The organism is Streptomyces sp. NPDC041108 (assembly GCF_055592645.1).
The window spans coordinates 551,050-666,392 of the sequence record NZ_JBVIYK010000002.1 but is presented as its reverse complement, the minus strand read 5'-3'; the positions used below and the strand labels follow the sequence as shown (position 1 = coordinate 666,392).

The 115,343-nt window shown below is 71.6% G+C and carries 98 protein-coding genes, 2 tRNA genes and 2 pseudogenes (1 of these 102 running past the window's edge); 35 read left to right on the top strand and 67 right to left on the bottom strand.

All coding sequences use genetic code 11. The annotated features are described in order from the left end of the window. The 4 genes from ACZ6BB_RS08885 to ACZ6BB_RS08870 all read left to right on the top strand — a co-directional run. A protein-coding gene (locus ACZ6BB_RS08885) for a metal ABC transporter substrate-binding protein (protein WP_471614592.1) crosses the window boundary here: on the top strand, positions 1-109 show its end. It extends 854 nt beyond the left edge of the window; the window shows 109 of its 963 coding nt (coding positions 855-963); its start codon lies off the left edge, out of view; it ends in the stop codon at positions 107-109. Positions 110-137: 28 nt separating this feature from the next. Next, positions 138-905, top strand: coding sequence for a metal ABC transporter ATP-binding protein (locus ACZ6BB_RS08880; RefSeq protein ID WP_471614591.1), 768 nt, complete (start codon positions 138-140; stop codon positions 903-905). Positions 906-918: 13 nt separating this feature from the next. Then, entirely contained in the window at positions 919-1,875 is a 957-nt protein-coding gene (locus tag ACZ6BB_RS08875) for a metal ABC transporter permease (protein WP_471614590.1), read from the top strand. A 78-nt stretch (positions 1,876-1,953) separates the two neighbouring features. Then, positions 1,954-2,367 carry a Fur family transcriptional regulator gene (locus tag ACZ6BB_RS08870; protein WP_220648872.1) on the top strand — a complete coding sequence of 138 codons (414 nt, stop codon included), beginning with the start codon at positions 1,954-1,956 and terminating at the stop codon, positions 2,365-2,367. Between the two features lie 285 nt (positions 2,368-2,652). Here ACZ6BB_RS08870 and ACZ6BB_RS08865 read toward each other — a convergent pair whose 3' ends face one another. The 4 genes from ACZ6BB_RS08865 to ACZ6BB_RS08850 all read right to left on the bottom strand — a co-directional run bounded on the left by ACZ6BB_RS08865 (position 2,653) and on the right by ACZ6BB_RS08850 (position 5,269). Continuing rightward, entirely contained in the window at positions 2,653-3,180 is a 528-nt protein-coding gene (locus ACZ6BB_RS08865) for a YcxB family protein (RefSeq protein ID WP_471614589.1), read from the bottom strand. 3 nt (positions 3,181-3,183) lie between these two features. After that, a complete protein-coding gene (locus tag ACZ6BB_RS08860) occupies positions 3,184-4,020 on the bottom strand; it encodes an isoprenyl transferase (protein WP_471614588.1) in 837 nt (278 codons plus the stop codon). A gap of 111 nt (positions 4,021-4,131) precedes the next feature. Next, a complete protein-coding gene (gene recO, locus ACZ6BB_RS08855) occupies positions 4,132-4,881 on the bottom strand; it encodes a DNA repair protein RecO (RefSeq protein ID WP_471614587.1) in 750 nt (249 codons plus the stop codon). Between the two features lie 157 nt (positions 4,882-5,038). Next, positions 5,039-5,269 carry a hypothetical protein gene (locus tag ACZ6BB_RS08850; RefSeq protein ID WP_471614586.1) on the bottom strand — a complete coding sequence of 77 codons (231 nt, stop codon included), beginning with the start codon at positions 5,267-5,269 and terminating at the stop codon, positions 5,039-5,041. Positions 5,270-5,783: 514 nt separating this feature from the next. Between ACZ6BB_RS08850 and ACZ6BB_RS08845 the strand changes: the two genes are divergently transcribed. Together ACZ6BB_RS08845 and ACZ6BB_RS08840 are read left to right on the top strand one after the other, a co-directional pair. Continuing rightward, positions 5,784-8,879: an AfsR/SARP family transcriptional regulator gene (locus tag ACZ6BB_RS08845; RefSeq protein ID WP_471614585.1), complete on the top strand. Its 3,096-nt coding sequence runs from the start codon at positions 5,784-5,786 to the stop codon at positions 8,877-8,879. Positions 8,880-9,213: 334 nt separating this feature from the next. Next, positions 9,214-9,870 carry a M15 family metallopeptidase gene (locus ACZ6BB_RS08840; protein WP_471614584.1) on the top strand — a complete coding sequence of 219 codons (657 nt, stop codon included), beginning with the start codon at positions 9,214-9,216 and terminating at the stop codon, positions 9,868-9,870. A 192-nt stretch (positions 9,871-10,062) separates the two neighbouring features. On the opposite strand, the gene ACZ6BB_RS08835 is transcribed toward ACZ6BB_RS08840, so the two are convergent. Further along, positions 10,063-10,503, bottom strand: a complete 441-nt coding sequence (locus ACZ6BB_RS08835; protein ID WP_471614583.1) for a phosphatase domain-containing protein — start codon at positions 10,501-10,503, stop codon at positions 10,063-10,065. Positions 10,504-10,773: 270 nt separating this feature from the next. Here ACZ6BB_RS08835 and ACZ6BB_RS08830 point away from each other — a divergent pair, with 270 nt between their 5' ends. After that, on the top strand, positions 10,774-11,709 hold the full coding sequence (locus ACZ6BB_RS08830; RefSeq protein WP_471614582.1) for a dihydrodipicolinate synthase family protein: 936 nt from the start codon (positions 10,774-10,776) through the stop codon (positions 11,707-11,709). A 35-nt stretch (positions 11,710-11,744) separates the two neighbouring features. Here ACZ6BB_RS08830 and ACZ6BB_RS08825 read toward each other — a convergent pair whose 3' ends face one another. Together ACZ6BB_RS08825 and leuA are read right to left on the bottom strand one after the other, a co-directional pair. Continuing rightward, entirely contained in the window at positions 11,745-12,476 is a 732-nt protein-coding gene (locus tag ACZ6BB_RS08825; protein ID WP_471614581.1) for a TerB family tellurite resistance protein, read from the bottom strand. A 218-nt stretch (positions 12,477-12,694) separates the two neighbouring features. Then, positions 12,695-14,416 (bottom strand): 2-isopropylmalate synthase, encoded by a 1,722-nt coding sequence (gene leuA / locus ACZ6BB_RS08820; RefSeq protein WP_471614580.1) that lies wholly within the window; start codon positions 14,414-14,416, stop codon positions 12,695-12,697. Positions 14,417-14,824: 408 nt separating this feature from the next. Between leuA and ACZ6BB_RS08815 the strand changes: the two genes are divergently transcribed. The 4 genes from ACZ6BB_RS08815 to ACZ6BB_RS08800 all read left to right on the top strand — a co-directional run bounded on the left by ACZ6BB_RS08815 (position 14,825) and on the right by ACZ6BB_RS08800 (position 18,894). Next, positions 14,825-15,895, top strand: a complete 1,071-nt coding sequence (locus ACZ6BB_RS08815) for a M4 family metallopeptidase (RefSeq protein WP_471614579.1) — start codon at positions 14,825-14,827, stop codon at positions 15,893-15,895. Positions 15,896-15,954: 59 nt separating this feature from the next. Next, positions 15,955-16,221: a protealysin inhibitor emfourin gene (locus ACZ6BB_RS08810; RefSeq protein WP_471614578.1), complete on the top strand. Its 267-nt coding sequence runs from the start codon at positions 15,955-15,957 to the stop codon at positions 16,219-16,221. Positions 16,222-16,309: 88 nt separating this feature from the next. Beyond that, entirely contained in the window at positions 16,310-17,644 is a 1,335-nt protein-coding gene (locus tag ACZ6BB_RS08805; protein ID WP_471614577.1) for a GH1 family beta-glucosidase, read from the top strand. Beyond that, positions 17,641-18,894, top strand: coding sequence for an MFS transporter (locus ACZ6BB_RS08800; RefSeq protein WP_471614576.1), 1,254 nt, complete (start codon positions 17,641-17,643; stop codon positions 18,892-18,894). Before ACZ6BB_RS08805 ends, ACZ6BB_RS08800 begins: the two co-directional genes overlap by 4 nt. Positions 18,895-19,160: 266 nt before the next feature. Here ACZ6BB_RS08800 and ACZ6BB_RS08795 read toward each other — a convergent pair whose 3' ends face one another. Beyond that, entirely contained in the window at positions 19,161-19,457 is a 297-nt protein-coding gene (locus ACZ6BB_RS08795; RefSeq protein ID WP_471614575.1) for a hypothetical protein, read from the bottom strand. Positions 19,458-19,583: 126 nt separating this feature from the next. After that, positions 19,584-19,742 carry a hypothetical protein gene (locus tag ACZ6BB_RS08790; protein WP_162948146.1) on the bottom strand — a complete coding sequence of 53 codons (159 nt, stop codon included), beginning with the start codon at positions 19,740-19,742 and terminating at the stop codon, positions 19,584-19,586. A gap of 430 nt (positions 19,743-20,172) precedes the next feature. Here ACZ6BB_RS08790 and ACZ6BB_RS08785 point away from each other — a divergent pair, with 430 nt between their 5' ends. Then, positions 20,173-21,990, top strand: coding sequence for a hypothetical protein (locus tag ACZ6BB_RS08785; RefSeq protein WP_471614574.1), 1,818 nt, complete (start codon positions 20,173-20,175; stop codon positions 21,988-21,990). Between the two features lie 536 nt (positions 21,991-22,526). On the opposite strand, the gene ACZ6BB_RS08780 is transcribed toward ACZ6BB_RS08785, so the two are convergent. Continuing rightward, positions 22,527-23,060, bottom strand: a complete 534-nt coding sequence (locus ACZ6BB_RS08780; protein ID WP_471614573.1) for a hypothetical protein — start codon at positions 23,058-23,060, stop codon at positions 22,527-22,529. Then, positions 23,053-23,280, bottom strand: a complete 228-nt coding sequence (locus ACZ6BB_RS08775; protein ID WP_471614572.1) for a hypothetical protein — start codon at positions 23,278-23,280, stop codon at positions 23,053-23,055. Before ACZ6BB_RS08775 ends, ACZ6BB_RS08780 begins: the two co-directional genes overlap by 8 nt. A gap of 174 nt (positions 23,281-23,454) precedes the next feature. On the opposite strand from ACZ6BB_RS08775, the gene ACZ6BB_RS08770 reads away from it, so the two are divergent. Together ACZ6BB_RS08770 and ACZ6BB_RS08765 are read left to right on the top strand one after the other, a co-directional pair. Then, complete coding sequence (locus ACZ6BB_RS08770) at positions 23,455-23,823, top strand: hypothetical protein (RefSeq protein ID WP_471614571.1); 369 nt, start codon at positions 23,455-23,457, stop codon at positions 23,821-23,823. Between the two features lie 659 nt (positions 23,824-24,482). Then, positions 24,483-25,208, top strand: coding sequence for a hypothetical protein (locus ACZ6BB_RS08765; RefSeq protein ID WP_471614739.1), 726 nt, complete (start codon positions 24,483-24,485; stop codon positions 25,206-25,208). Positions 25,209-25,336: 128 nt separating this feature from the next. On the opposite strand, the pseudogene ACZ6BB_RS08760 reads toward ACZ6BB_RS08765, so the two are convergent. From ACZ6BB_RS08760 to ACZ6BB_RS08750, 3 genes and pseudogenes are all read right to left on the bottom strand, one after another. Next, positions 25,337-25,564 (bottom strand): annotated as a pseudogene (locus ACZ6BB_RS08760) (replicative DNA helicase); the annotation flags it as partial. A 2-nt stretch (positions 25,565-25,566) separates the two neighbouring features. Further along, positions 25,567-25,713: a hypothetical protein gene (locus ACZ6BB_RS08755; protein ID WP_471614570.1), complete on the bottom strand. Its 147-nt coding sequence runs from the start codon at positions 25,711-25,713 to the stop codon at positions 25,567-25,569. A 531-nt stretch (positions 25,714-26,244) separates the two neighbouring features. Continuing rightward, positions 26,245-27,339, bottom strand: a complete 1,095-nt coding sequence (locus tag ACZ6BB_RS08750; RefSeq protein ID WP_471614569.1) for a hypothetical protein — start codon at positions 27,337-27,339, stop codon at positions 26,245-26,247. Between the two features lie 150 nt (positions 27,340-27,489). Here ACZ6BB_RS08750 and ACZ6BB_RS08745 point away from each other — a divergent pair, with 150 nt between their 5' ends. From ACZ6BB_RS08745 to ACZ6BB_RS08725, 5 genes are all read left to right on the top strand, one after another. After that, the gene (locus ACZ6BB_RS08745; protein ID WP_471614568.1) at positions 27,490-28,668 is read left to right on the top strand and encodes a site-specific integrase; all 1,179 of its coding nucleotides are present in this window, start codon (positions 27,490-27,492) and stop codon (positions 28,666-28,668) included. A 449-nt stretch (positions 28,669-29,117) separates the two neighbouring features. Then, on the top strand, positions 29,118-29,606 hold the full coding sequence (locus ACZ6BB_RS08740; protein ID WP_471614567.1) for an RNA polymerase sigma factor: 489 nt from the start codon (positions 29,118-29,120) through the stop codon (positions 29,604-29,606). Between the two features lie 253 nt (positions 29,607-29,859). After that, positions 29,860-30,057: a hypothetical protein gene (locus ACZ6BB_RS08735; protein WP_162948152.1), complete on the top strand. Its 198-nt coding sequence runs from the start codon at positions 29,860-29,862 to the stop codon at positions 30,055-30,057. A gap of 140 nt (positions 30,058-30,197) precedes the next feature. Continuing rightward, entirely contained in the window at positions 30,198-30,572 is a 375-nt protein-coding gene (locus ACZ6BB_RS08730; RefSeq protein WP_471614566.1) for a hypothetical protein, read from the top strand. A 651-nt stretch (positions 30,573-31,223) separates the two neighbouring features. After that, the gene (locus ACZ6BB_RS08725; RefSeq protein ID WP_471614732.1) at positions 31,224-33,164 is read left to right on the top strand and encodes a protein-arginine deiminase domain-containing protein; all 1,941 of its coding nucleotides are present in this window, start codon (positions 31,224-31,226) and stop codon (positions 33,162-33,164) included. 68 nt (positions 33,165-33,232) lie between these two features. On the opposite strand, the gene ACZ6BB_RS08720 is transcribed toward ACZ6BB_RS08725, so the two are convergent. Both ACZ6BB_RS08720 and era read right to left on the bottom strand, forming a co-directional pair. Further along, a complete protein-coding gene (locus ACZ6BB_RS08720) occupies positions 33,233-33,943 on the bottom strand; it encodes a bleomycin resistance protein (protein WP_471614565.1) in 711 nt (236 codons plus the stop codon). An 85-nt stretch (positions 33,944-34,028) separates the two neighbouring features. Continuing rightward, positions 34,029-34,991 carry a GTPase Era gene (era, locus tag ACZ6BB_RS08715; RefSeq protein WP_471614564.1) on the bottom strand — a complete coding sequence of 321 codons (963 nt, stop codon included), beginning with the start codon at positions 34,989-34,991 and terminating at the stop codon, positions 34,029-34,031. A 153-nt stretch (positions 34,992-35,144) separates the two neighbouring features. On the opposite strand from era, the gene ACZ6BB_RS08710 reads away from it, so the two are divergent. Together ACZ6BB_RS08710 and ACZ6BB_RS08705 are read left to right on the top strand one after the other, a co-directional pair. Beyond that, complete coding sequence (locus ACZ6BB_RS08710) at positions 35,145-36,515, top strand: ammonium transporter (protein WP_471614563.1); 1,371 nt, start codon at positions 35,145-35,147, stop codon at positions 36,513-36,515. Beyond that, positions 36,512-36,850, top strand: a complete 339-nt coding sequence (locus tag ACZ6BB_RS08705) for a P-II family nitrogen regulator (protein WP_471614562.1) — start codon at positions 36,512-36,514, stop codon at positions 36,848-36,850. Before ACZ6BB_RS08710 ends, ACZ6BB_RS08705 begins: the two co-directional genes overlap by 4 nt. 78 nt (positions 36,851-36,928) lie before the next feature. On the opposite strand, the gene ACZ6BB_RS08700 is transcribed toward ACZ6BB_RS08705, so the two are convergent. After that, positions 36,929-37,405 carry a hypothetical protein gene (locus ACZ6BB_RS08700; protein WP_471614561.1) on the bottom strand — a complete coding sequence of 159 codons (477 nt, stop codon included), beginning with the start codon at positions 37,403-37,405 and terminating at the stop codon, positions 36,929-36,931. Positions 37,406-37,834: 429 nt separating this feature from the next. On the opposite strand from ACZ6BB_RS08700, the gene ACZ6BB_RS08695 reads away from it, so the two are divergent. Continuing rightward, the gene (locus ACZ6BB_RS08695) at positions 37,835-39,409 is read left to right on the top strand and encodes an oxidoreductase (protein ID WP_471614560.1); all 1,575 of its coding nucleotides are present in this window, start codon (positions 37,835-37,837) and stop codon (positions 39,407-39,409) included. Positions 39,410-39,426: 17 nt separating this feature from the next. Here ACZ6BB_RS08695 and ACZ6BB_RS08690 read toward each other — a convergent pair whose 3' ends face one another. The 6 genes from ACZ6BB_RS08690 to ACZ6BB_RS08665 all read right to left on the bottom strand — a co-directional run bounded on the left by ACZ6BB_RS08690 (position 39,427) and on the right by ACZ6BB_RS08665 (position 43,964). Further along, on the bottom strand, positions 39,427-39,780 hold the full coding sequence (locus ACZ6BB_RS08690; RefSeq protein ID WP_471614559.1) for a cytidine deaminase: 354 nt from the start codon (positions 39,778-39,780) through the stop codon (positions 39,427-39,429). 16 nt (positions 39,781-39,796) lie between these two features. Next, complete coding sequence (locus ACZ6BB_RS08685) at positions 39,797-40,156, bottom strand: MmcQ/YjbR family DNA-binding protein (RefSeq protein ID WP_471614558.1); 360 nt, start codon at positions 40,154-40,156, stop codon at positions 39,797-39,799. Continuing rightward, positions 40,153-41,460 (bottom strand): hemolysin family protein, encoded by a 1,308-nt coding sequence (locus ACZ6BB_RS08680; protein ID WP_471614557.1) that lies wholly within the window; start codon positions 41,458-41,460, stop codon positions 40,153-40,155. Before ACZ6BB_RS08680 ends, ACZ6BB_RS08685 begins: the two co-directional genes overlap by 4 nt. Beyond that, positions 41,457-41,954 (bottom strand): rRNA maturation RNase YbeY, encoded by a 498-nt coding sequence (gene ybeY, locus ACZ6BB_RS08675; protein WP_471614556.1) that lies wholly within the window; start codon positions 41,952-41,954, stop codon positions 41,457-41,459. The genes ACZ6BB_RS08680 and ybeY overlap by 4 nt, the downstream gene beginning before the upstream one ends. Positions 41,955-41,968: 14 nt before the next feature. Beyond that, complete coding sequence (locus ACZ6BB_RS08670; protein WP_471614555.1) at positions 41,969-43,042, bottom strand: PhoH family protein; 1,074 nt, start codon at positions 43,040-43,042, stop codon at positions 41,969-41,971. Between the two features lie 130 nt (positions 43,043-43,172). Continuing rightward, entirely contained in the window at positions 43,173-43,964 is a 792-nt protein-coding gene (locus ACZ6BB_RS08665) for an IclR family transcriptional regulator (protein ID WP_471614554.1), read from the bottom strand. Positions 43,965-44,073: 109 nt separating this feature from the next. Between ACZ6BB_RS08665 and ACZ6BB_RS08660 the strand changes: the two genes are divergently transcribed. The 3 genes from ACZ6BB_RS08660 to ACZ6BB_RS08650 all read left to right on the top strand — a co-directional run bounded on the left by ACZ6BB_RS08660 (position 44,074) and on the right by ACZ6BB_RS08650 (position 47,776). Then, the gene (locus ACZ6BB_RS08660; protein WP_471614731.1) at positions 44,074-45,117 is read left to right on the top strand and encodes a 5-dehydro-4-deoxyglucarate dehydratase; all 1,044 of its coding nucleotides are present in this window, start codon (positions 44,074-44,076) and stop codon (positions 45,115-45,117) included. Beyond that, entirely contained in the window at positions 45,114-46,409 is a 1,296-nt protein-coding gene (locus tag ACZ6BB_RS08655) for a glucarate dehydratase family protein (protein ID WP_471614553.1), read from the top strand. The genes ACZ6BB_RS08660 and ACZ6BB_RS08655 overlap by 4 nt, the downstream gene beginning before the upstream one ends. 257 nt (positions 46,410-46,666) lie before the next feature. Continuing rightward, a complete protein-coding gene (locus ACZ6BB_RS08650; protein ID WP_471614552.1) occupies positions 46,667-47,776 on the top strand; it encodes a carbohydrate kinase family protein in 1,110 nt (369 codons plus the stop codon). Between the two features lie 48 nt (positions 47,777-47,824). Here ACZ6BB_RS08650 and ACZ6BB_RS08645 read toward each other — a convergent pair whose 3' ends face one another. From ACZ6BB_RS08645 to hrcA, 10 genes are all read right to left on the bottom strand, one after another. Then, a complete protein-coding gene (locus ACZ6BB_RS08645) occupies positions 47,825-48,817 on the bottom strand; it encodes an adenosine deaminase (protein ID WP_471614551.1) in 993 nt (330 codons plus the stop codon). Between the two features lie 20 nt (positions 48,818-48,837). Next, a complete protein-coding gene (locus tag ACZ6BB_RS08640; RefSeq protein WP_471614550.1) occupies positions 48,838-49,746 on the bottom strand; it encodes a ribonuclease Z in 909 nt (302 codons plus the stop codon). A gap of 6 nt (positions 49,747-49,752) precedes the next feature. Beyond that, a complete protein-coding gene (locus ACZ6BB_RS08635; RefSeq protein ID WP_471614549.1) occupies positions 49,753-50,106 on the bottom strand; it encodes an HIT domain-containing protein in 354 nt (117 codons plus the stop codon). Between the two features lie 171 nt (positions 50,107-50,277). Then, positions 50,278-53,490 carry a S41 family peptidase gene (locus tag ACZ6BB_RS08630; protein WP_471614548.1) on the bottom strand — a complete coding sequence of 1,071 codons (3,213 nt, stop codon included), beginning with the start codon at positions 53,488-53,490 and terminating at the stop codon, positions 50,278-50,280. An 88-nt stretch (positions 53,491-53,578) separates the two neighbouring features. Next, a complete protein-coding gene (locus ACZ6BB_RS08625) occupies positions 53,579-54,043 on the bottom strand; it encodes a hypothetical protein (RefSeq protein ID WP_471614730.1) in 465 nt (154 codons plus the stop codon). Positions 54,044-54,224: 181 nt separating this feature from the next. Then, the gene (locus ACZ6BB_RS08620) at positions 54,225-54,617 is read right to left on the bottom strand and encodes a VOC family protein (protein WP_471614547.1); all 393 of its coding nucleotides are present in this window, start codon (positions 54,615-54,617) and stop codon (positions 54,225-54,227) included. 43 nt (positions 54,618-54,660) lie between these two features. Next, entirely contained in the window at positions 54,661-55,401 is a 741-nt protein-coding gene (locus tag ACZ6BB_RS08615; RefSeq protein WP_471614546.1) for a 16S rRNA (uracil(1498)-N(3))-methyltransferase, read from the bottom strand. Further along, on the bottom strand, positions 55,398-56,507 hold the full coding sequence (locus ACZ6BB_RS08610; protein WP_471614545.1) for a nitronate monooxygenase: 1,110 nt from the start codon (positions 56,505-56,507) through the stop codon (positions 55,398-55,400). The genes ACZ6BB_RS08615 and ACZ6BB_RS08610 overlap by 4 nt, the downstream gene beginning before the upstream one ends. Positions 56,508-56,728: 221 nt before the next feature. Beyond that, positions 56,729-57,865, bottom strand: a complete 1,137-nt coding sequence (gene dnaJ / locus ACZ6BB_RS08605) for a molecular chaperone DnaJ (RefSeq protein ID WP_471614544.1) — start codon at positions 57,863-57,865, stop codon at positions 56,729-56,731. Next, positions 57,866-58,882: a heat-inducible transcriptional repressor HrcA gene (hrcA, locus tag ACZ6BB_RS08600; RefSeq protein WP_037723896.1), complete on the bottom strand. Its 1,017-nt coding sequence runs from the start codon at positions 58,880-58,882 to the stop codon at positions 57,866-57,868. A 286-nt stretch (positions 58,883-59,168) separates the two neighbouring features. On the opposite strand from hrcA, the gene ACZ6BB_RS08595 reads away from it, so the two are divergent. Further along, positions 59,169-59,909: an MBL fold metallo-hydrolase gene (locus ACZ6BB_RS08595; protein WP_471614543.1), complete on the top strand. Its 741-nt coding sequence runs from the start codon at positions 59,169-59,171 to the stop codon at positions 59,907-59,909. A 42-nt stretch (positions 59,910-59,951) separates the two neighbouring features. Continuing rightward, entirely contained in the window at positions 59,952-60,767 is an 816-nt protein-coding gene (locus ACZ6BB_RS08590; RefSeq protein WP_471614542.1) for a DUF3097 domain-containing protein, read from the top strand. A gap of 14 nt (positions 60,768-60,781) precedes the next feature. On the opposite strand, the gene hemW is transcribed toward ACZ6BB_RS08590, so the two are convergent. Further along, positions 60,782-62,014 (bottom strand): radical SAM family heme chaperone HemW, encoded by a 1,233-nt coding sequence (gene hemW, locus ACZ6BB_RS08585; protein ID WP_471614541.1) that lies wholly within the window; start codon positions 62,012-62,014, stop codon positions 60,782-60,784. 31 nt (positions 62,015-62,045) lie between these two features. Beyond that, positions 62,046-64,643: a SpoIIE family protein phosphatase gene (locus ACZ6BB_RS08580; protein WP_471614540.1), complete on the bottom strand. Its 2,598-nt coding sequence runs from the start codon at positions 64,641-64,643 to the stop codon at positions 62,046-62,048. 104 nt (positions 64,644-64,747) lie between these two features. On the opposite strand from ACZ6BB_RS08580, the gene ACZ6BB_RS08575 reads away from it, so the two are divergent. Both ACZ6BB_RS08575 and ACZ6BB_RS08570 read left to right on the top strand, forming a co-directional pair. Further along, positions 64,748-68,938: a HAMP domain-containing protein gene (locus ACZ6BB_RS08575; protein WP_471614539.1), complete on the top strand. Its 4,191-nt coding sequence runs from the start codon at positions 64,748-64,750 to the stop codon at positions 68,936-68,938. Beyond that, positions 68,935-69,513 carry a response regulator gene (locus ACZ6BB_RS08570; protein ID WP_471614538.1) on the top strand — a complete coding sequence of 193 codons (579 nt, stop codon included), beginning with the start codon at positions 68,935-68,937 and terminating at the stop codon, positions 69,511-69,513. The genes ACZ6BB_RS08575 and ACZ6BB_RS08570 overlap by 4 nt, the downstream gene beginning before the upstream one ends. 99 nt (positions 69,514-69,612) lie before the next feature. Here ACZ6BB_RS08570 and ACZ6BB_RS08565 read toward each other — a convergent pair whose 3' ends face one another. Both ACZ6BB_RS08565 and lepA read right to left on the bottom strand, forming a co-directional pair. Further along, positions 69,613-71,490 (bottom strand): AMP-dependent synthetase/ligase, encoded by a 1,878-nt coding sequence (locus tag ACZ6BB_RS08565; protein ID WP_471614537.1) that lies wholly within the window; start codon positions 71,488-71,490, stop codon positions 69,613-69,615. Positions 71,491-71,790: 300 nt separating this feature from the next. Beyond that, positions 71,791-73,659, bottom strand: coding sequence for a translation elongation factor 4 (gene lepA / locus ACZ6BB_RS08560; RefSeq protein WP_471614536.1), 1,869 nt, complete (start codon positions 73,657-73,659; stop codon positions 71,791-71,793). Positions 73,660-73,928: 269 nt separating this feature from the next. Here lepA and rpsT point away from each other — a divergent pair, with 269 nt between their 5' ends. Further along, positions 73,929-74,195, top strand: coding sequence for a 30S ribosomal protein S20 (rpsT, locus tag ACZ6BB_RS08555; protein WP_471614535.1), 267 nt, complete (start codon positions 73,929-73,931; stop codon positions 74,193-74,195). Positions 74,196-74,884: 689 nt separating this feature from the next. On the opposite strand, the gene holA is transcribed toward rpsT, so the two are convergent. From holA to leuS, 8 genes are all read right to left on the bottom strand, one after another. Then, positions 74,885-75,871: a DNA polymerase III subunit delta gene (gene holA, locus ACZ6BB_RS08550; RefSeq protein WP_471614534.1), complete on the bottom strand. Its 987-nt coding sequence runs from the start codon at positions 75,869-75,871 to the stop codon at positions 74,885-74,887. 168 nt (positions 75,872-76,039) lie between these two features. Next, on the bottom strand, positions 76,040-76,285 hold the full coding sequence (locus tag ACZ6BB_RS08545) for a hypothetical protein (RefSeq protein ID WP_013003726.1): 246 nt from the start codon (positions 76,283-76,285) through the stop codon (positions 76,040-76,042). 99 nt (positions 76,286-76,384) lie between these two features. Beyond that, positions 76,385-77,203, bottom strand: a complete 819-nt coding sequence (locus ACZ6BB_RS08540; protein WP_471614533.1) for an arylamine N-acetyltransferase family protein — start codon at positions 77,201-77,203, stop codon at positions 76,385-76,387. A 4-nt stretch (positions 77,204-77,207) separates the two neighbouring features. Continuing rightward, on the bottom strand, positions 77,208-79,718 hold the full coding sequence (locus tag ACZ6BB_RS08535) for a ComEC/Rec2 family competence protein (RefSeq protein ID WP_471614729.1): 2,511 nt from the start codon (positions 79,716-79,718) through the stop codon (positions 77,208-77,210). A gap of 59 nt (positions 79,719-79,777) precedes the next feature. Beyond that, the gene (locus ACZ6BB_RS08530) at positions 79,778-80,845 is read right to left on the bottom strand and encodes a ComEA family DNA-binding protein (protein WP_471614532.1); all 1,068 of its coding nucleotides are present in this window, start codon (positions 80,843-80,845) and stop codon (positions 79,778-79,780) included. A gap of 402 nt (positions 80,846-81,247) precedes the next feature. Next, positions 81,248-82,093, bottom strand: coding sequence for a DegV family protein (locus ACZ6BB_RS08525; protein ID WP_471614531.1), 846 nt, complete (start codon positions 82,091-82,093; stop codon positions 81,248-81,250). Between the two features lie 93 nt (positions 82,094-82,186). Beyond that, positions 82,187-82,966, bottom strand: a complete 780-nt coding sequence (locus tag ACZ6BB_RS08520; protein ID WP_471614530.1) for a hypothetical protein — start codon at positions 82,964-82,966, stop codon at positions 82,187-82,189. A 213-nt stretch (positions 82,967-83,179) separates the two neighbouring features. After that, positions 83,180-86,059 (bottom strand): leucine--tRNA ligase, encoded by a 2,880-nt coding sequence (leuS, locus tag ACZ6BB_RS08515; RefSeq protein WP_471614529.1) that lies wholly within the window; start codon positions 86,057-86,059, stop codon positions 83,180-83,182. Between the two features lie 492 nt (positions 86,060-86,551). On the opposite strand from leuS, the gene ACZ6BB_RS08510 reads away from it, so the two are divergent. Then, positions 86,552-87,913, top strand: coding sequence for a cytochrome b/b6 domain-containing protein (locus tag ACZ6BB_RS08510; protein WP_471614528.1), 1,362 nt, complete (start codon positions 86,552-86,554; stop codon positions 87,911-87,913). After that, positions 87,910-89,523 carry an NADH-ubiquinone oxidoreductase-F iron-sulfur binding region domain-containing protein gene (locus ACZ6BB_RS08505; protein ID WP_471614527.1) on the top strand — a complete coding sequence of 538 codons (1,614 nt, stop codon included), beginning with the start codon at positions 87,910-87,912 and terminating at the stop codon, positions 89,521-89,523. The genes ACZ6BB_RS08510 and ACZ6BB_RS08505 overlap by 4 nt, the downstream gene beginning before the upstream one ends. A gap of 165 nt (positions 89,524-89,688) precedes the next feature. On the opposite strand, the gene ACZ6BB_RS08500 is transcribed toward ACZ6BB_RS08505, so the two are convergent. The 10 genes from ACZ6BB_RS08500 to ACZ6BB_RS08455 form a co-directional block, all read right to left on the bottom strand. Next, positions 89,689-89,761, bottom strand: a tRNA-Ala gene (locus ACZ6BB_RS08500). 245 nt (positions 89,762-90,006) lie between these two features. Then, positions 90,007-90,240 (bottom strand): hypothetical protein, encoded by a 234-nt coding sequence (locus tag ACZ6BB_RS08495; protein ID WP_005479297.1) that lies wholly within the window; start codon positions 90,238-90,240, stop codon positions 90,007-90,009. A gap of 3 nt (positions 90,241-90,243) precedes the next feature. Continuing rightward, a complete protein-coding gene (locus tag ACZ6BB_RS08490) occupies positions 90,244-90,414 on the bottom strand; it encodes a hypothetical protein (RefSeq protein WP_471614526.1) in 171 nt (56 codons plus the stop codon). Positions 90,415-90,635: 221 nt separating this feature from the next. Beyond that, positions 90,636-90,708 (bottom strand) — tRNA-Ala (locus ACZ6BB_RS08485). A gap of 128 nt (positions 90,709-90,836) precedes the next feature. After that, positions 90,837-91,505 carry a histidine phosphatase family protein gene (locus ACZ6BB_RS08480; RefSeq protein WP_471614525.1) on the bottom strand — a complete coding sequence of 223 codons (669 nt, stop codon included), beginning with the start codon at positions 91,503-91,505 and terminating at the stop codon, positions 90,837-90,839. Then, a complete protein-coding gene (rsfS, locus tag ACZ6BB_RS08475; protein WP_471614524.1) occupies positions 91,502-91,948 on the bottom strand; it encodes a ribosome silencing factor in 447 nt (148 codons plus the stop codon). Before rsfS ends, ACZ6BB_RS08480 begins: the two co-directional genes overlap by 4 nt. Positions 91,949-92,113: 165 nt before the next feature. After that, positions 92,114-93,982: an LCP family protein gene (locus ACZ6BB_RS08470; protein WP_471614523.1), complete on the bottom strand. Its 1,869-nt coding sequence runs from the start codon at positions 93,980-93,982 to the stop codon at positions 92,114-92,116. A gap of 16 nt (positions 93,983-93,998) precedes the next feature. After that, positions 93,999-94,709: a nicotinate-nucleotide adenylyltransferase gene (gene nadD / locus ACZ6BB_RS08465; RefSeq protein ID WP_471614522.1), complete on the bottom strand. Its 711-nt coding sequence runs from the start codon at positions 94,707-94,709 to the stop codon at positions 93,999-94,001. Positions 94,710-94,767: 58 nt separating this feature from the next. Further along, on the bottom strand, positions 94,768-94,935 hold the full coding sequence (locus ACZ6BB_RS08460) for a hypothetical protein (RefSeq protein WP_189781409.1): 168 nt from the start codon (positions 94,933-94,935) through the stop codon (positions 94,768-94,770). Between the two features lie 176 nt (positions 94,936-95,111). Then, entirely contained in the window at positions 95,112-95,282 is a 171-nt protein-coding gene (locus ACZ6BB_RS08455; RefSeq protein ID WP_471614521.1) for a hypothetical protein, read from the bottom strand. Between the two features lie 98 nt (positions 95,283-95,380). Between ACZ6BB_RS08455 and ACZ6BB_RS08450 the strand changes: the two genes are divergently transcribed. Continuing rightward, on the top strand, positions 95,381-96,505 hold the full coding sequence (locus ACZ6BB_RS08450; protein ID WP_471614520.1) for a M48 family metallopeptidase: 1,125 nt from the start codon (positions 95,381-95,383) through the stop codon (positions 96,503-96,505). Between the two features lie 70 nt (positions 96,506-96,575). On the opposite strand, the gene ACZ6BB_RS08445 is transcribed toward ACZ6BB_RS08450, so the two are convergent. The 5 genes from ACZ6BB_RS08445 to proB form a co-directional block, all read right to left on the bottom strand. After that, positions 96,576-97,646, bottom strand: a complete 1,071-nt coding sequence (locus ACZ6BB_RS08445; protein WP_471614519.1) for an SCO2583 family membrane protein — start codon at positions 97,644-97,646, stop codon at positions 96,576-96,578. A 124-nt stretch (positions 97,647-97,770) separates the two neighbouring features. Next, on the bottom strand, positions 97,771-98,367 hold the full coding sequence (locus tag ACZ6BB_RS08440; RefSeq protein WP_471614518.1) for an SCO2584 family spore wall biosynthesis protein: 597 nt from the start codon (positions 98,365-98,367) through the stop codon (positions 97,771-97,773). 121 nt (positions 98,368-98,488) lie between these two features. Next, positions 98,489-99,775, bottom strand: coding sequence for a glutamate-5-semialdehyde dehydrogenase (locus ACZ6BB_RS08435; RefSeq protein WP_471614517.1), 1,287 nt, complete (start codon positions 99,773-99,775; stop codon positions 98,489-98,491). 122 nt (positions 99,776-99,897) lie between these two features. After that, entirely contained in the window at positions 99,898-100,365 is a 468-nt protein-coding gene (locus ACZ6BB_RS08430; protein ID WP_471614728.1) for a hypothetical protein, read from the bottom strand. Positions 100,366-100,526: 161 nt separating this feature from the next. Then, on the bottom strand, positions 100,527-101,633 hold the full coding sequence (gene proB / locus ACZ6BB_RS08425) for a glutamate 5-kinase (protein WP_471614727.1): 1,107 nt from the start codon (positions 101,631-101,633) through the stop codon (positions 100,527-100,529). Between the two features lie 401 nt (positions 101,634-102,034). Here proB and ACZ6BB_RS08420 point away from each other — a divergent pair, with 401 nt between their 5' ends. Then, on the top strand, positions 102,035-104,095 hold the full coding sequence (locus ACZ6BB_RS08420; RefSeq protein WP_471614516.1) for a hypothetical protein: 2,061 nt from the start codon (positions 102,035-102,037) through the stop codon (positions 104,093-104,095). A gap of 89 nt (positions 104,096-104,184) precedes the next feature. Here the strand turns inward: ACZ6BB_RS08420 and obgE are convergent, their stop codons facing one another. The 7 genes from obgE to ACZ6BB_RS08385 form a co-directional block, all read right to left on the bottom strand. Next, the gene (gene obgE, locus ACZ6BB_RS08415) at positions 104,185-105,621 is read right to left on the bottom strand and encodes a GTPase ObgE (protein ID WP_471614515.1); all 1,437 of its coding nucleotides are present in this window, start codon (positions 105,619-105,621) and stop codon (positions 104,185-104,187) included. Positions 105,622-105,790: 169 nt separating this feature from the next. Beyond that, positions 105,791-106,045: a 50S ribosomal protein L27 gene (gene rpmA, locus ACZ6BB_RS08410; protein WP_351413260.1), complete on the bottom strand. Its 255-nt coding sequence runs from the start codon at positions 106,043-106,045 to the stop codon at positions 105,791-105,793. A 14-nt stretch (positions 106,046-106,059) separates the two neighbouring features. Continuing rightward, entirely contained in the window at positions 106,060-106,380 is a 321-nt protein-coding gene (rplU, locus tag ACZ6BB_RS08405) for a 50S ribosomal protein L21 (RefSeq protein ID WP_005479329.1), read from the bottom strand. Positions 106,381-106,818: 438 nt separating this feature from the next. Beyond that, positions 106,819-110,901 carry an Rne/Rng family ribonuclease gene (locus ACZ6BB_RS08400; protein WP_471614514.1) on the bottom strand — a complete coding sequence of 1,361 codons (4,083 nt, stop codon included), beginning with the start codon at positions 110,899-110,901 and terminating at the stop codon, positions 106,819-106,821. 246 nt (positions 110,902-111,147) lie between these two features. Then, positions 111,148-112,017, bottom strand: a complete 870-nt coding sequence (locus ACZ6BB_RS08395) for a TIGR03936 family radical SAM-associated protein (protein ID WP_471614513.1) — start codon at positions 112,015-112,017, stop codon at positions 111,148-111,150. Positions 112,018-112,065: 48 nt separating this feature from the next. Further along, complete coding sequence (locus tag ACZ6BB_RS08390; RefSeq protein WP_471614512.1) at positions 112,066-113,265, bottom strand: hypothetical protein; 1,200 nt, start codon at positions 113,263-113,265, stop codon at positions 112,066-112,068. A 149-nt stretch (positions 113,266-113,414) separates the two neighbouring features. Further along, complete coding sequence (locus ACZ6BB_RS08385; protein ID WP_471614511.1) at positions 113,415-114,521, bottom strand: tetratricopeptide repeat protein; 1,107 nt, start codon at positions 114,519-114,521, stop codon at positions 113,415-113,417. A gap of 267 nt (positions 114,522-114,788) precedes the next feature. Between ACZ6BB_RS08385 and ACZ6BB_RS08380 the strand changes: the two are divergent. Continuing rightward, a pseudogene (locus tag ACZ6BB_RS08380) lies at positions 114,789-115,343 on the top strand (collagen-like protein); the annotation flags it as partial.

Here is a 115,343-nt window from a genome sequence, read left to right as displayed (position 1 = left end):
CGTCCTCGACCCGATCGAGGGCATCACCTCCAAGTCGCGCGGCAAGGACTACTTCGCGGTGCAGGAAGCCAATCTGAAGGCCCTCCGGGCAGCCCTGGGAGCCAAGTGACCTCGTTGATCATCCGGAGGCAGCAGGCATGACCGAGCCCGTCATCTCGTTGCGCGGCGTCCGCGCCGAACTGGGCTCGCGCACCGTCCTGCGCGGCATCGACCTCACCGTGCACCGCGGTGAGGTCGTCGCGCTGCTCGGCGCCAACGGCTCCGGCAAGTCCACCGCCGTCCGCACCGTGATCGGGCAGGTACCCGTCAGCGACGGGGAGATCGAGCTGTTCGGCACCCCGCGCCGCCGCTTCCGCGACTGGCGGCGCCTCGGATACGTCCCGCAGCGCACCACGGCCGCGGGCGGTGTCCCGGCGACGGTGACGGAGATCGTGGCCTCGGGCCGGCTCTCCCGCACCCGCCTCGGCATCCTCCGCAAGGCCGACCACGAGGCGATCCGGCGCGCCCTGGACCTGGTCGGCATGGCCGACCGCGCCAAGGACTCGGTGAACGCCCTCTCCGGCGGCCAGCACCAGCGCGTCCTCATCGCCCGCGCCCTCGCCTGCGAACCCGAACTGCTGATCATGGACGAGCCGATGGCGGGCGTCGACCTGGCCAGCCAGGAGGTCCTGGCCGCGACCCTGCGCGAACAGGTCGCCAAGGGCACGACGGTGCTGCTCGTCCTCCACGAACTGGGCCCGCTGGAGCCGCTGATCGACCGCGCCGTCGTCCTGCGCGACGGGTGCGTCACCCACGACGGCCCGCCCCCGGAGGCGGTCGGCCAGCACGCGCTGCCCGGCCACGACCACGTCCACCCGCACGCGGCACCCGGCGTCGAACCGGTCCGCACCGGCCTGCTGAGCTGAGAAGGCACCCACGATGGAGATCCTCGACTACGCCTTCATGCAGCGGGCCCTGCTCGCCGCCGTCCTCGTCGGCATCACCGCCCCCGCCATCGGCGTCTACCTCGTCCAGCGCCGCCAGGCCCTCATGGGCGACGGCATCGGCCATGTCGCGATGACCGGTGTCGGTCTCGGCTTCATGCTGTCGTGGTCCCCGGTCTGGATGGCGACGCTCGTGTCCGTGGTCGGCGCCGTCCTGATGGAGCTGATCCGCTGGTACGGCAGGACACGCGGCGACATCGCCCTCGCCATGCTCTTCTACGGCGGCATGGCGGGCGGTGTGATGCTCATCAACCTCGCGCCCGGCGGCACCAACGCCAACCTGATGTCGTTCCTCTTCGGCTCGCTGTCGACCGTGTCACAGGAGGACATCACCGCGATCTGCGTCCTGGCCGCGTTCGTGATCGTGATGACGCTGGCCCTGCGGCGGCAGCTGTTCGCGGTCAGCCAGGACGAGGAGTTCGCCCGGGTCACCGGCCTGCCGGTGCGCGCGCTGAACCTCCTGACGGCGGTCACGGCGGCCGTCACGGTGACGGTCGCCATGCGCGTCGTCGGCCTGCTGCTGGTGTCCGCGCTCATGGTCGTCCCCGTCGCCGCCGCCCAGCAGCTCACCCGCAGCTTCGCGGCCACCTTCGCCGTCGCCGTCGCCATCGGCGTCACCGTGACCATCGGCGGCACTGTCACCTCGTACTACCAGGACGTGCCGCCCGGCGCGACGATCGTGCTGCTCGCCATCGCCGCGTTCATGCTGCTCACCGCGCTGGCGACGCCGCTGGCCAGGCGGCGCGCCAAGGCCCTGGAGGCGCCGGCCGGCGACCCCGCGGAGTGCGTGATCCCGAAGACCGGCGAGGTCGGCGAGGCCGTCACCGGGACGGGAAAGCCCAGGGACACGGTGCCGGCCAGCCGGGGCTCCGCCGAGGGGCCGAGGGGCTGACCGGCGTCCGCCGCAACCCGGCGGGCCCGCGCGGGCTGGCACAATGGCCCGGCAAGACCGCTACGTGAGGAGGCAACGGTGACGACCGCCGGACCCGTACGAGGTCGTTCCACCCGCCAGCGGGCGGCCGTGGCCGCGGCACTCGACGAGGTCGACGAGTTCCGCAGCGCCCAGGAACTCCACGACATGCTCAAGCACAAGGGCGACTCGGTCGGGCTCACCACCGTGTACCGCACGCTGCAGTCCCTCGCCGACGCGGGCGAGGTCGACGTCCTGCGCACCTCCGACGGCGAGTCCGTGTACCGCCGCTGCTCCACCGGCGACCACCACCACCATCTCGTCTGCCGCGTCTGCGGCAAGGCGGTGGAGGTGGAGGGCCCGGCGGTCGAGAAGTGGGCCGACGCGATCGCGGCGGAACACGGCTTCGTGAACGTCGCCCACACGGTGGAGATCTTCGGCACCTGCGCGGAGTGCGCGGCGAAGACCTCGTAGCGCTCCGTGCCGGGCCGCGTCGGCCCGGCACCCAGCGCCCGCGCCGGGCACCCTCACCGGCCGTGCCGCGGCTGGACCGTGCCGTCCCAGGGCCTGCGGGCCGAAGCAGCGCTCCAGCTCGTCCAGGTCGTTTGAAGGCGCTGTTCCGGGACGAAGGCGCTGCTCCGGGACACCGGACGGCAGCCGGTGCGGAAGGCCGTCCCCTTCTCGTCCGGAGCATCCGGACCAGGTACCGGGAGCCCTTACGGGGTCCTGCCCGAGTGCCGCACCGGCCCGCGCCAAGCGCTACAGCCGGGGCAGACCCTCACGGGCGAGGACGGCCCGGAGCCGGTCGGCGTCGGCGGGAACCCGCAGGCCGCGCTTCGGCAGCACGGTGAAGCGGGGCACCTGCGCACCGCCGTCGAACAGGACGAAGGTGTGCGGGGTCTCCGCGTATTGGGACACCTGTGACCAGCGGACCACCCGCTCGGTGCCCCGGTCGTGCGCGACGGTCACGCCCCACGGGTCCAGCACCGTGCGGTGGACGCCGAGCGGCACCGCCCTGCGGTGGAGCCGCCGGGCCTCGACGTGCGGGAGGACCAGCAGCCCGAGGACGGGGGCGGCGGTCATCACGAGAACCTTCGGATCCGGGGCGAGGCCGAGCAGCGCAGGCACCGCCGCCAGGACCAGCCCCAGCGCGCCGGAGACCAGCAGCAGCCGTCTCCCCCACCGGCCGGCGGGGGAGGCACGCGTGCACGCGCGGACCGCCTCGCGGAAGTCCCCGGCCGTCGCCTGGTACACCAGCTCCACGTTCTCCCCGCCGGCCTGGGCCAAGGGTCAGTCCTCCGTCCGGCCCTCCATGGCGAGCAGTTCCTCGTTCGGGATGGCGCCGCCGAAGCGGCGGTCGCGGGAGGCGAACTCCACGCAGGCGCGCCACAGGTCACGGCGGTCGAAGTCGGGCCACAGCACGTCCTGGAAGACCATCTCGGCGTAGGCGCTCTGCCAGAGCAGGTAGTTGGAGGTGCGCTGCTCGCCGCTGGGGCGCAGGAAGAGGTCGACGTCCGGCATGTCCGGGTAGTACAGGTACTTCGCGAAGGTCTTCTCGGTGACCTTGGAGGGGTCGAGCCGCCCGGCCCGGATGTCCTCGGCGAGGGCCTGCGCGGCATCGGCGATCTCGGCGCGGCCGCCGTAGTTCATGCAGAAGTACAGGGTCAGCAGGTTGTTGTCCTTGGTCTGCTCCTGGGCGACCTGGAGTTCCTTGGCGACGGACTTCCACAGCTTGGGCATCCGGCCCACCCAGCGGACCCGGATGCCCAGCGCGTCGAGCTGGTCGCGGGTCTTGCGGATGAAGTCGCGGTTGAAGTTCATCAGGAAGCGGACCTCGTCGGGCGAGCGCTTCCAGTTCTCGGTGGAGAAGGCGTAGAGGGAGATGTTGCGCACGCCGATCTCGATCGAGCCCTGGAGGACGTCGAGGACGCGCTCGGCGCCGACCTTGTGGCCCTCGGTGCGCGGCAGCCCGCGCTCCTTGGCCCAGCGGCCGTTGCCGTCCATGACGATCGCCACGTGCTTGGGGACCAGCTCGCCGGGGAGCTTGGGCGCGCGGGCGCCGGACGGATGCGGCGTCGGCGCCTCGTACTCGCGGCGCTGACGCCCCAGGAACCCGCGTACCACCATGTGCTTCTCGTCTCCTCTGTGCTGCTCTGTGGTGCTCGACTCTGTGCTGCTCTGTGATGCGGTGTGGTGCTCGGCTCCGCCGTGCCCGGGGCCGTGTGTCCCGTGCGCCGCCTACGACTTCTCCACGTACCGAAGAGAGCGCAGGCCGCGCTCCAGATGCCAGTGCAGATAGGCGGACACCAGCCCGCTGCCCTCCCGCACGTGCCGCGGCTCGCTCGTGTCCGCGGTCTCCCAGTCTCCCGTGAGAAGCGCGGCGAGCAGCCGCAGCGTCTGCGGCGAGGGTACGACGCTGCCGGGCACCCGGCAGTCCACGCAGATCGACCCTCCGGCGGCGACGGAGAAGAAGCGGTTGGGGCCGGGCATGCCGCACTTGGCGCAGTCGCCGAAGCTGGGCGCGTAGCCGTTGACGGCGAGCGAGCGCAGCAGGAAGGCGTCGAGGACGAGGTGGGGCGCGTGCTCGCCGCGGGCGAGGGTGCGCAGGGCGCCGACCAGCAGCAGGTACTGCTGCACGGCGGGCTCGCCCTCGTGGTCGGTGAACCGTTCGGCCGTCTCCAGCATGGCCGTCCCGGCGGTGTAGCGGGCGTAGTCGCTGACGATGCCGCCGCCGTACGGGGCGATGGTCTCGCTCTGGGTGCACAGGGGCAGCCCGCGTCCGAGCAGCTCGCTGCCCCGCGCGAAGAACTGCACGTCGACGTGCGAGAAGGGTTCGAGCCGGGCCCCGAACTTGGACTTGGTCCGCCGCACCCCCCGGGCCACCGCCCGCACCCGCCCGTGCCCCCGGGTGAGCAAGGTGATGATGCGGTCCGCCTCCCCCAGCTTCTGGGTCCGCAGCACCACACCGTCGTCACGGAAGAGACTCACCACGCACCCCCGCGGCTCGCCGGCCGGAGGCACGCGGATCGTCGTCCGCAGGACAGCGGCAAGAGCCCGTCCGCCGCACCGGGCATCCGGGGGCGGCGGACGACGCCGTCGTCGCGGAACAGGCTCATGCCGCCCATTCTCGCCTACGGTCACCCCTTCAAGGGACCTCGCCCCGGCTGCGGGCGTTCTCGTACGCGGTGGCCGCGCGGAGCCGTTCTATGGTCGTGGCGGCCCGGACGGTCTCGGGGGCGCAGTCCCACTCCTTCCCGCCGCCGACCGGCCGCAGCTGGACGTACGGGCCCTCGTGGCCCATGACCAGGCCGACCCTGCCCGTGCGGGTGTCGACCGCGTAGGTGCCGATCGCCGGCTTCTTCCCGATACCGCTCACCGCAGAGCCGCCGCCGAATTGCCCGGCACCAGAAGAACAATTCCCGCTTTTCCGGCTTTCCGCCGCAATTCCTCCACCGCATCCTCCGCCTCTTCGGCGCCCCCGCCGGATCCCGCCCGCCGGGCCTTCTCGCGCCGCCCCCACGGTGCTCCCCCGCATCATCGAGTTTCACTCTTCGCATCCCCCCGGTGACCTGCGGTGTCTACACTCGGCGGGAGTCTGTCCCGTGCGACCGCGGGGCGGCGCGAAAGCGCTGCGTCGGGGCATCCGAGACGATGGACCGGAAAGGCCATGGGCGAGAAGCGGCGCAGTCCTCACAGCATCGTCACAGGTGGTCCTCACACAGGTGGGGAATCTCCGCGTTGTCCACCTAAGATTCCCTTTGGTTCCCCCGTTTTCCGGCAACTCGTCGACGCATCACGCGTCATGGGAAACCACTCGGCGTACATGAGCGTCGAACGTTGCGTGAGCAACCGCTGTCCCGGCGGTCCGAAAGCACGGAAGATGGGGCCCCGTGGAGCTGGAATTCCGACTGCTCGGTCCGGTCGAGGCGTGGCACGGTGACAGACCCCTGCGGCTGGGCGGGCCGAAACCGCGGGCGCTGCTGGCCGTACTGCTCCTGCGGGCCGGTCAGGTGGTGCCCGCGGACGCGCTGGTGGACGTGATCTGGGGCGACGACCCCCCGGACACCGCGCGGGCGCTGGTGCAGACGTATGTGTCGGCGCTGCGGCGGGCCCTGCCCGGCGAGGCGGCGGAGGCGATCGAGACCCGGCCGCCGGGCTATGTGATGCGGCCCGGGATCGGCCGGGTCGATCTGGCGGAGTTCGAGGCGCACACGGCCGACGCGCGCCGGGCCGCCGCCGACGGGGACCACGCCGGGGCCGCCCGGCTGCTGCGGGAGGCGCTGGAGCTGTGGCGCGGCCCCGCGCTCGGCGGCGTCGGGGACGCGCTGCGCGGTGAGGCCGGACGGCTGGAGGAGGCCCGGCAGGCGGCCCTGGAGGAACGGATCGCCGCCGAGCTGGAGACCGGCGGGCACGAGGCGGAACTGGTCACGGAGCTGACCTCGCTGGTCGAGGCCCGGCCGACCCGGGAGCGGCCGCGCGGCCAGCTGATGCTGGGCCTGTACCGGCTGGGCCGGCAGGCCGACGCGCTGGCCGTCTACGCGGACGGCCGGGCGGTGCTCGCCGGCGAGCTGGGGCTCGACCCGGGCCCGGAGCTGACCAGGCTGTACGAGGCCATCCTGCGGGCCGACCCGGCCCTGCTCACCGCCACCACGGCCGCCGCCCCGCAGCCCCTGACCGCACCCCGGCCGGTGTCGCTCCTGCCGCCCGCCATCGGGGACTTCACCGGACGGGGGGAGGAACTGGCGCGGGTCGTCGGGGCGTTGACCGGGGAACGGGAGGCGATGCCCGTCGTCGTGGTGTCGGGGGCCGCCGGGGTCGGCAAGTCGGCGCTCGCCGTGCAGGCCGCGCACCGGGTGGCCGGCGCGTACCCCGACGGGCAGCTCTACGCCGAACTGCACGGCTTCAGCGAGCCCGTACCGCCCGCCGAGGTGCTGGGCCGGCTGCTGCGGGCGCTCGGCGCGGACCCGCCCGAGGACACGGCCGAGCGCGGCGACCTGTTCCGCAGCCTCGTCGCCGGACGGCGGATCCTGCTGGTCCTGGACGACGCGAACGGCGAGGCCCAGGTACGGCCGCTGCTGCCGGGCAGTGCCACCTGCGGGGTCCTGGTGACCTCCCGGGCCCGGCTCGGGGGGCTCGTCGGGGCCCGGCGCACCGACCTGGACGTCCTGGACGACGCGCGCGGCCTGGAGCTGCTCACCCGGGTCACCGGCCCGGAACGCACCCCGGACGACCCTCGCGAACAGGCCGCGGCGCGGCGCATCGTGGAGCTGTGCGGCGGGCTGCCGCTGGCCCTGCGGATCGCGGGCGCCCGCCTGGCGACCCGGCGCCACTGGACGCCCAGCGTGCTCGCCGAGCGCCTCGCCGACGAGCACCGCCGCCTGGACGAGCTGTCCGTGGGCGACCTGGAGGTACGGGCCGGTCTCGGCCTCAGCTACCGGGCCCTCGACTCGTGCGCCCGCCGGGTGCTGCGCCGAATCGCCACCCTCGGCCCGGCGGACGTCGCCGTGTGGACGGTGGCCGCGCTCTCCGGCATGCCCGAGGACGGGGCGGAGGAGATCCTCGAACGGCTCCTGGACGCCCAGCTGATCAACTGCCCCGGCACCGACCAGGTCGGCCAGCCCCGCTACCGCCTGCACGACCTGGTCCGGGTCTACGCAGCCGAACGTGCCGAGGCCGAGGACCCCGTGGAGGACCGCACGGCGGCGGTGGGCAGGGCGCTGTCGGCGGGCCTGTGGCTGATGGACAGGGTGGCGGAGGAGGCGCCTTCGGGTGCGGTGATCCTCAGACAGAGGTTCGGACGAGCGCCCCTCCAGGGGAGCGGGGAGCTGCGCGGGCAGCCACGGCCGGCCGACAGCCGCGAACCGACCGAACCCACCTCCCCCATAGGCGAAAGGACCACCCGCCGAGCCCTGGACGACCCCTTCACCTGGTTCGACGCGGAGGCCGACACCCTCACCACCGCGGTCGAGCGCGCGGCGGCGATGGGCCTGCACACCCTCGCCTGCGAAGCGGCGGCGGCCCTGTGCTCCTCCTCGTTCGCCATCAAGAACCGCTTCGACGCCTGGTGGCGCAGCCACGACGCGGCCCTCGCCGCGGCCCGCCGCGCCGAGGACCGCTCGGGCGAGGCCCTGCTCATCATCGGCCTGGGACAACTCCGCTACGAACAGGACCGTATCGCCGAGTCCCAGGAGTACTTCCGCACCGCGGAGCGCATCTGCACCGAACTCGGCGACGTGCTCGGCCGTTCCGCCGCCCTCGCCGGCCTCGGCAGCGCCTGCCGCGAGGTCGGCGAACTGCGCGACGCGGAACGGGCCCTGACCGACGCGGCCGACGGCTTCCGGCGCGTCGGAGACGACACCGGGGTCGGGGTCGCCTGCCGGTACGGCGGTTCCGTACGCCTCGAACTCGGTGACCAGAAGGGCGCGTTCCCGCTGCTCGACGAGTCGCTGCGGGCGTACCGGCGGCTCGGCAGCCGGCGCGGCGAGGCCCTGGCGCTGCGCACGCTCAGCCTGGTGCACCGCTCGCTCGGCGCGTACGAGGAGGCCGCGCGCGTGGCCGAGCAGGCGCTGGAGATCCTGCGGGCGATCGGCGACCCGCACATGGCGGCGTACGCCCTGCGGGCCCGTGCCAAGGCGCGGCTGCGGCTCGGGCACGTCCGGGAGGCGGAGGGGGAGCTGCGCGAGATCCTGGAGGTCTGCCGGGTCCACGAGGACCGCTTCGGGGAGGCCCTGACGCTGCGCACGCTCGGTGAGTGCGCGCTGGCCGACGGACGGCTGACGGACGCGGAGGGGTTGCTGACCGCGTCCGCCGCCCTCTGGGGCGTCCTCGCCCTGCCCCTGCCCCGGGCGCGCGCCCTGCGCAACCTGTCCGTCGTACGGGCCGCACTGGGCGACCGGGCGGGAGCGCAGGCGCTGCGGGCGGAGGCCATGGCGGTGTTCGACGGCTGCGAGGCCCGCGAGCGGGACGAGCCCTGGCCCTGGGTGTGATCCCGGCCAGGCCGAAACCCGCTTGCGGCGGACTTGCAGAGAACTTCCAGCGGGGTGCGCCATGCTCGGTGCTCTCGGGGGAACAACGGATCGGCCGGGCGACCACCGCCCGGCCGGTCGGCCCACCGGAGCGCACAGGGGACGGACCGGTGGGAACGTGACGACAGTGGGTTCGGAACAGCAGGACGGACTGGGGGAACACTCTGATCCGGACCGCAGACCACCACTCAAGGGGGGAAGCCCCCGGGGAGGGACATCAGGGGATCAGGTCCCTCCCCGGGGTGCTGCCACGCATCCCTCCGCCGCAGACCTGCCGCCCGGTGGAAGACGATCCATGGCTTCGATCATCCTCATGAGCGACCCCGAGGTCGCCGGTGTCCCGGTGCAGGAGTGCGGTGAGCCCCTCGTCGACCTGAGGGAGCTGCCGTTCGTGGTGGTCGACTCCCGTCAGGCCGACCCCGAGGGGTCGTACGCGCACCTGCGCGAGGGCGTCGCCTGGCGTCTGGCGCGTGCCGCGCGGCTGCTCCCCGAGGGGCTGCGGCTGCTGGTCACCGAGGGGTACCGGCCGCTGGCCCTGCAGATCGAGTACTTCGAGGCGTACGCCGCCGAGCTGCGGCTCGCCCACCCGGACTGGACCGAGGAGCACCTCCACGTCCAGACCAGCCGTTCCCTCTCGCCGCCGGAGATCGGGCCGCATGTCGCGGGCGCCGCGGTCGACCTCACCCTGTGCACCGCCGCCGGGGAGGAACTCGACATGGGCACCCGTCTCGACGCGAGCCCCGAGGAGAGCGACGACGCCTGCTACACGGACGCGCCGAACATCTCCGGCACCGCCCGCCGCAACCGCCGCGTCCTGAGCGCGGCCCTCACCACGGCCGGGCTGGTCAACTACCCCACCGAGTGGTGGCACTGGTCGTACGGGGACCGGTACTGGGCGTTGATGACGGGTGCGCCGCACGCGCTGTACGGACCCGCGAGGACCACCGCCTAGCCCGGCCGTGCACGCCGGGCCCCCGGGATCTCCCGCGCCCCGCCGTCCCTACCCGTCCCATCCTGAGGGCCGCACCCCGTCCTCCGTCGCCGCCCCGGCGGCGAACCCCGTAGCGGGGGCCGGGGGCAGCACCGCGCGGATGGGACGGGCAGAGGTGGCGGGGCGCGGTGGTGGCACTCCCCCGCCGGCCGGTCAGGCGCCGAAGCGTCGTGCGTACCGCCGCTGCCAGGGGGTCTCGACCGCGTGCCGGTGGTAGTGCCGGCGCACGTACGCCACGGCCTGCCCGGGCGGTACGCCGTCCAGCACCGCCAGACAGGCCAGCGCGGTGCCGGTGCGCCCCCTGCCGCCGCCGCACGCCAGCTCGACCCGCTCGGTGGCCGCCCGGTCCCAGGCGTCCCGCAGCACCCGGGCGGCCTCCGCCCGGTCGGCGGGCAGCCGGAAGTCGGGCCAGCGCAGCCAGCGGGACGCCCAGGGGACCACGGGCGGTTCCTGGCCGAGGCAGTACACGGCGTAGGTGGGGACCGCGCCGTCCGGGAGCGGACGGCGCAGCCCCCGGCCGCGCACCAGCCGCCCCGAGGGCAGGTGCAGGACACCGGGCGCGGCCGGGTCCCAGGGTTCGGTCGGCTCCGCCATGGATCTAGCCCACCGCCCGTGACGCCTGCGCGGCCCTCGTCCCGACGCGCGGGATCCCGCTCTGCTGAGACATGCGCCGCATCGTACGCGTCGGACGTCCGACGCCCCGCCTCGTGCGGGGGTTCTCGGCCGAGTCGGCCCCCGGGCAGCGCTTCGGCTGCCACCATCCTGTTCAGGAGCAGGAGTCGACGCGTGACCCGGCCCGTTCAAGGGGCCGGGCCGCGCCCGCGCCGGGCTCCGTACGCGATTCGTAGCGCCGAGGGAGCCGCCATGCCCGTGCCCGCCCCGCTGACCGGTGTCGTCCCGCCCGTCTGCACCCCTCTGACACCGGACCGGGAGGTGGACGTCCCCTCGCTCACCCGGCTCGTCGACCATCTGGTGGCGGGCGGTGTGGACGCGCTGTTCGTGCTCGGCTCGTCGTCGGAGGCGGCGTTCCTGACGGACGCGCAGCGGCTGCGGGTCGTGGAGACGGTCGTCGGACATGTCGGCGGCCGGGTCCCCGTGCTCGCCGGGGTGATCGACATGACCACGCCCCGCGTGCTGGACCACGTCCGCGCCGTGACCGCCGCCGGGGCGGAGGCCGTGGTGGCGACGGCTCCCTTCTACACCCGCACCCACCCGGCGGAGATCGCCCGCCACTTCCGGCTGCTCGCCGCCGGCTCCCCCGTCCCCGTCATCGCCTACGACATCCCGGCCGCCGTGCACACCAAGCTGCCCGCCGACGTGGTCCTGGAGCTGGCGGCCGAGGGGGTCATCGCCGGCCTCAAGGACTCCAGCGGCGACCTGGCCGCCTTCCGCACGGTCGTCACGGGCGCCCGTACGGACCCCGCCGTCAGCGGTTTCAGTGTTCTCACCGGCTCCGAGCTCGTCGTCGATTCCGCCCTCGCCCTGGGCGCGGACGGCGCGGTGCCCGGGCTGGCGAACGTCGACCCGGCCGGGTACGTCCGTCTCGACCGCCTCTCCCGTGCCGGCGACCGGGACGGGGCCCGCGCCGAACAGGAGCGCCTGTGCGCCCTCTTCGGACTGACCGGCGTCGGCGCCCCCGCCCGCATGGGCGGCGGCTCCTCCGCCCTCGGTGCCTTCAAGGCGGCCCTCCACCTGCGCGGCGTCATCGCCTGCCCGGCCACGGCGGAACCGCAGGTCCCGCTGTCGCAGGCGGAGGTGGAGCGCGTCGGGAAGTACCTGGCGGCGGCGGGGCTGCTGTAGGCGGCCGCGCGACGGCTACGAGGGCGTGCGCGAGGCTACGAGGGCGTGCGCGCCGCAGCCAGCAGGCGGGTCACGTCGTCCGAGCAGATCGTCAGGGCCGCCCCCACCGTGGCGAGCGCGTCCCGCTCCGCGGGGGTGTACGGGCCGTCGGCCAGGGCGATCCGGGCGCCCTGGAGAAGGATCGCCTCACGGCCGGTGGCGGCGAGGTGGGGGGCCAGCGGGTCGAGAGCCTCGTGAAGCTCTATGGCGAGGCCGGGGCCGCAGGGTGCGCCGTGGACGCGGCCCGTGTCGGCGGCCAGGGCCTCGACCAGGGCGTCCAGCTGGTCCTCGGTGCAGTCGTCGAAGCCGGCGGAGCGGACGGCGGAGGCGGCGACGGACAAAGCGGTGCGGGAGCGGCTGCCGCCGGCCGCGAGGACGGCCAGGGCGACGGTGTGGACGGCGTCACGGAGCATCGCGGAGAAGCGAGTGGTGGTGGGGTGGTCGAGGACGTCCGTGGCGTAGTGGTGGCGGCAGGCCGCGCATTCCACCACGGGGCCCGTCTCCCCGCGCGACAGGACCGGGACGCCGAGGAGGGTGAAGCGGCGGCGGCCGGTGAGGCGCTGGTAGTTGCGGTCGCCTCCGCAGCCCGGACAGAAGAACTCGCCGTCACCGACGCCCGTCCATGCGATCCGCGTGCCCATCACCCGCGACAGACCGGTGGCACGGCTGGTGCACCCGGCGCGGGCGAACGCGGCGGCATCGCCGATCGGGTCCCGTCCTGGCAGCACGCGGCACCTCCGTAACTCCCCCACACACGGCCCCTTGGGCGCGGGAAGTGCCCCCTCGGCAACATTGCCGCGCTCGGTGATGTTAGCCACATCCGAGAGGCGCAGTCAGTACTCCGGACGAGGACTACCCGCGACCCGCACCGGGTTTGGCCGGTATACGACGGGCCCCGTTCGCCGGAATCCGGTGAACGGGGCCTTCAAACCGCCGGTCCGGCTGGTCAGCGAGCGGCTCGGTTGACGGCGGAGACGACCGCCTTCAGCGACGCGCGCGTCGTGTTCGCGTCGATACCGATGCCCCACAGCACCTTGTCCTCGATGGCGACCTCGATGTACGAGGCGGCCTGCGCGGAGGCGCCCTCGCTCATCGTGTGCTCCTGGTAGTCCAGCAGCCGGGCGTCGATGCCGATGCCCTGCAGCGCGTCGAAGAACGCCGAGATCGGGCCGTTGCCGGTGCCGACCAGGGTGGTCTCCGCGCCGTCGACCTCGGCCTCCACGGTCAGCGTGTCCACGCCGTCCTTGTCGGTGGTCGACTGGTTGTTGCGGACCTGGACCCGGCCCCAGGGGTTGTCGGGGTTCGGCAGGTACTCGTCCTGGAAGACGGACCAGATGTCGGAGCCGGTGACCTCGCCGCCCTCGGCGTCGGTCTTGGCCTGGATCAGCTTCGAGAACTCGATCTGCATCCGGCGCGGCAGGTCCAGCTTGTGGTCGTTCTTCAGCACGTAGGCGATACCGCCCTTGCCGGACTGCGAGTTGACCCGGATGACGGCCTCGTAGGACCGGCCGACGTCCTTGGGGTCGATCGGCAGGTACGGCACGGCCCACTCGATGTCGTCGACCGTCCTGCCCTGCTCCTTCGCGGACGCCTCCATGGCGTCGAAGCCCTTCTTGATGGCGTCCTGGTGGGAGCCGGAGAAGGACGTGTAGACCAGGTCGCCCACGTACGGGTGGCGGGGGTGGACCTCCATCTGGTTGCAGTACTCCCACGTGCGACGGATCTCGTCGATGTCGGAGAAGTCGATCTGCGGGTCGACGCCCTGCGAGAACAGGTTCATGCCCAGGGTGACCAGGTCGACGTTGCCGGTGCGCTCGCCCTGGCCGAACAGACAGCCCTCGACGCGGTCGGCGCCGGCCATCAGGGCCAGTTCGGCGGCGGCGACGGCCGTACCGCGGTCGTTGTGCGGGTGGACGGAGACGCAGACGTACTCGCGGCGGGAGAGGTTGCGGCTCATCCACTCGAACCGGTCCGCGTGCGTCGACGGCGTCGAACGCTCCACCGTGGCGGGCAGGTTGAGGATGATCTCGCGGCCCGGACCGGGCTGGTAGACGTCCATCACCGCCTCGCAGACCTCCAGCGCGAAGTCCAGCTCGGTGTCGGTGAAGATCTCGGGGCTGTACTGGTAGCCGAACTCGGTCTCGGGGCCCAGCAGTTTCTCCGCGTACTCCATCACCAGCCGCGTACCGTCCACGGCGATCTGCTTGATGTCGTCCTTGGAACCGCGGAAGACGACCCGGCGGAAGACGGGCGCGGTGGCGTTGTACAGGTGGACCGTGGCGCGCCTGGCGCCCTTCAGGGACTCCACGGTCCGCTCGATCAGGTCCTCGCGGGCCTGGGTCAGTACGGAGATGGTGACGTCGTCCGGGATCGCGCCCGGCTCCTCGATGATCGACCGTACGAAGTCGAAGTCCGTCTGACCGGAGGCGGGGAAGCCGACCTCGATCTCCTTGTAGCCCATCTTGACCAGCTGGTCGAACATCCGGCGCTTGCGCTCGGGCGACATCGGGTCGATCAGGGACTGGTTGCCGTCGCGCAGGTCGGTGGAGAGCCAGCGGGGGGCGACGGTGATCCGGTTGTCCGGCCACGTGCGGTCGGGGATGTCGACCTGCTCGTAACGCCCGTACTTGTGGATCGGCATGGACGTGGGCTGCTGGCGGTTCGCCATGATGCGTGGGCTCCTCGATGGTCCGGAAAGGACGGCCGACGACGCAACGCCAAAGCACCGCGGGGAGGGGGTCGGCCTCGACTACAGGCCCTCGCCGCGGCAGCTAAGGAGAAGCAGCCCGAAACGCATGATGCGGAGCAGCCTAGCCGAGCCGTGCCTGCCGTGCGGGGTCGTATCAGTATGCGGGACCGCTTCATCAAATTGGACATAAGGTGCGCAAGGCCACACAGGGCGAGGTGAGCACCCTTTCAGTGGCGCGGGGAACTGCGCGAGAAGCCCCACCCACGGAGAGCCCGCCTCCAACTCTCAGTAACACGGCGATGACGATTCGCAACCCATACGGCGACATTTCACCAATCATGGTCGCCCCTAGTGACACGCCCCTAACGGAGTGCGATCGTGCGGAACATGACGACCAACGGGGGCCACGAGCCCGTCTTCTGCACCGTCGTACCACCCCACGTCCTCGACAAGCTCTCCCGCGCCGAGGACCCCGTGCTCGCCGGCGCCGCGCGCAAGACCCTGGAGCGCGACGCCTTCGAGCGCACCCACCGCCGGCTGACCACGGTCATCGGCGCCCCGAGCATCACCACGCCCGTCGGCGCCGAGGCGGGCCGGCCGCACCGCACGATCCACGACGCCCGCCACGGCACGGACCTGCCCGGCAGGAAGGTGCGCGGCGAGGGCGAGGAGCCCGGCAAGGACGCCACGGTCAACCGCGCGTACGCGGGCCTGGGTGCCACGTACGAACTGTTCTGGCAGTCCTTCGCGCGCGACTCGATCGACGGCAACGGCCTGCCGCTGGACGCGACCGTGCACTACGACCGCGACTACAACAACGCCTTCTGGAACGGCGAGCAGATGGTGTTCGGCGACGGCGACGGCGAGATCTTCCTCGACTTCACCATCCCGATCGACGTCATCGGCCACGAACTCAGCCACGGCGTCACCCAGTACACGGCGAACCTCACGTACTTCGGGCAGCCGGGCGCGCTCAACGAGTCCATGTCGGACGTCTTCGGCGCGCTCATCAAGCAGTACACGCTCGGCCAGACCGCCGCCGAGGCGGACTGGCTGATCGGCGCCGGCCTGCTCGCCCCGCGGGTCACGGGCACCGCCCTACGCTCGATGAAGGCCCCGGGCACGGCCTACGACGACGACGTCCTCGGCAAGGACCCGCAGCCGGCGACCATGGACGGCTACGTCCGCACGGGCCGTGACAACGGCGGCGTCCACATCAACTCCGGCATCCCCAACCACGCGTTCTACCTGGTGGCCAACGCGCTCGGCGGCCACGCCTGGGAGCGCGCCGGGCAGATCTGGTACGACGTCCTCACCGGGGGCGAACTGAGCAAGCAGGCTCTCTTCGTCGACTTCGCCACGCTCACGGTGAAGGCGGCGAAGGACCGCTACGGCCAGGGCGACGAGCTGACGGCGGTGCTGAAGGCCTGGGAACAGGTGGGCGTGCGGACGCTGTGAGTGCCGGGTCCGGCCACGCGGTGCTGCGGTCGCGCCCCGATCCGTACTAGACATGACCCATGCGTATCGAAGTGCGGCGCACGGGCGGTTTCGCGGGCATCGAGCGGCACGCGGTGGTGGACACCGCCGGACGGCCCGATGCCGAGGAGTGGAGGGCCCTGGCCGAGTGCGCGCTCGCCACCGGCCGGGACTCGCCGCCGTTCGGGGTGCCGGACGGCTTCCGTTACGAGATCACGGTGGACGGGAGGACGGCGTACTGCGCGGATCCCGGGCTGACGCAGGAGCAGCGGGAGCTGATCAGAAGGGTGCTCAAGGAGGGGGCGTGAGCTGCCCCGCCGGAGCGCCGGGGGTGCGTAACGGGCACTTCACCCTCGGGCGTTGACTTCCGTTACCCGTGGTACGGATGATCCGCCCATGGCGACGAACCCGACGAACCCGATACCCCAGTTCCCGGCAGGCTTCCTGTGGGGTGTCTCGACCTCCGCGCACCAGATCGAGGGGGCCGCGGCCGAGCGCGAGCCGTCCGTGTGGGACGCCTTCACGGCCGAGGCGGGGCACGTCAAGGACGGCTCGACGGCGGAGGTGGCCTGCGACCACTTCCACCGCTACCCCGAGGACGTGGCCCTCCTGCGCGATCTGGGCGTGGGCGCGTACCGCTTCTCGGTCTCCTGGACCCGGGTGAACACGCCCGGCGGGCTCGACTTCTACGACCGCCTGGTGGACGAGCTGGTGGGCGCGGGCGTACGCCCCGTCCCGACCCTCTTCCACTGGGACCTGCCGTCGTCACTGGAGGAGGCGGGCGGCTGGCTGAACCGGGACACCGCCGAGCGGTTCGCCGAGTACGCCGCCGTCGTGGCCGCCCGGCTCGGCGACCGCGTCACCAAGTGGATCACCATCAACGAGCCCGCCGAGCACACCCTGCTGGGCCACGCCCTCGGCACCCACGCGCCGGGCAAGCAGCTGATGTTCGACGCGCTCCCGGCCGCCCACCACCAGCTGCTGGGCCACGGTCTGGCCGTCCGGGCCCTGCGCGCGGCCGGAGTCACGGACATCGGTATCGCCAACTCGCACGGGCCGACGTGGGCGGCGTCGGAGGAACAGGCGGACGTCGAGGCGGCGGGCTTCTACGACCTCCTCCTCAACCGCCTCTTCGCCGAGCCGATCATCCTCGGTGAGTACCCGGAGGGCATCGGCGAGCTGATGCCGGGCACGGACATCGGATCCGACCTGAAGATCATCTCCGAGCCGCTCGACTGGTACGGCGTCAACTACTACGCGCCGACCCGGGTCGGCGCGCCCGAGGGCGCGGACATCGAGTTCGGCGGCATCACGATCCCGGCCGAACTCCCCTTCACGGTCAAGCAGATCGAGGGCGCACCGACGACGGACTTCGGCTGGCCGGTCGTCCCCGGGGGCCTGACCGAACTCCTCACCACCTTCCGCGACCGCTACGGCGACCGTCTGCCCCCGATCGTCATCACCGAGAACGGCTGCTCCTATCAGGGCCTCGACGACCAGGAGCGCATCGCCTACCTGGACGGCCATGTGCGCGCCCTGCACGAGGCGGTCGCGGCGGGCGTCGACGTCCGCGGCTACTTCGTGTGGTCCCTGCTCGACAACTTCGAGTGGGCCGAGGGGTACGCGCGCCGGTTCGGTCTGGTCCACGTGGACTTCGAGACGCTGGAGCGGACCCCGAAGGCGTCGTACGCCTGGTACCGCGGCCTGCTGCGGGCCCAGAGCCGGGGATGACGACGACACGGCCGACGGACGCCCTCGCCGAGCCCGTCGAGCGGGTCGGCGGGGGCTGGACCTCCGCCCTGGCGCTGGCCAACGGGGCGATCTGGGTGGGCTGGTACGGCCCGCTGCAGATCCTGCTGGCCTCCCAGGCGGAGGACTTCGCGCCCGGCGCCGGCATGTCCAAGGAGACGATGCTGGCGTGGGTGACCGGCGCCGGCGCGGTCGTCTCGCTGCTGGCCACGCCGCTGTTCGGGGCGCTGTCGGACCGGACGACGTCCCGCTGGGGCCGTCGTACGCCCTGGATCGTGGCCGGGTCGGCGGGCGGGGCGGTGTCGCTTCTGCTGCTCGCGGGCGCGGGCGGGCTGTGGACCATGGCGGTCGGCTGGTGTCTGGTGCAGCTGACGCTGAACGCGTCCTGGGCGGCGGTCACGGCGGCGGTCCCGGACCGGGTGCCCCGGCTCCAACGCGGCGCGGTGGGCGGCTGGCTGGGGGCGGCGCAGATCCTCGGCGTGGTCGGCGGCACCGGGCTGGCGACGCTCGGCGGGGGCGTCGGCGCGGGGTACGCGGCGTGCGCGGTGTTCACCCTGGCGGGCGTGCTGCCGTACGTGCTGGGACACCGCGACCAGCGGCTGCCCGCGGCGGCGCGCCCGGTGTGGTCGTGGCGGGGGTTCCTGAGGGGCTTCTGGCTGAGCCCGCGGCGGTACCCGGACTTCGCGTGGGCGTGGCTGACGCGCTTCCTGATCAATCTGAGCAACAGCGTCGGCCTGCTCTACCTGCTGTTCTACCTGCGGGACCGGGTCGGGTACCCCGACCCGGAGGAGGGCGTGCTCATCCTCACGGTGGTGAACGCCTCGACGCTGCTGGCGACCGTGGTGGTCTCCGGGGTGTGGTCGGACCGGGTGGGGCGGCGCAAGCCGTTCGTGTACTGGTCGGGGATGCTGCTGGCGGGCGCGACCGGCCTCATCGCCCTCTGGCCGACCTGGCCGGGCGCGATCGTCGCCTCGGCCCTTCTCGGTCTGGGCTTCGGGGTGTTCACCTCGGTCGACTTCGCCCTGATGACCGACGTGCTGCCGAAGGCCCTCGACCGGGGCAAGGACCTGGGTGTCATCAACGTGGCCAACTCCCTTCCGCAGGTGGCCGCCCCGGTGCTGGCCGCGCCGATCGTGACGCATCTGGGCGGCTACCGGGTGCTGTACCTGGTGGCGGCGGTGATCGGGCTGGCGGGAGCGGTGTTCGTGGGGCGGGTCCGCGCGGTGGAGTAGCCCGCGCGAATCAGCTACGCGAGCGCCTCAAGCAGCATTACGACACCGCTATCGTGTATGACCGCCCGTTCCGCCCATCTGCCCAGGTGAAACGCATCGAGCCGACCCGGCGCGCACGGCGGCGGGGACCGGGACAGGCGTCTCGCAACCTTCCCGAGCGGCCCGTGCAGAGGCAGCTGTCCTTCGCCATCCCTGAACCGGAGCCGGCGCCGGCGCCCTCTTCTGACAGCTGGAGAGCGGTCGTTGTACACACGAAGCCCCGGGAACTACCCCTGGGGCTTCGTGCGGTGCGCGGTCATCAGGGAGCGGACTGGGGCTCGGGCCCGGTCGCCCCGCCAGACCCAGTCACCTTCGTAGACCTGGGCGACCAGGACGCGGTCCTGCTCGTTCGCGTCGTCGGCGGTGGCCTCACGTGCACGCCGCCGCACCTCGCTGATCGCGAACAGCAGGTCGACGTTGAAGCCTTGCTGCAGCAGCGGGCCATCGTGGCCGCCGTCCTTCTCGTCGGCCAGCACCAGGACGTGCTTGGTCCCCCTGCCAGCTGAGTCCTTGCTCTTCCTCATGATCCAGACGAAGGGCCCGTGCCGGGGCAACTGACCTTCGCCATCGGCGCGCCCGCGCGAGAGGCCCCGGCCCTCGGTTGATGAATAGCCGCGACGAGGGCGGGACGAGTTCCGCCCTCGTCGGCCTTACCTGTCCATCAGCTGATGGAGGAGTGCGACCACCACGACACCGATGCCGATCGCCACACCGAGTTCGGGATTGCACACGGCCGCGTAGACGGTGATTCCACCCACCAGCAGAAGGACGACCATGCGGACGCTGATCTGGTTGTCCACCTCGATCACCGGTCCGCCGTCGCGTGTGCCGCATGTGCGGGAGGCTGTGGCCGAGTCCCTGCTGTGGCCCCCCTTTGGTGACGGTGCAGTGGGTCTGGGGTCTTCTTGGGCATGCTGGATCGTGGTCCTTCCTTAGTGGAGGTGCCCGCTGACGCCGCCGCACCGAGCCGTGGAAAGTTCCGGTGCCGGCGGCGTCGCCTGCAGTAGCGGCCGGAGAAGCAGCCACTGCCTCCGTTGTAGGCCCCGGGGGAATGACCGCCAAGGCGGTCAATGCGCTGGCCTGCACTTCTGTCACTATCCCGAATGCACCACCCGCGTTGTCGCGATAGTCCAGGATCGTGGAAGCAACAGGACAATCGGGGACGGGGTGTAGGGGATGGAAGAACCTCGGCGTGGACGGCCCGGGCGCAAGCTGGGAATCGCACCGGATGACGACCGGGTGGCTGAGGTCATCGAACTTGTGAGCAAGATCCACGACCTGAGCTATGAGGCGGACTTGTCCCTCCGGGCACTCGGGGATGGACACCCGCAGGCCCTGTCGCGCCAGTTGGGGAAGGAGAAGTCTCTGGGGCCCGACTGGCATGTTGTGGAAAAGATCGTCCGGCGCTGTTGCCAGAAACTTGGCGAGGCGGAGCAGCCCCGGTTGGATGCCTTCCGCCGTCTCTGGGAAGCGGTCAATCGGCATCCGGACGCCGGGCGGCGCCGCGAGATCCCCGCGCAGCCGACTCAAGAACCTGCCGATCGGGCGCTGGTCGGCTCCGTGCTGCAGCTGGTGTACGACGGAGAACGCCACACGGCTGCCCAGTACCTGCTTATGAGGTACCCGGCAGGCGAATCGGGGATCGGACAAGTCCTGGTCGAAGTCGGGCGCCGAACACCCGCCGGAGTGGCGGATCTTCTCGACGCCGTGGCCGAAGACGCCAGCAGCGAACTCGCCGACACCTACCTGAAGGCGCTCAAGAAGAGCGATGCCGATGTGGCGGCTGCAGTAGAAGCCATCCCGAGAACAAGGCCCGCACCACCGACTCCTGCTGCAGTTCCGGACACCGGAGCGGCTGAGGCGCCGGACATCTTGGACCTTGACCCTCAAAAGATCAACGGCAGGCGTCGCGCCCGACTGATCAGGAAAGGCGAAGTTGCCCAGGTGGCGGCCGAGATTATCGCCGAGGCCTCGGTCGAGAAGACCGGCTTCACCGCCAGCATCATCTCCGCGCACATCGCTTCTCGCGCGGGAACTCGTCGCATCATCGACATCACGCGGGCGACGGAGCTCTTCGCTGCGCTAGGAGATGGGGACGACGGGCAGGAGACGGTTGCGGCGGCCCTGCTGACCCGGCTGATCGAGGACGATCATGCCGAATTGGCCGTGATCCTCCTGCACAAAGTTCACCAGATACCGGAGAAAGGACCTGCGTACACAAAGAACATCCTGACGGCGATGAAGCGCCCCGAACTGCTGTCCGCATTCGATCAGATGGCCGCAGGCACCCTGGAACGCGTACCCGAGCGCGCCCTGCTCGATCTATTGGCCCAAGCACCCCCACCAGTTACGGGCACCTACCTTCTGAAGTGGGAGCTGACCAGACCCCTCTCCTCCATGGACATCTCCGAACTCCCGCATCTGGCCTCGATCCTGCGGAGCATGATCGAACGCGACCACCACAGCACCGCGCAGGTACTCTCCAACCAGATGAAGGGCTGGGACGTCGAGAAGGCCTTCTACTCGCACCCGGAACGTCCGGAGACACGGGTCGCCTCGGCAATCCTCGGTGTTGCACGCGACGACATCGAAAGCATTGGCCTACTGCTCCTAGCGCTCCTCGCACACAGTCTGGAAGACAGCGCCCGGCTCCTCTTCCTCCTCGAAGCTCCCCGAGGCCACACCGACACCACCGCCCTCGTAACCCCTATATTGGCAGCGGCGATCCGGCGAGATTCCGTCACGGTTCCCCGGCTGATCGCCCGCATGGCACGCGACCACGATGTGCCTGCCCGTCTCTTGGATCAAGTGTCCAAAGCCGACGCACGCCACGGGGCCCAGCTAGCCACCGCCATGCTCATCGAAGATCTCCCGTACTTCCGATCGGCACTCCCCGATCTGATCCAGCAGAACGCCCTCACCCTGGCTGGTGAACTGGTGCGTCAACTGAACAACCACGACCCGGCCGGCCCCTGGGCACTGATCGGCCACGCTCTCGACAACGACAGCAGCGACGCCGCGATAGCCAACCTCGCCGCCTACCTGCCTGGGCAGTGACGTGCCGTGTCAGACATTCGTCACGCTTCCCCTCCCGAAGGTCGTTGATGATGCCCAGCCTTCTTTGCCGGGTGTGCCGACAAACGGGCCGGTTCAGCGCCCCGCAAGCGGTACCGGGAGATGGACATCTTCATCTTGTCGCTCGATGACATCACGTTCGTCGTGGACAAGGAGTCGACGGCCTCGTGGGGCAGGGGCACCTCGGCGCTCGCCAACCCGCGCGACGACAGCGGCCTGACAACTCGGTTCGGTCCGGGACGATACGAGGGGCCGCGCTCACACTGCGCGGGCCCTTCGCCGCGGCGCCGGACATCCGGCCGGACGGCGCGATCGTTGGGCGGGACATACAACCGGTCACCCGACCACGGCGGCCGATCGGACCGATCGGCGTCGGCAAGCCCACTCCGGTGGGGCTTGATTCGCACCGGGAACGGGTCCACGCCCCGGCCGAAGATGGGCCCACCGCCCTCATCTAGCCTTGGCCAACGGTGGTCCTGCCGCTTTCCTCGGCAGGACCCCCGTTGGCGTCCGGCCAGCTAGAAGAGCACCCTCCAGATCGGGTACTCCCACAACAGCGCCCACAGCATGGTCAGGAAGACCATCACGAGGGACACGAGCTGCGTGAGCTTGTCGCCCCGAAGGAGTCGGTGCTTGGGCCACCAGGACGGGTAGGGGCCCTCAGCGGCCCGGCTGATCCGTTCCTGCTTCTTGCGCCACTTGTCCTCGGCCTTCTGCTGAGCAATGCCGGCGACGAACCTGCCGTTCTCGTACCTCTGCTCGCTGTGGTTCTTCTGCGCCTCGCGCCACGCGGCTTCGAACTCCGCGCTCATCTCGGGGCCGCCGATGCCGAGACCCAGCGCCTGTGCCGTGGGCAGCCTCGGGTACGTCTGGCCCTTCAATGTGGCGCTGATCGTGCTGGTCGTCAGCTTCACGTCGGCGTTGTGCTCCGCAGCTTGGTCGATGATGATCTGGTACTTCGGCTTGCCCTCCTGCTCCCACGCGAACTTGATGTATGCGTGGAAGCCCTCGCGGTTCATGCCCTCGAACTTGCCGGGCTCCTGCTCAGACATCGGTCCCCCCGCCGTCTCCGTCTCCGCCGATGGTTTTGGAAGCCCAAGAGATTAGGCCGCGGAAGGTGCCGGCGAACGCGCCGCCTATCGCCGCCAGGGCGGCCTTACCCATGAAGCCCTCGGGCTCCGTCGGGGTCGCAGGGGCGTTCTGCTGGGACGGCTGCGCCGGGACGGTGGGCCCGGCCTTCTGCATCCCCTGAGCGGGGTTGAGTTCGTTCATGAGGAGACCGTGAAGCATGGTCCAAGCCTTAGTCACATTTCGGGATTCCGGTGGTCAGGGACCGGATTCCGGTGCTGGGAACTGGATTTCAGGACGATCGGCACAGGATTCCTGCGCGGGCCCTTTGCCGTGGCGCCGGGCATCCGGCCGGACAGCGCGATCGTTGGGCGGGACATGGAGCTGAGCAAGGCCGGGGCGCGAGTAGAGCAGCACGCGGAAGCCGTGGCCGACGCGGTGTGCGAGCTGGTCGACGCGGTGACCCCTAGCACATGGAGCACGGACGCGGTCGAGGACGCGGCCGACGCCATCGACATGCTCTCCGAGGCCCTCGCGGCGATCGACCCCGAGGCCGCACGAGCCCTCGCCGCGGTGCCGACCGCCACCGCCGCACTGCGCCGCCTACTCATCCCGGCCGCCACCGAGGACGTCGCCGAGGTGCCCGCGCCGGTCTCCGGACAGCCGCGCCGGCGCGGACTCGGACCCGGCTGGAAGGGCGTACGGGCCACAGGGTCGTCGTCCGCGAGGAAGTCGTCCTCGATGTAGAGGATGACCACCTTGTGGGAGCTCGCGTCCGGGACCCCGAATGCCCTCGATCAGGAGGATCGAGGGCATTGGGCACGGAGATGAACTTGCCGTGCTCGTTCAGCTCCGTCATTGGTATGGAGGCTGCGCCACTCAGAGCTGGCTGATCCAGGTGAGGACGTGCTCGGCGAAGCCCTTACCGACGACCTCGAAGGCTCCGCTGGTGAGGCCGACCAGGGCAGCACCAAGGAGTCCGCTGCGGACCGGGTGCCTTGAAGAGAAGGTACGGAGAGCCGTCCACGATGACTTCCACCGAGGATCCCGGCTCGACGGCAGGTCGGACTGCCCCGTAGTCTCGGGGTTGGAACTGATGGGAATTTCTCCAATCTTGAGAAGTGCTCGCGTGCTTCTTCGGGTGCAAGACCCATCGGACTGCTGTGCGGCCCCCCGTTGGCCCGGGGGGCCGCAGCCTTTTCACTTCCAGGTGCTCGACTGACATCGGACTGCTGTGGCGCCGAGAACCCGTTGGCCCGGTGCCCCTTCGAAACTCCGTCAACTCGGCGTCTCTCAGCGGCTGCTCTCCTCGCTCTCAAAGAGCCTATAGGGGCGTACTGACACTGAAACGGTGTAAAAAGATGTCGCGAGACATCATGAACAGGACGGGTCGAAGGAAGCGCCTTATGCCAGCACGCCCACGAATTCCCAACCCTCAGGAAGGGCCACTCCAGGCGTTCGCGTACGACCTCCGCGAACTAGGAGAGGGCAAGGCGTCCGTCGCATGGATTGCCGACCATGAAAAGACCACGGTGTCCCGGGCGGCGTTGTATGCGGCTCTGTCCGGCACGCGCTTGCCCACGAGGGAAACCGTGAGCACCTTGCTGCGCTGGTGGGCTGGCGACCCTGCGCTCGAAGAACCCGACGAGGAGGAGGACTACTTCACCGAACTCATCTGGACCTGGATCGACAGACTCCCGCGAGATCACGAGAAGCGCCGGTTCGCGAGCGAATGGCGAACCCGGTACCTGCGGCTGGCCAGAGACATCCTCGGAGAACGAGAGTTCCGTCCCAAAGCGGAGCTTGTGACCATCGCCGTCCCGCCGGAGCAGCAGCGCTTCATCGGGGAGCTGAACGCTCTGATCGAGGTGACCGGGCTAGAAGATGAACTGTGGCTTTTGTTGGGCAAGTACACGCCCCGCGCGGAGAGGTATCTGGCTGGGGAGTCGATCCCGACGGATGACATGTGCTGGCGCCTGGCGTACCGCCTAGCGGAGTTCATACCGGATGCGGATCCCTCAGACCTCAGCGTCCGACTGGCGCGATCTGCCGAGGTTGCCCGGGTGGCACGTGTGAGGGATCGGCGCATCGCCCGAGGGCGGAGAACCGAGACCGCAGAGGCGGCCGAGTAGCTGCCGAACTTGCAGTCGGCGTGCAGCTTGGTCATGACATCGACATCGGAGAGTTGGTCAAGAGAACTGCCGAGTGCCTCGTCGACGGAGTTGTCGATGATCTCCCGCAGGCGGGAGCCGGCGGTGATGCCCGGGTGCAGCCCGTTGCTGGCGAGTCGAGGTAGGTGAAGCCGGTGGCACGCCCGTCATCTCGCCGTTGCGCGAGCCGATCGCCTCGATCTCGTCGAGGGCGCCCTCCATGATGTCGGTGACCGCGTAGCTCCGCTTGGGCGAGGTTGACGATCTCGTCGACGTCGCCGTCGGCCGCGTATCCCATCTGTGTGATGCGGGTGCCCGGACTCCACCACGCGGCGCAGCGTCATAGGTGGTCCTTCACGATCACGTACAGGACGCCGACGACACTGCACGCGACAGTGATGGCGGCGCCCAGGGCCGGGCTGGTGAAGGCAGCGACGCCGACTACGACGGCGATGACCGCGAGGAGGAACAGGGTCTGGGTAGTCATGTACCGGGTCATCTCTGTGGGTCCTAGTCCCGCCGCACGAGTCTTCTCAGATCACCTGCGGTCGGCCTGCCATGACCTCACCGCCGGATGGCGAGAGGCCCACTTCCTATTAGTCGCAGGGGACCCTCAGATAGCTAGCCTTTCATGTATGCATTTTTCGGGTGATTTTTCCTTGCATGGCAAGGCCCAATATCTAGAGTTCTGTGAATTGAAAGTTGCCGCAGGTCTGCGGCACGCCGAGCAGGGCGTGGTCCCGGGCGCGAACCGAACTCAACCGAGACGGCGTTTCATAGGTGGTCGCTCAGGAAACACGCCATGTGACCCTGCCTGAGCTGGCCCTTTCCTGCTTCACAGGTCGTTTCAAGTACCTCAGCAGACGGTCGATGGGCACGGACGTCCAGGGCGTACCGGCCTCCAGGAGGCGCGATCGGCCAGGGGATTCCTCCGTCGGAACGAACCGCAGGCTGGCGTCGACGCCGACGCGGGCTTCCAGCGAGGCCCTCGCCCGAGCGGCCCGGCGAGGGGCCGACGTCACGTCGTGGGCGCGGTCTTCGGCAGCATGACCACTACCTCGTTCAGGACGGCGTTGAGGCGGACGGGCTCCGGGATATCGTCCATGCTGATACGCGGCACGGTGTGGCCGATCGGCCGGTGCATCACGTCGTCGGCGATGTCCTTGAACGCCGCGAGCCTCTGCGCGTGCGTCTTGTCGGCCCGCTTCATGCCGAACACGTGCTGGGCCGCCACGTGCTTGAAGTCCGTGTGCCCGAAGACCGGCGGGATGTGGTCCAGGATGGAGCGGATCATGGCGGCGCAGACGTACGGGTTCCCCGCGACGTAGGCGTCGTTCAGGCCCTGGCACAGGGCGATGATCTTGTGCACCTTCCATCGGGTCGTTGCGGCCGCCGTCTCCAGCTCGTCCATGAGGTCGACGTCGACGTACGGCCCGCGCCCCGGCGTGGCGGCCGCCGGCTCCTCCACCACGGTGAAGGCGGGGAAGATCTCGGCGGCGTTCGCCATCACGATCTCGGTCGTCTTGGCGATGTAGTCCTCCACAGTGTGGACGTGGCGGAACTGGAGCACGCTGCGGGTGACGTCGCGTTCCCAGGACCCGTCACCGAGGTTGGCACCGCTAGTGCTAATGGCCGGCTCGTTGGAGAGCAGGTCGGGTAGCGTCTTGACGAACCACGGCTGGAGGTCGGGGAGCGCGGCGGTCAGTTCGCCAGAGCGCAGGATCACGGTGGGGACCTGGTCGACGTGCATCGGCCTGCTGCTGGTGTAGAGGTCGATCATGTGGCGGAGGGCGTGCACGAACGGCTCCCCGATCTCCGTTCGCAGATCCGGCAGGACGAGGGAGGCGGCCACGGTCAGGCGCACCTTTTCTGTCCCGTTCAGGGGAGCGCGCGGGAGGGTGGTAAAACCGTAGCCTGCGCCATATGGGCCCTGGACCACGCCCACGCGTGGCAGAGAGTTGAAGATGGCGTCGGCGTCCTGGCCGCTTATGTCGAAGTGGTGCTGAACGTTGGCCCACAGCGGCCACTCGGCCGTGTCGAACCACCAATGGGCGATTTCATCCAGCAGGCTTTCCTGCTCAGGCGTGAGCTGTGCGTCGAAAAGCGTGTCCACAGAAACCTCGTGGTGCGAAGTGAGGATGACGGGCGACCATAAGGGGCGTCCCGGTTCCGACAGAGCGTCAGGCGGCTCATCCTACCGACCCCGCCCCATCGTCACCCTCGTATAATTTCCCTTATACAGGGCTAGTTTGAGGGGGGGTACGTGACCGGCTCCGGCGAGGTGGAAGTGGTCGACGCCGAGCTCGTCGACGGCGAGCAGGAGGGGCAGCTGCCCGTCCCCGCGCAGGCGCCGGCTCCCCGGGTGCTGGTGGACCGGCACACCCTGCTGCGCCCGAGCGCCCCGGTCCCGACGGCGGCGTGCGCGCCGACGTACACCGAGGCCGACTTCCGCATCTCGCAGGAGACGGCCGACCTGATCGACGAGGCGCCGCCCGCCAACACCTCGCGCACCTACGGCTCCGCCCTCGGGCAGTTCGAGGCCTGGTGCGCCGAGCGGGGCCGGGTGCCGATGCCGTGCACCACGGCGACGTTCGTGGAGTACGTCGGGCACCTGGTGCAGCGGGACATGGCGCCCTCCTCGATCCAGGTCCACATGTCGGCGATCCGCTCCGCCCACCCGGACGGACAGCAGCCCGGTACGAAGGAGGCCCGGCAGATCCTGCGCAAGCGCGCCCGGGAGTGGGCACGGAGCCGCACGCCCCGCAAGGCCCCGCCGATCCGTACGCCCGCCCTCGCCGCGATGGTGGCCACGTGCACGGCGCCGAGCGAGCGCGAGCGGCCCAAGGCCGCGCGGGACGCGGCCCTGCTCACGCTCGGCTGGGGGATGCTGGCCCGCCGCAGCGAACTGGCGAACCTCCTCATCGAGCAGCTGCTCGTCGAGGACGACGGCGTGAGCGTGCTGGTGGCCTTCTCCAAGACGGACCAGGCCGCCAAGGGCGAGCAGACCTTCGTGCCGTCCGACCCCGACGAGCCGGCCCTGTGCCCCGTGATCCGCACCCGCGCGTGGCTAGAGGAGCTGCGCCGCCACGGCATCACGTCCGGCCCGCTGTTCCGGCAGATCACCCGTGGCGGCAGCATCCGCCCGCGCTCCGGGCCACGCGGCGACTTCCTCAGCCCCGACGCCATCGGCGACATCGTCAAGGCCCGCGCCAGCCTCGCCGGAGTCACGGCGCCCGACGGCCGCACCGCGACCGCGCACGGCGTGCGCCGCGGCCCGGCCCAGGAGATCTCCGAAGCCGGCGGCGACCCGACCGCACAGGGCCGCTGGAAACCCGGCTCCCCCACCGTCCGCAAGCACTACATCGAGCCCGCCCGGGGCAAGGCCAACAATCCGCTGCACGCCGCCCGTGCCAGGGCCCGTGAGCAGGCGGCCGGCGCCTGACCCTGAATCGGGCTGGCGCGTGAGACCAACCGGGAGCGGCGCCGACCTGACCGGTGGATTGTTCCCGCCGACGGCGCGCGTGCGCGCGTAGAGGGGTCCAGAAAGTCCAGAAACTTCGCTGCTAAGGCCCTTGGAGACGGGGCGCTCGCTCCTCGGCGCCGTACAGGGGTTGGCCCCGGGTTACCCGGGCGGCGTCCTGGTAGCGGGCCGCTTCCTCCTCGTCGACGACGTTGCCGAAAAGTTCTCGGCAACTCCCTCTCACACTTCGCCGCCACCGTCACTGGTCATAGATGAGCCGCGCGCGAGGCGGCCACCTACCCCACCGCCGAGGACGAGAGGGCGCAACGATGATCGGCAGCGACGAGAAGGGGAGGAGGGTCCCACTCCCTCGGGACCCATCCACCGCCCTGAGTCCCGAGGCCCAGGACCAGTGGTCCATCTATGTCGGGATGCGCCCTGCCCTGCGTAGCAGGGCGTACTGGCTGGTCCGAGGCGCAGACCATCACGCAGATGACGTCTGCTCGAAGGTCGGACTCGCTTTCTACCAGCGGCTGCTGTCCGGCCAGTTGGAGGGGAACGTCCCCATGTACCTCTGGCGTATCACCGTCAACCACGCCTTGGCTCACCTCCGGGAGCTGCAACGCAGGGCGGAGGACTTCGTCGGTGACGAGACGTCGAAGCTGGAGGACCCGGACAGGTACATCACCGTCAGCTTCACCAGCAAGGTCGAGCTCGCCGAGGCGATGGCGGTGCTGGAGGAGGAGTTCAGCCCTCTGCAGCGCAAGGTCTACGTCCTCTCCGAGGCGTACGACCTGAAGGCCCCGGTGATCGCCCGACTCGTCGGGAGCACTCGCGGCTCGGTGCGGGACGCTCTGCGCCACGCGAGGGCCAAGGTCGCCAAGGCGCGGGTTGAGGGCCGTCTGGGCTCAGACGATTAGCCACTTCCAGGAGGCCCGGGCTGGTCCGCAGCGAGGACGGTTCAGCCCGTGACTTCGAGTGGTGGCTCACCGTCACCTGCTTTTGTCAGGAACACACAGAAGGAGGAGTCCATGGAGAACAACAAGATCCCCTCGTGCGGGAGGAGCGCCCCTGAACGATAGATCCACACCCTGGAGCAGGAATGCAAGAGACCGATATCCCGGGGCCCGTAGGCCCCACCACGACGGAAGCTTCGAAGAAAGAGGGGTTGACGTGGGAACATCCTCCATCACTCGCGTGTACTACGTGGCGATCGCCACCTTGCTGGCCGCCTTCGGGTGGATCAGCCGCACCATCGAGGCGGCGCTCCTGTTGCTGCCCGCCCGCCGTCCACTGGCCGCCTCCGCCCGTGACTTGGGCCCGCGGAGCCGACTCCACAACAAGGCTGGGGGGGCAACAGTCGGGCGGTAGACACCGGGGGGCGGGGCCGGGCTCACTCACAGAGTGGGCCCGGCCCCGCTGTTTACAGATACCGGCGCACCAGGACGCCGGTGCCCGCGCCTCCAGGCTCTCCAACCCAGGCGATGGGCAGGCACTCCCGAAGGAACACCATGACCACCCTGCCTCCCCGCGACGGCAACGGCCAGGACTTCCCGGCCCCGGAGCGCGCCGAGTCCGTTCTGAACCCGCTGCACCTCGCCGAGGACCGGCTCGTCCGCTGCCGCAAGGACTTCGCCGAAGCCCGTCGGGATGTCCTGTCGCTGCGCCGCGAGGAGCGGCGCGCGCGTCGGCGGGAACTCCTGGCGAAGGCCGGTCCCCGCGTCGTCACCATCTCTTCCTTGACGCTGGCGGTCATCGGGAGCGTCGCGTTCGCCATCGCGGTCGTGCTGCTGGTGATGGGCGAGTTCGGCAAGGCCAAGGACCTCCTCACCTTCGCCGGCGTCGCCTGGGGCGGCGCGGCCGCGCTCCACACGCGCCGCAAGTAGACCAAGCCGGAGCGGCTTGCCGCCCGGCATGAAGGCCCTCGCCGTTTGGCGGGGGCCTTTTCTGCGACCTTCGCCCCCCCGGGGGGGCAACGCCGGTACAGCACTTCGGCGTACGGCGGAGTAGCCCGTTCACCACCGAGCCCCGGGGCAGCACGCTCCTGGGCTCGGCCATGCTCAGGGATGCCACCCAAAGCGGGGGGGCGGTCAGTCGCTGGTGGCGCCAGTCCCCGGGTGCGGCTCCGTACGGGCACGCGCGCGTGGACCTGCACAAGTTGAGCAACAACCCGCCGATGTGTCCGAGTTGATCCCGCTTCTCGCGGGGGCGCGGGGGCGCTGCGGCGGGTCGGCGGGTCGGCGGATCGGCGGATCGGCGGATCGGCGGATCGGCGGATCGGCGGATCGGCGGATCGGCGGATCGGCGGATCGGCGGATCGGCGGATCGGCGGGCAGAGTACGGCAGTTCACGGGCGGAGTGCGGTGGATCACGCGGGTGAGTGCGCCAGATCACGCGATTCACAGACCGTTCACAGACAACGGATCCGTCCCTCCGGCCGTCTTCAGTGCTGACCACGCTCGCCGCCGAAGGGACGCACCGTGCCTACGCGTTCAACCAGACCATCCCGTACCCGCCCCGCACGGCAGGCGATAGCCGTGCTGGCGGTGTCCGGCACGCTGCTCGCGACGCCCTCGCTGGCGGCGCCCTCGGCGTTCGCGGCCGGGGCGCCCCCGACCGATCTGCGCGTGGACACGAACCGGGACGGGAACGTCGACGTCACCGGCACCACCGACACCGCCGGCGAGAACGGCTGGACCGTGGCCCGGGGCGCGCTGATGCTGCCCAACATCGACGACGACAGCAAGCGCTGCCCGGTCACCGGCCCGAACGGCAAGCCCCTCTCGGACGCCAAGCTGGCCGCCTGCAACGACGCCTCCGACACCAAGGTGAACGGCACCGCCGACGCCGCCGACCTGGCCCGCGTGCGGTCCGTACCGATGGCGGGCGTCCCCGCCGGGGCGCAGGGCACCGTGAAGGTCACGGCGGGCGCCGCGCAGACCCGGGTGTTCGTCAAGCGGGGCACCAAGTGGGAGCCGGTCACCGCGAAGACCCGGCTGTCGCGGGCCGAGCTGAAGGCGGGCGTCGAGTTCGGCGTCGAGGCCCGTGACGTGATCCGGGACACCGCGAAGTGGGACGGCACGGCCCGGGTCCGGCTGACCGTGAAGTCCTCCAAGGGCACCACCGCCGACTCCGTCACCCTGCGCGTCGCCCCCCTGCTGACCCACCACCACCTGCAGAACGCCCAGCAGTTGCTGGTCACCAAGGTCTCCGGCGGCAACTACGGCAAGCTCAACCGCGCCTTCCGCGAGGGCCTGGACAAGGCTGCCAAGAGTGCCGGCATCACCAAGCCGACGGTGAACTTCACCAAGTACGGCGACATCTGGGCACAGGACTTCGTCGAGCCGGCGTACGTCAGCATGACCGGCGCGGACGGCAAGCGGCAGTCCATGCGGGTGATGCTCCGCTCCGCCCAGCTGGACCGGGAGTCCGGCCGGGAGCTGTTCGAGAAGATGCGCGGTCCGAACATCGGTGCCGTGCAGGTGACGGGCGCCAAGGACTCGGAGGAGTGGACGCTCAACTCCATGGGCAACCTGGAGACCGTTCCGCCCTACGCGCAGGGCGACCGCTCGTACCCGGCGGGCCGGATCATCATGGGCCAGCGCCCGGACGTCGGCTCCAAGCCGGCGAAGGTGATGCGGACGTTCCTGAAGTCGCAGGGGCTGCAGGACCCGCTGTTCCTCGACACGTCCTGGCTGCACGTCGGTCACGTCGACGAGTTCGTGCAGTTCCTGCCCGCCGACACCCCGCGCGGCTGGAAGATCGCGATCGCCGACCCCGAGGCGGGGCTCAAGCTGCTGCGCGACGCGAAGGCGGCGGGCCACGGCTCGACGTCGATGTTCTCCCTCCCGGGCGTCCCCTGGGAGAGCATCTCGGAGGCCCTCGGCTCCAAGCACCTGGTCTCCGACAACAACCTCGCCACGCGCCGTATCGAGGCCAACCTCGCGGTGCTCCAGCGCGAGACGGGCGTCACGGACGCCGAGGTCATCCGCGTCCCGGCCCTCTACACCCGGGGCAGTGAGATGGTCGGCGAGTCGCAGTCGGGCGGCGACGAGAAGATGCGTCTGCCCCGGCTGACCCGCCTCGGCGCCGGAGCCGAACTCCCGGAAGCGGCACGGGACTACGGCCAGCAGCGCCGCCTCGACGACACGGAGGCGGACCGGGGCGCCCTGACGCCCGGCAGCTCGGCGGCGGCCTCCCCGGCGGCCCCCGCGCCCTCCGTCATGACCAGCGCCTACGTCCCCGGCGCCGTCAACGGCATCGTCCTCAGCCGTACCCACTACCTCGCTCCGCGCCAGTGGGGCCCGGTCATCGGCGGCAAGGACATCTTCACCGAGGCGGTGACGGCCGCGTACACCGCTGCCGGCATGAAGGTGTCGTACCTCGACGACTGGGAGACGTACCACCTGGGCATGGGTGAGATCCACTGCGGTACGAACACGCTGCGGAACACCTCGGCGGCCTGGTGGACGCGCTAGCCCACACCCCCGCCCGACCCGTGTGAGACACCCGCCGCCGCCCCGGAGAACCGGGGCGGCGGCTCTTTTCACGCCGGGCCCCGCCCCCGCAGGTCCTCCAGCCGCAGCAGCGCGTCGTGGACGGTGTCCCGCTGCCCGGCGGTGAGCGGCACCGCCCCGGCCCGTTCGAACACGGCGGCGGCCGTCTCCTCGTCGCCGAGCCGGACGGCGATGTCGCCCCGCAGCACGAGCAGCCGTAGCAGCAGGGGTTCGGCCGGCCGGTCGTCGAGCGCCAGCACCCGGTCGATCACCCGTGCCGCGGCCTGCGGGTCGTCCTTCGAGTCCGCCAGGAGGGACGCGTGGTGCAGGGCTCGCGCGAAGGTCTCCTTCGGGGCGGGCCGGTGGCTCCGGTCCGCGCTCGTCGGCTGCCCGACGCGTACGCAGTTGCCGCCCGGGTCCGTCATCAGGAACTGCCGCATGCCGTACGACATGTCCTTCAGCGGTCCGAGCCGGGGCAGCCCCCGGGTCGGGATCCGCCCGTACGTCTCCTTGAGCCCGGACCTGAAGGCCGTGTACAGGCCGTCCACGTCGTCCGTGACCACGTAGCACGTGCTGAACGACCGGGTCGGCTCGAACGTCTTCAGCCCGAAGAACTGCAGCTGCACATCACCTCGTTCCACCACCGCGTACGGGTTGGGACTGCGCTGCCGGAAGGTCACCTCGAAGCCGAGGGCCTCGTAGAAGTCCAGCACGGGCTGGAGGGTCCGGCAGGGAAGGATCGGAATCGTCTTCTCGACCATCCCTCCACTCTAGTCAAATTTGACCAATGGAGGGAAGAACAGGGGCGCCGGTATCGCCCCGGCGCCCCTACGCGTCCACGCTCCGTCAGAAGCCCAGCTTGCGCAGCTGGCGCGGGTCCCGCTGCCAGTCCTTGGCCACCTTCACATGGAGGTCCAGGAACACCGGAGTGCCCAGCAGCGCCTCGATCTGCTTGCGGGACTTGATGCCGACCTCCTTCAGGCGCTTGCCCTTGGGGCCGATGACGATGCCCTTCTGGCTGGGACGCTCGATGTAGACGAAGGCGTGGATGTCCAGGAGGGGCCGGTCGGCCGGGCGGTCCTCGCGGGGCAGCATCTCCTCGACGACGACCGCGATGGAGTGCGGCAGCTCGTCACGGACGCCCTCCAGGGCCGCCTCGCGGATCAGCTCGGCGATCATGACCTGCTCGGGCTCGTCGGTGAGGTCGCCCTCGGGGTAGAGCGCGGGACCCTCCGGGAGGAGGGGAACGAGCAGGTCGGCCAGCAGGTCCACCTGCTTGTCGGCGACCGCCGAGACCGGCACGATCTCGGCCCACTCGAAGCCCAGCTCCTTGCCGAGCTGGTCGATGGCGATCAGCTGCTCGGCGAGCTGCTTGCTCTCGACGAGGTCGGTCTTCGTGACGATCGCGATCTTCGGCGTCTTCTTGATGGACGCCAGTTCCTTCGCGATGAAGCGGTCACCGGGGCCGAGCTTCTCGTTCGCCGGAAGGCAGAAGCCGATCACGTCGACCTCGGCCCACGTCGTGCGGACGACGTCGTTGAGACGCTGGCCCAGCAGCGTGCGCGGCTTGTGGAGGCCAGGGGTGTCGACCAGGATCAACTGGGCGTCCGGCCGGTGCACGATGCCCCGTACCGTGTGCCGCGTGGTCTGCGGCTGATCCGCCGTGATCGCCACCTTCTGGCCGACCAGAGCGTTCGTGAGGGTGGACTTGCCCGCGTTGGGGCGGCCCACGAAGCAGGCGAAGCCGGCGCGGTGGGCGGCCTCGGCCGGCTGCTCGGATGACTGGGTACGGACGCTCATGGCCCCCATTCTCCCTGATCCACGGAGCCCCGCCGCACCGGGCACCGACGGTGAGCTTTCCGAAACTCCCACGCAACGAAACGTCACCGAAACACACCCGTACACGTCCGGAAACGCACGCCGGTGACCCTCTGACGAGCCCCCGCCCGCCCGAGAAAGGCCGTGCCGACCGTGACCCTCGCCGCGCACCTCGCCGCGCCGATCGCCGCGCCGTCCATCGACACCGGCGACACAGCCTGGCTGCTCGCCGCCACCGCCCTCGTCCTGCTGATGACCCCGGGCCTGGCCCTGTTCTACGGCGGCATGGTGCGGACGAAGAGCGTCCTCAACATGCTGATGATGAGCTTCGTGTCGATCGCCCTGGTCACCGTGGTGTGGTTGGCCGCCGGTTACTCGCTCGCCTTCGGGGACGACGCCTTCGGCGGACTGATCGGCGGCCTCGACCACCTCGGGATGGCCGACCTCGGCCCCACCGACGTCCACGGCACCGTCCCGACCCTCCTCTTCGCCACCTTCCAGCTCACCTTCGCGGTCATCACGGCCGCGCTGATCAGCGGCGCGATCGCGGACCGGGCGAAGTTCGGGGCGTGGCTGGTCTTCGTGCCGGTGTGGACGCTGCTCGTATACGTTCCGGTCGCCCACTGGGTGTGGGGGCCGGGCGGCTGGATCCTCGACGGTCTCGGCGCCCTCGACTTCGCGGGCGGCCTGCCGGTCGAGGTCACCTCCGGCGCCTCCGGACTGGCCCTCTGCCTGGTCCTCGGGCCGCGGCTCGGCTTCAAGAAGGAGGCGATGCGTCCGCACAACCTGCCGATGGTCGTGCTGGGCGCGGGACTGCTCTGGTTCGGCTGGTTCGGCTTCAACGCCGGCTCCGCGCTCGGCGCCAACGGGCTGGCCGCCGCCGCGTTCCTCAACACCCTGGCCGCCGGCTGCACCGGTCTGCTCGGCTGGCTGTTCGTCGAGCAGAAGCGCGACGGCCACCCGACGACGCTGGGCGCGGCCTCCGGCGCGGTCGCCGGTCTGGTCGCCATCACGCCGTCCTGCGGCTCGGTCTCGCTGCTGGGCGCGCTGGTCATCGGCCTGGCCGCCGGTGTCGTCTGCTCCTACGCGGTGGGCTGGAAGTTCAGGCTGAACTACGACGACTCGCTCGACGTCGTCGGTGTCCACCTCGTCGGCGGCGTCATCGGCACGGTCCTGATCGGTGTCTTCGCCGCCCGGTCGATGACGGGCGGGGCCGAGGGGCTGCTGTACGGCGGCGGGTTCGGCCAGCTCGGCAGGCAGCTGGTGGCCGTGGCCGCCGTCGGGGCGTACGCGTTCGCCGTGACGTACGGCATCGGGAAGGTGATCGACAAGGTGCTGGGCTTCCGCGCGGAGGAGGAGCACGAGCACACCGGTCTCGACCTTACGGTGCACGCCGAGACGGCATACGATCACGGCGTCCTGGGCCACGGCGCCCCGGTGGGCGCGTCCGTCGCCTCGCCGTCGTCCACGTCGTCCACGTCGTCCACGTCCTCCACGCAGAAGGCCAAGGCATGAGACTCATCACCGCGATCGTCAAGCCGTACCGCCTCGACGCGGTCAAGACCGCCCTGCAGGAGATGGGCGTCCACGGTCTGACCGTCAGCGAGGCCAGCGGCTACGGCCGGCAGCGCGGCCACACCGAGGTGTACCGGGGCGCCGAATATCAGGTGGACCTCGTTCCCAAGGTCCGGATCGAGATCGTCGTCGGGGACACCGACTCGGACGCCGTGATCGACGCGATCGTGAAGGCCGCCCACACCGGGAAGATCGGCGACGGCAAGGTGTGGGCGCTGCCGGTGGAGACGGTCGTACGGGTGCGGACGGGCGAGCGGGGTCCCGACGCGCTCTGAGCGCGCGGAACGGATCGAGGGGTGGTGCCGCCGGCGGGCGGCACCACCCCTCACCCGTCGCTCGGGGCGTGCGGCTGATCAGTCGAAGACGAACGGCCCCGGCGACTGGGCCGCGCCCGCGGTGCACGTCACGGGGAACCCGAAGATCACCATCTGCAGCGAGCCGCCGAAGGCATCCAGGGAGTCCCCGGGGGCGACGGTGCCGGTGAGGGGCCCGACCTCCACGCCGTCCCCGGCGGCCAGGGCCGGGTTCTCGGTGCCGGTGAAGGCGACGGTGCCGCCGCTCGCGTTCACCAGGGTGAGCGTGGACCGGATGGAGTCCTCGGCGAGGGCGATCGGAGCGGTGATCTCCTCGGAGGTGACGGTGACGGTGGCGGAGGTGCCGTCCTGGGTGGCGGTGAGCGTGGCCACTCCGGAACCGCCGATCGTGCAGGTGGCGTTGATCGTCGCGACGTCAGGGGTGACGGCCGCGGCGGTGGGGGCGAGCGCGAGGCCGCTGACGGCCAGCGTCCCCGCGAGGAGCGCCGAGCCGGCTCCGAGTCGTATGCGTCTCATCGAGCGAATTCCCTTCCCTGGTACGGGAGGCGCACGGGGGCATGGGGGAGCCCCGTACGTCCCGGTACGGGCGTTGCCATGTGGGGGCGGTGCACTGCGCGGCCGCGCGGCGGAATATGACGGTCCGTCAGGAGAACGGCTCCATTGAGACGCGGGCGGCCCAAGATTGCAAGACGCGGTCCGGCGGTTGCGGCAAGGGTCGGTGAAAGTGGCCGAAGCCGTTCGCCGGGACCGCCGGCCGACGCCGCGACGGGGTCGTGACGGTGAGCCGGTCTGTCCCGCGTCGCACGGTTTCGCCGGTAGCGCGGCCCGGGTGTCCACTCCTGCGCGCAAGGTTTTCACGCAGCCCGGAGGGCCGTTACCGGCCGTAACACTATGCGGCGCGCGCCCAGCGGTCCCTCGCGACCCGAAGATCACTACCCTGTACCGGTGCTCACCTACGAGGAGTTGACGGGGCCGGAGCGTGAGCTGTGGGACGCGTTTCCGGAAGGACGGCGGGTCGACCTGCGGACCGGGGTGCCCGAGGAGGACCGGGTCGCCGACGGCGAGGCCTGGGGGCCCGAGCGTACGGTGCGGGCGGGGGTGATCGTCGCGCTGCTGCTCGGCGCCAACGCCGCGCAGCGGCCCGGCGCGGTCGGTTCGCTCTCCCTCGCCGGCGCACGGATCTCCGGCCATGTCGACCTGGCCGGTGCCCGGATCGAGCATCCCCTCTGGCTGGAGGGCTGCTGGTTCGAGCGGGAGGTGAACCTGTACGGGGCCGAGACGCGGACGGTCGCGATCATGAGCAGCAGGGTGCCCCGGCTGGAGGCCGGGGCGAGCCGGATCGGTGGACGTCTCGACCTGCACAGCACCCAGGTGGAGGCCGCGCCACCCTCCTCACCCTTCCACCGCGCGAGCACCGCCCTGTCGCTCGTCAACGCCCATGTGGCCGGCGGCATCATGCTGAACAAGGCCAGACTGATCGCACCCGGCGGCTGGGCGATGGCCGCCGGTGGCCTGGTCGTCGAAGGAGGCCTCTTCTGCCGGCGCGGGTTCGTCGCCGACGGCGAGATCCGACTGCTGGGCGCCCAGTTGCCCGGCGGACTGTTCTTCCAGGGGGCCCTCCTGCAACGGCCCGGCCCGCACGGGGTGACCCTCGCCCTGGACAACGCCGTCGCCCAGACGGTCGACTGCTCCGACGGGTTCGTCTCCAACGGCACCATCCGTCTGCGGGGCGCCCGGATCACGGACAACCTGACCTTCGAGGGCGCCGTCCTGAACGGGTCACCCAGCGACGGCGCGGGCACCGGCCCGGCGCTGATGGCCATGCTCCTGCAGGCCGCAGACTTCGACTTCACCCTGGCCCGGCGGCCGACGGGCACGGTGGATCTGCGGGGCGCGCAGGTGTCGTACCTCCATGAGAGCGCGCACAGCTGGCCGGAGGTCGTGGAGCTGGACGGCTTCGTCTACGGCTCGATCAAGACCGCGGAGGCGGACAGCGAGCGGCGGGAGGCGGTGAGCGGTCCGGCCGCAGTGAACCGCCGCGTGGAGTGGATACGCCGCAGCCCGGGCTACAGCCCACAGCCGTACGAGCAACTCGCCGCCTGGTACCGCAAGGTCGGGCACGACGACGACGCCCGCCGGGTGCTGCTCGCCAAGCAACGTCACCGGCGGAGCACGCTCTCCCCGGCGGCCCGCGTCTGGGGTCACCTCCTCGACGCGACCGTCGGCTACGGCTACCGCCCCTGGCTGGCCGGTGTCTGGCTGCTCGGGCTGATCATGCTGGGGACGACGGCGTTCGACACCGCCACCCCCACCCCGGTGAAAAAGGACGAGGGCGCGCCCTTCCAGCCGCTCGTCTACACCCTCGACCTGCTGATCCCCATCGGTGGCCTGGGCCAGCGCACGGCCTGGTACTGGACGGACGGCACCCTCCAGTGGCTGGCCTACGCCCTGATCGCCCTCGGCTGGATCCTCACGACGGCCGTCATCGCGGGCGTGACCCGCACCCTGCAGAAGAACTAGAGCGCCGTCAGGACGCCTCAGCCCGCCGTCACCCTCGCGCGCACCGACCCGTCGGGCCCCGCCAGGAGCACCGGGGTCTCCGGCCCGCCGAGGTCCCGGACGGCGGCGCGGTCCTCGTCGGAGACGGTGTCGGCGGCGGTCACCACGGCCGCCGCCTCCAGGGACGTGGCGCCGGAGGCGACCGCCATGGCGACGGCCGTGCGCAGCGCGCTCAGCCGCAGGGAGTCGAGGGCCACGGTCCCGGCGACATACGTACGGCCCGTCTCGTCCCGAACGGCCGCCCCCTCGGGCACCGCGTTGCGGGCCCGCGCGGAACGGGCCAGGGTGACGATCTTGCGGTCCTCGGGGTCGAGCGCGCTGCTGTCGGTCATGAGCCGAGCATACGTTTCACGCCCGGTCGAGCCGGAGCCGGTCCGCGCGGGGCAGTCCCGCCACCACCAGGTCGTACGAGTCCTCGATCAGCTCCCTGGCCAGACGGTCGGGCAGGTCCGCGTCGAGGGTCACGGTGTTCCAGTGGCGCTTGTTCATGTGATAGCCGGGGGCGATCAGGCCCGGGTGGCCGGTGCGGAGCCGGATCGCGTCATCGGGGTCGCACTTCAGGTTGACCTTGAGGGGGCGCTGGTCGATCCAGCTGAGGGCGAACATCTTGCCGAGGACCTTGAAGACGGAGATCTCCGGACGGAAGGGAAAGTCCTCGACGGCCTCGTTGAACGAGAGGCAGAAGGCACGCAACTCCTGTGGGGTCACTCGGACTTCGCCTCCTCCCTCGGCGGTCCCGCCGGGCCGATCGGCTCCACCAGGACCGTGACGATCTTGTTCCGGCGGCCGGCCGCGGCCTCCGCCGTCAGACGCAGTTCACGCTCGTCCGGCAGCGCGACGACCGAGGAGGCCCCGGCGATGGGGACGCGGCCCAGGGCCTTGGCGAGGAGGCCGCCCACGGTCTCCACGTCCTCGTCGTCGTAGGCGTCCAGGCCGTACAGCTCGCCGAGGTCGGTGATGTCGAGGCGGGCGGTGACGCGGTAGCGGTCCTCGCCGAGGTCCTCGACGGGCGGGAGTTCACGGTCGTACTCGTCGGTGATCTCGCCGACGATCTCCTCCAGGATGTCCTCGATGGTGACGATCCCGGCGGTGCCGCCGTACTCGTCGATGACGACGGCGACGTGGTTGCGCTCCTGCTGCATCTCGCGGAGCAGGTCGCCGGCGTTCTTGGTGTCGGGGACGAAGACGGCGGGGCGCATGGCCGTGGAGACCAGTTCGCTCTCGGCGTCCCGGCTGATGTGCGTCTTGCGGGCCAGGTCCTTCAGGTACACGATCCCGACGATGTCGTCCTCGTTCTCGCCGGTGACCGGTATGCGGGAGAAACCGGAGCGCAGGGCGAGGGTGAGGGCCTGACGGATCGTCTTGTAGCGCTCGATGGCGACCAGGTCCGTGCGCGGGACCATCACCTCGCGCACGAGGGTGTCGCCCAGCTCGAAGACCGAGTGCACCATGCGGCGCTCCTCCGCCTCGATCAGCGACTCCTTCTCGGCCAGGTCGACGAGCGCGCGCAGCTCCGCCTCGGAGGCGAACGGGCCGCGCCGGAAGCCCTTGCCGGGCGTCAGCGCGTTGCCGATGAGGATGAGGAGCGACGGGATGGGTCCCATGACCCGGGCCAGCGGCAGCAGCACGTACGCCGCCGCCGTGGCCGTGTTCAAGGGGTGCTGGCGGCCGATGGTGCGGGGCGAGACCCCGACGGCCACGTAGCTGACGAGGACCATGACCCCGATCGCGACGGCCAGGGCCTGCCAGGTCCGGTCGAACTCCTGCAGACAGGCGTAGGTGACGAGCGCGGCGGCGGCCATCTCGCAGGCCACCCGCACCAGCAGAGCGAGGTTCAGGTAGCGCGTCGGGTCCGCCGAGATCTGGGCGAGCCCCGCGCTGCCGCGCCGCCCGGACCGTACGGCCTCCTCGGCGCGGAAGCTGGAGACGCGCGCGAGGCCCGCCTCCGCACAGGCGGCGAGCCAGGCGACGACGACCAGGGCGACGGCACCCGCGATGAGAGTCGCGCTCATGACACGGTCGGTGCCGGGGACGGGCCGGTGAAGCCCTTCTCCGCGCGCCAGCCGTCCACGATGGCGGCCTGCAGGCCGAACATCTCGGCCTTCTCGTCCGGCTCCTCGTGGTCGTAGCCGAGCAGGTGCAGCACACCGTGGACGGTGAGGAGCTGGAGCTCCTCGTCCATGGAGTGCTGCGTATCGGCTTCCCTGCCCTGCTTCTCGGCGACCTCGGGACAGAGCACGATGTCGCCGAGCAGACCCTGCGGGGGCTCGTCGTCGTCCTTCGACGGCGGACGCAGCTCGTCCATCGGGAAGGACATGACATCGGTCGGACCGGGGAGGTCCATCCACTGGATGTGCAGCTGCTCCATGGCGTCCGCGTCCACCACGATCACCGACAGCTCGGAGAGGGGGTGGATACGCATCCGTGTCAGCGCGTAGCGGGCGATGTCGAGGATCGCCTGCTCGTCGACCTCGGTTCCGGACTCGTTGTTGACGTCGATCGACATGGTGCGGTGTCTGTCTACTTCCCCTTGGGCCCGGACTGCCTGCCCCGGCCGCCCTTGTGGCCGCCGTTCTCGGTGCCGTGCTCGCTGTCGTACTTCTCGTACGCGTCGACGATACGGCCGACGAGCTTGTGCCGTACGACATCCTGCGACGACAGCCGGGAGAAGTGCACGTCGTCCAGCCCCTCCAGGATGTCCTGGACCTGGCGCAGACCGGACTTCGTGCCGTTCGGCAGGTCGACCTGGGTCACGTCACCGGTGATGACGATCTTCGAGTCGAAGCCGAGGCGGGTGAGGAACATCTTCATCTGCTCGGGCGAGGTGTTCTGGGCCTCGTCGAGGATGATGAAGGCGTCGTTGAGCGTGCGACCGCGCATGTACGCCAGGGGCGCGACCTCTATGGTCCCGGCGGCCATCAGCCGCGGGATCGAGTCCGGGTCGAGCATGTCGTGCAGCGCGTCGTACAGGGGGCGCAGATAGGGGTCGATCTTCTCGTAGAGCGTGCCCGGGAGGAAGCCCAGGCGCTCGCCGGCCTCGACCGCCGGGCGGGTGAGGATGATCCGGTTGACCTGCTTGGACTGCAGGGCCTGGACGGCCTTGGCCATGGCCAGGTAGGTCTTGCCCGTGCCGGCGGGGCCGATGCCGAAGACGACGGTGTGCTTGTCGATGGCGTCGACGTACCGCTTCTGGTTGAGCGTCTTGGGGCGGATCGTGCGGCCGCGCGAGGACAGGATGTTCTGCGTCAGTACCTCGGCCGGGGTCTCCTGGCCGTCGCTCTTCCCGTTCTCGCTCGCTCTCAGCATGGCGATCGAGCGTTCCACTGCGTCCTCCGTCATCGGCTGTCCGGTGCGGAGCACCAGCATCATCTCGTCGAACACGCGCTGGACGAGAGTGACTTCGGGGGCCTCGCCGACCGCGCTGATCTCATTGCCCCGGACATGGATGTCGACCGCCGGGAAGGCCTTCTCGATCACGCGCAGGAGGGAGTCGCCGGAACCCAGCACGGTCACCATGGGGTGCGCCGCCGGGACGGTGAACTGCGCTCTCGCCTTGCCCTGCGCGGAGGTGTGAGCTGTGCGTGTCTGAGTCATGGGCCGGCCCTGTAGGCCGCGGTTCCTCCTCTTGGCGTGGGGCTCGTGTTGCCCTTTCCAGGGTACGACGCGGCGGTGACAGTGCCGTAGGGCTTTTACCGGGATCGGTGGGGGCGGTGCCCCTCGCCGTTCAGCGCCAGACGGGCGCTCCCGCCCCTCCCGGAGCCGTCGCCTCGATCTTCGCGCGGATCTCCCGCATCACCTCCACGATGCGGCGCTCGTGCTCCGGGGTCAGACGGGCGACCGGGACCGAGCAGCTGACGGCGTCCTCGGCCGGGGTGTCGGTGCGCAGGGCGAAGCCGAAGCCGACGATGCCGGTGACGCCCTCCTCGCGGTCGACGGCGTAGCCGCGGGCGCGGACGGCGGCGAGGTCGGCGGCGAGGGCCTCGCGGGTGGTACGGGTGTTCGGGGTGAGCGCCTCGTAGGGGCCCTCGGGGAGGTCGGTGTCGGGGCGTTCGGCGAGGAGGGCCTTGCCGAGGGCACCGGCGTGGGCGGGGAGGCGGCGGCCGACGCGGCTGATCGTGCGCAGGTACTCGTGGGACTCCCGGGTGGCCAGGTAGGCGACGTCCGTGCCGTCGAGCCGGGCGAGGTGGATGGTCTCCCCGAGGGCCTCGGACGCCTCGTCGAGATAGGGCCGTACGACGCGCACGCGCGGGTCGGAGTCCAGGTAGCCGGTACCGGTGAGCAGGGCGCGGATGCCGATGCCGTAGAGGGAGCCCGTGCTGTCGGTACGCACCCAGCCGCGGCCGATCAGGGTCTGCAGCAGCGCGTACATCGAGCTGCGCGGGACCCTCAGCTCGTCCGCCAGCTCCTGGAGGCGCGCGGGCCGGTCGCCGCGCGCGGCCAGCAGTTCCAGCAGGTCGACCGTGCGGGCCGCCGATTTCACCTCGCGGACGCCCCCGGCGCCGTCTGTCTCCGCCATGGGCCGATCGTATGCGGGCCGCCGTCCACGCCCGCGGGCCTCTTGACGGCCCTTGTTCACTTACCTAATCTCCATTTCCATACATGGATGACGTCTACATAGGAAGATGATGCGTGTGGGCATCGACACGGACCCGGCGACCGGAGCGGCGGCCGGCCCGGCCGCGGACCCCTTCACGGACACGGTCCGGCGGCTGCGGCACGGTATGGCGGACGGCGTCCTGTCGTTCCCGCTCACCAGCTTCCGCGCCGACGGCTCCCTCGACCTCGACGGCTTCCGCGCGCACCTCGACGCGCAGGTCGCCACCGCTCCCGGCGCCGTCTTCCCCGCCTGCGGCACCGGCGAGTTCTTCTCGCTCGACGAGGACGAGTACCGGCAGGTCGTGACCGCCGCCGTGGAGGTGACGGCGGGCCGGGTGCCCGTCGTCGCGGGCATCGGCTACGGCTGGGCGCAGGCCGTACGGTTCGCGCGGATCGCCGAGGAGGCGGGCGCCGACGCCCTGCTCGTGCTGCCGCACTACCTCGTCGCCGCCCCGCAGGAGGGCCTGGTCCGGCAGCTGGAGGAGATCGCCGCCCGTACCCGGCTGCCGCTCATCGCCTACCAGCGCGGCCAGGTCGCCCTCACCGCCGGGTCGCTGCGGCGGGTCGCCCGGATCCCCCACGTCGTCGGCCTCAAGGACGGCCACAGCGACCTCGACCGGCTGCAGCGCCTCACGCTCGCCGCACCCGAGGGCTTCCTCTTCTTCAACGGCGCCGCCACCGCCGAGATCCAGGCCCGCGCGTACGCCGCCGTCGGCGTCCCCGCCTACTCCTCCGCCGTGCACGCCTTCGCGCCCGAGATCGCCGGCGCCTTCTTCGACGCGCTGCGCCACGGCGACGACGCGACGGTGGACCGGCTGCTCCGCGGCTTCTACGTGCCGTTCGTCGAGCTGCGCGACCGCCGCCCCGGATACGCGGTCTCGCTGGTCAAGGCGGCGGCCCGGATGCGCGGCCGCCCCGTCGGCCCCGTACGCGCCCCGCTCACCGATCCCTCGCCCGCCGACCTCGCGGACCTGGAGAAGCTGCTGGCCGACGGCCTCGGCCTGGTCGGCCCGCCCGCCTCCGGCCGCACCCGCGCCGTGTCCGCCGTACCGACCGCCGGAGCCGCCCTGTGACCCGCGACCTGACCGTCACCGACGTCCGTCTGACCCCGATCCTGGTCGCCGACCCGCCGCTGCTGAACACGCAGGGCGTGCACCAGCCGTACACCCCGCGGCTCGTGGTGGAGGTCGTCACCGCCGACGGGCTCACGGGTGTGGGTGAGACGTACGGCGACACCAAGTACCTGGAGCTGGCCCGGCCGTTCGCGCGGAAGCTGGTGGGCCGCCGGGTGAGCGATCTGAACGCGCTGCCCCTCCTCGCCGACGAGGTGGCGGTCGACGGGGCACGGGTCTCATGGCAGGTCGACGTGGGCGGGCTGCGCGGCGTGCAGACCGCCGACAAGCTGCGGCTGTCGGTCGTCTCGGCGTTCGAGGTCGCCTGTCTCGACGCGCTCGGCAAGGCGCTGGGGCTGCCCGTGCACGCCCTGCTCGGCGGGAAGGTCCGGGACGCCGTGGAGTACAGCGCGTACCTCTTCTACAAGTGGGCGGAGCATCCCGAGGGGGTCGCCTGCGAGAAGGACGACTGGGGAGCGGCGGTCGACCCGGCCGGGGTCGTCGCGCAGGCCCGGAGGTTCAAGGACCGGTACGGGTTCACGTCCTTCAAGCTCAAGGGAGGCGTCTTCCCGCCGGACGAGGAGATCGCGGCGGTCCGCGCGCTGGCCGAGGCGTTCCCCGGTCACCCGCTGCGGCTGGACCCCAACGGGGCGTGGACCGTGGAGACCTCCCTCCGGGTCGCCGACGCGTTGGCGGACGTACTGGAGTACCTGGAGGACCCGGCGCTCGGGACACCCGCGATGGCCGAGGTGGCGGCGGGGACGTCCGTGCCGCTCGCCACCAACATGTGCGTGACGACCTTCGCGGAGATCGAGGAGGCGTTCACGAAGGGGGCCGTGCAGGTCGTCCTCTCCGACCACCACTACTGGGGCGGTCTGCGCAACACGCGTGAACTGGCCGCGATCTGCCGGACGTTCGGTGTCGGGGTCTCCATGCACTCCAACACGCACCTGGGGATCAGTCTGGCCGCGATGACCCACGTGGCCTCGACCGTGCCGAATCTGCACCACGCCTGCGACTCCCACTATCCATGGCAGTCGGAGGACGTCCTCACGTCCCGGCTCACGTTCGAGGACGGGGCGGTACGGGTGTCGGACGCGCCGGGCCTCGGGGTCGAACTCGACCGGTCCAGGCTGGAGTTCCTGCACCGGCGGTGGCTGTCCGACGACGGTTCCCTGCGGGAGCGGGACGACGCGGCGGCGATGCGCGTGGCCGACCCCGGCTGGGTGACGCCGCGGATGCCCCGCTGGTAGCCCGCCGGGCCGTTCGCCGGCTGCGGCCCGGTGGGGCTTCTCGCGCAGTTCCCCGCGCCCCTGGGAAGCAGGGGCTGCGCCCCGTGCTTTTCAGGCCCGCAGGGCCTGAGCTTTCGGGGGCGCGGGGAACTGCGCGACCAGCCCCCACGCACCCGCACCCGACAACACACCCGAGCCCCCCGCCACCCCGACCCGCACCCCCGAGCGGAGCGCTTGGTGCAGACTGGCTGGATCCGCACCACGCCAGGGAGCACATCGTGACCGCGTTCAAGGGAGAGCGACCGCACCGGCCCCAGGTCGACCCGCTGAGGGCCCTGCGCGCACCGGACGACCCGCCCTGGGACGTCTACCTGACAGGCACCGTCTTCCTCGACATCATCTTCACCGGCCTCGACTCCGCCCCGGTGCGCGGGACGGAGTCCTGGGCGCGCGGCATGGGATCGAGCCCGGGGGGTGTGGCCAACATGGCCACGGCCCTGGCCCGGCTGGGCCTGAAGACCTCCCTCGCGGCGGCCTTCGGCGACGACCACTACGGCGAGTACTGCTGGGACGCCCTGGAGCAGGGCGAGGGCATCGACCTCTCCGCCTCCCGCACGGTCCTCGGCTGGCACTCCCCGGTCACGGTCTCCATGGCCTACGAGGGCGAACGCACGATGGTCTCCCACGGCCACGCGGCACCCCCGGAGCAGTCCGAGCCGGAGTACCCGCCCCACGCCCGCGCCGCCGTCGCCTCCCTCACGCCCGGCGTGCGCGCCCCCTGGATCGCACGGGCCGCGAGCGCGGGCACCCGGATCTTCGCGGACGTCGGCTGGGACGAGACCGGCGCCTGGGACCTGGCGGGCCTGCCCGACCTCGCCCACTGCGAGGCGTTCCTGCCGAACGCGGCCGAGGCGATGCGGTACACCGGCGCCGAGTGCCCCCGGGCCGCCGCCCGCGCCCTGACCGACCACGTCCCGCTGGCCGTGGTGACGCTGGGCGCGGAGGGCGCGTACGCCGTGGACGGCCGGACCGGCGAGACGGCGGAGGTCCCGGCCATCGCCGTGGAGGCCCTGGACCCCACGGGCGCGGGTGACGTGTTCGTGGCCGGCTTCGTCGCCGGCACCCTGGCGGACTGGCCCCTCGCGGACCGGCTGGCCTTCGCGGGCCTGACCGCCGCGCTGTCGGTGCAGGAGTTCGGCGGGTCGTTGTCCGCTCCCGGCTGGTCGGAACTGGCCGCGTGGTGGCGCCGGGTGCGGTCGCTGGACGGCCAGGACCCCGAGGCACTGCGCCGGTACGCCTTCCTGGCGGACCTGCTGCCGACGGACCACGTCAGCCCCTGGCCGCTGCGCCGGGCGGTCCCCACGATCGGCTTTCGCCGTTCGGCCTGACGGCCGCCACCGGGCGCCCCGCGGGTCGTCCGCGGGGCACGGGCCCGGTCAGCCGAACTCGTACGCGTCCACCTCGGCGAGGTACCGGGCCCGCCGCTCCTCGTCGTCCTCCAGGAAGGACGCGGTGAAGGAGTTGCGGGCCAGCTCGCGCAGCCGCTCCTCGCTCAGGCCGAGCGTGCGCCGCACGGCGTCGAAGTTGTCACCGGCGTACCCGCCGAAGTAGGCCGGGTCGTCGGAGTTGACCGTGCACAGCAGGCCCGCTTCGAGCATGGCGGGCAAGGGGTGGTCGGCGAGGGTGTCGACGGTCCGCAGCCGGACGTTCGACAGCGGGCACAGCGTCAGCGGGATCCGGTCCCGCACCAGCCGCTCGACGAGGGCCGGGTCCTCCATGCACCGCAGCCCGTGGTCGACGCGTTCGACACCGAGGACGTCGAGGGCCTCGGTGATGTACTCCGGCGGCCCCTCCTCCCCCGCGTGCGCGACCCGCCGCAGGCCCAGCGAGGCGGCCGCCTCGTACACCTCGCGGAACTTGACCGGTGGATGCCCGACCTCGGCGGAGTCCAGCCCGATCCCGGTGATCCGGTCGAGATACGGCTTCGCGGCCTCCAGGGTGGAGAGGGCCGCATCGGCGGACTCGTCCCGCAGAAAACACATGATCAGCCGAGTGGAGACGCCGTGCGTCTCCTCGCTCCGCCCCAGTGCCCGCCACAGCCCCTCGACGACCGTCCCCATCCCCACGCCGCGCGCGATGTGGGCCTGCGGATCGAAGAAGATCTCCGCGTGCCGTACGCCCTGGGCGGCGGCGCGGGCGAGATAGGCGTCGGCGAGGTCGGCGAAGTCCCGCTCGGTGCGCAGGACGGCCATCAGCTCGTAGTACAGGTTCAGGAACGACTGCAGATCCTCGAACTCGTACGCCTTGCGGAGCGCGTCCGTGTCCGCGTACGGCAGCGCCACCCCGTTCCGGGCGGCCAGCGCGAACGCCAGCTCCGGCTCCAGGGTGCCTTCGATGTGCAGGTGCAGTTCAGCTTTGGGGAGGGACATCAAAGCATCGTACGGCTGCTCTATCGGCGTTTCGGAAGCGCCACCCGCATCAGGTCGTGTGCCACGGTCAGCTCGCCCTCGAACCCGGCGGCGCGCGCCTGCCGTTCGAACTCGGCGGGCTCGGTGTACCGCTGGCTGAAGTGGGTGAGCACGAGGTGCCGTACGCCGCAGTCGCGGGCGACCGAGGCGGCCTGTCCGGCCGTCAGATGCCCGTGGTCCACGGCGAGTCGGACGTCCTCGTCGAGGAACGTGGACTCGATGACGAGCATGTCGGCCGCGTCGGCGAGGGCGTAGACCCCGTCGCACAGCCGGGTGTCCATGACGAACGCGAACCGCTGTCCGCGCCGCGGCTCGCTCACGTCGTCCAGCGTGACGTCGCCGACCGCGCCCTCCCGCTGGATCCGTCCGATGTCCGGTCCCGCGATCCCGCGTTCGGCGAGCCGCTCGGGCAGCATCCGGCGCCCGTCGGGTTCGACGAGCCGGTAGCCGTAGGACTCGACGGGGTGCGAGAGCCGGCGCGCGTCGAGGGTGTACGACGAGGCGGCGGCCAGTGTCCCGCCCTCCCCGTCGACCGGCGCCTCGATCAGCTGGACCGTCTCCCGGTACGCGGTGGCGTACCGCAGGCGGTCGAAGAACCGCTGCCCGGAGCGCGGGTAGTGCGCGGTGACGTCGTGCGGGACCCGGTCGAGGTTGATCCGCTGGACGACACCGGCCAGCCCCAGCGAGTGGTCGCCGTGGAAGTGGGTGACGCATATGCGGTTCAGGTCGTGTGCGGCGACCCCGGCGCGCAGCATCTGCCGCTGGGTGCCCTCACCCGGGTCGAACAGCAGCCCCTCCGCGTCCCAGCGCAGCAGATAGCCGTTGTGGTTGCGGTGCCGGGTGGGGACCTGGCTGGCGGTGCCGAGGACGACCAGTTCACGTACGGACACGGTGCGCTACCCGGGGGGCCACTGCAGGCCGCGGCCGCCGACGACGTGGGCGTGCGCGTGGAACACGGTCTGGCCGGCGCCGGTGCCGGTGTTGAAGACGATGCGGTAGCTCTCCAGCTTGTCCTCGTCGGCGACGGCCCTGGTCTCGCGCAGGACGTCGGCGGCGAGGTCCGGGGCGGCGGCGGCGAGGGTCGCGGCGTCCTCGTAGTGCGCCTTCGGGATGACCAGGACGTGCGTCGGTGCCTGGGGGTTGATGTCCCTGAACGCGACCGTCGTGTCCGTCTCCCGCACGATCGTCGCCGGGACGTGTCCCGCCACGATCCTGCAGAACAGACAGTCGTCCTGCGGCTCCCCAGCCATGTGTTGCCTCCCAGCCACCGGTGATCGCCTACCGGGGCATGCTATCGCCAGGGTGCGTCGTCGGGTGCGGGTCCGCCGAGAAGCAGGGCGTTGGCAGCTCCTGCTCCTCAGGGGCGCGGGGAACTGCGCGATCAGCCCCGCTCACCCGCACCCGGCGACGAACCCGCGCGGCTACGACTCGGGCAGCGGCGGTGCCGCCTTCGCCGGTGTCGTCTCCAATCCCTCCAGCGCGATCCGGATCGCCTCGTCGAGCTGGGGATCACGCCCGGCCGCGTGGTCCTGCGGCGCCTGCACGACCTCCACGTCCGGATCGACCCCGTGGTTCTCGACGCCCCACCCGTAACCCTCCAGCCAGAAGGCGTACTTCGGCTGCGTCACGAGCGTGCCGTCCACCAGCCGGTAGCGGCTGTCGATCCCGACGACACCGCCCCACGTCCGCGTCCCCACCACCGGCCCGATCCCGAGCGCCTTGATGGCCGCGTTGACGATGTCCCCGTCGGACCCGGAGAACTCGTTGGCGACGGCGACGACGGGCCCCCGGGGCGCGTCGTCGGGGTAGCTGGTCGCGCGCATCCCGCGCGGCAGATCCCATCCGACGATCCGCCGCGCCAGTTTCTCCACCACGAGCTGCGAGGTGTGCCCGCCCCGGTTCTCCCGGACGTCCACGACGAGCCCCTCCCGGGCGACCTCGACCCGCAGGTCGCGGTGGAGCTGCGCCCAGCCGGAGCCGACCATGTCGGGCACGTGCAGGTACCCGAGCCGGCCACCGGACCTCTCGTGGACGTAGGCCCGCCGGTCGGCCACCCACGCGTGGTACCGCAACGGCTCCTCGTCGGAGATGGGCACCACCACGGGATGCCGCAGGTCCCCGCCGCCGGCCGGCAGGACGGTCAGCTCGACCGCCTTGCCCGCCGTGCCGACGAGCAGCGGTCCGGGCCCGGCCACCGGGTCGACCGGCCGGCCGCCCACGGCGACGATCGCGTCCCCGGCCCGCACGGCCACACCGGGCGCGGCGAGCGGTGAGTGCGCGTCGGGGTCGGAGGTCTCCGACGGCAGCACCCGGTCGATGCGCCAGCTGCCGTCCTCGTGCCGGGAGACGTCCGCCCCGAGCAGCCCCTGCCGCCGGTCGCCGGAACCGCCCCGGCCGCGCGGGGTGACGTACGCGTGCGAGGTCCCCAGCTCGCCCTGCACCTCCCACAGCAGGTCCACGAGGTCGTCGTGGGTGGCCACCCGTTCCAGGACCGGGCGGTACCGGTCCAGGACGCCGTCCCAGTCCACCCCGCCGAGGTCGGGGCGCCAGAAGTTGTCCCTCATCAAACGGCCGGTCTCGTCGAACATCTGGCGCCACTCGGCGGCCGGGTCGACGGTCAGCCGTACGCGCGAGAGGTCGACGGTGATGTTGCTGTCGCTCTCGTCGTCGTTGGAGGCGCGCCGGTCGCTGGGGACGACCTTGAGCTTGCCGTCGGTCCACAGCAGGACCCGTTTGCCGTCGCCGCTGACGGCGAAGTGGTCGGCGTCGGAGGCGAGGTGTTCGAGACGCCGCTGGGCGAGGTCGTAGCGCTCCAGGGAGGTCTTCGGGTCGGGGTCGTCGGGTGTGGCCCGGGAGTGGCCGAGGACACCGGTGACGGGGTGGTGCAGCCACAGGACGCCGTCCTTGGCGGCGCGGAGCGTGGAGTAGCGGGCGGCCTCGACCGGGAAGGGGACGATCCGGTCGGCGAGTCCGTCCAGGTCGATCCGGGTCGTCGGGGCGCCCTCGCTGTCGGGGGTCTCGTCCTTGTCGGGTGCCTCGAACGGGCGGCCGTGCCGCTGCGGCCCGAAGGGCGACGGCGTGGTCGCGGCGAGCGTGATGAGGTGCGGCCGGGCCCCGCTGACGAAGTGGAGGTCGAAGACGTGTTCGTCGTAGACCGGGTCGAAGGCGCGGGCGGAGAGGAAGGCGAGGTGCTTGCCGTCGAGGGTGAACGTCGGCGAGAAGTCCTGGAAGCGGAGCGGGGTCGCCTCGGTGACGGACAGGTCGGCGGTGTTGGCGAGCTTCAGCTGACGCAGCGGGCGCGGGCCGGGGTGCGACCACGCGAGCCAGGCGGAGTCGGGCGAGAAGACCAGCCCGGACACCTCGCCGTCCTCGCTGCGGTCGACCTCCCGCACCTCCCCCGTCTCCCGCTCGACGAGCAGGACCCGGCCGTCGTGCGCGGCGACGGCGACCCGGCTGCCGTCGGGCGCGGCCGAGAGCCCGAGGACGCGGCCCAGCTGCCCCGCGGCGAGCCGGCGCGGCGTGGCGCCCGGGGCCGCACCGGTCGCCGGGGCGAACTCCAGCGCGTCGTCGCCCTCCGCGTCCGTCACCCACACGACCCACTCCTCGCCCTCCACCCGGAAGGTGCGCGGCAGCCGGGCCCGTACGCCCTGCTCGGCGGCGAGCGCACGGGTGGGGCCGGAGCGGTGGGTGATCCAGTGGATCGAGCCGCGTACGGAGACGGCGCTGCCCCGGGCGGTGTGGTCGGGCGAGGCCGAGCCGAACCAGCGGGACGCGTTCGCCGGGAAGGGCTGGAGGTCGACGCGCTGTCCGCCGAGCCGGATGTCGAGTCGGCGCGGTTCGGCCCCGTCCAGGTCGTCCAGCAGCCACAGTTCACCCGCGGCCATGTACACGACCCGGGTGCCGTCGGTGGCCGCGTGCCGGGCGTAGAAGCCGTCGACGGGGGTGTGCCGCCGCAGGTCGGAGCCGTCGGCGAGCGAGGAGTACAGCGCTCCGACGCCTTCGTGGTCGGAGAGGAACGCGATCCGGTCACCCACCCACAGCGGGTACTCGATGTTCCCGTCCAAGTCGGCGTGCAGCCGCGCGAATTCCCCGGCGCCCTCGCCGTCCTCACCCGCGCGGTCGATCCACAGCTTGCCCGCCGTGCCGCCCCGGTACCGCTTCCACCAGGCGGCCTCGCGGCCCATCGGCGCGGACAGCAGCACGGTCGCGGGGCCGTGGGCGACATCACCGACCGGCCCGTACGGGAGGGTGCCGGCCGGGCCGCCGTCGAGCGGGACGGCGCGCGCCCAGCTCCGCCGGAGGCTGGCCTGCCCCTGGGTGCTGAGCGCGAGGACCCGGCCGTCGGGCGTCCAGCCGCGCACCTGGGTGCGCCAGCTCCCCCAGTACGTCAGGCGCCTGGCCGATCCGCCGTCGACGGGCGCCACCTGCACCTCGGGCGCGCCGTCCCGCGTGGAGGTCCACGCCAGGGTGGTGCCGTCCGGGGAGATCCGCGGATGGTTCACGGGCACGTTGTCCGCGCTGACCCGCCAGGCACGGCCGCCGTCCAGAGGCGCGACCCACACGTCGTCCTCGGCGGTGAAGGCGACCAGGTCGCCGTGCAGGTGCGGATACCGGAAATACGCGAGCTGAGTCACCCGGTCACTGTAAGCAGCGTTCGGCCTGATTGGGAGGGGTTTGGATCATGTCCCTCACCCCGGGCGCGAGTTGCCCCGGGGCCGGGCCTCACTTGCCCTCGGGCACGCATGCCGGGTCCTTCTGGCACCAGACGGTCTGGGTGACGGTGACCGTCACGGTCGGTCCCGGCCGGCCCTGATCCGTCGGCCCGGTGCTCGGGGCGGGGGCGTCGCAGTTGCCGAGCCCCTCGACGTGGAACCACTCCTTGCCGCCGACCTTCGCGGTCAGGTCCCCGCGTACGCATCTGCCGTTGACCTCTTTCGTCACCTTCCCGGTGAGACTGATGTCCCGGCCTTCCTTGTCCTCGCCGGTGCAGTCGACGTTCGCGACGGTGGCGACGGACGCGGACGGCGACCCGGACTTCTTGCCCGCGTCGCCGTCGTACGAGGCCGTGCAGGTGAGCCACCGGACGTCGAGGCCCTCCCGCTCCAGCTCCTTGGTGGCCAGCTGGTCCGTCGTGAACGCGACCGCGCCGGTGTTGAGCCCGCCGCCCTCACAGGCCACCAGGCTCATGACGGCGCCGAGTCCGAGCCCGGCTCCCAGCAGAAGTCGGCGCCCGCCGGTCCGGTGCGCCCTGACACGCCTCCATACCCGCATGCACGGCAGCCTGCCACCGGTGGCCGCGCCACGGAAGACCGCGTGCGGCCATGCCGCCGGGAAGGGTGAACCGGTGGTGCGCCGGGCGTACGCGGCCTCAGCCGCGCATCAGCAGCCATTCCTGCAGCTCCACCAAGTTCCCCTCGGGGTCCTTGAGATGGGCCACCCGCATCCGGTCGGTCATGGGTGTGGGCCCGTGCAGGAGGCGTGCGCCGCGTTCGGTGATCTGCTCGCAGTACGCGTCGAGGTCGTCGACCCGCAGGACGACCAGCGACCGGTGCCCGTTCGCCGCGTCGGCCAGCTCCCCGAGGACCTCCGCCATCATCGCCCGGTCCTGCAGGGCGATACCCGCGGACCCGATCGCCGGACTGAACTTCTCGTACGGCCCCTCGGCCGCCCCGGACTGCGGCTTCAGGCCGAGGACGTCGGCGTAGAAGCGATAGCACGCGGCGAAGTCGGAGACGAGCAGCCTTACTTGGGCGAGTTCCACGATGCTCCCAGGGGTTGTGGGGACGGGGCCCGGACCGGGGCGGTCAGGACCAGCGTCCGGTTCTGCCCAGCAGCAGCGCCCCGGCCGCCGTCCCGGCGGTCGACGTACGCAGCACACTGGGCCCGAGTCGGTACGCCCCCGCGCCCGCCTCGCCGAAGAGCGCCAGCTCCTCCGGCGACACGCCCCCCTCGGGCCCCACGACGAGCACGATCTCCCCGGCCGCCGGCAGCTCGGCCGTCGCCAGGGTCTCGTCGCCGCTCTCGTGCAGGACGGCGGCGAAGTCGGCCTTCGCCAGCAGTGCCGCGACCTGCTTGCTCGTGGCCGCGTCCGCGACCTCGGGGAACCGCGTCCGGCGGGACTGCTTGCCCGCCTCCCGCGCGGTGGCCCGCCACTTGGCGAGCGCCTTCTGCCCTCGCTCGCCCCGCCACTGGGTGATGCAGCGGGCGGCGGCCCAGGGCACGATGGCGTCGATGCCGACCTCGGTCATGGTCTCGACGGCCAGTTCGCCCCGGTCGCCCTTGGGCAGCGCCTGGACGACGGTGAGACGGGGCTGCGCCGGAAGCTCCTCGACCAGGCCCCCCGTGTCCATGACGACCAGCCGGTCCTTGCCCTCGGCGGCCTTCACCACCCCGTTCAGCCACCGGCCCCGCCCGTCGGTGAGGACGACGTCCTCACCGGGCTGCAGCCGCTTCACCGAGACGGCGTGCCGCCCTTCGGGGCCGTCGACCACGATCTCCGGTCCCAGGCCCTCGAACCCGTCCACCACGAACACCGGCGCGGTCATCGGCCCTCGCTCCCGCCGCGGGCCCCGCCCGTCCCGCCGACCCGCGCGGCGGCCTGCTCGGCCTGCGTGGCGGCGATCTCGGCGGCCAGCACCCGGACCAGCTCCCCGGCCGGCAGCTTTCGGGCCATCCGGTGCCCCTGCCCGGCCCACAACGCCATGCCCTGCGCGTCGCCGGCCTTGGCGGCGGCCTTCCGCAGCGGCGAGGTGAGGTGGTGGACCTCGGGGTAGGCGACGGGCGCGTACGGGCCGTGCTCGCGCAGGAAGCGGTTGAGCAGGCCGCGGGCCGGGCGGCCGGAGAAGGCGCGGGTCAGCTCGGTGCGGACGAAGAGGGGGTCGGTCAGGGCCAGCTTGTGGACGGCGTGCGCGCCGGACTCGTCGGTGGCGAGGAAGGCCGTGCCGAGCTGGGCCGCGCTCACGCCCGCCGTGAGGAGGGCGGCGATCTGACCGCCGCGCATGATGCCGCCGGCCGCGACCATCGGCAGGGCCACGGCCTCGCGGACCTGGGCGACCAGGGAGAGCAGGCCGATGCCGGCGCAGTCCCGCTCGGGGTCGTCCCGGTGGGTGCCCTGGTGGCCGCCCGCCTCGACGCCCTGCACGATCACGGCGTGGGCACCGGACCGTTCCACGGCCTGGGCCTCCTCCGCCGAGGTCGCGGTGACCAGGGTGAGCGTGCCCTTGCGGGCGAGGGACTCCACGACCTCGGGGGTCGGGCAGCCGAAGTGGAACGACACCACCGGCACGGGGTTGTCGAGCAGCACCGCGAGCTTGGCCTCGTAGCCGTCGTCGCGTCCGCTGTCCGGGTCGCCCAGCTCGGCGTCGTACCAGGTGGCCTCACCGGCCAGCTGCTCCGCGTAGACGTCGACGGCGGCGGGCTCGGAGTACTCCGGCTGCGGCATGAACAGGTTCACGCCGAAGGGGCGCGAGGTGAGGGCGCGGAGCGCCTTGATCTCCTGGTACATCCCGTCGGCCGTCTTGTACCCGGCGGCGAGGAAGCCCAGCCCGCCCGCCTCGGACACGGCGGCGGCCAGCCGCGGCACGGACACACCGCCCGCCATGGGGGCCTGCACGATCGGCAGCGGGACGAGATCGGTCAGCGCGGAGGACATGACGGCATGGTGCCACTGTCCTCCGGACATCGCCGAATCGGGGGCGGCCGAGTGTTCGGGTGCGGGCCCGGTGGGACTTCTCGCGCGCAATTCCCCGCGCCCCTGAGGAACCAGGCCCCCGCGGGCCTGAGAAGCACGGGGCACAGCCCCTGCTCCTCAGGGGCGCGGGGAACTGGGCGACCAGCCCCCACGCACCCGCACCCGCACCCGCACCCGCACGGCTAACGCCCGTTGAACGCGTCCTTCAGCCGGGAGAACAGCCCCTGCTGCCCGGGCTGGAACTGCCCGGTGGGCCGCTCCTCCCCGCGCAGCGCGGCGAGCTGCCGCAGCAGGGCCTCCTGCTCGGGATCCAGCTTCGTCGGCGTCTGCACCTCGACGTGGACGATCAGATCACCCCGGCCGCCGCCCCGCAGATGCGTGACACCGCGGCCGTGCAGCGGGATCGACTGCCCGGACTGCGTCCCGGGCCGGATGTCGACCTCCTCCAGACCGTCCAGCGTCTCCAGCGGCACCTTCGTGCCGAGGGAGGCCGCCGTCATCGGGATCGTGACCGTGCAGTGCAGATCGTCACCGCGCCGCTGGAACGTCGAGTGCGGCAGCTCGTGGATCTCGACGTAGAGATCACCGGCGGGACCGCCACCGGGCCCGACCTCGCCCTCACCGGCGAGCTGGATCCGCGTGCCGTTGTCGACACCGGCCGGGATCTTGACCGTGAGCGTCCGCCGCGACCGCACCCGCCCGTCGCCCGCGCACTCGGGGCACGGGTTGGGGACGATCGTGCCGAACCCCTGGCACTGCGGACAGGGCCGGGAGGTCATGACCTGACCGAGGAAGGACCGCGTGACCTGCGAGACCTCACCACGGCCGCGGCACATGTCACAGGTCTGCGCGGTGGTGCCCGGGGCCGCGCCCTCGCCGCTGCACGTCGTGCAGACGATGGCGGTGTCGACCTGGATGTCCTTCGTGGTGCCGAAGGCCGCCTCGTCGAGGTCGATCTCCAGCCGGATCATCGCGTCCTGTCCCCGCCGCGTACGCGACCGGGGACCCCGCTGCGACGCCGTACCGAAGAAGGCGTCCATGATGTCCGAGAAGTTCCCGAAGCCGCCGGCTCCGAAGCCGCCCGCACCCGAGCCGCCCGCCTGGGACAGGGGGTCGCCGCCGAGGTCGTAGACCTGCTTCTTCTGCGGGTCCGACAACACCTCGTAGGCGGCGTTGATCTCCTTGAACCGCTCCTGGGTCTTCGGATCGGGGTTGACGTCCGGGTGCAGCTCGCGCGCGAGCCTCCGGAACGCCTTCTTGATCTCGTCCTGGGACGCGTCGCGGCGCACGCCGAGCACGGCGTAGTAGTCCGTGGCCACTCAGGACTCCGCCAGGATCTGTCCGACGTACCGTGCCACCGCTCGTACCGCTCCCATCGTTCCCGGATAGTCCATGCGCGTAGGTCCGACCACGCCCAGTTTCGCTACTGCCTCACCGCCCGAACCGTAGCCGACGGAGACGACGGACGTGGAGTTGAGTCCCTCATACGCGTTCTCATGACCGATGCGTACGGTCATGCCCGAATCCCCGGCCTCACCAAGCAACTTGAGGAGGACGACCTGCTCCTCCAAGGCTTCCAGAACGGGCCGGATGGTGAGGGGGAAGTCATGTCCGAAGCGGGTGAGATTGGCGGTTCCGCCGATCATCAGCCGCTCCTCGCTCTCCTCGACGAGTGCTTCGAGGAGGGTGGAGAGCACCGTCGCGACCGTGCCCCGGTCCTCCAGGTCGAACGCCTCGGGCAGGTCCTCGACCAGTCTCGGCACGTCGGTGAACCGGCGGCCCGCGACCTTGCTGTTGAGCCGGGCACGCAGGTCCGCGAGTGACGTTTCTCCGAACGGCGCCGGGCAGTCCACCAGCCGCTGCTCCACCCGTCCCGTGTCCGTGATCAGCACGAGCATCAGCCGGGCGGGCGCCAGCGACAGCAGTTCCACGTGCCGCACCGTCGACCGTGTGAGCGACGGATACTGCACGACGGCGACCTGCCGGGTGAGCTGCGCGAGCAGCCGCACGGTCCGCGCCACCACGTCGTCGAGATCGACCGCGCCGTCCAGGAAGTTCTGGATGGCGCGCCGCTCGGGCGGGGTCATCGGCTTGACCCCGGCGAGCTTGTCGACGAAGAGCCGGTACCCCTTGTCGGTGGGGATACGGCCCGCGCTGGTGTGGGGCTGGGCGATGAAGCCCTCGTCCTCCAGCGCCGCCATGTCGTTGCGGACGGTCGCCGGGGAGACGCCCAGGTTGTGCCGCTCCGTGAGCGCCTTGGAACCGACCGGCTCCTCGGTGCCCACATAGTCCTGGACGATGGCGCGCAGCACCTGGAGCCTGCGTTCACTGAGCACCGCGCACACCTCCAGTTCGCTCTCCTGCGGCTTCCCCTTGGCACTCACCCCGGGCGAGTGCCAACACTCCCCGCCCAGTGTACGGCGGTGGGGTACGCCCCCGGCAAGGCCGGTCCAGCCATGTCGTGCCGACGTGTACCGACCTGTCCTGCGATGTCGGGCCACCTCCGGGCCGCCTCCGGGCCGTCTCCTACCGGTCGGTAGGAGACGATCGGCCCCCTCCGGCACACGGAAGGCGGCGGGGGAGCCGCGGTGCGCCCCGGGGAGCTACGGCTAGCGTCGGCGCATGACGGTGACTTGGGAAGAGTGCGGGTGGCAGGAATTGACGCCCCGGGTCGGACGGTGCCGCCTGCCCGGCTGGGACTGCACGGCCGGGCTGGTGATCGGGGACGGTGCAGCCCTCGTGATCGACGCGGGTTCGAGCCTGCGGGAGGGCGCGCGGTTGCGTGCCGAGGCGTGCCGGCTGCTCGGTGGCGCCCGTGTGACACATCTCGCGTTCACCCACCCCCACTTCGACCATGTCTTCGGGGCGGCCGCGTTCGCCGGCGTGGAGGTCTTCGGCGCGGTGGGCGTCGACGGCGTCCTGAGCCGTGACCACGAAGCCCTCCGCGCGGACGCCGTGCACCACGGCCTCCCCCCGGCGGACGCCACCGAGGCCGCCGCTCTGCTGGTACGCCCCCGGCACCTGGTCTCGGGCGAGTGGACGCTCGACCTCGGGGGCGACGTCCGGGTGCTCCTGGCGAACGTGGGCCCCGGGCACACGGGCCACGACCTGGCGGTCCTGGTCCCCGCCACCGCGCACGGCTCCCCGGAGGTGGTGTTCTGCGGAGACCTGGTCGAGGAGTCCGGCGAGCCCCAGGCCGGCCCCGACGCGATCCCCGCGCGCTGGCCGGCCGCCCTTGACCGGCTGCTGGACCTGGGCGGCGAGGACGCGCTGTACGTGCCCGGCCACGGGGCGGTGGTGGACGCGGCGTTCGTCCGGGCCCAGCGCGACGCCCTGGCGCGCCGCTTCGGCGTGTCGGGCTGAGGGCGCGGGCATCCGGGTGCGGCTTCTCCTATCGTCACTCGAATGCGCCAGTACTCACCCGACCTGACCCCTCCCTGGAAGAAGCCGAAGCCGGTCCCCGAGGTCCCCGCCGATCCCGGTCTGGTGGTCGAGGAACCCACCACCGGCTTCTGCGGCGCGGTCGTCCGCTGCGAGGCGGGCACGGTGACGCTGGAGGACCGCTTCGGCAAGCACCGGGTGTTCCCGCTGGAGCCCCGGGGCTTCCTGCTGGAGGGCCGGGTGGTGACGCTGGTCCGCCCCTCGCCGTCGGCCCCTGTCCGTCCCTCCCGCACGGCCTCGGGCTCGGTGGCCGTGCCGGGCGCCCGCGCGCGGGTGGCCCGCGCCGGGCGCATCTACGTGGAGGGCCGCCACGACGCCGAACTCGTCGAGAAGGTGTGGGGCGACGATCTGCGGATCGAGGGCGTGGTGGTGGAGTACCTGGAGGGCGTGGACGACCTTCCCGCGATCGTCGAGGACTTCGCCCCGGGGCCGGACGCCCGCCTCGGGGTCCTGGTGGACCACCTGGTCCCCGGCAGCAAGGAGTCCCGTATCGCCGCGTCGGTGACCAGCGAGCACGCGCTCGTCGTCGGCCACCCGTACATCGACGTCTGGGAGGCCGTGAAGCCGTCCTCGGTGGGCATCGAGGCATGGCCGCGCGTGCCCCGCGGGCAGGACTGGAAGACCGGGGTGTGCCGGGCGCTGGGGTGGCCCTCGGAGAACACGGGGGCGGTGTGGCAGGCGATTCTCGGGCGGGTGGAGTCCTATCGGGATCTGGAGCCGCAGTTGCTGGGCCGGGTGGAGGAGCTGATCGACTTCGTGACGGACAGCGGTGGGGCCTGACGGGGTCCGAGTGATCAGTCCACCAGGTCCCGCACCACCGCGTCCGCCAGCAACCGGCCCCGCAGTGTGAGCACCGCGCGCCCCTCCTCGTACGGTCCCGCCTCCAGCAGCCCGTCGGAGAGCGCGCGCCCGGCGGCGGCGCGGCCCTCCTCCCTCAGCAGCGACAACGGGCACCCCTCCCGCAGCCGCAGCTCCAGCAGGATGCGCTCGACCCGGCGGTCCTCGTCCGACAGCAGTTCGCGCCCGGCGCCCGGCGACTTCCCCGCCGCCAGCGCGCCCGCGTACGCGCCGGGGTGCTTGACGTTCCACCAGCGCACGCCGCCGACGTGGCTGTGGGCGCCCGGTCCCGCGCCCCACCAGTCGGCGCCCCGCCAGTACAGCTCGTTGTGCAGGCAGCGTCCGGCGTCGGAGGTGGCCCAGTTGGAGACCTCGTACCAGTCGAACCCGGCGGCCGACAGCATCTCCTCGGCGATGAGGTAGCGGTCGGCGTGCACGTCGTCGTCCGTCATCGGGACCTCACCGCGACGGATGCGCCGGGCGAGCTGCGTGCCCTCCTCGACGATCAGCGCGTACGCCGAGACGTGGTCGGGTCCGGCGCCGAGCGCGGCGTCCAGGGAGGCCCGCCAGTCGTCGTCGGACTCCCCGGGCGTGCCGTAGATCAGGTCGAGGTTGACGTGGTCGAAGCCGGCGGCGCGTGCCTCCGCGACGCAGGCCTCGGGGCGTCCGGGTGTGTGCGTGCGGTCGAGGATCTTCAGGACGTGCTGCCGGGCGCTCTGCATCCCGAACGAGAGCCGGTTGAAGCCGCCGGCGCGCAGGGTCTCCAGATACGCCGGGTCGACGGACTCCGGGTTCGCCTCGGTCGTCACCTCCGCGTCGTCGGCGAGAGAGAACTCGTCCCGGATCGCCCCCAGCATCCGTACGAGGTCGTCGGCGGCCAGCAGGGTGGGTGTGCCGCCGCCGACGAAGACGGTGCGGACGGGGCGCGGGTCGTCGCCGAGCACCTTGCGGGCGAGGCGGATCTCGTCGACGACGGTGTCCGCGTAGTTGTCGCGGGAGGCGAGGACACCGCCGGTGCCGCGCAGCTCGGTGGCGGTGTAGGTGTTGAAGTCGCAGTAGCCGCAGCGGGTCGCGCAGTACGGGACGTGCAGATAGAACCCGAGGGGCCGCTCGGCCGCGCCGGCCAGGGCGTGCGTGGGCAGCGCGCCGTCGTCGGGGACGGGCTCACCGTCGGGGAGTGCGGAAGGCATGTCCTCCATTGTCCCGCACCCCCGCGGGTCCTCATTCCGCCCGCAGTACCAGCAGCGCGAGGTCGTCGTCGGGCGGCCGTTCCCCGAACTCGTGGACGAGCCGTCGGATGCGTTCGGCGGTGAGCTCGGCGTCGAGCCCGGCGCAGCCGGAGAGCGCGGTCGCGAGGCCGTCCTCGTCGTCGAACATGCGTGGGCCGCTGCGGCGCTCGGTGACGCCGTCGGTCACGCACAGCAGGGTGTCGCCGTGGCGCAGCTCGAAGGTCTCGGAGACGTACGCGGTGTCCTCGATCACCCCGAGCAGCGTCTGCGGCTCGGCCACGGCCCGTACGTCGCCGTCGGGGCCCAGCAGCAGCGGCAGCGGGTGCCCGGCGGAGGCGAGGGTGCAGCGGACCCCGCCGTCGACCGGGACGAGTTCGCCGTAGAGGAGGGACAGGAAGCGGGTCTGCGGGCCGTCGGGGTCGACGAGGCCGGGGTCGCCCGCCGTGACCAGGGCGCGGGCGGCGGCGTCGGCGGCCTCGGTCGCGTCGTCGAGGAGGAGCTGGTTGAGGCGGTCGAGCACGTCCGCGACGCCGTAGCCCTCGCGGGCGAGCAGCCGCAGCCAGGGCCGGGCGAGACCGATGACGACGGCCGCCTCGGGGCCCTTGCCCTGGACGTCACCGATCGCGAAGCACCAGCGGCCCCGGCCCGCAGGGAAGAGGTCGTAGAAGTCGCCGCTGGGTCCGCCCTTGTCGCACGGCTCGTAGACGAGCGCGCTGGACACTCCGGGGATCTCGGCGACCGCGCCCGGCAGCAGTCCGCGCTGCAGGACGCGGCTGATGGTGGCCTGGCGGGCGTACTGGCGGGCGGCGCCGATGGACAGCGCGATCCGCCGGCTGAGGTCCTCGACCAGCCCGGTCACCTCGTCGGGAAACCGCGGCAGCCCGGCCCGCCCGATGACAAGCGTCCCGAGCGGCCGCCCACCGGCGATCAGCCGATAGGCGAGCGCGGCGCCGGCTTCGTTTCCCACTCGGACCCGGGCTTGGCTTCCCGCTCGGACTCCGGCTTCGTTTCCCACTCGGACTCCGGCTTCGTTTCCCACTCGGACTCCGGCTTCGTTTCCCGCTCGGACTCCGGCTTCGTTTCCGAGTCCGGCTGCGGGCCCGGCTGCGGTTTCGGCCCAGGGCCCGGTTCGGGTGGCGGCCCGGACTCCGGCTGCGGCCCCGGCTTCACCTCCGAGTCCGGCCTCGGCCCGGTCCCAGGTACCGGCTTCGGCCCAGGTGGCGGCTTCGGCCCAGGTGGCGGGTTGGCCCCCGGCCCCGGCCCCGGCCAGACCCTGGGCCGCCCGCCCTCCACTTCCCACCACCGGCCCGATCGCGCCCCGGGGTGCCCCGGCATGGCCCTCGGCCACGTCACCTGCCTCACGTCGGGCCGCCCTGGCACCGTCGTCCACCACCGGTCCGGGCTCACCCTGGGCCGTTTCGGCTCCCCTCTCCCCCACCGGCGCGGCTGCGCCCCGGGGCACAACGGCGTCGTCCACCACCGGCCCCGCTTCGCCCGTGAACGTCCCGCCGCCCTCCCCCAGCGCCGGCCACGGCACAGGTACCGCCCGTGATCTCACCGAGTCGGGCAGCCTCGGGGGGTTCTTCTCCAGGGCTCGGCGCAGTTCCTCGATGCGGTTCTCGCTGCCGTGCCAGACGCGGGCGAGGCGGGGCGCGGGGCCGAGCGAACCGTCGCCGCCGCGCCAGCCCAGCCCCTCCTCCTCCAGCCACACCGCGCACCAGTCGGCCAGTCTCGGGACGAGCAGCTGCCCGGCGAGCGCGGCGACCAAATCCTCGTCCAGCTGTCCGGTGAGCAGATCGGACGCCTCCGCCAGGAAGGAGAGCGCACCCCGGTTCAGCCACTCCCGGTCGCGCTCCCCGCCGGGCCGCGGCACGGACGCGACGAGGCCGACCGGGTCCACGTCCTGTCCGGGGCCGGCCGCACCGGCGTACGCCCGCGCATCCCAGGCGTCGACCACCTGGGCTCCCTCGGCCGCCGGGCCGCCCGCATCCCCGCCGTACGGCTCGAACGCCCCCTCCACCGCCATCGCCCCGTCGACCGACAGCCGGGCCCAGACGGTCTTCGCGCCGGTCCGGTAGGTGATCCCCCAGGCTTCGCAGAGCGCGGCGACCAGGCGCAGGCCACGCCCGTACTCGGCGGCGCCGTAAGGCCGTTCGAGGAGGTAGGGCCGCTCGGCGCCCTCGCCCCGTACCTCCCGGGAGGGATGGTGGTCCGAGACCTCCAGGAGCAGCCATCCGGCGTCGGTCGGGGCGTCCCGGCCGAGCCTGCAGAACAGTTCGACATCGGTGCCCGCGTGGACCACCGCGTTGGTGACCAGCTCGCTGACCACCACGAGCGCGTCCTCGACGACGCGGGCCGGGAGCGCGTCGGTGCCGGGCAGGCCCAGCTCGGCCCACTCCGTGAGCGCGGCGGAGACGAAGCGCCGGGCGGCTCCGGGCGCGAGCGGCCCGCCCTGGAGCGACAGATGCGCCGTCGCGCGCCGGTCGAGGCCCGCGTACGCGGGCGCGGCGTGCAGGGACTCGGACCCGACGCGCGCCGGCGCATCAGAAACGCAGGACACGGTGTCCCGTTGCGTCGGAATGGCCCCCACTGAGCGGCTCCCTGAGAAAGTTCGGACGAATAGGCCTCAGGCGGCACGGCCAGAGTGACAGACTGACCACGCCCATAAGCGCCGAGTTACCGAAGTGGGCCACCATGAGTGAGAACAGTGATACGCGGTTGTCCGAAAACGGCCGGAAGGAGGGCCGAACGGACGGACTGATCCAGGCGTCCGATCTCCGCGCGCTGGCCGCGGCCATGACCGCCGCGCGCGACGGCAGCTTCACGAAGGTCCCGGAGACGGGCCCCGCTCCGGTCGCGGAACTGTGCGCCCTCTTCAACCAGATCATCGACCGCAGCACCCACTTCGGCTCCGAAGTGCAGCGCGTACGGCGCGAGTTGGTCCGTCACGGCCGCCTCGACGAGCGACTGTCGGCCAGTCCGGGCCAGGGCGCCTGGGCGACCCGGGTCGACGACGTGAACCAGACGCTCGACGCCCTGGTCGCCCCCGCCGCGAACGCCACGCGCGTGCTGGACGCGGTGGCCGGAGGCGATCTGACCCAGCGCGTCGACCTGCACGACGGCAACCGCCAACTGCGGGGCGATCTGCGGCGGTTGGGCCGCGCCGTGAACAAGATGGTCGACCAGCTGTCGCTGTTCACCGGCGAGGTGACGAGGGTCGCCCGTGAGGTCGGCACGGAGGGGCGCCTCGGCGGCCGGGCCAAGGTCCGTGGCCTGTCCGGGAGTTGGCGGGACGTGACGGAGGCGGTCAACACCATGGCCGCCCGGCTGACCGCGCAGGTGCGGGACATCGCCCTGGTGACCACTTCGGTGGCGCGCGGCGACCTCACCCGGACGGTGACCGTCGAGGCGACCGGCGAGCTGCTGGAGCTGAAGCTCACCGTGAACACGATGGTGGACCAGCTCTCCGCCTTCGCCGACGAGGTCACCCGGGTGGCCCGCGAGGTCGGCACCGAGGGCCGGCTCGGCGGCCGGGCCCAGGTCCGGGGCGTCTCCGGGGTCTGGAAGGACCTCACCGACAACGTCAACTTCATGGCGTCGAACCTGACGTCGCAGGTCCGCAACATCGCCCAGGTGACCACGGCCGTCGCCAACGGCGACCTGAGCCAGAAGATCACGGTCGACGCGCAGGGCGAGATCCTGGAGCTGAAGTCGACGATCAACACGATGGTGGACCAGCTCTCCGCCTTCGCCGGTGAGGTCACCCGCGTCGCCCGCGAGGTCGGCACCGAGGGAAACCTCGGCGGCCGGGCCCAGGTCCGGGGCGTCTCCGGCGTCTGGAAGGACCTCACCGACAACGTCAACTTCATGGCGGACAACCTGACCTCCCAGGTCAGGAACATCGCCCTTGTCTCCACGGCCGTCGCGCAGGGCGACCTCGGCAAGAAGATCACGGTCGAGGCGAAGGGCGAGATCCTCGAACTCAAGTCGACGATCAACACGATGGTCGACCAGCTCTCCGCCTTCGCCGACGAGGTCACCCGCGTCGCCCGCGAGGTCGGCACCGAGGGAAACCTCGGCGGTCAGGCCCAGGTCCGAGGCGTCTCCGGCGTCTGGAAGGACCTCACCGACAACGTCAACTTCATGGCCCTGAACCTGACGTCGCAGGTCCGCAACATCGCCCAGGTGACGACCGCCGTCGCCAACGGCGACCTCTCCAAGAAGATCACCGTCGACGCCCGCGGCGAGATCCTGGAACTGAAGGACACCGTCAACACGATGGTGGAGCAGCTGCGGGCCTTCGCAGACGAGGTGACCAGGGTCGCCCGCGAGGTCGGTACGGACGGCGCCCTCGGCGGACGGGCCCAGGTGCTGGGCGTGTCCGGTGTGTGGCGGGATCTCACGGACAACGTCAACTACATGGCGGACAACCTGACCTCCCAGGTCAGGAACATCGCCCAGGTGACGACGGCGGTGGCCAACGGCGACCTCTCCAAGAAGATCGACGTGGACGCGCGCGGCGAGATCCTGGAGCTGAAGACCGCCATCAACACGATGGTCGACACCCTGTCCTCCTTCTCCTCCGAGGTCACCCGGGTCGCCCGTGAGGTCGGCTCCGAGGGCCGACTCGGCGGCCAGGCACGGGTCGAGGGTGTGTACGGCACCTGGAAACGCCTGACGACGAACGTGAACGAGCTCGCCTCGAACCTGACCACCCAGGTCCGCGCGATCGCCGAGGTCGCCTCGGCCGTGGCCCAGGGCGACATGTCGCGGTCGATCACGGTGGAGACACAGGGCGAGGTCGCCGAGCTGAAGGACAACATCAACCTGATGGTGGCCAACCTCCGCGAGACCACCCGCGCGAAGGACTGGCTGGAGTCCAACCTCGCCCGCCTCGCCGCCCTGATGCAGGGCCACCGCGACCTGATGGAGGTCGCCGACCTGATCCTGCGCGAGCTGACCCCGCTGGTGAACGCCCAGTACGGCGCCTTCTACCTGGCCGACCCCGACGAGGAAGGCGCGGCCCCGCTCCCGGTGGCGCCCACCAAGGGCCTCGCGTTCATCGCGGGCTACGGCGCCGCGCAGGGCGCGACCGTCGAGACCGGCGGCCTTCCCGTGCACGGCCTGGTCGCGCAGGCGGCCCGCGAGAAGAAGCGGATCCTGGTGGAGGAGGCCCCACCGGGGTACATCAAGATCAACAGCGGTCTCGGGGAGGCGTCCCCGTCCAGCGTCGTGATCATCCCGATCCTCTTCGAGGACAAGCTCCTCGGCGTGATCGAACTGGCTTCCTTCTCCCGCTTCTCCGACGTCCACCTGGCGTTCTTCGACCAGTTCGTGAACACCATCGGCGTCGCCATCAACACCATCATCGCCAACTCCCGCACCGAGTCCCTCCTCGGCGAGTCCCAGCGCCTGGCCATGCAGCTCCAGGAACGCTCGGACGAACTCCAGAAACAGCAGGCGGAACTGCGGCGCTCCAACGCCGAACTGGAGGAGAAGGCGGCCCTGTTGGCGACCTCCTCCCAGTACAAGTCGGAGTTCCTGGCGAACATGTCCCACGAGCTGCGCACCCCGCTGAACTCGCTGCTGATCCTGGCCCGGCTGCTCTCCGACAACCCGGACGGCCATCTCACCGACCAGGAGGTGCAGTTCGCCGCCACGATCCACCGCTCGGGCTCCGACCTCCTCCAGCTGATCAACGACATCCTCGACCTCTCGAAGATCGAGGCGGGCCGGATGGACGTACGCCCCAAGCGCCTGCCGCTCATCAAGCTCCTGGACTACGTCCACGCCACGTTCCGCCCGCTCACCCTCGACCGCGGCCTGGCCTTCGAGGTCGCGGTCGGCGAGAACGTGCCGCGCGAGATGTACTCGGACGAACAGCGCCTCCAGCAGATCCTGCGCAACCTCCTGTCCAACGCGATCAAGTTCACCGCGTCCGGCCGGGTCGAACTGACCGTCAACCGCGTCAAGGACCCCGACCACCGCTTCACCCGCGAGAACCACGACGAGGTCATCGCCTTCGCGGTCTCCGACACCGGCATCGGCATCGCGGCCGAGAAACTCCCGGTGATCTTCGAGGCGTTCCAGCAGGCCGACGGCACCACCAACCGCAAGTACGGCGGCACCGGCCTCGGCCTGTCCATCAGCCGTGAGATCGCCGGTCTGCTGGGCGGCCGCATCATCGCCGAGAGCGTCCCCGGCAAGGGCTCCACCTTCACGCTGTACGTCCCCGTCTTCAGCCCCGGCCACGGGGTGACGGGCCCCGCCGCCGAGGATCCCGGCAGCCTCGTACCCGAGCAGCTGACCACCGAGCCGTACCCGGCCGCGCACGGCAGTGACGCACACGACGACGACGCGCCCGACAGCGACGACACCTGGCCGGCCCCCACCAAGCTGGAGGCGTGGAAGGCGGGCCGCGCCGGCCAGATCCTGCCCGGCCGCCGGGTGCTGATCGTCGACGACGACATCCGCAACGTCTTCGCGCTCACCCACGTCCTCGGCCGCGTCGGCATGCCCGTCCTGTACGCGGAGAACGGCCGCGAGGGCATCGAGACCCTGGAGCGCAACCCGGACGTCGAACTCGTTCTGATGGACATCATGATGCCGGAGATGGACGGCTACGAGACGATCTCCGCCATCCGCCGCACCCCCCGCTGGGCGGGCCTGCCCATCGTCGCCCTCACCGCCAAGGCCATGCCCGGCGACCGCGACAAGTCCATCGCCCGCGGCGCCAACGACTACGTCCCCAAGCCCGTGGACGTCGACCAGCTGCTCACGGTCGTCTGCGCGGTCCTGGACCCGGAGGGCACCCGCGACCCGGCCGACGCGGCGGACCCGGCACCCGGGCCACGCACCGACGAGAACGAGGCACCCTCACCATGACCACTCGGGACCGGACCGACGGACGCGCGGGCATCCTCCTCGTCGACGACATGGAGGACAACCTGGTCGCCCTGGAGGCCGTCCTGGCATCCCTCGACGAGCCACTGGTACGCGCCCGTTCGGGCGAGGAGGCCATGAAGGCCCTCCTGCGGCAGCGCTTCGCCGTCGTCCTCCTCGACATCCGCATGCCGGGCATGGACGGCTTCGAGACCGCCGCCCACATCAAACGCCTCGACCAGACCAAGGACGTCCCGATCATCTTCCTCACCGGCACGGACGCCGACGCCGGTTACGCCTTCCGCGGCTACGCCACGGGCGCGGCGGACTACGTCACCAAGCCCTTCGACCCCTGGGTGTTACGGGCGAAGGTGAGCGTCTTCCTGGAACTGCACCGCAAGACCCGCCGGCTGGAGACCCTGCTGACGAGCCGGCGGGAGCACGCGGAACAGGTCGACGCCCGGCTCGCGGCCCTGGAGAAACAACTCACCCAGGCGACCCCCGACCTGCCGGAGGTCCGCATACAGCTGCGGGACCTTCGAGCCCTGGTGACAAGGGACCGCAGCGACTGCCCCTGAGGGGCGCGGAGCGCGGGGGCACCGAAGCGCGGGGGCACCGAAGCGCGGGGGCACGGGACCGCATCGGAACACGGCCCCGCCCGCCCCCTTCACACCGCGCTACGCCTCACGCGCACCGGCGTACATCTCCTCGATGAGGTGCGTGTACTCCTTCTCCACCACCGGCCGCTTCAGCTTCAGACTCGGCGTCAGCTCACCGTGCTCGACATCGAGATCCCGCGGCAGCAGCCGGAACTTCTTGATCGTCTGCCACCGCTGCAGCCCCTCGTTCAGCTGCGTGACATGCCCCTCGATCATCTCCACCGTCGCCGGTGCCGAGATGACCTCCTCGTAGGACTTCCCCGCCAGCCCGTTCTCCGCGGCCCACGCCTGGATGGCCAGCTCGTCGAGCGCGATGAGCGCGGTGCAGAAGTTACGGTCCGCGCCGATCACCATCACGTTGGACGTGAACGGGCACAGCGACTTGAACTGCCCCTCGATCTCGGTCGGCGCGATGTACTTGCCGCCCGACGTCTTGAACAGGTCCTTCTTGCGGTCCGTGATCCGCAGATACCCGTCGGGCGACAGCTCCCCGATGTCACCGGTGTGGAACCACCCGTCGGCCTCCAGGACCTCCGCGGTCTGGTCCGGCAGCCCGTGGTAGCCCTCCATGATGCCCGGGCCGCGCAGCAGGATCTCGCCGTCGTCCGCGATGCGCACCTCCGTGCCGGGCAGCGGCTTGCCCACCGTGCCGGTACGGAAGGCCTCGCCCGGGTTGAGGAAGGACGCGGCGGAGGACTCGGTCAGGCCGTAGCCCTCCAGGATCGGGATGCCCGCGCCGGCGAAGAAGAAGCCGATCTCGGGTGCCAGCGCGACCGAACCGGAGACACAGGCGCGCAGCCGCCCACCGAACGCCTCACGCAGCTTCTTGTAGACCAGCGCGTCGGCGACCTTGTGCTTGGCCTCCAGCCCGAACGGGACGGACGCGGTGCCGGTGCGCCGGAAGTTGTCCTGGCTGACCTTGGCGTACTCGCGGGCGACCCCGGCCGCCCACTGGAAGATCTTGTACTTCGCCGGGCCGCCCGCGCGCGCCTTGCCGACCACACCGTTGTAGACCTTCTCGAAGATGCGCGGCACGGCGGCCATGTACGTCGGCTGCACGACCGGCAGATTCTCGATGATCTTGTCGACCCGGCCGTCGACGGCCGTGATGTGCCCGACCTCGATGTGACCGGCGAGGAGCACCTTGCCCATGACGTGCGCGAGCGGCAGCCACAGGTACTGCACGTCCGCCGGTTCGAGCAGACCGGTCGCGCCGATGGCCTTCGCCATGTACGCCCAGTTGTCGTGCGGCAGACGCACGCCCTTGGGACGGCCCGTGGTGCCCGAGGTGTAGATGAGGGTGGCGAGCTGGTCCTTGGTGATCGCGCCGACCTTCTCCTTGATCAGGTCGGGGTTCTTCTCCAGGTACGCGGCTCCGCGCTTCTCCAGGTCGGCGAGGGAGAGCACCCAGTCCTCGGAGAGGTCCGCGCCCTCGGGGTCGATGACGACGACATGGGCCAGCTCGGGCAGCTCGGCCTTCTTCTCGCGGGCCTTGGCGAGCTGCGCGGCGTTCTCGGCGATGAGGACCCGGCTGCCGGAGTCGGACAGGATGTACGCGGATTCCTCGGCGTTCGTCTGCGGGTAGACCGTGGTGTTGGCCGCGCCCGCGCACATGATGCCGAGGTCGCACAGGATCCACTCGATCCTGGTGGCCGAGGACAGGGCGATCCGCTGCTCCGGCTGGACGCCCAGCTCGACCAGCCCGGCCGCGATGGCGTTGACCCGTTCGGCCGCCTGCGCCCAGTTCAGCGACTTCCAGTCCGAGGGGCCCTGGCCGGAGGCCGGCGGCACGGGGTAGCGGAAGGCCTCGGCGTCCGGTGTGGCCGCCACGCGCTCCAGGAAGAGGGCCGCCATGGACGGCGGGCGGTTCTCGATCAGGGTCTGTGTGTCGCTCACGACATCCTCCGGGGCACGCGACAGTGCGGCTGGCTCATGGACTGTGCGGCTGGCTCAAAGCGGCTGTTGTTTAACTCGCGAGTAACCATCGAGTGGTGATCAGGGTAGAGCGCGGTTGGCCGGTTCGTAAGGGGCGGCGGGCAGTCACTTTCCACCGAGAACGACCCTATGGACACGCACCGGCATCTCCGGGACGACCTGCGGGCCCGTCGCGCCGAAACGCGACGGGCCCGCATCATGCCCGAGTTTCCGGGGGTAACGGCGGCGGCCCCGCGGTCCGCGGCCTCCGCCGTCCGGTGGCTACTTCTTGCCCTTGCCGCTGCCGGCGTTGTCGTCGCTCGACAGAACGGCGATGAACGCCTCCTGCGGAACCTCCACGGAGCCCACCATCTTCATCCGCTTCTTGCCCTCCTTCTGCTTCTCCAGCAGCTTCCGCTTCCGGGAGATGTCACCGCCGTAGCACTTGGCGAGGACGTCCTTGCGGATGGCGCGGATGGTCTCACGGGCGATGACCCGCGACCCGATCGCGGCCTGGATGGGCACCTCGAAGGCCTGCCGCGGGATCAGCTCGCGCAGCTTGGCGACGAGCCGCACACCGTAGGCGTACGCGGCGTCCTTGTGGGTGACGGCCGAGAAGGCGTCCACCTTGTCGCCGTGCAGCAGGATGTCGACCTTCACCAGGCTGGAGCTCTGCTCACCGGTGGGCTCGTAGTCCAGGGAGGCGTAACCGCGCGTCTTCGACTTCAGCTGGTCGAAGAAGTCGAAGACGATCTCCGCGAGCGGGAGGGTGTAGCGGATCTCGACCCGGTCCTCGGAGAGGTAGTCCATGCCGAGCAGGGTGCCGCGCCGCGTCTGGCACAGCTCCATGATCGAGCCGATGAACTCGGAGGGCGCGAGGATCGTGGCGCGTACGACCGGCTCGTACACACTGTCGATCTTCCCCTCGGGGAACTCGCTCGGGTTGGTGACCGTGTGCTCGGCGCCGTCCTCCATGACCACGCGGTAGACCACGTTCGGCGCGGTGGCGATCAGATCGAGCCCGAACTCGCGCTCCAGCCGCTCCCGGATCACGTCGAGGTGCAGCAGGCCGAGGAAGCCGACACGGAAACCGAAACCGAGCGCCGCGGAGGTCTCCGGCTCGTACACCAGCGCGGCATCGTTGAGCTGGAGCTTGTCGAGGGCGTCGCGCAGCTCCGGATAGTCGGAGCCGTCCAGCGGATACAGACCCGAGAAGACCATCGGCTTCGGGTCCTTGTAACCGCCGAGCGCCTCGGTGGCGCCCTTGTGCAGGGTGGTGATCGTGTCACCGACCTTGGACTGACGGACGTCCTTCACACCGGTGATCAGATAGCCGACCTCACCGACGCCGAGGCCGTCGGCCGCCTTCATCTCGGGGGCCGAGACACCGATCTCCAGCAGCTCGTGGGTCGCGCCGGTGGACATCATTCGGATCCGCTCACGCTTGTTGAGCTGACCGTCGATGACACGCACGTACGTCACGACACCGCGATAGGAGTCGTACACCGAGTCGAAGATCATGGCCCGCGCGGGCGCGTCCTGGACGCCGACCGGGGCCGGGACCTCGGCGACGACCCGGTCCAGCAGCGCCTCGACACCCAGACCGGTCTTGGCGGAGACCTTGAGCACGTCCTCCGGGTCACAGCCGATGAGGTTGGCCAGCTCCTCGCTGAACTTCTCCGGCTGGGCGGCCGGCAGGTCGATCTTGTTCAGCACGGGGATGATCTTGAGGTCGTTCTCCATCGCCAGGTAGAGGTTGGCGAGGGTCTGGGCCTCGATGCCCTGGGCCGCGTCGACGAGGAGCACCGTCCCCTCACAGGCCGCCAGCGACCGCGACACCTCGTACGTGAAGTCGACGTGCCCCGGGGTGTCGATCATGTTGAGGATGTGCGTGCTGCCCGGATCGTCGGTCGGCGCCCAGGGCAGACGCACCGCCTGGGACTTGATCGTGATGCCGCGCTCACGCTCGATGTCCATGCGGTCGAGATACTGAGCACGCATCTGCCGCTGCTCGACCACACCGGTCAGCTGGAGCATCCGGTCGGCGAGCGTGGACTTGCCGTGGTCGATGTGCGCGATGATGCAGAAGTTGCGGATCAGAGCCGGGTCGGTACGGCTCGGCTCGGGCACATGGCTAGGGATCGCGGGCACGCAGGGTCCTGATTCTTGAGGTGTCCGCAGCCGTCTGCGGTCTCGGGTCGGATCTGGCGGGTCTGGTACGTAGGCACCATGGTCCCACGGGCGGAGAACTGCGACCGGTTTGGGCCGACCCGCGGGCTGCTGGTAGCGTGGGCGGCTGTGTCTCATGCCCTCTCAGCAGGAGACACATCCCAAGGAAATCAAACGGTGTCCGAGACATGTCCGGCGTGTCCTGCACGACCTCCATGGTCTCGCACACCTGTAGCTGAAAAGGCTCATTCGTGGCGAACATCAAGTCCCAGATCAAGCGGAACAAGACCAACGAGAAGGCGCGCCTTCGCAACAAGGCCGTCAAGTCGTCGCTCAAGACCGCGATCCGCAAGGCCCGCGAGGCCGCTGCCGCGGGTGACGCCGAGAAGGCCACCGAGTACCAGCGCGCTGCCGCGCGTCAGCTCGACAAGGCCGTCTCGAAGGGCGTCATCCACAAGAACCAGGCCGCCAACAAGAAGTCGGCGCTTGCTTCCAAGGTCGCCACCCTCAAGGGCTGAGCTCCTCTTTGATCTGACCGCCGGCTGGACCCAGAGCGGGCCCTCTCTCATCCGCTCCCACCCGGCACCCCGGACCCGTACGCGGCCTGCGTTCGCCACGCGGGTACAGGTCCACAAGCATTGACCGAAGGCCCCGCCCCCATCCCTTCCCCAGGGACGGAGACGGGGCCTTCGGCATGCCTGTGCCATCGGCGGGGAGGGGGTGAGGGTTTCTCGGGAGCGGGGGATCGGCGGGTCTGCGGCGGGGAGGGAGCGCAGGATCTCGGCAGCGGGGGCACAGCGGGATTCTGTGCGGTGGAGGGGAATCGGCGGCGGGGGGCGCCGGGCTTCCGCGGTGGAGAGGAACGGCAACGGGGGGCGCCGGGGTTCCGCGGCGGAGGGGAATCGGCGGCGGGGGGGCCGGGCTTCCGCGACGGAGGGGAATCGGCAACGGGGGGCGCCGGGCTTCCGCGACGGAGGGGAACGGCAGCGCGGAGGGGGATCGGCGGGTTCTCGGGAGTCCAGGGGACGGCACGCACGCAGGGCGGGCGAACCGCAGGCTTTCAGGGGCGCGGGGAACCGCGCGACCGGCCACGACGAACCCGCAGCCGCCGACAACCAGCACCCCACCCCCTGTTCCCCCTCCGGGATGGAAAGGGCAGCGCCCCTGTAGGACGGGACGGGCAGGGCAGGGGCGTCGGGGCGAGAAGTCAGCCCCGACGAGACCTAGCCGCCCGAGCGATCACCACAACCGCCTTCTCCAACGCGTACTCCGGATCATCCCCCCCACCCTTGACCCCCGCATCCGCCTCAGCCACCGCCCGCAACGCCACAGCCACCCCGTCCGGCGTCCACCCCCGCATCTGCTGCCGCACCCGATCGATCTTCCACGGCGGCATCCCCAACTCCCGCGCAAGATCCCCCGGCCGCCCACCTCGCGCCGACGACAACTTCCCGATCGCCCGCACCCCCTGAGCCAACGCACTGGTGATCAACACCGGCGCCACCCCCGTCGCCAACGACCACCGCAGCGCCTCCAGCGCCTCCGCCGCCCGCCCCTCCACGGCCCGGTCGGCCACCTCGAAGCTCGACGCCTCGGCACGCCCCGTGTAGTACCGCCCGACCACGGCCTCGTCGATCGTCCCCTCGACATCCGCGACCAACTGCGACGCCGCGGCCGCCAGCTCCCGCAGATCACTCCCGATCGCGTCGACCAGCGCCTGGCACGCCTCGGGCGTCGCCGACCGCCCGAGCGTCCGGAACTCCCCCCGCACGAACGCCAGCCGATCCCCCGGCTTCGTCATCTTGGGGCACGCCACCTCCCGCGCCCCCGCCTTGCGCGCCGCGTCCAGCAGCGCCTTCCCCTTGGCCCCGCCCGCGTGCAACAGCACCAGGGTGATCTCCTCGGCGGGGGCCCCGAGATACGCCTTCACGTCCTTGACGGTGTCGGCCGACAGATCCTGCGCATTCCGCACGACCACGACCTTCCGCTCCGCGAAGAGCGACGGACTCGTCAGCTCGGCGAGCGTGCCGGGCTGCACCTGGTCCGAGGACAGATCCCGTACGTCCGTGTCGGCGTCGGCGGCCCGCGCGGCGGCCACCACCACCCGCACGGCACGGTCGAGCAGCAGCTCCTCCTGCCCCACGGCAAGCGTCACGGGGGCGAGAGGGTCGTCATTCGCAGTCTTCTTGGCCATCCCGGACAGCATCCCACGCCCCACCGACAACCCACCCCGCGTGCCGACCGCTCCCCCAAGGGGGGCGGGGCAGTCCGCGAGCAACCCCCACGCACCGGCACCCGCACCCGCACCCGCACCCGCACCCGCCGAACCATGCAGCAGGCGTCCGCCGCCTCCGGCGGAGCGCTACGGCTCCTCCCGCCACCCCTCCCACTCCCCCGCGAACTCGTCCAACGCCACCGGATCGAGCCGCCCCCGCTCGTCCCGCAGCACCAACAGCCACTGCGCGTCCTCGGCGTCGTCCTCCCCCGCCAGCGCGTCCCGCACCAGCTGCGGCTCCTCGTCCAGCCCGAACCGCGCCCCGAGCGCCTCCGCCGCCTCCTCGGCCGCGTCACGGTCAGGCAGCACCAGCACATGTCTCACATCACTCACGCCCCCATTCTCCGCCGCCCTTTCCCCTGCTCCTCCGGGGGCCCCTCCCCCCTCCCCTCCTCGCCCTCCCTCCCCCACCCCCACCCCCTTCTGAGCCCTCTAGCTCTCCCCCCTCCCCGCCCCCACCTCCGGCACCCGCCCCAACTCGATCCCGAACCTCTCCCGGTACACCGCCAGCACCTCCCCGTCCGTCGCCGGCTCGGTCACCTCGCGGTCGCCCTCCGCCGTGGTGACCGTGAGGGTGCGGCCGCTGAGGGTGATGCGGCCGCCGTCCTCGGCGACGCGGGAGCAGACGAGGGACCGGGTGAAGTGGGATGCCGGTGAGGTGCTGTGCCACCAGGCGCCGGCGACGAAGTCCCCGAGCACTCTCGGCCGCACCTCCAGCCGGTACTGGGGCTGGCCGTCCCGGAACACATCCAGGTCCCCGAACTCACGCCCCCCGCTCTCCCGGTCCGCCTCGGCCACCCGGAACGTGCCTCCCGGGTCCTTCTGCTCCCCTCGGTCCCCGAACTCCAGCGGACGGTGGCTGTTCGCCCCGAACCCGACATCGACCAGCCAGTCACCCCCGTCCACCGTCCGCACCCGCAGCGCCAGATGGTCGTACGGGATACCGAGCCGCTCCTGTTCTCCGTACACCCGCGCCGCGAGCAGCGTCACGTCGAACCCGAGTGCCGTGAGCAACGCCCCGAACAATCCGTTGAGTTCGAAACAGAATCCGCCCCTGCGGCGCCCCACGATCTTGTCCAGCAGCCGCTTCTCCTCCAGGAAGATCTCTTCGCCGAGATGGATCGACAGGTTCTCGAACGGCACCGTCCGCAGATGGCGCAGCTGCAGTTCACGCAGCGCGTCGGCCGTGGGCCGGGCCGGCCGCTCGGCTCCGAGGCGGCGAAGGTAGGCGTCAAGCTCTGCGGTGTCCATGACGTCAGTCTCTCGCCACGAGCAGCTCCTTCGCCGTACCCGCGACAGCGATCGCGCCGTCCTCGTCCGTACGCAGCACCGTGGCACCCCCGGCCCGCAGCGCGGCGACCGTACTGGGCGCCGGGTGGCCGTACGGGTTGTCCGCGCCCACCGAGATGAGGGCCAGCCGTGGAGCCATCGCGTGTATCAGGCCCGGATCCTGGTAGGCCGAACCGTGGTGGGCGACCTTCAGCACATCCACGGCTCCCAGTGCCGCGGCCTCCGGGGACCGGGCGAGTTCCCGCTGGCCCGGTGGCTCCAGGTCGCCCAGGAGCAGCAGGGTCAGCCCGGCCGAGCGGACGAGCATGGTGACGCTGGCGTCGTTCGGGCCGTCGGGCGTGGGGGCGTCGCCCGGTGGCCACAGCACCCGCCAGGTGAGGCTTCCCGTGCGCCGCTCCTCTCCGGCCACGGCCCGCGTCAGTGGGATCCGACGGGTCGCCGCCTCCTCACGGACGAACTCGGCCTGTTCCGCGGGCTCCTCGTAGCCGGTGGCCGCGATCGCCCCCACCGCCCGCCCTCTCAGCACTCCCGGCAGGCCCATCACGTGGTCGGCGTGGAAGTGGGTGAGGACCACGAGCGGGATCTCGGTGATGCCGAGTGCCGTGAGGCAGCGGTCGGCCAGCACCGGATCGGGGCCGGCGTCCACGACCACTCCGGCTCCCTCGCCCGCCGCGAGGACGGTCGCGTCCCCCTGGCCCACGTCGCACATCACCAGGCGCCAGCCCGGCGGCGGCCACCCGGTGATCACCCTGGTCAGAGGCGGTGGCTGCACCACGACCAGCAGAAACGCCACCAGACAGGCTCCCGTCAGATACGGATGGCTGACGATCCGCCGCCCGACGAGGACGACGACCACGGTGACCAGGGCGAGAAGCAGCGCCCCTGCCCAGCTGCCCGGCCAGTCCACTCCCGCACCGGGCAGCGACGCCCCGGTGCGGGCGATGTCCGCGATCCAGCCGGCGGGCCAACTCGCGCACCAGGCGAGGCATTCGGCGACCGGCATCGCCACCGGCGCCGTCGCCAGTGTGGCGAACCCCAACACCGTGGCCGGGGCCACCGCGAACTCCGCCAGCAGATTGCACGGCACCGCCACCAGGCTCACCTTGGCCGAGAGCACGGCTACGACCGGCGCGCACACCGCCTGTGCGGCTCCCGCCGCGGCCAGTGCTTCGGCCGGACGCGGTGGCATCCGGCGCCGCTGGAGCGTGGCGCTCCAGCGCGGGGCGAGGGTGAGCAGCGCTCCGGTCGCGAGGACGGACAGCAGGAAGCCGTGGCTGCGGGCCAGCCAGGGGTCGTACAGCACCAGCAGCAGGACCGCTGTCGCCAGCGCGGGGACGAGGGACCTGCGGCGGCCCGTGGCGATGGCCAGCAGTGCGATGGAACCGCAGGCGGCGGCCCGCACCACGCTCGGCTCGGGTCGGCACACGATCACGAATCCCAGCGTCAGCGCACCACCCGCCAGCGCGGTGGCCCGCAGCGGGATGCCGAGCCGGGGCGCGAGTCCCCGTCGCTCGGCCCGCTGTGCCAGCCCCGGTGGCCCGATGAACAGGGCCAGGAGGATCGTGAAGTTGGCTCCGCTGACGGCCAGGAGGTGGGTGAGGTCGGTGGCCCTGAACGCCTCGTCCAGCTCGGCCGGGACCCGCGAGGTGTCGCCGACGACGAAGCCCGGCAGCAGCGCCCGCGCGTCGGCGTCCAGCCCGTCGGTCGCCTCCCGCAGCCCGGCGCGCAGTCGTCCCGCGAACCGCTGCACCGCGCTCGGCTCCTCCGTCACCAGTGGCGCCCCGGCGCCCCGCACCCGTAGCACGGCCGCCACCCGGTCTCCCCCGGTCATGGCCGGCGCGGCTTGCGCCGCCACCCGCACGCGCGTGGACGGCAGAAGCGACAGCCATGCCGTCCGGCCGGACGGATCGTCCGCGTCGACCAGGACCAGCACCGGTGTGCGTGTCTTCACGACCGTCCCGTCCGGGCTCCGTACCCGTCGCACCTCGGCTTGGAGGAGCACGGCGGACGGGGCCGCGTGGTTGCCCTGGATCCGGGGACGTGTGAGCCGTGGGTCGGATGTCAGCTCGACGTCCGCGGTCACCCGGGCGTACCGCTCGGCCAGGGCGGGGACGGGCCCCCGCCTCAGATCCGCCCCGTGCAGCCCGGCGGAGGCGGCGGCCGCTCCGGCACACAGCAGCACGGCGGCGAGGGACACCTTCGTCCGAGCCCCGGCGCCTCCCCTTTGCCGGCCCCGGCCACCCTCACGCCCCGGCTCCGAGCCCGGCCCCGGCTCCGACCTCGGCCGAGGGAGCAGCAGGGCCGAGCCCAGCGCCAGACAGACCACGACCACTCCCGTGGTCCACGCGGGCGAGGCGTGCACCATGAGTGCCGCCGTCCCCCACGCGGCCAGCGCCGGGGGCACGAGACGCAGGTCCGTAGGCCCCTCCTGCCTGGGGTGGGCGTCGCCGAGCCGGGTGCCGGAGGCCGCGTGCACGGCGGGCCGGGGCGGAGCGACCGCCGCTGCGTCCGCCGCCGTGTCCCTCTCCCTCGTGCTCATGGCCGGACGAGGTCGCGCAGGTCGGCGAAGCGGCGGTCGCCGATGCCGTTCACCTCGCGCAGTTCGTCGACCGACCGGAAGCCGCCGTGCCGGGTGCGGTGGTCGATGATGTGCTGGGCGAGGACGGGGCCGACGCCGGGCAGGGTGTCCAACTGGTCGGCGGTGGCCGTGTTGAGGGAGACGGGGGTCGCGGGTGCGGCCCCGGTGACGGCGCCCCCGGTGCCGGCCGTACCTGCCCCGGACGTCACGCCGGGCCCGTTCAGTGGCGCCGGACGTCCTACCAGGACCTGTTCGCCGTCCACGAGGATGCGGGCGCGGTTGAGTCCGTCGGTGTTCGCGCCCGGTCGGACACCGCCCGCCGCCCGCAGCGCGTCGGCGACCCGGGAGCCGGCCGGCAGCCGTTGGATGCCCGGCCTGCGCACCTTCCCGCCGACGTCCACCACGATCGACGGCCCGGTCGAGGCGATCGCTCCGGCGGAGTCGCCCGGCACAGCCGCCGTCCGGCCTTTCCCGGGCTCGCCGAACGAGGCCGCCGAACCTCCCGGAAAGTCCGGGGCGCCGGCCCGTACGATCTCGGGCGCGCTCACGGACTGGGTCCGGCCCACCCAGAAGTGCTGTGCCGCGAACACCGCCGCGACGAGCAGCACCACGCTCAGCGCGACCACGCTCTTCCGTTCGGTGGCGCACCGCACCTGCAACCACAGCGGCAGCCGCTCCCGCAGGGCGGGCCCCATCCGCTCCCGCCACGCACTTCTCGTCTCCCGCTCGGCTACGCCGAAGCCGGCGTCCCGCCCGGACGCGGACCTGTCGGGGCCCATTGCCGTGTCGGCGGCAGAAGCCTCGTCTACGGCCGCAGACCTGTCGACGGCCGTAGACCTGTCCACGGCATCGGCATGCCTGCCCGTGACGGCGGCGTCCCCGCCGGCGACAGCTGCACCGGCGGAGGCGCCGCGTCCCCCGGCGTGACCACGGACAGCCCTGCCTCCGCCGCCGGGGCCGACCCTTCGCCCGCCGGCAGAGCACGCGCCTCCGCCGGGGCCGGGGCCGGCGCCCTGCCCATCCACAGCACCCTCCGCACCGAGCCCCCGGACGGCAGAGCCCCCGCTCGCTCCCCTCGTCGTCCCTTCGGGCGGGCCCGGCGGCCCGTGTCCCCATTCCCTTGGCTGCCCGGCGCGCTCGGGGAACAGTGCCTCCGCGCGCAGGCGGAGCGTCTGCGCCGCTGCCCGGCGGCGGTCGGCCCTGCTCCCGGGCTGTCGAGGGCGGTGCCGGTCGCGGCCGTCGGAGGACGGGCCGCGGCCCGGACCGCTGGTGGGCGTCGAGTTGCGTGAACGTGGTCGAAGTGCCATGCGACGAGGATCGGGCAACGTCACCCACCGGCGATGATCTTGCTCAATTCCGGTGGATTACTCCCCGGTTGTGGACAACTCCGTCACCCACACGAGCGGTGAACCGCTCGGTGATCCGGCTCAGCGAGGTGAGACGACCGCCCCCAGCAGCCCGGGTCCCGTGTGCGCCCCGATCACCGCCCCGACCTCGCTCACGTGCAGGTCGGCCAGTCCGGGCAGCCGGGCCCGCAGCCGTTCCGCGAGCGCCGAGGCCCGTTCGGGCGCGGCGAGGTGGTGGACGGCGATGTCGACGGGCGCGCTGCCCGCCCGCTCGGCGACGATCTCCTCCAGGCGGGCGATCGCCCTGGACGCCGTGCGGACCTTCTCCAGCATCTCGATGCGGCCGCCGTCGAGCTGCAGCAGCGGCTTGACGGCGAGCGCGGAGCCGAAGAGTGCCTGTGCCGCGCCGATCCGTCCGCCCCGGCGGAGATACTCCAGGGTGTCGACGTAGAAGAAGGCGGAGGTGCCCGCGGCTCGCTTCTCGGCGGCGGTGACGGCCTCGTCCACCGTGCCGCCCGCCTCGGCGGACTCGGCGGCGGTGAGGGCGCAGAATCCCAGGGCCATGGCGACCATCCCGGTGTCCACCACGCGTACCGGCAGGGGTGCCTCGCGGGCGGCGAGCACGGCGGCGTCGTAGGTGCCCGAGAACTCGGCGGAGAGGTGGAGGGAGACGATGCCCGTGGCGCCCGACTCCGCGACCCTGCGGTAGGTCTCCGCGAAGAGTTCGGGGCTGGGGCGGGAGGTGGTGACGGATCGTCGTTTCTGCAGTGCCTGGGCCAGGGACCGTGCGGAGATCTCGGTGCCCTCGTCGAGTGCCTGGTCACCGAGGACCACGGTCAGGGGCACCGCGATGATGCCGTGACGCTCCATCGCCGGCGGCGGCAGGTAGGCCGTGGAATCGGTGACGATCGCGACATGGCGGGACATGAGCTGGAGGTTACCCGCCGAGCGCCGCCGACGGCAGCCCGGCCCCTGTCACCCGCGGCCGTGCGGGGCGGGCCGACCGGCGGACGGGCCGGATCAAGTCGTGCTCTCCGGGCGGGGCTTCTTCTGCCACGGGTACGTCGGCCGTGCGCTGGGCGGGGGGATGGCGGGCTGGGGCGGCCCCTCGGCACCACGGGCCTCACCGGCACGGGACTCACGGGGCTCGTCCCCGCGCGGGTCGGCCGGGCGGGAATCGGGGGTCTCCTGCCAGGTCTGTCCCGTGGAGGCGGCGGCCTCGGGCTTGGGCGCCTCGGGCCATACCGAGGCGGGTTCCGTCGTCCAGTGCCGCAGTGCGCCCGCTTCGACGTCGATGCGCGCGCTGAGCGTGTCAAGGTCGTCCTCGGCGAACTTGCGGGCCCGGTCGTGCGCGGCCCAGCGCAGCGAGTCGGCGGACTTCACGACCCGCTCCGTGCGCTCGCGCAGCGCGGGCAGGCGCTGGGCCAGCTTGCTCCGGTCCGGTTCGGGCTCCAGGCGCCGGAGTTCGTCGTCCAGCTCCCGGCCGTGCTTGCTGAGCTGCTCGAAGAGGGCCAGGGACTCCTTCAGGGACTCGTCCTCGCCCACTCCCGCCTGCAACGCTTCCTGGGTGGCCCGCATAGACGTGCGCAACTTCAGCCGCAGATCGGCCAGTTGACCCGCCGGTCCGGGCTGGGCCAGGCTTCTGGCGCGCAGGGTGGTGTCCTCGACGGTCCGCTTGGCCTGGGTGATCGTACGGTCCACGCCGCGCTTGGCCGCGCCGACCGCCTTCACCGTGGCGTAGACGCCCAGCACCACGAGCAGCACGAAGAACAGGGCGACGACTGCGATGACGGCTTCCACGACGCGCTCCTCCTCCGACCGGCGCGCATGTGCTGCGGCGCTCTTCAACGGTAAACGCAACGGGCAGGTCCCGAGTTCCACCGGAACCCGGAACCTGCCCGTAGGGGACGACCCCGAACCACTGCGGACGGCAGCCGCGGGGCGACCCGCACCGATCCGTCACCCGACGGCAGCCGACCCGCTACCGCCCGTGGTCCCGCGGGGCGCGCCCGCTCACGTGACGATGTTCACCAGCTTCGGCGCCCGCACGATGACCTTGCGGATCGGTGCGCCGGCCAGCGCCGCGACCACCTTCTCGTCGCCCAGGGCCACCTTCTCCAGTTCCTCCTCGGAGATCTCCGGCGACACCTCCAGGCGGGCCTTGACCTTGCCCTTGATCTGGACGACGCAGGTGACGGCCTCGTCGACGACGTACGCGGGGTCGGCGACGGGGAAGTCCCGGTGGACGACCGAGTCGGTGTGGCCCAGCCTGCGCCACAGTTCCTCGGCGATGTGCGGGGCCAGCGGCGCGACCAGCAGGACCAGGGCCTCGGCGACGGGGCGGGACACCGGGCCGCCCGCCTTGGTCAGGTGGTTGTTCAGTTCGGTGACCTTGGCGATCGCGGTGTTGAACCGCATGCCTTCCAGGTCCTGCCGTACGCCGTCGATGGCCTTGTGCAGCGCGCGCAGGGTGTCCTCGCCGGGCTCGGTGTCCACGACGGTCACCTCGCCGGTGGCCTCGTCGACGACGTTGCGCCACAGCCGCTGCAGCAGCCGGTACTGGCCCACCACCGCGCGCGTGTCCCACGGCCGGGAGACGTCCAGGGGACCCATGGCCATCTCGTACAGCCGCAGCGTGTCCGCGCCGTACTCCTCGCAGATCGACTCGGGCGTGACGGCGTTCTTCAGGGACTTGCCCATCTTGCCCAGCAGGCGGCTGACCTTCTCGCCCTGGTAGAAGTAGGCGCCGTCGCGCTCCTCCACCTCGGCGGCCGGCACGGCGAAGCCACGGCTGTCGCGGTAGACGAAGGCCTGGATCATGCCCTGGTTGAACAGCTTGTGGAACGGCTCGGCCGAGGAGACGTGTCCCAGGTCGAACAGGACCTTGGACCAGAAGCGCGCGTACAGCAGGTGCAGCACGGCGTGCTCGGCGCCGCCGACGTACAGGTCGACGCCGCCGTGCGGCTGTCCCTCGCGCGGGCCCATCCAGTAGCGCTCGATCTCGGGGTCGACCAGCTTCTCGGAGTTGTGCGGGTCCAGGTAGCGCAGCTCGTACCAGCAGGAACCGGCCCAGTTGGGCATGGTGTTGGTCTCGCGGCGGTACGGGCGCGGGCCGCGTCCGTCACCCAGGTCCAGGGTGACGTTCACCCAGTCCTCGTTGCGTGACAGCGGCGTCTCGGGCCGGGTGTCGGCGTCGTCCGGCTCGAAGGTGCGCGGCGAGTAGTCCTCGACCTCGGGCAGCTCCAGCGGCAGCATCGACTCGGGCAGCGGGTGGGCGATGCCGTCCTCGTCGTAGACGATCGGGAAGGGCTCGCCCCAGTAGCGCTGGCGGCTGAACAGCCAGTCGCGCAGGCGGAAGTTGACGGTGCCCTGACCGATTCCGGTCCGCTCCAGCCATTCGGTGATGCGCGCCTTGGCCTCGACGACACCCAGGCCGTCCAGGGAGACGCCCTCACCGGTGGAGTTGATGATCTTCGCGTCGTACGAGGCGAAGGCGTCCTCCCAGGTGGAGGTGTCCGTGCCGCGGCCGTCGGTGGGCTCGACGATGCAGGTGATCGGCAGTTCGAAGGCGCGCGCGAACTCGAAGTCCCGCTGGTCGCCCGCCGGTACGGCCATGATCGCGCCGGTGCCGTAGCCCATCAGGACGTAGTCGGCGATGAAGACCGGGATCCGCTCGCCGTTGACGGGGTTGGTCGCGTACGAGCCGGTGAAGACGCCGGTCTTGTCCTTGGCCTCGGCCTGCCGCTCGACGTCGGACTTCGAGGCGGCCTGCGCGCGGTAGGCGGCGACGGCGTCGGCGGGGGTCGCGTGACCGCCGGTCCACACGTCGTGGGTGCCCTCGGGCCAGGCGTCCGGGGTGAACTTGTCGACCAGCGGGTGTTCGGGGGCCAGGACCATGTAGGTCGCGCCGAACAGGGTGTCGGGGCGGGTGGTGAAGACCGTGATGTGCTCGCCGTCGACGGGGAAGTCGACGCGGGCGCCCTCGGAGCGGCCGATCCAGTTGCGCTGCTGCAGCTTGATGGCCTCGGGCCAGTCCAGCTCGTTCAGGTCGTCCAGCAGCCGGTCGGCGTAGGCGGTGATGCGCATGTTCCACTGGCGCAGCTTGGCCTTGAAGACGGGGAAGTTGCCGCGCTCGGAGCGGCCGTCGGCGGTGACCTCCTCGTTGGCCAGCACGGTGCCCAGGCCGGGGCACCAGTTGACCGGTGCGTCGGAGGCGTACGCCAGGCGGTACTCGCCCAGGACGTCGGCGCGTTCGGCGTCGCTCAGCGCGCTCCAGGAGCCGCCGCCGGGCAGCGCGCGCTCACCGGACTCGAACTGGGCGACCAGTTCGGCGATCGGGCGGGCCCGCTTCGCCTCGTCGTCGTACCAGGAGTTGAAGATCTGCAGGAAGATCCACTGGGTCCACTTGTAGTAGTCCGGGTCGATCGTGGCGAACGACCGGCGCTTGTCGTGGCCCAGGCCCAGCCGGCGCAGCTGGGACTTCATGTTGGCGATGGCCGCTTCGGTGGTGACGCGGGGGTGCTCGCCGGTGGCGACGGCGTGCTGTTCGGCGGGCAGGCCGAAGGCGTCGAAGCCCAGGGTGTGCAGGACGTTGTGGCCGGTCATCCGCTGGAAGCGGGCGGAGACGTCGGTGGCGATGTAGCCCAGGGGGTGGCCGACGTGCAGTCCCGCACCGGAGGGGTACGGGAACATGTCCATGATGAACTTCTTGGGCTTGGCGGCCAGCTCGGCGTCGCCCGCCAGGTCGCCCGTGGGGTTGGGGGCGGCGTAGGTGCCCTCGGCGTCCCAGAAGTCCTGCCAGCGTGCCTCGATGTCGGCCGCGACGGTGGCCGTGTAGCGGTGGGGGCTGGCGTCCGCCGCCACGTCAGCGGCGGCGGGGTTCGTCTCGCTCATGATCCTCAAGGCTCCATCGATCGTCTCTGCCAGCGGCTGTGTCGTCAGGAAACGAAAAATCCCCTCACACAGGAGGGGACGCCGCGCCGATGCCGACCATGCCGTCTCGTCGGCGGTCGGGACTGATCAGCGCGGCTCACTAAGCAGAAGGCGTACGGCACGCATGCGTTCAGGGTACCGCAGCCCCCACAGCCGTCGCGACGAGGCTGCGGCCGCCGACGGGTGCGGACCAGCGGCGTGTCCGCCACACGTTCCAGCCAAAAAAGTTGAACTTTATTCAAAACTTACTTCGCGTAACAACCACTAACGGGCATCCCCGATGTGAGATTGGTCCTGGGTAACAGCGCAATAACTCAAACCTCGTACCGCTCGGTATTGCCACCACTTACAGTTCGACGACGGGACCGCTTTCCCGAACTGTTCGGAGTTGCCCCCATGAACCCTCGTCGCAGTAACAGCTCGCTGCCCCAGACCGGCCGTTCGGCCTACGGGATGGCTACGGCTGCCGCTCTGCTGCTGATACCCGTAAGTGTGCTGGTCGGAGGTGACGCCTACCGGGAATTCCTCGACTTCGGAGCGGGCGTGCTCTCGCTCGTCTCGTTGACCTGCTCGGTGCTCTGGGGACTCGTCGCCCAGGACCGGACCCTGCTCACCGTGCGCCAGCGCATCATCGGCCAGGCCGTCCACCGGACGACAGCCATCGCCTCGGTCGCGTTCCTCGTGCTGCACGTGACGGTCAAGCTGGCGCTGAACCACGTCTCCGCGATCGCCCTGTTCCCCTTCGCCCTCGGCGTGACGGGCACGGGAGCGCTCATCGGCTTCGGCGCGACCGCCGGCTCCATGATGGTCTTCGTCGCCATCACCGGCGCGCTGCGCAGCAACTTCGCGTCCCCGGCGCCGGTCGCGGCACGCTGGCGCGCGATGCACATGATGGCCTACCCGGCCTGGTGTTTCGCGCTCGTGCACGGACTCTACGCGGGTCGCGAGGCCAAGCCGGTCTTCGTGATCCTCTACTCCGCGGGCCTGCTCGCCGTCGCCGCCGCCCTGCTGCTGCGCGCCGCGCCGCGCGAGGTCAAGCGCCAGGTGGTCGAGCGGGTCGCCGCCGTCCTCGGCACCGGCGGCCAGCGACCCCCCGAGGTCGACGAACTGGTGAAGTCCCGCGCCGCCCGGCAGGGCATGGACGAGGCCGGCGGCGGTCGCCGCGAGGGCGGCCAGCGCGAGGGCGGCCGGCGCGAGGGCGGCCGGCGCGACCAGATGCGCGACAGCGGCCAGTTCCCGCTGCCCGGCTTCGGCGGCGGACAGGGCAACCCCCCGCTCGGCGACCCGCTGGTGCCCCCGCAGCGCGGGGCGGCGGCCGCCGCCGACAGCGGCCCCGGTTTCGCGGCCGCGTACCGCGCGGTGTCGATGACCCCGCGCGCCCAGGAGCCCACGGCGGCCTACCTGACCCAGCAGCAGCCGCCGTTGGACATGCAGCCCACCCAGGCCATGCCCCGGATGGACGACGGCTCGACCACGGGGAGCACCCGCTGGCCGGCCCCGTCCCCGCCGCCGGTCGGCGAGGCGCCCCCGTCGTCGTACGACCCGATGCAGGACACGTTCGCCGGACAGCCGCTGGGCGGGCAGAGCTACCCGGGCCAGACGTTCCCGGGTCAGACCTACCAGGGCGAGACGTACAACACGGGCGCTTCCGAAACTTCCTACGGAACCGCTGAGACGAACGCCCCCTACGGCACGTACAACCCGAACGACACGTACAACAGCGGTCCCGCCACTGAGTCGCTGTCCGGCTACGAGGACTACAACCAGCCGGGCTCAGGCGAACCCTGGAACGCGCCTTCCGGAGGATTTAAGTGAACGAGGCCCTTCCCGACGTCCCCGAAGTCCGAGTGGTGGGCCTTCCCCAGCTCACCTCGGGCTTCGACCTCGTCGAGAGACTCGACCTCCCCATGCACCTCAAGGTGCACGGTCCGCTCGAACCGATGGGCGGCGAGGCTCTCGCCCAGTTGTCCGAGCGGATCAATCTCAAGGGCAGGGGCGGCGCGGGCTTCCCGTTCCACAAGAAACTGCGGTCGGTCGCCGAGTCGGCGATCAAGCGCGGCATCCGGCCCGTCGTGGTCGTCAACGGCAGCGAGGACGAACCCGCCTGCCGCAAGGACACGGTCCTCATCAACCGTGCCCCGCACCTCATCCTGGACGGCGCCCTGCTGGTCGCCGAGGCCCTGGGCGCCCGTCAGCTGGTCATCGGGGTGACACGTGAATCCACCGAGCGGTCGATGGAGGCCGCCCTCGCCGAGCGCGGGCTGAGCAACCGGCGCGGCGCCGCCATCCGCGCGAGCGTCCAGCGCAACCCGGTCCGGATGGTCACCGGCGCCGCCGGCTCGCTGATCCGTTCCATCGACGGCGGGCCGCCCATTCCGCCGGGGCGCAAGACCAGCGCGTCCAAGAGCGGTGTCGGCGGCGCGCCGACCCTGCTCTCCAACGCCGAGACCTTCGCCCAGCTCGCCATCGGCGCCCGCATCGGCTCCGAGCGGTACGGCAACACCGGCCTGTACGACGAGCCGGGCACCGTCATGCTCACCGTCTCCGGCGCGGTCGCCCGCCCCATGGTGATCGAGGCGCCCACCGGCGTGCCGCTGCGCTACATCCTGCAGCTCGCCGGCGCGCCGCCGGTCCCGCAGGGCGTGCTGACCGGCGGCTACCACGGCAAGTGGATCGACGCGGCGACGGTGAACGAGGCGGTCGTCTCGCGCAACTCGCTGGACGCGGTGGGCGGTGCGCTCGGCGCGGGCGCGATCCTGCCGATCAGCCAGGACACCTGCCCGCTCGGCGAGTCGCTCCAGGTCGCCAAGTGGCTCGCCGAGGAGAGCGCGGGCCAGTGCGGCCCCTGCTACCTCGGTCTGCCGGCCGCCGCGCGCGGCATGGAGGACATCCTCAACGGCGGCGGTCCGGCCGCCCTGGAGGCCCTCAAGCAGGTCGCGAAGAACGTCAAGCGGCGCGGCGCGTGCTCGCACCCGGACGGTTCCGCGATGTTCCTGGAATCGACCATCAAGGCGTTCACGGACGACCTCGCCGCGCATGTCCTCGGCAACGGCTGCGGCCGGCCCGTCGAGGGCGTGCTGCCGCTCTTCGAGGGCGGCAGGATGCCCACCGGCATCCCGGGCGGCGCCGCCGAGGAGGAGACCGGCAGCCGACAGAAGATCTTCGTCGACTGGACGCTCTGCCGGGGTCACGGCCTGTGCGCCGACATCCTTCCCGAGGTCTTCCAGCTCGGCGCCGACGGCTTCCCCACCGTCGCCCAGGCGAAGGTCCCCCAGTACGCCGAGGCCAAGGCCCTGCGTGCGGTGCGTCGCTGCCCCGCGCTCGCCCTGCGCCTGGAGGAGGACAACCGCGCCTCCGCCCCGTCCCGGAACCTCCCGGTCCTCTCCCAGGGCCGTGGCCGCCGGGCCCTGGGCAGCGGTCGCTGACACACGGAACGGCGGAGGGCGGGCCACCCCGGTCGGGGTGGCCCGCCCTCCGCCGTCGGATCACGATCGGATTTCCGCCGGATCGCTGGCGGACTGCCGCCGGTTCATCGCCGGTCTGGCGCCAACAACGCAAAGACCCCGTCCACTTGGACGGGGTCTTCTCTGTGGAGCTAAGGAGAATTGAACTCCTGACCTCCTGCATGCCATGCAGGCGCTCTACCAACTGAGCTATAGCCCCTTGCTTCGCTGTCCGCCCGGTCTCCCTGGCGACGACGCCAACATTACCGGTCCCCCACGCGCACCACCAAATCGATTCCGGCGGACACACACCGGGGGTCGATTTACCCGAGAATGCCGGATTTGCAACCACCGCTTCCCCGCCCGCCGTTCATGCCCCACCGCCCACGGCCGCGACAAGGCCCCCGGGGCGGCCCTGGAGGCCCCGCGGCGGACAGAAGCAGGGCAGGGATGCGGAGTTGGCGCTCAGGCCGTCACGAACGAGTAGAAGCGCTTGAGCGTGCAGTGCTCTTCGAGGAGCCGGCCGTAGATCGGCTCACCCTCCAGTTCGCGGTACGTCTCGATGGGGTCGCCTTTTATGATCAGCGCCCGTGCGCATTCCTCGCACCAGTACTGGTAGTCGGCGTTGACGGGCTCCATGTCGCGGACGATGGGCGTGCCGCTGCCGCACCAGTCGCACTTCCTCCTGTGTGCACCCATCGTTCAGCTCCAGCTGTGGCCGCAGGCCGTGCACACGTAGGAGATCCCTCCGTCGTCACCGAGGACTTGGGCCACGCGGAGCGAGCCGCAGGAAGGGCAGAGGAGGGTGGTCTTGCTCCGCATCACCACCTTCGCGGGAAGGTCGTGGACCCTCCCGCGGATGCTCGCAGGCATCGCTTCTCCCTCCCGTCGGGCCGCGCCCCCTTCCGGCCGTTTGATTCTGCCACGGCCGGACCAATACGGTCAGCGACGCCTTCGTACCAGTCCGGACGAGGACGGGAAGAAGACGTCGCAGAGCTATACGCCTCCGGGACGGTGACTGCTCAAGAAGGGACGCAGGTCACACACGAAAAATCCCGCTCCCTCGCGGGAACGGGATCTTCTGTACCGATCTGTGGAGCTAAGGAGAATTGAACTCCTGACCTCCTGCATGCCATGCAGGCGCTCTACCAACTGAGCTATAGCCCCTTGTGTCACGCGGTGAACCGCGTGGTGTCCGGTCCCGCTCGGCGGGGCGAACAAGAAGAACTTTAGCCTGCGACCAGCCGGAAAGTGAAATCCGGGCCGCGGCCCCGGTGCGGGGCCGCGTACGGGAGTCAGTCGTCGTCGCCGAGCACCGGCTCGGGCAGCGTGCCGGCGTTGTGCTCCAGAAGCCGCCAGCCGCGGGCGCCCTCGCCGAGGACGGACCAGCAGCAGTTGGAGAGGCCGCCGAGGCTCTCCCAGTGGCGGGGCTCCAGACCGAGGAGACGCCCGATGGTGGTGCGGATGGTGCCGCCGTGGCTGACGACGACGAGCGTGCCGCTCTCCGGGAGCTTGTCGGCGTGCCGGAGCACCACGGGGGCGGCGCGGTCGGCGACCTCGGTCTCCAGTTCGCCGCCGCCGCGGCGGATGGGCTCGCCGCGCTTCCACGCGGCGTACTCCTCGCCGTGCCGGGCGATGATCTCGTCGTGGGTGAGCCCCTGCCAGACGCCCGCGTAGGTCTCGCGCAGGCCCTCGTCGTGGCTGACCTCCAGGCCGGTGAGCGCGGCCAGCTCGGCGGCCGTGTCGGCGGCACGCCGCAGGTCGGAGGCGACGATCGCGTCGGGCCCCAGGGAGGCGAGCAGCCGGGCGGCGCGGCGGGCCTGTCCGAGGCCGGTCTCGGTCAGCTCGACGTCCGTGGTGCCCTGGAAGCGGCGCTCCACGTTCCACGAGGTCTGGCCGTGCCGCCAGAGGATGAGGCGGCGGCCCTTCCCCTTGCGTGCGGCCGCGTCGGTGCCCGCGGTCACCGCAGCTCCTCATCCAGCTCGGCGTCCTCCTCGGCGGCGCGCAGCTTGGCGTGCTCCTCGCCCTTGCCCCGGGTGGCCTTGGCGTCGGCGGGCAGTTCCAGCTCGGGGCAGTCCTTCCAGAGCCGCTCCAGGGCGTAGAAGACCCGCTCCTCGCTGTGCTGGACGTGCACGACGATGTCGACGTAGTCCAGCAGTACCCAGCGGGCCTCGCGGTCGCCCTCGCGGCGGACCGGCTTGGCGCCGAGCTCCTTGTTCAGCCGCTCCTCGATCTCGTCGACGATCGACTTGACCTGGCGGTCGTTGGGCGCGGAGGCGAGCAGGAAGGCGTCCGTGATGGACAGCACATCGCTGACGTCGTACGCGATGACGTCGTGCGCGAGCTTGTCGGCGGCCGCCTGCGCGGCGGTGTTGATGAGCTCGAGGGAGCGGTCGGTGGCGGTCACTACGCGGCTTTCGGTCGTCGGTCAGGAACCCTCACGGGCTACCCCAAGGGTCTCACGGCCCACCGGCGCCGCCCCACGTGTTAATCGATCAGGCCCCGCAACGACGCCGGTGCGGCGGCTCCGGGGCCTGATGTCGATCATGCCGACGGGGTCGGCCCGGTGTGGTCAGCCCGTGGTCCCGGTCGTTCCCGTCGTGCCCGTGGTTCCTGTGGCGCCTGTCGTGCCCGTCGCGCCGGTGGTTCCCGTCGTCCCGCCCGGGCCGGTCGTCTCGTAGTTCTGGCCGAGTACGACCGAGACGTCGGCGTTGGAGGTGGTCTCGCCCTTCTTCACGGCGCCGGCCGGGAGGCCGAGGGTCTTGGCGACCTCGACGGCGTCCTGTTTGCGGGACGCGTCGGAGTAGGTGACCCGGGAGGCGGCCTCGGGGGTGGCGGTCGTGCCGGCGTCGAGGAAGGTGTAGCCGCCGTTGAGGACGACCACGCGGGCCTGTTCGGTGGCGTCCTTCTCGCCGGTGGCGTTGCGGATGCCGACGCGGACGGCGTCCCCGGCGTCGGGGCTCTTCGCGGCGCCGCCGAGCAGGTCCTTGACCACGCTGTCGGAGTCCTCGGCCCTGAGCGTGCCGTCCTGCTGGACGGGCAGCAGCTCGGTCGCGTAGTCGCCGCCCTTGGCATGGTCGGCGAGCTTGGCGAGGAAGGTCCCGAGGTCCTTGTCGCTCAGCGAGGGGTCGAGGATCTGGGCCAGCGTCTGCACGGTGACCGTGGCGGCCTGCGCGTCGGACGACAGCTTGCGCAGGACACCCCGCATGACCTGCCCGAACCGCTTGAGCTGCGCGTCCTGCGACTCGCCGGACGCCCGGTAGGTGGCGTAGGCGACGGCCATCTTGCCGCTGAGGGTCTGCGCCTTGCCCTTGGTGACGAGGGGGGCCGCCCCCTTCTTCTTCGCCTCGGGGTCGGGCACGTTCGCGTTCGTGTCGATGTCGATGTTGCCGACGAGCCCGACGAGGTTGTTCAGGTAGGGGGTGTCCAGCCGCCAGGTGCCCTCGATGTCGGTGCCGAGGACGGTGTCGAGCGCGTCACGGGTGCCGGAGGAGCCGTCGTCGTCGACGGACTTGGCGAGGGTGGTCGTGGTGCCGTCGTCGGCGGTGAGGGCGAGGGCGTTGGGGATCAGGACGGTGGCGCCCCGCTCGGTGGTGGTGTTGTTCACGAGCAGCGCCGTGGAGGTGCCGCCCCCCTTGGTGTCGTGCAGGTGGACGACGATCACGTCCCGTTTCTGGGCGGCCGCCGAGGTCGTGGTGCCGGTCCGCTGGTCCGGGGAGGAGCCGGGCAGCATGCCCGCCCACCACAGGCAGCCGACCCCGCCGACCGCGACGAGGGCGAGGACCACCACCAGGGCGACCAGTCGGCTCTTGGCCCGCCGCTTGGCCTCCTCGCGGCGCTCGGTGCGGTTCTCGGTGAAGTTCAGCCAGTCGATGACGTCCTCGGAGTCACCGTCGGGCTCCTCGACGAAGGCGAACTGCTCGGTGCGGTAGTCCGGTCCGGCCGAGTCCGGTCCGGCGGAGTCCCGTCCGTCCCCGTCCCGTCCCGTGTGCTCCCGTCCCGTGGCGTCCGTGCCGGCCGGGTTCCGGTCCGGGAAGGCGTCGTCGGCCCGCGGCCCGCTCTCCTCGGCGGTCCCGGGCGGCGCCGACTGCTGCGGGATGTAGGCGCTCTGTCCGGTGACGGGCGTCTGCAGGCCGGTGACGGCGGTCTGCCCGTAGGGGTCGTACGGGTCGTAGGCGGGCGCGGGTGCGTGCTGACCCGGGTCGTAGCCCGTGCCGTACCCCTGGGCGGGATGCTGCTGGACCTGACCGGTGGCGTACGGGTCGTAGCCGTAGCCCTGGCCGTACCCCTGGGGGACCTGCGTCCCGTAGGGGTCGTACGCCTGTTGCTGAGACACCGGCTGGGCGGGCACCTGCCGGTACACCGGCTGCCCGAACTCGTCGTAGCCGACGAGTTCGTAAGCCTGGTCGCCTCCGTAGCCGGCGTCGTATCGGTCGTTCACCGGTGCCCCTCTCGGCTCACTCGCCGCGGTACAGCTGCCGCTTGTCGATGTAGCGCACCACACCGTCCGGCACCAGGTACCAGACGGGATCGCCCTTGGCGACTCTCGCACGGCAGTCCGTGGAGGAGATGGCCAGTGCGGGCACCTCGACCAGCGAGACCCCGCCCGCGGGCAGGCCCGGGTCGGCCAGGGTGTGCCCCGGACGGGTGACCCCGATGAAGTGCGCGAGGGAGAAGAGCTCCTCGGCGTCGCGCCAGGTGAGGATCTGGCCGAGCGCGTCGGCGCCGGTGATGAAGAAGAGGTCCGAGTCCGCGTTCAGCTCGTGCAGTTCGCGCAGGGTGTCGATGGTGTAGGTGAGGCCCTTGCGGTCGATGTCGATGCGGCTCACGGAGAAATGAGGGTTCTCGGCCGTGGCGATGACCGTCATCAGATAGCGGTCCTCGGCCGCCGAGACCGACTGGTGCGACTTCTGCCACGGCTGGCCGGTCGGCACGAACACGACCTCGTCGAGACCGAACCGCGCGGCGACCTCCTGGGCCGCCACGAGGTGCCCGTGGTGGATCGGGTCGAACGTTCCGCCCATGACGCCGAGACGGCGGCGGCCGGGTGCAGATGGACGGTTTCCCGGTGCGCCGGGGGCGCTGCCGGCCCGGCCGTCCGCGGTGTCGTGCGCCTGGTCCGCCGCCTTGTCGTGCTCGGGACCGGTAGGCATGTCCTGCTCTCCCATGCGTGGAGAGCCTACCGGCCCGGCCGACACGCACCGTTCGAACGTCTTTTTGCGCGGATTAGCGATCGCGGTTGAAACGGGTGGTGATCCACAGCAGCAGCATCAGGGCGAAGAAGGCTCCGCCGCCGGTCAGGTAGGGGCTCAGGCTCTCGTGGTTGCCGCCGTGCTCCCCGCCGCCCTCGGCGGCGAAAGTGACCAAGTCGGCAGCGGTGCTGTGGAAGCTCATCGTCGGCGTGACCTATCCGGTGGTGGGATCGGGATGAAGACCCGCCCATCGTAAGCGGGAGCCTTCGCCGCGATCACGCCGACTCCGCCCAGGAGTGAACGCGGGCGGCGCCGGGCGCGTACTCCGCGTGCGAGCAACCGTTCGCGCGCGCGTGACGTCCTTCCCGTCGGCGGGCGTCAGTCGTCCCGCTTGTATCCCCGCAGCAGGAACCACGCCATCAGGACGGAGCCCAGGACCATCACGATCAGCACCACACGCAGCAGGTTGCCGGCTCCCTGTTCCTTCGCGGCGGCGTCAGCGGCCTCGGTGAGCCAGGCGGACGCGGTCAGGTGCGGGAGATGCCCCATGAGATCGCTCCTTACGGTTGATGCCCTGCCACGGTAACTCCGCCTAGGCTGGACCCCGCTTCGGGGGCAACTTGGGCAAACAGACGCATGGGGGAAACATGCCGGAAGACAGCCACGAGCAGAACGGGCGCGAGAACGTGCCGAGCAGGCAGCGCAGGCGCTTCGAGGGGATCTCCTCCCGGGCGTACGAACACCCCGCGGACCGCTCGGCGCTGGTGGCGCTGCGCAAGCTCAGCGGCTTCGACACCGTGTTCAAGGCACTCAGCGGCCTGCTGCCGGAGCGCAGCCTCAGGCTGCTGTTCCTGTCCGACTCCGTACGGGTCTCGGACCAGCAGTTCACCCACCTCAACGACATGCTGCGGGACGCGTGCTACATCCTGGACCTGGAGAAGGTCCCGCCGATGTACGTGAACCAGGACCCGCAGCCGAACGCGATGTGCATCGGCCTGGACGAGCCGATCATCGTCGTCACCACCGGGCTCGTCGAGCTGCTCGACGAGGAGGAGATGCGGGCCGTCATCGGGCACGAGGTGGGCCACGCGCTCTCCGGGCACTCGGTGTACCGCACGATACTGCTCTTCCTGACGAGCCTCGCCGTGAAGATCGCCTGGATCCCGCTGGGGAACCTCGCGATCATGGCGATCGTGACCGGGCTGCGCGAGTGGTTCCGCAAGTCGGAGCTGTCCGCCGACCGCGCGGGTCTTCTGGTCGGGCAGGACGTCCAGGCGTCGATGCGCGGTCTGATGAAGATCGCGGGCGGCAACCACCTGCACGAGATGAACGTGGACGCGTTCCTCGCGCAGGCCGAGGAGTACGAGGCCGGAGGCGACCTGCGCGACTCCGTCCTCAAGATCCTCAACGTGCTGCCCCGCTCGCACCCCTTCACCGCCGTGCGCGCGGCCGAGCTGAAGAAGTGGGCCGAGTCCCGCGACTACCAGCGGATCATGGACGGGCACTACCCGCGGCGCAGCGAGGACAAGGACACCTCGGTGACCGACTCCTTCCGTGAGTCGGCCTCGCACTACACGAGCAGTGTGAAGAACTCCAAGGACCCGCTGATGAAGCTGGTCACCGACATCGCGGGCGGCGCGGGCGACCTCGGCGGCCGGGTCCGCCGCGGCTTCGGCAACGCCACGCGCGGCGGTGGTGGCACGGCCACCGACGAGGGCCGGGGCGGCGGCACGGACACCGCCACGGAGGACAGGCGCCGCGACGAGGAGTGACGCACGGCAGCACTGCCGGTGGGTGGGGCCGGCCGCGCGAACCGCGCGGCCGGCCCCACCCGCATGTGGCTCACACCTTCGGCTGGGCGCTCCGCGCGAGGGTGCCGCAGAGGGCCGTGGCGGCGCCCGTGCCGTACGGGTCGGTGCCCGCGGAGGGGCCGCCCGCCTTGGCGGTCTGACCGGCGAGGAGGGGGCGCAGATGGTTCGTGGTGTCGTCGGCGCAGGCCAGCGGCCCGGCCTGGACGTAGGAGACGACGACCTCGACCTGGTGGGTGCGCAGGTCGTCCTGGTCGAAGCGGAAGTGCAGCTCGCGCCGGACGGTGAACAGCGAGGCGTCGGCGTCGGCCTTCTGGCCGGGTGGCCGCAGCGCGTACACCAGGGTGTGGGCGGCGACGACCTCCAGGGTGCCGGAGTCGAACTCGGCGGCCTGGAGGGTGCCCTGGACACGGATCCGGTGGTCGGCGAGTGTCGCGCGGGACGGGTCGAAGCGGACGAGCCAGCCGGTGGGCGCGTGCCGTCCGTCGGCCGTCGGACGGTCGAAGCTCTGCTGGAACTGGTCGAGCTGCTCGGAGTCCAGCAGCCGTCGCACGGGCTGGACGGTGGTGCCGCCGAGCACCTCCGGGTCGAGTGCGGAGGCGACCAGGTACTCCTTGGCGATGGTCAGCGCGGCGACGACCTGGCTGTCGGTGAAGTGGGCGGTGCGCCGGGTGGCCGGCATCGTGATGCCCTCGGCGCCGATCCGGAACTGGGCGGCCGGGCTGTGCGCGTACAGCGTCTCGGCGTTCTCGGCGCCGGGCACGGCGGACTGCGGGGACAGCGGGATCACGGTCATCCGCAGTGGCTCGGTGGGCTTGGCGGCCGGGGTGTCGTACGGGTGGCGGACGCCCATGTAGATCGCGGTGCCGAAGGCGAGGGCGACCAGCAGCACGAGGACCAGGACCTGCCGGGAGAGGCCGCGGCGGACGGCTGGGCGGCGCCGGACGGCGGGGGCGTGGTCGGAGAGGCGCTCGTGGGCGGAGAACTCCTGGATGCGGGCAGCGCGGACGAACGACTCGTCGAAGACGACGGATCGGTATTCGTCCTCTCCACCGCCGGGGGCGCCCTCAGGAGTCCCCTCAGGTGGGTTTCCTGGCCCGCCCATACCTTGAGAGTAGGTCTTGGGGAGCTTCGGTAAACGCGTCGGTACACGACAACTTCTGACAGGTCCTCACCAGGTTCGCCCATACGGGGCGGGCCGTCCTCCGGGCCCGGCGGAGGCCCTGTTTTCAGGGGGTGCGGGGGTCCGCGGACACCGCCGGCCGGGAGAAGTCCGCGGAGGCGGAGGGGCCGGTCGGGATGCCCTGCTCGACGCCGGTGGTGGCGGGGGGCGGGATCCGTTCGCCGCGGCCGGAGGAGGAGCCCCGGTAGACGGCGGTGAAGGCCAGCGCGACCATGCCGATGCCCATCACGAGGGCGAGGATCCAGGCGACGGGCCGGTGCCAGCGGGTCTGCTTGCCGTACGGCCTGCCGTAGGCCCCGTCGGCGCCGTAGCGGGCCTCCAGGACCTCGGGGTCGTCGAGGTCGTCCAGGTCGTCGTCGCGGCCGTGGCCGAAATGCGGGCCGAAGCCGTCGCCGTAGCGGTCGTCGTCGCCGTGCACCCCTCTGGAGCGTGAGCGGCGGGCCTCGGCCTCCTGGGCCGCGGCGCGGGCCTCCGCGGCCGCGAGCAGGCGCTCGACCGCGGTCGGCTCATGGACCACGGCGGACCGTACGAAGTCCTCGTCGAAGACCACGGAGGCGAACTCTTCGTCCATACCCCCGCGGTCGCGGTCGTCGTCGGGCTCCCAGCCGTCAGGGAACGGCGTGCCCCCCACGTCCTCCGGCACGGTTCCAGAGTAGACCGGGGTGGTCAATTTGGGCAGACGGTAAGGAAATTCATCCGTTCCGCCGACCGGGTGGCCGGGCCGATCGCGGGAACGGTCCGGCACGCCGGGGGCCCGCGTCCGGCTAGCGGCGGATGTGTCCGTCGCCGGTGACGATGTACTTCGTGCTGGTCAGCTCGGGCAGGCCCATCGGGCCCCGGGCGTGCAGCTTCTGCGTGGAGATGCCGATCTCGGCGCCGAAACCGAACTGACCGCCGTCGGTGAACCGGGTCGAGGCGTTGACGGCGACCGTCGTGGAGTCGACCAGCTGGGTGAAGCGGCGGGCGGCCTGCTGGGAGGTGGTCACGATCGCCTCCGTGTGGCCGGAACTCCAGAGCCGGATGTGCTCCACGGCCCGGTCGAGCGAGTCGACGACGGCGGCGGCGATGTCGTACGACAGGTACTCGGTCTCCCAGTCCTCCGTGGTGGCCTCGACGACCGTGGCCCGGCTCTCCTTGGCGTAGGCGAGGACGCGCTCGTCGGCGTGCACCGTCACGCCCGCGTCGGCGAGTGCGTCGAGGGCGCGGGGCAGGAACTCGGGGGCGATGTCCTGGTGGACGAGGAGGGTCTCGGCGGCGTTGCAGACGCTGACGCGGTGGGCCTTGGAGTTGATGAGGATCTCGATGGCCGTGTCGAGGTCGGCGCCGGCGTCGACGTAGACGTGGCAGTTGCCCGTACCGGTCTCGATCACCGGGACGATGGACTCCTCGACGACCGTGCGGATCAGGGAGGCGCCGCCGCGCGGGATGAGCACGTCGACCAGGCCGCGGGCGCGCATCAGCTCGCGGACGGAGTCGTGGCTGTCACCGGGGACGAGCTGGATGGCGTCGGCGGGCAGGCCCGCGCCGCCGACGGCGTCGCGCAGGACCCGGACGAGGGCGGCGTTGGACTCGTAGGCGGAGGACGAGCCGCGCAGCAGGACCGCGTTGCCGGACTTCAGGCAGAGGGCGGCCGCGTCCACGGTCACGTTCGGGCGGGCCTCGTAGATGATGCCGACGACGCCGAGGGGGACGCGGACCTGGCGCAGGTCGATGCCGTTGGGGAGGGTGGAGCCGCGGACGACCTCGCCGACCGGGTCGGGCAGCGCGGCCACGTCCCGGACGTCGGCGGCGATGGCGCGGATCCGTTCCGGGGTGAGCGTCAGCCGGTCGATGATGGCCTCGCTGGTGCCCGCCGCACGGGCCCGCTCGATGTCCTTGGCGTTGGCCTCGACGACGTCGCTCGTACGGACCTCCAGCGCGTCGGCGATGGCGAGCAGCGCGTCGTCCTTCTCGGCGCGCGGGAGCGGCGCGAGGTCGGCGGCTGCGGCCTTGGCGCGGTAGGCGGCCCGAGTGACCGGCGTCATGGAGTCGTACGGAGAGAGCGAGGTCATACAGGAAGGGTAGTGCGCCCGGCGGAGGGGTTCAGTGCGTGGTCCGAACCGCGAGACACCCCGCGCGGGGCGCCCCGGCGGCGGGCCGGGCTCCCCTTCCGGGCCGCGAGGCCGCGGGGTGGTCAGAAGGGGTGGACCCCTACGGGTGTCGCCGGGGGCGACCCGTACCCCTCGGCGATCCGCTGGTGGTACGTCTGGCGGTCGATGACCTCCAGGCCGACGATCTCCCAGGGCGGCAGCCCGGCCGTCCGGCGGTGCTCGCCCCACAGGCGCAGGGCGACGGCGGCCGCGTCGTGGAGGTCGCGGGCCTCCTCCCAGTAGCGGATCTCGGCGTGGTCGTCGGCGTAGCGGCTGGTCAGCAGAAAGGGGTGGTCGTGGGCGAGCTGTTCCAGGCCGCGCCGCACCTCCTTGAGGGGGGCCTCGGCCCCGGAGACGCTCAGCGTGACGTGCCACAGCCGGGGCAGGTCCTGCGGCTTCTCGGCGCTCTCGCCCTCGTAGGTGTCCGAGGCGGCGACGCTGGTGAGCTTGCGCTCCTCGCCGACCGCACGGGAGGGACCACCACCGCGGGACGCCGCGGCCCCGGGGCGCACTCGTCTCACGACGGCCTCCTTCGCAACGATTTCGAGCTTCGCAACAGGTCGTGCGGAATCTCCCTGCGTCAAAGTTGAGCAGGCTCAGGGGCTTCGTGTGGCGGTTTTACGGAACGTGCACCGCGGGGGGCCGTGCTCTGCTCCCTCCACGGGGCCGCTGGTCAGGGGTGCAGGAGGACGAGGTCGTCCCTGTGTACGACCTCTCGTTCGTACGCGGGACCCAGCTCGCGCGCCAGTTCCCGGGTCGAGCGGCCGATCAGCCGGGGGATCTCCTTGGCGTCGAAGTTCACGAGGCCGCGGGCGACCGCCCGGCCCGTGCCGTCACGCAGTTCCACGGGGTCACCGGCGGTGAAGTCGCCCTCGACGCCGCCGATGCCGGCCGGCAGCAGCGATGTGCGGCGCTCGACGACCGCGCGGACGGCCCCGTCGTCGAGGATGAGCGCGCCCTGCGGGGTGGAGGCGTGCTGGAGCCACAGCAGCCGGTCGGCGGACCGTCTGCCGGTGGGGTGGAAGTAGGTGCCCGTGTCGCGGCCGCCGAGCGCGTCCGCCGCGTGGACGGCGCTGGTCAGGACCACGGGGATGCCCGCGCCTGTGGCGATCGAGGCGGCCTCGACCTTGGTGACCATGCCGCCGGTGCCCACGCCCGCCTTGCCGGCGCTGCCGATCTCCACGTGCGCGAGGTCCTCGGGCCCCCGTACCTCCGCTATCCGCGACGTGCCGGGCTTGGCGGGGTCCCCGTCGTACACGCCGTCCACGTCCGACAGCAGGACCAGCAGGTCCGCCCGGACGAGGTGGGCGACGAGGGCGGCGAGGCGGTCGTTGTCGCCGAAGCGGATCTCGTCCGTGGCGACGGTGTCGTTCTCGTTGACGACCGGCAGCGCGCCCATCGCGAGGAGCTTGTCGAGGGTGCGGGAGGCGTTGCGGTGGTGGGCGCGGCGGCTCATGTCGTCGGAGGTGAGGAGCACCTGGCCGACGCGGATGCCGTAGCGGGCGCAGGAGGCCGTGTAGCGGGCCACGAGCAGGCCCTGGCCGACGCTGGCGGCGGCCTGCTGGCGGGCGAGGTCCTTGGGCCGGCGGCGCAGGCCCAGCGGCGCGAGCCCGGCGGCGATGGCGCCGGAGGAGACCAGCACGACCTCCCGCTCTCCCCCGCTGCGGGCCTTGGCGAGGACGTCCACCAGGGCGTCCACCCGGTCCGCGTCGAGGCCGCCGGACGCCGTCGTCAGTGACGAGGAGCCCACCTTGACGACGATCCGGTGCGCCTCCGCCACTGCCTGCCTTGCCGCTGACACGCCTATCCCCAATGCTCCGAACAGCCCGGTGTGTGCACTTCGCAATCTACGGGAGCGGGCGGACCGGACGCGTCCTCATTTCGAGGGGCGGACGGCGCGGGGAGCCGGGGGCGGACGGCGCGGGCACCGGGGGAGGGAGGGCGGCGGCCTCCAGGGCTTCCCGGGGCGGAGGGCGGCGGTCCGGCGGTGGGCCCTTGGGGGAAGATGCTCGTGCAGCACCCCAGGTTGCGTGCGTTATGTCCGACTGCCGGTGATTGTTCCCACGGCAGATTGCTCCTCGGCCTCCCTAGGTCATACGGTCAGGGATCGGCCTTCCGCAGGCCGCCCCCGGAGTCACCCTCCCCCTCTTGTCCGTCACCCCCTCCGCAGGAGCCCAGCCCGTGCCCTCCGCAGGCCTCCCAACCCGCCGCGTCGCGCAGCTCTCCGCGCTGTTCGCGATGTTCGCGCTCTTCACGGCCCAGATCGTTTCCGCGCTGCTGCCGAACATTCCCGTGTTCGTCGCCGCGAGCGCGGCGGGCCTTCTCCTGGACACGTTCCTGCAGTACCGGGATCCCGGACTGCTGGCACCGCTGGGCAAGATCCGCTTCGACGCGCTGGTGCGCCAGCTGATGCGCGACATGCTGATCCTGGTGGGGCTGTTGCGCATCGACGGGATCGACCCGTTGCGCGAGCAGGCACCGCTCCTGGTCGGCCTCCTCCTCTTCTACGTGGTGCACTTCGCCTGCCAGGCCGTCTCGGTGCTCGTGCGCCGCAGCCGGACGCTGCCGATCGTGACCCGCAACATCGACGCCTCCGCGCTGCGCCTGACGGCCGCGCCGCCGCGCATCCTGGCCCGTCGCCAGGCCCACCGGCTGCTGACCTTCTCGCTGCCGATCACGGCCGGTCTGGTGCTCACCGCGGCCACGCGGGACGCCACCTGGGGCGGCGTCGGCCTCGGCGCCGGTCTCACCCTCCTCGTCGCGGGCACCGTCCACCTCGCGACCTGGCTGCTGCCGAAGAAGCGCGCGAAGAACGACGAGCAGGTCATGGAGTGGCTGGACGCGTGGCTCGCCGACTACCGGCCGACGACCGCGATGTACTTCTCCGGCGGTACGACGTCGGCGTACCAGGCCAACATGTGGCTCTCCACGCTCTCGCAGCTGGAGAAGCCGCTGATCGTGCTGCGCGAGCGCTTCATGGTCCAGAAGATCGACGCGACGGACGTGCCGATCATCTGCTTCCCGAAGGTCGCCACGATGTTCTCGCTGGAGACCTCGACGCTGAAGATGATGCTGCACCCGGCCAACGCCGCGAAGACCTCCCAGGTGCTGCGCATCCCCACCGTCAAGCACGCCTTCATCAACCACGGCGAGAGCGACAAGCTTTCCTCGTGCAACCCGTACGCGAAGGCGTACGACGAGGTGTGGGTCGCCGGTCCCGCGGCGCGCGAGCGGTACGCGCTCGCCGAGGTCGGCGTCGAGGACAAGGACATCGTCGAGGTCGGCCGGCCGCAGCTGGCGCCGATCCGCCCGTACGCGGGCCCGCCGACCGGCACGTACACCACCGTCCTGTACGCCCCCACCTGGGAGGGCTGGGACGGCAACCCGGGCAACACGTCCGTGGTGCTGGCCGGCGAGAACATCGTCCGGGGGCTCCTCGCCGACGACAAGGTACGGCTGCTCTACAAGCCGCACCCGATGACCGGCTCGGTCGACCCGCGCGCGGGTGTGGCCAACGAGCGCATCAAGGCGATGATCCGCGAGGCCAACGCCAAGCGCTCGGGCGCGCGGCCGGGGGCGGAGGCGGCTGCCGAGCTCGCCCGCCGCGCGGCCGAGCTGGACCGGCTGACCTCCACGTCGTTCCGGGTCAGCGCGGACGAGATGGAGCGGATGCTGCTGCAGGGCACGCCCAGCGGGGACCGCGAGGCGGCGATCTTCGAGGCGAGGCTCGCCTGGGAGAAGGCGTACTGGGCGTCGTTCCCGGAGTGGGAGCACGGCATCGTGACCGAGGCGCGGCCCGCGATCTTCGCGTGCTTCAACGTGTCGGACCTGCTGATCAGCGATGTCTCCTCGGTGGTCTCCGACTGGCTCTCCAGTGAGAAGCCGTACTCGGTCGCGAACACGTCCGGGCTGCCGGAGGCGGCGTTCCGCGCGGCCTTCCCGACGGTCTCCGCGGGTGTCGTCCTGACACCCGCGGCGGACGGTGTCCCCGCTCTCCTCGACGCGGTCCGCAACCCCGAGAAGGACGGTTTCGCCAAGGCCCGCGCCGACCTCAAGGAGCAGCTGCTGGGTCCCTCCGACCCGCCGTCGCTGGTCCGCTTCGGCTCCGCGGTGAAGGCGCTCTGCGCCAAGGCCGACGACCGCCGCAAGCGGATGGAGTCGCGCATCGTCAACGACATGCCGTCGCCCCGCGAGGCCGGCGACGAACTCACCGAGGGCGAGCCGAGCGAGGCACTCGCCTAGGGACACGCCGACCGCACACGCCGAAGGGCCCCGGAGAGATCCGGGGCCCTTCGGCGTGTGCGGTGCGCGGGATCTGCCCGGCGGCAGACCTAGAACGGCTCGAAGTCGTCGTACTCCTTCTGGAGCTCGTCCCGCGCCGCCTGGCGGTCACGGCGACGCGTGACGGCTGGGCGGGGCTCCTCGAAGCGGTGGTCCTCGCCGCGGCGGCCGAGCATCTCCGCGCCGGCCATGACGGTCGGCTCCCAGTCGAAGACGACCGCGTTGTCCTCGGGTCCGATGGCGACGCCGTCGCCGGAGCGGGCGCCCGCCTTCATCAGCTCGTCCTCGACGCCCAGGCGGTTCAGGCGGTCGGCGAGGTAACCCACCGCCTCGTCGTTGCTGAAGTCGGTCTGACGGACCCAGCGCTCCGGCTTCTCGCCCCGGACGCGGAACAGCCCGTCCTCCTCCCGCACGACCGTGAAGCCCGCGTCGTCGACGGCCTTGGGCCGGATGACGATCCGCGTCGCCTCCTCCTTCGGCTTGGCGGCACGCGACCGGCCCACGAGGTCGGCGAGCGCGAACGACAGCTCCCGCAGACCCGTGTGGGCGACGGCGGACACCTCGAAGACCCGGTAGCCACGGGCCTCCAGGTCCGGCCGCACCATCTCGGCGAGGTCCTTGCCGTCGGGCACGTCGATCTTGTTGAGGACGACGATCCGGGGCCGCTTGTCGAGGCCGCCGTACTGCGTCAGCTCCTCCTCGATGATGTCGAGGTCGGAGACGGGGTCGCGGTCGGACTCCAGCGTGGCGGTGTCGAGGACGTGGACGAGGACGCTGCAGCGCTCGACGTGGCGCAGGAACTCCAGGCCCAGGCCCTTGCCCTGGCTCGCGCCGGGGATCAGTCCGGGGACGTCGGCGATCGTGTAGACCGTTTCGCCGGCCGTCACCACGCCCAGGTTGGGGACGAGGGTGGTGAAGGGGTAGTCCGCGATCTTCGGCTTGGCCGCGCTCAGCACCGAGATCAGCGAGGACTTGCCCGCGCTCGGGTAGCCGACCAGCGCCACGTCGGCGACGGTCTTCAGCTCCAGGACGATGTCGCCCATGTCGCCGGGCACGCCGAGCAGCGCGAAGCCGGGCGCCTTGCGGCGGGCGGAGGCGAGGGCCGCGTTGCCGAGGCCGCCCCGGCCGCCCTGCGCGGCGACGAAGGAGGTGCCGTGGCCGACGAGGTCGGCGAGGACGTTGCCCTGCCGGTCCAGCACGACCGTGCCGTCCGGCACGGGAAGGACCAGGTCCTGCCCGTCCTTGCCCGACCGGTTGCCGCCCTCGCCGGGCTTGCCGTTGGTGGCCTTGCGGTGCGGGGAGTGGTGGTAGTCGAGGAGAGTCGTCACCGACTGGTCGACGGTCAGGATGACGTCGCCGCCCCGGCCGCCGTTGCCGCCGTCGGGGCCGCCGAGCGGCTTGAACTTCTCCCGGTGGACGGAGGCACAGCCGTGGCCTCCGTTACCCGCGGCGACATGCAGCTCGACGCGGTCCACGAAGGTGGTCATGGTGGGTGCCTCCAGATACGCGCTGTGCGTGGTGTTCGGAAATGTCTTACCTGTAACACGTCAAAGGCGGACCCGCTTCCCGTACGGAATCCCGTACGAGAAGTGAGGTCCGCCTCGACGAATCGCTCTACGGAAGCCTTGGTCGCGAAGACCGGGCGAGTCGGAAGACTCAGGCGGCCGGAACGATGTTGACGACCTTGCGACCACGGCTGGTGCCGAACTCGACCGCACCGGCGTTCAGCGCGAACAGCGTGTCGTCCTTGCCGCGGCCGACACCCGAGCCCGGGTGGAAGTGCGTGCCGCGCTGGCGGACCAGGATCTCACCGGCATTGACGAGCTGACCGCCGAAGCGCTTCACGCCGAGCCGCTGAGCGTTGGAGTCGCGACCGTTCCGGGTGGACGATGCGCCCTTCTTGTGTGCCATGTCTCCTCAGTCCCTTACTTCGCAGCCGCGGGGATCTCAGTGACCTTGATCGCCGTGTACTGCTGGCGGTGGCCCTGACGACGGCGGTAGCCGGTCTTGTTCTTGTAGCGCAGAATGTCGATCTTCTGGCCCTTGTGGTGGTCCACGACCTCGGCCTGGACCTTGATGCCGGCCAGCACCCACGGGTCGCTGGTCACAGCGTCGCCGTCGACGACGAGCAGGGTCGAGAGCTCGACCGTGTCGCCGACACTGGCGGTGGAAATCTTGTCAACCTCAACGATGTCGCCGACAGCAACCTTGTGCTGGCGACCACCGCTGCGCACGATGGCGTACACGCGGATCTCACTCTCTCGCTCCGGAACGGCACCCCCGCAGTCCAGCCGTCCGACATACGAACGGCCTCTCCCACGGCGCCCGGCGCGCGGAAGGAATGAGGTTTACGGGGATGTGACGCGTCTCTACCTACGGACACGCCGACGGCCAAGGTTACGGGGCCACGCCCGAAGGGGTCAAACCGAGCCCCTCGCCCGCCGCGTGAGCGACGTCTCACCGCCCCCGAGCAGCCGTTTCCCGGCCGGGCCCGGGCTCGCCGCACACCACCGCACCCCGTGCCGGCGCGGCCGTCCCCGTGCCGCCCCGACCCCGGATCCGCGCGCCCCTGCGTGAAGTTGCTCTCCCCTCAACCACCGGCGCCCCGCATGCCGGTGCCCCTGCCGGGTGGTCTCCCACCCGGCAGGGGCACCGGCAGAAGCGGACCGCACGTCCGCCCGGGCTCAGCCCTCGTCGGTCGAGGCCGTGACCGTGGCCGACGACTGCTCGGCGGCCACCGTGGTCTTCTTCGCGGCCGTCTTCTTCGTCGTGGCCGCCTTCTTGGCCGTGGCCTTCTTCGCGACCGTCTTCTTGGCCGCCGCCGTCTTCTTCGTGGCGGCCTTCTTCGCCGTCGCCTTCTTGGCCGTCTTGCGCGCCGCCGTCTTCTTGGCGGGCGCCTCTGCCGCGGTCTCCTCGGTGACCGCGGCGGCCTCCTCGACCGGCGCCGCGGCGGCCTCCTCGGCCGGGGTCACGACCGCGTCCTCGGCGGACGCCGACGGGACCACGACCACGGCCGCCTCCGCCGACGCCGTGGGCGCCGTCGCCTTGCGCACCGCACGCCGACGCGGACGCGCCGGAGCCGCGCTCTCGGCGGCGGCAGGCTCCTCGGGCTGTGCGGCCTCCTCGGCCGCGACCGGCTCGGACACCGTCGCCGTCGTCTCGGCCACGACCGGCTCGGAGACCGTCACCACGGTCTCCTCCGCCACCGCTCCGGCCGGGGCGCCCGCCGGGGCGGTGGCCTTCCGGGTGGCCCGGCGACGCGTACGGCCCTTGGGCGCGGCGTCCTCGGTGCTCTCGGCGGCCGGCGACTCCACGACCGGGTCCTCCACCGCCACGGGCTCCGCCTCGGCGGCTTCGCGCGGCTTCGGGGCACGGTCCTCGGAGACGGTGCCGCCGGTCACGCTCTCGCGGTACTTCGGCGCACCCGAGGGCGCGGACGCCCGCCGGGTCGCGCGGCGCCGCGAACGGCCCCGCCCGACGGCCGCCTCGGCCTCGGCGACGCTGCTGTACAGCTCCTCGTCCGGCTCGAACTCGGGGGCGGGCAGCGCCACCGGCTCCGCGACCTCGGCGGCCACCTCGGCCTCGGCCTGTCCGGTGGTCTCCACCGGCTCGGCGGTCTCGTGCCCGGACACCTGGTCGTGGTCGTGGTCGTGCTCGGCGCCGCCACGGCCGCGCTTACGGCGCTTGCCGCCACCGCCGACGGCCGTCGGCTGGTCCATGTGCACGATCACGCCGCGCCCGTTGCAGTGGACACAGGTCTCGGAGAAGGACTCCAGCAGGCCCTGGCCGACCCGCTTGCGGGTCATCTGGACCAGGCCCAGCGAGGTGACCTCGGCGACCTGGTGCTTCGTCCGGTCGCGTCCCAGGCACTCCAGCAGGCGCCGCAGCACCAGGTCCCGGTTGGACTCCAGGACCATGTCGATGAAGTCGATGACGACGATGCCGCCGAGGTCGCGCAGCCGCAGCTGACGCACGATCTCCTCGGCCGCCTCCAGGTTGTTCCTGGTGACCGTCTCCTCCAGGTTGCCGCCCTGGCCGGTGAACTTGCCGGTGTTGACGTCGACCACGATCATGGCCTCGGTCTTGTCGATCACCAGCGAACCACCGCTGGGCAGCCACACCTTGCGGTCCAGCGCCTTCATCAGCTGCTCGTCGATGCGGTACGTCGCGAAGACGTCGACCTCGGAGGTCCACTTCTGCAGCCGCTCGGCCAGGTCGGGCGCCACGTGCGAGACGTAGCCGTGGATGGTCTCCCAGGCGTCCTCGCCGCTGACGATGACCTTGGAGAAGTCCTCGTTGAAGATGTCGCGGACGACACGGACGGTCATGTCCGGCTCGCCGTACAGCAGCGTCGGCGCGTTGCCGTTCTTCGCCTTCTTCTGGATGTCCTCCCACTGCGCCTGCAGCCGCTCGACGTCACGGCGCAGCTCGTCCTCGCTCGCGCCCTCGGCGGCGGTGCGCACGATGACGCCCGCGTCCTCGGGGACGATCTTCTTGAGGATGGTCTTCAGCCGGGCCCGCTCGGTGTCGGGCAGCTTGCGGCTGATCCCGGTCATCGACCCCTCGGGGACGTACACCAGGTAGCGGCCGGGCAGGGAGACCTGGCTGGTCAGACGCGCGCCCTTGTGGCCGATGGGGTCCTTCGTCACCTGGACGAGCACCGACTGGCCGGACTTCAGGGCGGACTCGATGCGGCGCGGCCCGTTGGCCATGCCGAGCGCCTCGAAGTTGACCTCACCGGCGTACAGCACGGCGTTGCGGCCCTTGCCGATGTCGATGAAGGCGGCCTCCATCGACGGCAGCACGTTCTGCACCTTGCCGAGGTAGACGTTGCCGACGTACGAGGTCGACTGCTCCTTGTTGACGTAGTGCTCGACGAGCACGTTGTCTTCCAGGACGCCGATCTGGGTGCGCTCGCCGCTCTGGCGGACGACCATGACGCGCTCGACGGCCTCGCGGCGGGCGAGGAACTCGGCCTCGGTGATGATCGGGACGCGGCGGCGCCCCTGCTCCCGGCCTTCGCGGCGGCGCTGCTTCTTGGCCTCCAGACGGGTGGAGCCCTTGATGGACTGCACCTCGTCGGAGAACTCGGTCTCCTTGGCGCGCCGCTCCCGCGGCTCACGGACCTTGACGACCGTGCGCTCGGGGTCGTCGGGCGTCGCCTCGGCCTCGGTGCCGGAGTCACCGGCGCGACGGCGACGGCGCCGGCGACGACGGCTGCTGCTGCTGCTGCTGGAGCCGGACTCCTCGCGCTCGTCGACCTCGTCCTCGGCGTCCTCGTCCAGCTGCTCGGCGGTGTCCTCGGCGTCCTCCGCGCTCTGTTCGGCGGCGTGTTCGTCGCCCTCGGCGGCGTCGTCGGCGTCGGTCGCGTCACCGCGGCGACGGCGGCGCCCGCCCCGGCGGCGGCGACGGCGCGAACCGGTGGACTCCTCCTCGCCGTACTCGTCGCCCTCGCCGGCGTCCTCGGCGGCCTCTTCGGGCTCCTCGGCGTCCTCGGCCTCGTCCGGCTCCTCGGTCACGACGGCGGCGGGCTGTTCGACCGCGGCGGGCTCGCCCCGACGGCGACGGCGACGGCGCGACCCGCCGGTGTTCTCCTCCTCGGCGAAGCCGCCGAGGTCGGCGGTCTCGACGGGCTCCTCGGCCTCCACGGTGTCGGTCTCCGCATCGGCGGCGGCCTGCGCGGCTGCCCGCTCCGGCGTCTGGAACATCGGCTCGGTGAAGACGGGCGCCTGGAACACGGCCACGGCGGGCCGGGACGGGCGGGACGGCGCGTCCTCGGCGACCGGCGGGGGCGGCGCCGAGAAGCCGCCGGCTGCCTTGCGCGCCGACCGGCGACGGGCGCGGCGCGGGCCGCCGTCCTCCGCCTCGGCGGCCGGAGCCTCCTGGACGGGCAGGGCCGGCGCGGTCTCGGCGACGGGCGCCTCGACGGTCTTCGGCGCGGTGTCCCCGGCGGCGACGGCCTCGGCGGTCTCGTTCTCGGGCGTCCCGGCGGGAGTGGTCACCCGCCGCGTGGCACGACGACGCGTACGGGCGGCGGGGGCCGCCTCTTCCACGGCGGCGGGCGCCTCGGCGGCCGGAACCTCGGCCGGGGCGACCACCTCGGGTGCGGCGACGCTCTCCTCCACGGCCTGCGGCGCACCCGTGGGAGCGGAGGCACGACGGGTCGCACGACGACGCGGGCGGGCGGCGGGCGCCGCCTCCTCGACGGCGGCCGGGGCCTCGGCGGCCGGAACCTCGGCCGGGGCGACGGCGGCCTCGGACGCAGCGGCGCTCTCCTCCACGGCCTGCGGCGCACCGGTCGGGGCGGAGGCACGACGGGTCGCACGACGACGCGGGCGGGCGGCGGGCGCCGCCTCCTCGACGGCCACGGCGGTGGTCTCGGCGCTCTCCGCCACGGCGGTGGTGGTGGCGGGCGCCACGGTCTCGACGACCTCGACGGCCTCGGTGTCCTTGGGCGCGCCGACGGGCGCGGAGGCCCGGCGGGTCGCACGACGACGTGTGCGAGCGGGGGGCGCAACCGCCTCGGCTTCCGCGACGACCTCAGCGGTCGTGGCGGTCTCCTCCACCTCGTCGGCGGACGCGAGGTCGTCGGACTCGGCGGCCGGTACGGCCGGAGCGGTGCTCTCCGCGGCGGCCTCGGAGGCGGCCGACGGCGGTCCCGCGGGGCGGGACGCGGCGCGGCGGCGACGGCGCGGCGGCAGGGTGTCGCTCGGCGTGTTCTGCTCTGAGCCCTGCGCGGGCTCTGCGGATTCGATCGATTCGGGCATGCGGGGGTTTCTCCCGTCGGGCTCCCGGGCGCCGCGCCCGGTCCGGCAGGGGCCGGTGACGTCCGCGGCTCGCGTCGTGCGCGACTGCCGCCGTCCGGGGCGCGGGCGCCGCACGGGAGCTTTCTGTGTCCTGTCTCGCCGGTTCCGTACGCCATGTTGCGTACGGCCTGGCGAAAGTCTTGTGGTCGGTGCGCTGCCCGACCCAGGTGGCTCCCGGATCAGAGGGCGGCGCTACGACGTCCGTCCCTACGCGGGACCTACCGTCGCCGACGCCTTCGCGGCGGCAGTGGGTTCGGCCGTTGAGAGGGCCGGCGCTGCCTCGCGGTCGGGCGCGAGCGGGTCGGTCACCGTGCCGGTCTCTTCATCGAACAGCCCCTGCGCCAGCCTGGTCACCGCTGCGGGGACCGGCGGCGCCAGGTCGGCCACGGCGCGGAGACCGGACAGGACGTCGTCGGGTCGTACGGCAGGCGTCACGTGCCGAACAACCAGCCGCAGTATCGCACAGGGCTGGTCCGTCGGCCCAGCAAGGGGCGCGGCGGCGGCCGCTCCGGTGGAGCCGGCACCGGCGAGGGGCCGGGAACCGGGCGTCCCGGAACCGGTGGCTCCGTCGCCCGCGTCCCGTCCGTCACGGCCGGTGAGGTCGACGACTGCGGCCCGGGCGTCGAAGGTCCGCAGACCGTTCTTGGTCCTGCGCTGGACCTCGACGAGGTCCGCCGCCGTGAAGGCCTCGACCGCGCGCGCGGCGTCCGCCGGGTCCACGCCGTCCAGGCGCAGCTCCCACACGGAGGCCGTGAGGCGGTCGGCGAGCCCGGAGGTCCGGGCCTCGACCGCGTCGACGATGTCGAGGCCGGTGGGCAACGACTCGTCGAGCAGGATCCTGAGCTTCTCCGGGTCGCGCGCGTCGGTGAGCGCGATCTCCAGATATTCCGCCTCACTGCCCGTGCCGGTGGGTGCGGCATTGGCGTACGACACCTTCGGATGCGGCGTGAACCCCGCCGAGTACGCCATGGGCACCTCGGCACGGCGCAGCGCACGCTCGAAGGCGCGCTGGAAGTCACGGTGGCTGGTGAACCGGAGGCGGCCGCGCTTGGTGTAGCGCAGTCGGATGCGCTGCACCGCGGGTGCGGGCGGCGGGCCTTCGGGCTGTCGCTTGCCCAGTGTCGTTCAGTCCTTCGTGAGAGCGGTCGTACTTCTACCAAGAGTACGTGCCCCGGCGGCTCTCGGTTCCCGCCCGTGGACGGGCCGCGGCTGCGCCGGCCGCCCGAGGAGTGCCGAGCGTACGGCGGCGCGGGCCTGGCGGGCGGACTCGCGGGCGGTGGCCCAGGCCTGCCGGGAAGCGCGGCCCACGGCGCGCGCGGCCGCCGTGGCCGGCTTCCACAGGGCGTCCCGCACCACATGGCCGGCGGGCGTGAGGACGGTCCGGTACGACCACAGCGCCGGCTCGACGAGGAGCCACCGCAGGAGGCCGGCCAGGAACCGTCCGACGGCGCGCGAGAGGTGCCCGGCCACCCGCCAGGCGTGGGCGAGGGCGTCCCGGAGTTCCCGGCCCACGACCGCGAGCAGCCGCCCGACCGGTACGAGCACCCATCGCCACACGGCGAGCGCGGGCAGCACGAGCAGCACGCGTGCGGTCCAGTAGATCGCGAGCCAGAGCCCAGTGAAGATCATCCGTATGAGCCACCCGGCTCCCCGGGCCGCCCACGCGAGCGCGTGTCCCACCGGGGTCAGCGCATACCGGTACAGCCACCCGGCCGGTACGACGAGGAGGTACCGCGCCAGCCAGGCCAGAGCCGTGAACAGCGCGAGCGCGACGGCGGCGGTCCCGGACCCGATCCTCCTGGCCAGCCAGGCGATGCCCCGCCCGAACGGCGCCAGCGTCCACCGGTACAGCCACCCGAGGCCGGCCCCGAGTCCGCCGGCCAGCCAGACGGCTCCGGCCCGGATCCCGCTGGCCGCCCAGGCGATCGCGTGCCCCGCGGGTGTCAGCGCGTACCGGTACACCCACACCGCCGGCACGACCAGCAGCCGGTACCCGAGCCACGCGAACCCCTGGGCGAGCGGCACGACGGCGTGGCGCCACAGCGCCACCCACGGCCGGACGAGGACCGCCCCGGCGAGCCACAGCGACGCGTGCCCCAACGGCCGCAACACGGTGTCCCTCAGGAACCGGCCGGTCACCACGCACACGTCCCACACCATCCGCACCGGCACGACGAGGACGAGGACGACGATCCGCAGGGGGATCCGGATCGCGGCCGTGAGGCATCCCTCGGGCGTCTGCTGCCGCACGGGCGGGCGCGCCACCGAAGGCTCGGCGGGCGGCTCGGCCGACGGCCGGACGGGGGGCCTCTTCTCCAGGTCCATAACAGCATGGACGCCTCAGCGGCCCGTACGGATGCGGCCACACGACCGCGCGTTCCACGCGGTTCGCTCGCGCGCCCCCGTGCCCGCCCCGGGCGGTCGGCCGGGGGAGGCTACCGCCTGCGTCCGGAAGCCCTCGCGGACTTGGCGGACTAGGCGGGCTTTCCGGTCCGGGCGGCCTCGGGGCGGCGCACCACGGCGGACAGCTCCGGCCGGGCGGCATGGGGGGCGGAGAACTCCCGGTTGGTCTCCACCTGGCGGCGGACGCGTTCGGGCAGGTCCCGCATGGCCAGCAGACGGTCGCAGGCACGCAGGGCCCCGGCGTGGTCGCCCACCCAGTGGGCGTTGATGGAGAACTCGAACAGCAGGCCCCAGCGGTAGACCCAGGGCCTGGTGAAGAGGAGGTCGTCCGGGGCGGGCCTGTCGACCACGTCGACGAGGAGGGTGTACGCCGTGTGGTACCGGCGGCGGAGGCGCAGCCGGGAGGCCAGTTCGTAGCAGGCCTCCAGCCGTGCGGGGCGTGCTTCCCAGGCCCGGGAGAGCGTGTCCATGGCTCCCGGCCAGTCCTCTTCCTTCTCCGCCCTGAGGATGCCCGCTTCGAGCAGCGAGCAGTAGACCTCCTCGCCCCAGCCGCCCATCGCCGCGCGCCGCTCGTACAGGGCGATCGCCTCGCGCGCGTGCCCCAGGTCGCGTTCGGTGTTGGCGAGGTAGAAGACGGTGCGGGGGTTGGTGGGGTCGCGGTCGAGCTCCTGCCTGAGCAGACGCGCGTCGCGCTCGAACTTGTCGCCGCGGCAGCCGCCGTCGGCACGGTCCTCGATGACGATCGCGTCCAGGTTCTCCTGGGTGTCGGGCGCGTCGGTGCACGGGTACTCATGGGTGACGCCCTCGTACCGCCAGAGCAGATCCCCCCGCATCAGATGCTTGAAGCGGTGCTGGGTACCGGGGGTGTCGTAGCGCAGCATGTACGAGGTGGCCGTCAGCCGGGGAAGCGGCGCGTCCTGGCGCAGTACGTGGTCGGCGTCGATGGTGAGCAGGAAGTCGGCCCTGCCCCGGGCGTGCTGGATGTTCCGTGTCCGGTTGTGGCCGAAGTCGACCCAGGGGTCCTGGTGGAGCTCACCCGGGATGCCGTCCAGCGCCTTGCGGATCAGGTCCTGCGTGCCGTCCGTCGAGCCGGTGTCGGAGATGACCCAGGTGTCGATCAGGGGGCGTACGGAGGCGAGGCAGCGTTCGATCACGCGGGCCTCGTTCTTGACGATCATGCAGAGGCAGATGGTCTGCGATTTCACGGCTCACCGGTCCCGGGGACGTTGGAACGCTGCCCGAGCGGCCGCGTGACATATCTCCTCATATCTCACAAACGACTGTCCATGGCGTCGAATTAGCCCACCCGTGACTACCGGTTGCTCCGACCTGATGATCTCCCTCCCCGTCCGGGCCAGCGCGCTGGTCGGCTCGGTGGACAGGGGTGAGGCTCACGATCGAGTGAGGGGAAAAGCCCCAAACCGGTTGAAACAAGGAGCATATAGATGAGTCCTGAACGCAGGACGATCTCACTGATAGGCCCGCTGGCTCGCGACAGGATCACCAAGGTCAGCACGTTCGCCTCGCTCGCGCTGGTAGTGACAGCCGGCCTGGCCGCCCCCGCCGTCGCCACCACGCGAAGCATGTCCGAGCACTCCACCCTGACGAGGTCCGGCGACGAGGGATGCCCGCCCTCCGAAGAGCACGACCAACACCACGACGAGCACGCCGGGCAGCAGGACGAGCACGGCGGGCAGCAGAACGAGCACGACTCCTCGTCGCCCGACTGGCACGACGAGGACGACCACGACCGCATCGCGGCCCTCGGTGGCAACGACGACCACTGCGAGGAAGGTCCGGGCGGTCCGACCGGCCCTCCAGGAGCGACGGGCGCCACGGGCCCGAGAGGTGAGACCGGCCCCCGAGGCGAGACCGGCCCCCAAGGGGAGACCGGACCTCAGGGTGACACCGGCGAGGACGGCGCCACCGGTCCGACCGGTCCTACAGGAGCGGACGGCATCGCCGGACCCACCGGACCGACGGGCGCGGACGGCATCGCC

Bases quoted from the DNA above. Each gene is read 5' to 3' on its own strand.
- ACZ6BB_RS08880 (WP_471614591.1), top strand. From the start codon at position 138: ATGACCGAGCCCGTCATCTCGTTGCGCGGCGTCCGCGCCGAACTGGGC.
- ACZ6BB_RS08875 (WP_471614590.1), top strand. From the start codon at position 919: ATGGAGATCCTCGACTACGCCTTCATGCAGCGGGCCCTGCTCGCCGCC.
- ACZ6BB_RS08860 (WP_471614588.1), bottom strand. From the start codon at position 4,020: ATGGTGGTACGCGGGTTCCTGGGGCGTCAGCGCCGCGAGTACGAGGCG.
- ACZ6BB_RS08840 (WP_471614584.1), top strand. From the start codon at position 9,214: ATGGCTTCGATCATCCTCATGAGCGACCCCGAGGTCGCCGGTGTCCCG.
- ACZ6BB_RS08835 (WP_471614583.1), bottom strand. From the start codon at position 10,503: ATGGCGGAGCCGACCGAACCCTGGGACCCGGCCGCGCCCGGTGTCCTG.
- ACZ6BB_RS08830 (WP_471614582.1), top strand. From the start codon at position 10,774: ATGCCCGTGCCCGCCCCGCTGACCGGTGTCGTCCCGCCCGTCTGCACC.
- leuA (WP_471614580.1), bottom strand. From the start codon at position 14,416: ATGGCGAACCGCCAGCAGCCCACGTCCATGCCGATCCACAAGTACGGG.
- ACZ6BB_RS08815 (WP_471614579.1), top strand. From the start codon at position 14,825: ATGACGACCAACGGGGGCCACGAGCCCGTCTTCTGCACCGTCGTACCA.
- ACZ6BB_RS08810 (WP_471614578.1), top strand. From the start codon at position 15,955: ATGCGTATCGAAGTGCGGCGCACGGGCGGTTTCGCGGGCATCGAGCGG.
- ACZ6BB_RS08805 (WP_471614577.1), top strand. From the start codon at position 16,310: ATGGCGACGAACCCGACGAACCCGATACCCCAGTTCCCGGCAGGCTTC.
- ACZ6BB_RS08800 (WP_471614576.1), top strand. From the start codon at position 17,641: ATGACGACGACACGGCCGACGGACGCCCTCGCCGAGCCCGTCGAGCGG.
- ACZ6BB_RS08795 (WP_471614575.1), bottom strand. From the start codon at position 19,457: ATGAGGAAGAGCAAGGACTCAGCTGGCAGGGGGACCAAGCACGTCCTG.
- ACZ6BB_RS08780 (WP_471614573.1), bottom strand. From the start codon at position 23,060: ATGTCTGAGCAGGAGCCCGGCAAGTTCGAGGGCATGAACCGCGAGGGC.
- ACZ6BB_RS08775 (WP_471614572.1), bottom strand. From the start codon at position 23,280: ATGAACGAACTCAACCCCGCTCAGGGGATGCAGAAGGCCGGGCCCACC.
- ACZ6BB_RS08770 (WP_471614571.1), top strand. From the start codon at position 23,455: ATGGAGCTGAGCAAGGCCGGGGCGCGAGTAGAGCAGCACGCGGAAGCC.
- ACZ6BB_RS08765 (WP_471614739.1), top strand. From the start codon at position 24,483: ATGCCAGCACGCCCACGAATTCCCAACCCTCAGGAAGGGCCACTCCAG.
- ACZ6BB_RS08755 (WP_471614570.1), bottom strand. From the start codon at position 25,713: ATGACTACCCAGACCCTGTTCCTCCTCGCGGTCATCGCCGTCGTAGTC.
- ACZ6BB_RS08740 (WP_471614567.1), top strand. From the start codon at position 29,118: ATGCGCCCTGCCCTGCGTAGCAGGGCGTACTGGCTGGTCCGAGGCGCA.
- ACZ6BB_RS08730 (WP_471614566.1), top strand. From the start codon at position 30,198: ATGACCACCCTGCCTCCCCGCGACGGCAACGGCCAGGACTTCCCGGCC.
- ACZ6BB_RS08720 (WP_471614565.1), bottom strand. From the start codon at position 33,943: ATGGTCGAGAAGACGATTCCGATCCTTCCCTGCCGGACCCTCCAGCCC.
- era (WP_471614564.1), bottom strand. From the start codon at position 34,991: ATGGGGGCCATGAGCGTCCGTACCCAGTCATCCGAGCAGCCGGCCGAG.
- ACZ6BB_RS08705 (WP_471614562.1), top strand. From the start codon at position 36,512: ATGAGACTCATCACCGCGATCGTCAAGCCGTACCGCCTCGACGCGGTC.
- ACZ6BB_RS08700 (WP_471614561.1), bottom strand. From the start codon at position 37,405: ATGAGACGCATACGACTCGGAGCCGGCTCGGCGCTCCTCGCGGGGACG.
- ACZ6BB_RS08690 (WP_471614559.1), bottom strand. From the start codon at position 39,780: ATGACCGACAGCAGCGCGCTCGACCCCGAGGACCGCAAGATCGTCACC.
- ACZ6BB_RS08680 (WP_471614557.1), bottom strand. From the start codon at position 41,460: ATGAGCGCGACTCTCATCGCGGGTGCCGTCGCCCTGGTCGTCGTCGCC.
- ybeY (WP_471614556.1), bottom strand. From the start codon at position 41,954: ATGTCGATCGACGTCAACAACGAGTCCGGAACCGAGGTCGACGAGCAG.
- ACZ6BB_RS08670 (WP_471614555.1), bottom strand. From the start codon at position 43,042: ATGACTCAGACACGCACAGCTCACACCTCCGCGCAGGGCAAGGCGAGA.
- ACZ6BB_RS08665 (WP_471614554.1), bottom strand. From the start codon at position 43,964: ATGGCGGAGACAGACGGCGCCGGGGGCGTCCGCGAGGTGAAATCGGCG.
- ACZ6BB_RS08660 (WP_471614731.1), top strand. From the start codon at position 44,074: ATGCGTGTGGGCATCGACACGGACCCGGCGACCGGAGCGGCGGCCGGC.
- ACZ6BB_RS08645 (WP_471614551.1), bottom strand. From the start codon at position 48,817: ATGTCCCTCCCCAAAGCTGAACTGCACCTGCACATCGAAGGCACCCTG.
- ACZ6BB_RS08635 (WP_471614549.1), bottom strand. From the start codon at position 50,106: ATGGCTGGGGAGCCGCAGGACGACTGTCTGTTCTGCAGGATCGTGGCG.
- ACZ6BB_RS08625 (WP_471614730.1), bottom strand. From the start codon at position 54,043: ATGAGCCTGGTGGCCTGTGAGGGCGGCGGGCTCAACACCGGCGCGGTC.
- ACZ6BB_RS08615 (WP_471614546.1), bottom strand. From the start codon at position 55,401: ATGACCGCGCCGGTGTTCGTGGTGGACGGGTTCGAGGGCCTGGGACCG.
- ACZ6BB_RS08610 (WP_471614545.1), bottom strand. From the start codon at position 56,507: ATGTCCTCCGCGCTGACCGATCTCGTCCCGCTGCCGATCGTGCAGGCC.
- ACZ6BB_RS08595 (WP_471614543.1), top strand. From the start codon at position 59,169: ATGACGGTGACTTGGGAAGAGTGCGGGTGGCAGGAATTGACGCCCCGG.
- ACZ6BB_RS08590 (WP_471614542.1), top strand. From the start codon at position 59,952: ATGCGCCAGTACTCACCCGACCTGACCCCTCCCTGGAAGAAGCCGAAG.
- hemW (WP_471614541.1), bottom strand. From the start codon at position 62,014: ATGCCTTCCGCACTCCCCGACGGTGAGCCCGTCCCCGACGACGGCGCG.
- ACZ6BB_RS08575 (WP_471614539.1), top strand. From the start codon at position 64,748: ATGAGTGAGAACAGTGATACGCGGTTGTCCGAAAACGGCCGGAAGGAG.
- ACZ6BB_RS08570 (WP_471614538.1), top strand. From the start codon at position 68,935: ATGACCACTCGGGACCGGACCGACGGACGCGCGGGCATCCTCCTCGTC.
- holA (WP_471614534.1), bottom strand. From the start codon at position 75,871: ATGGCCAAGAAGACTGCGAATGACGACCCTCTCGCCCCCGTGACGCTT.
- ACZ6BB_RS08540 (WP_471614533.1), bottom strand. From the start codon at position 77,203: ATGGACACCGCAGAGCTTGACGCCTACCTTCGCCGCCTCGGAGCCGAG.
- ACZ6BB_RS08525 (WP_471614531.1), bottom strand. From the start codon at position 82,093: ATGTCCCGCCATGTCGCGATCGTCACCGATTCCACGGCCTACCTGCCG.
- leuS (WP_471614529.1), bottom strand. From the start codon at position 86,059: ATGAGCGAGACGAACCCCGCCGCCGCTGACGTGGCGGCGGACGCCAGC.
- ACZ6BB_RS08510 (WP_471614528.1), top strand. From the start codon at position 86,552: ATGGCTACGGCTGCCGCTCTGCTGCTGATACCCGTAAGTGTGCTGGTC.
- ACZ6BB_RS08495 (WP_005479297.1), bottom strand. From the start codon at position 90,240: ATGGGTGCACACAGGAGGAAGTGCGACTGGTGCGGCAGCGGCACGCCC.
- ACZ6BB_RS08490 (WP_471614526.1), bottom strand. From the start codon at position 90,414: ATGCCTGCGAGCATCCGCGGGAGGGTCCACGACCTTCCCGCGAAGGTG.
- nadD (WP_471614522.1), bottom strand. From the start codon at position 94,709: ATGGGAGAGCAGGACATGCCTACCGGTCCCGAGCACGACAAGGCGGCG.
- ACZ6BB_RS08460 (WP_189781409.1), bottom strand. From the start codon at position 94,935: ATGAGCTTCCACAGCACCGCTGCCGACTTGGTCACTTTCGCCGCCGAG.
- ACZ6BB_RS08455 (WP_471614521.1), bottom strand. From the start codon at position 95,282: ATGGGGCATCTCCCGCACCTGACCGCGTCCGCCTGGCTCACCGAGGCC.
- ACZ6BB_RS08450 (WP_471614520.1), top strand. From the start codon at position 95,381: ATGCCGGAAGACAGCCACGAGCAGAACGGGCGCGAGAACGTGCCGAGC.
- ACZ6BB_RS08445 (WP_471614519.1), bottom strand. From the start codon at position 97,646: ATGGGCGGGCCAGGAAACCCACCTGAGGGGACTCCTGAGGGCGCCCCC.
- ACZ6BB_RS08435 (WP_471614517.1), bottom strand. From the start codon at position 99,775: ATGACCTCGCTCTCTCCGTACGACTCCATGACGCCGGTCACTCGGGCC.
- obgE (WP_471614515.1), bottom strand. From the start codon at position 105,621: ATGACCACCTTCGTGGACCGCGTCGAGCTGCATGTCGCCGCGGGTAAC.
- rpmA (WP_351413260.1), bottom strand. From the start codon at position 106,045: ATGGCACACAAGAAGGGCGCATCGTCCACCCGGAACGGTCGCGACTCC.
- ACZ6BB_RS08400 (WP_471614514.1), bottom strand. From the start codon at position 110,901: ATGCCCGAATCGATCGAATCCGCAGAGCCCGCGCAGGGCTCAGAGCAG.
- ACZ6BB_RS08390 (WP_471614512.1), bottom strand. From the start codon at position 113,265: ATGGACCTGGAGAAGAGGCCCCCCGTCCGGCCGTCGGCCGAGCCGCCC.
- ACZ6BB_RS08385 (WP_471614511.1), bottom strand. From the start codon at position 114,521: ATGATCGTCAAGAACGAGGCCCGCGTGATCGAACGCTGCCTCGCCTCC.